Origin of the sequence: Gordonia sp. CPCC 205515, assembly GCF_048537925.1 — a bacterium.
Taxonomy (GTDB): domain Bacteria; phylum Actinomycetota; class Actinomycetes; order Mycobacteriales; family Mycobacteriaceae; genus Gordonia.
This window is the reverse complement of record NZ_JBCLVJ010000011.1, coordinates 284,975-389,230: the sequence shown is the minus strand read 5'-3', so window position 1 is coordinate 389,230 and position 104,256 is coordinate 284,975. Positions and strand designations below refer to the sequence as shown.

Here is a 104,256-nt window from a genome sequence, read left to right as displayed (position 1 = left end):
GGGGGGCGGTGGGTGCATGCACGGCGGGCGCCGTGCGGGCTCCGCAGGGAGCGGTGGGGTGCTCGCTCGGCTGGCGCCTCGCGGGCTCCTCAGGGAGCGGTGGGGCGCTTGCTCGGCTGGCGCCTCGCGGGCTCCTCAGGGAGCGGTGGGGCGCTTGCTCGGCTGGCGCCTCGCGGGCTCCTCAGGGAGCGAGGAGGCTCGGTCCTTTACTGTGCGCGCCGTCTTGTTGAGTACGCTCATGTGACGGATACGTAGAGGAAGGCACCAGGTGCGACCGCAACGCGGGGCTGGCGCGGGAGGAACCGGAGATCACGAGATGTGGTCGCGGGCGCGTCGTCGTTTCTCGGCGCGGGTGTGGGGCATCGAACGGCCGCCGACGCTCAAGGAATGGGCCGGGATCGGTCGCGTGGAACGGACCCGTCTTGCCCGGCGCGCGACTCTGGTCGCCGGCACCGCCATCATCAGCAGCAACCTGCTGGTCGGCGTCGAGACCTTCCTCCTGGTGCAGCTTGCCTACAACGGCGGCCAGATGACCCGCGAGACCACTGTGGGCGCCCCGAACTTTCCGGCCATGGTGACCGCGATCGTGCTCGGTCTGGTGATCAACGTGCTGCTGGCACTGGTGGTGATGAAGCCGCAATTGCGGTGGTTCATCAGCGGGGAACCCGCCGACCACGCCCGCCGCCGCTCGGTGCAGCGCATACCCACGGTGCAGGCGGCGGTCACAGTCAGCGCATGGATGATGGCTGTCGTCGGTTATTGCGTCGTCAGCCTGATCCGTTTCGACGTCTTCACCATCCAGACGGTGCTCGGCGTGGCCGTCGCCTTCGGTATGGCCGCACTGACCATCGGCTGCATGACGTACCTGTTTGCCGAACGTTTCGCGCGACCGCTGTCGATCATTGCGCTGCAAGACAATCCGGCCACGCATGTGATGCACGGCGTCCGGGGCCGGATGCTGGCGGTGTGGGCGGTCAGTTCGACGGTGCCGATGGTGGGTCTGCTGATCCTCAACATCGGACGCTGGTCGGACCTGTTGCCCCCGGTCGCGGGGCCCATCGATTGGGCGACCGTGGTGCTCGCCTTGGTCGGGTTGGCGACCGGTGGACGTGTGATCGCGCTCGTCGGACAGGCCGTCATCGATCCGCTCACCGAACTGCGGCACGCGGTGCAGAAGGTGCAGCGCGGAGACCTCTCGACCCACGTCGACGTGTACGACTCATCGGAACTCGGTGTGCTACAACACGGATTCAACGAGATGGTCGCCGGACTGGACGAACGCGAACGGATGCGTGAACTCTTCGCGCGCCATGTCGGTGACACGGTCGCCGAACTCGCATTGCAGCGCGGTGCGGGCATGCACGGCACCAACGCGGACGTGGGTGTGTTGTTCGTCGACATCATCGGATCGACCTCGATTGCCGCCCAACAAGATCCGGCCGACACCGTGGAACTGCTCAATCGATTCTTCACCGTCGTCGCCGACGTCGTGGACAACCACGGTGGCATCGTCAACAAGTTCGAGGGAGACGCTGCACTGGCCGTCTTCGGGGTCCCCGTCGAACTCAACGATCCGGCCGGCGCATCGCTGGCGGCCGCCCGCGAACTGGCCGCGCGCCTGGAAGAACTCCCCATCCGCTGGGGGATCGGCGTCTCCTACGGCATGGCCTTCGCCGGCAACGTCGGTGCCGAACAGCGCTACGAGTACACGGTCATCGGTGATCCGGTCAACGAATGCGCCCGGCTCTCCGAGATGGCCAAGACCGCCAAGGTCCCGGTCCTCGCGAGCGGCGCCGCCATCCACGAGGCGGAGATGGAGGCCACGCACTGGCAGTCGGTGGGCACCCGCGTCCTGCGCGGACGCAACATCCCAACCGATGTCTACGTTCCGGTCGGTCTTGCGCGCCGCCCCGACGAGGGTTCCATGCTCGGTGGGATCGTCGCCGGGTTCCTCCGCCCCGCACGGGCCGGGATGACCGGGTTGATCAGGTCACCGTCCACCGATGATCGGTAGCGTGGCGGGAACAGACGATGAGCAGGGGGCACGTGATGAGTGATTGGTCGACGGCCGACATTCCGGACCAGTCCGGACGGCGATTCGTGGTGACCGGCGCCAACAGCGGACTCGGCGCCGAAACAGCGAAGGCGCTCGCGGCCAAGGGAGCGCAGGTGGTGCTGGCCTGCCGCAACACCGGCAAGGCCGACGCTGTGGCGACCCAGATCGGGTCGGCGGCCACCGTCGCCGAACTAGACCTCGCCGATCTCGACTCGGTGCGCCGTTTCGCCGACGCCTTCACCGGTGCCGACGTGCTGGTGAACAACGCGGGTGTGATGGCCGTGCCGCTGCGCCGGACCGCCGATGGTTTCGAGATGCAGATCGGCACCAACCACCTCGGTCATTTCGCATTGACCGCGCTCATCCTCGACCGAATCTCCGATCGCGTGGTCACGTTGTCTTCCGGGGTCCATCAGATTGGTCGGATCGACCTTGGCGACCTCAACTGGGAACTTCGGCGCTATCGGCGCTGGCAGGCCTACGGCGACTCCAAGATGGCCGACCTGATGTTCGGCAAGGAGTTGGCGGCGCGGTTGTCGGCAAGCGGATCGTCGACGACGTCGATGATCGCCCATCCCGGATACGCGGCCACCGAATTGCAGGGGCGGTCGGAGAACTTCACCGATACGTTCATGCGGCTCATGAACACACTGCCGGTCGCGCAATCCGCGGCCGCCGGCGCGCTGCCGACCCTGTACGCCGCCACCTCGCCCGACGCCACCAACGGCACGTTCTACGGCCCGACGAAGCTGTTCGGCATGCACGGGGCCCCCGGACGGTCGGGGTACAACAAGCGCGCCGACGACGTCGCGGTTCGCAAAGGACTGTGGGAGTTGTCGGAGAAGCTGACTGGGACCCCATTCGGGATCTAGCTCGCGTTCTTGACCCTTCGTGACGCTCGCTCGTTCCTCGCGGGCTCCTCAGGGGGCGGGGCCAGGGTCGCGTTCGTTCCTCGCGGGCTCCTCAGGGGGCGGGGCCAGGGTCGCGCTCGTTCCTCGCGGGCTCCTCAGGGGGCGGGGCCAGGGTCGCGCTCGTTCCTCGCGGGCTCCTCAGGGGGCGGGGCTAAGGTCGCGCTCGTTCCTCGCGGGCTCCTCAGAAGAAACGATCCCTGAGGTGCGAGGCGCAAGCCGAGCCACGAAGGGCAAGGCCGGTGACCTTTACGCGACGTTGAACTTGATCGCGTTCGAGGCGCCCGAGATGGTGTCGGTGACGGTGATGCCGTAGGCGCCCGGCGTGCGCAGCAGATAGGTGTGCGTCGCGGTGCAATCCTGGGTCTTGAACAGCTGCGCCTTGGCCGGGATCTTGGGGCCGGTGATGCGGATTTCCATCTTGCACTCGTTGCCGTCGATCACCGGTCCGGCGTCGATGGTCGAGTTCCAGCGCACGCCGAGCTGCGAGTTCTTCGGATAGGTGTTGTCGCCGACCGGCTGTGTCTTGGGGGCGTAGACCCATGTGTTGATGGACTTCACACCGTTGGGTGCGTCGGGGCGGCCGAGCTTGCCGAAATGCTGGGGCTTGTCGCTCGACGACCCCAGCGCCGAACTGCCCGCGTCCAGGAGATTCGAACTGCCCATGTCCGCGCTGCCGGAACTGCCGAACAGGTCGCCCAGCGGATCGGCGGACGCGGGCGCGGCGACAGCGGTGATCGCTGCGGCGCTCAGGAGGACGGCGGCTACGGACGTGCGGTTCATGATTCTCTCTTCGACCCCGGGGCATGTGTTGATAACGATTCGATTAAAGCACGTGGTGGGGCGCCCTTTCGAATCACCAAACGCCGAGCGGGCGGAACTGCACGCTGATCCGCGCACCCACCCCACTCGTCTTCGGCACCGCGTGCTCCCATGTCCGCTGGCAGCTGCCACCCATCACCAGCAGGTCACCCGGGCCGACGACAAAGCGCAGCGACGACCCGCCGCCGCGGGGCCGCAGCAGGAGCGGGCGGGGAGAGCCGAGCGAGAGGATCGCGACCATCGTGTCCTCGGAGTTGCCGCGACCGATCCGGTCGCCGTGCCACGCGACACTGTCGTCGCCGCTCCGATACAGGCACAACCCGGCGGTCGCGAACCCGCCGGGCAACTCGTCGCGATAGTGCGCCGTCAAGGTGTCGCGCGCGGTGACCAGTGTCGGATCGGGAAAATCGTGGGCCTCGTGATAGATCGCGACGAGCCGCGGCACGTCGACGACCCGGTCGTACATCTGCCGTCGTTCGGCCCGCCATGCTGCCGTGTCCCGGAGTCGGTCGAACAGCTGACCCGAGCCCGAGATCCACCCGGGCCGCAGATCCACCCAGGCGCCGTCGGACAGTTCGCGCCGGGTCGTCGACGTCAGCGACCCGATTTCGACGGTCTCCGACTGGTCGAACAGTGACGACTGGATGCCCGCGGTCATGCTGCCAGGGTAGCGGACGAATGCGAACACGCGTTCGATGATGCGGAAAACCGTGCAGGTTCACGAGATGTCCGTCACGTCCACCTGCAACTTTGTTGCGAACTGTGAAACATTTCGGTATCCAATAACAAGTGGTAGTAACTAACATTTCGACTGGAAGGTAGAGCGCGATGGCGTCATTTCTGTATCGGGTCGGAAGGTTCTCCTTCCGGCACAAGTGGTGGGTGATCGCCGTCTGGTTGATCGCCGCGCTCACCGTCGGTGGGTTGGTCGGGGCGCTGAGCCCCAAGTTCGCGAAGGACTTCAGCCTTCCCGGCACGGATTCCGGCACGGCCACCGAGCAGGTCCAGGAGTACTTCCCGGACGTCATGAAGCAGCAGGAAAGCGCGTCCACAAGCGTGCTGGTGGCAGCCGACGACGGACTTGCCGCCCACTCGTCGCAGATTGACGCACTGGTCACCGACCTGCAGAAACTGCCCGAACTGACCGACGCGAAGACCGTCGCCAATCCACTGGCGGTTGCGCAGGCGCAGCCCGCGATGTCGGCGACGGTGATCGGCGACGACGGCAAGGTTGGACTCATCCAAGTCCAGCAGAACACCAATCTCGCGGACTTGACGGTCGAGCAGAAAGATCAGTTGAAGGACATTCTGGCCGAGCATCGTGGCGGCGGGCTGCAGGTCGAGGCCACCGGTTCGCTGATGCAGGTCATGGAAGCCGGAGGCAAGTCCGAGCTGATCGGCTTCGCGGTGGCGTTCGTGGTGATGATTGTCGCCTTCGGCGCGCTCGTCGCAGCGTTCATTCCGCTCGTCACCGGCATCGTCGGCGTGCTGCTCACGATCATGTTGCTGACCTTGTCGGCCAAGTTCATCGACATCAACGAGACCGCCACCGCCATTGTGACCATGCTCGGCATCGCGGTCTCGATCGACTACGCGCTGTTCATCGTGTCCCGCTACCGCACCGAACGACGCCGCGGTGGTGATGCCGCCGATGCGGCCGGGCGCGCGGTGGGTACAGCCGGGTCCGCGGTGGTGTTCGCCGGCCTGACCGTCATCATTGCGGTGGTCGCACTGATGGTCATCGGCATCCCGCTGATCGCCCAGATGGGTATGGGCGCCGGTGTCGCGGTCGCGATTGCTGTGCTCGCCGCTCTGACGCTGATCCCCGCCCTGCTCGGCGCGGTGGGGCGTTTCGCCTTCACCCCGCGCATCCCGTGGATCAAGCACGCCGAGGAATCCGACACGGTCGACCCGCTTGGTGTGAAGTTCGGCCGGACTGTCGTCAAACGTCCGCTGCTATTCATCGTCGGCGGTTTGCTGGTGCTGGTGCTGGCGGCGATCCCGGTGTCGAAGCTCGAACTGGGTATGTCGATGACCAGCGACGACGAGGCGCCTGCCCAGTCGCTGCTGCAGCGTGGCTTCGGCGAGGGCATCAACGGTCCGCTGCTCGTGGTGCTGCACACCGACAACGGTGACGTCACCGCGGCTGCCGACAAGGCCGTCGCCCACATCAAGACGCTCGACGACGTGGCCAACGCCAACACCCTGACCTGGATCGGCAACGGCCAAGGGCAGCAGCCGAACTCCGGCGCCGACACCGCACTTATCTCGGTCACTCCGACGAGCTCGCCGTCGTCGGCGGAGACCCACGACCTGATGGAGGAGATCCGCGACTACACCCCGGCCGCGCAGCAGGCCGGTGCCGAACTGCACGTCGGCGGGCAGACGGCAATCATGTCCGACCTGTCGGCCAAGCTCGACAAGGCGCTGATCCCGTACCTCGTGGTCGTCGTCGGCCTCGCGTTCCTCATCATGATGGCGGTGTTCCGGTCGATCTGGGTGCCGCTGCTCGGCACCATGGGGTTCATCTTCTCGGTCCTCGCCACCTTCGGCATGACCGTGCTGATTTTCCAGGAGGGCGCGTTCGGGCTGATCGACAACACCCAGCCGATCCTGTCGTTCCTGCCGATCTTCCTGATTGGTGTCGTGTTCGGTCTCGCGATGGACTATCAGGTGTTCCTGGTGACTCGAATGCGGGAGGAGTACATCCACGGCATGTCGGCCAAGGACGCGATCATCGCCGGCTACCGGCACGGCGCACGCGTAGTGACCTCCGCCGCGATCATCATGATCAGCGTATTCGCCGCGTTCATGCTCTCTCCTGACACGACTTCCAAGATGCTCGGCTTCGCACTCGCCATCGCGGTCTTCTTCGACGCCTTCATCATTCGCATGATGGTCGTGCCGGCGATCATCGCTATGCTCGGAGATCGTGCCTGGGGTCTGCCGAAGTGGTTGGATCGCCTTGTGCCGAACTTTGACATCGAGGGTACCGCGGTCCGTGACCGGGGACTGACGTCGCCGGACTCGGGCGGTGAGACCCGAGAACAGGTGAGTGCGAACTAAGTAAGGAAGGCAGAGCGCCATGGCACCTCCGAAGACGGCCCCCGACACCGGTCCGATGAATCGAATCGGGTTGCGGGAGCGGAACAAGATTCGCACCCGCGCCGCGATCCGGGATGCTGCCATGGCGCTCTTTGCGCAACACGGTTACGCACAGACCACCGTCGAGCAGATCGCGGCGTCGGCCGAGGTCTCGCACACCACGTTCTTCCGCTACTTCACGTCGAAGGAACAGGTCGTTCTCGACGACGGACTCGAGGAAGCACGGCAGTCGCTGCTCGAGGGGATTCCGCCGGGCATGGGGCACTTTGATCTGGTGCGTCACCTCGTCACCGGTATGCACGGCCTGTTCATTGACGACCCGTGGGCAAGTAATCCCGAACGATTGCGGCTGCTGCTGGATGAACCCGCGTTGCGCTTGGCGAATCAAGTGGAGGCGGATGCCTCGATCTTCGACACCAACGAATTCGTCTCCGACTATCTCGGCAAGTCGCCCGACGACCAGCGGTTGCGGGTCTTCATGGCGGCGGTCGGCGGCGTGATGTTTCGCGCGGTCGAAGCCGTCGAGGTCGACAACCCCAGCGCTCTCCTCGACACCCTGCTCGAGGCCATCGACCTGCTCGAGCAGGGTTTGCCCCTCTGACTCGTCGACGGCGCCCGTTCAGACGTTGACAGCGCCCGCAATCTCATTGACAGTGCCCACCCGGGGCGCTGTCGACGAGAGCGCGGGCGCCGTCGACGAAATTCTGGGCGCTGTCGACGAGTCGGTCAGTAGTCGTAGAAACCTTTGCCGGTCTTCTTGCCGAGGTAGCCGGCCTCGACCATGCGCTGCAGCAGCGGTGGCGGCGCGAGGTGCGGCTCGCGGAACTCCTGGTAGAGCGACTCGGCGACGTCGAGGACGATGTCGAGGCCGACGGTGTCGGACAGGGTCAGCGGTCCCATCGGATGCGCGCAGCCGTTGATCATGCCGGCGTCGATGTCTTCCTTGGTGGCGTAGCCGCTCTCGTACATGCGGATGGCGCTGACCAGGTACGGGATCAGCAGCGCATTGACGATGAATCCGCCGCGGTCGCCGGCGGCAATCGTCTTCTTGCCCAGGTGGTCCCGGGCGTAGGTGGTGACCTTGTCGATCGCCTCGGGGGAGCTCGCGAGGCTCGCGATGATCTCGACGAGTGGCATCACCGGTACCGGGTTGAAGAAGTGCACACCGACGACACGGGACGGGTCGGCGACGTTCTTGGCGATGCGGATGATCGGGATCGACGACGTGTTCGTCGCGAGGATGGCGTCCTTGAGCGTGACCCGGTCGAGTTCCTCGAAGAACTGCACCTTGAGCGACTCGATCTCCGGCAGCGCCTCGATGACCAGTGCACGATCGTGGAAGTCGTCGATCGACGTGGTGGTGCGGACCTTGTCGATCGCGTTCTTGGCCTCTTCGTCGGTGATCTTGCCGCGATCGGCCCCCCGCCGCAGTGACTTCTCGATCCGGGCGCGGGCGGCGTCGGCCGCGGACTGGTCGCGTTCGAGGATCAGGACGTCGTCGCCGGCTCGCGCGGCCACCTCGGCGATACCGGCACCCATGGTGCCACCGCCGACCACTCCCAGAAGTGTCATTGCAGGTCATCTCCCATGTCGTGCCAATTCGATGCACCCAACCTATCGGGCACCGTCTGCCACTGCTCGCGCAACCCCGAGCGCACACTTTGACTCTGAGTGTTGAGTCATTTGACTGATTGAGGTTTGATGGTGACCGGGGTCTCGGGAGGGCCCCGATGGGTCGGGGTTCACACAAGGGGGAGATATGGCTGATTTCGGTCGACGTTCATTTCTGACCGGCGCCACCGCGGCAGGTGTCGCCGCGGTGGCCGCATCGCAGTTGGGGAGCGCGCACGCTGCGCCGGCCAAGCGCATTCGAGTGACCAGGGAGGACCATCGAGTGGTCGTCGTCGGGTCGGGTTTCGGTGGCGGTGTGGCCGCGCTGCGACTGGCGCAGGCCGGGGTGCCGGTGACGTTGCTCGAGCGTGGTCGACGATGGGCCACCGGTCCCAACTCCGAGACATTCCCGCACGCAATGGCGCCGGACAAGCGGGTCCTGTGGTACCGGTCGAGTCCGCAATTATTCGGTCGTCCTGCGGCTTTCGACCCCTACGTCGGTTTGTTTGAAGCCGTCAGCGGGGAGAACATGACCGCGATGTGCGCGGCCGGTCTCGGCGGTGGCTCCCTGGTCTACCAGGGAATGTCGTTGCAGCCCACCGAAGAGGTGTTCAACTCACATCTGCCCGAAAAGCTCGACTGGGGCCTGATGAACCGGGTGCACTATCCGCGCGTCACCCGCATGCTCGGATTGCGGACCGCGCCGGACGCGCTCGTCCGCAGCCCCAATTACCTTGCGGCGCGGACATTCGCGCGCAACGCGCGAGCGGCCGGACGACCGGTGTCGAAGATTCCGATGCCGATCGACTGGAACTACGCGCTCGCCGAACTCCGCGGCGCAATGAAACCGTCCTATACCAACGGCGACTGCGCCATCGGCGTCAACAACGGCGGCAAGCACTCCGTCGACGTCACCTACATCGCGCAGGCCGAACGCACCGGCCGCGTCGATGTGCGCACCCACCACCAGGTCACCGACGTGGAGCGCGGCCGCGACGGCCGCTGGATCGTGCACACCGAACGGATCGACGACACCGGTCGCGTGCTGGAACACAAACTGCTGCACACCAAGACGCTCATCATGGCGGCCGGCAGCATCAACACCACCAAAGTGCTGGTGCGTTCGGTTGCGCGTGGACTGCTGCGCGACATGCCCGACGGCCTGGGCCGCGGGTGGGGCACCAACGCCGATCGGATCTACGTGTGGACCAACCCGTCGCAGGGTTTCGGCGCGATCCAGGGCGGCCCGGTCATCTACGGCAGCCTCAACTGGTCGAATCCGGCATTGGCGCACACCGTCATCCAGGCGTCCATCCCGTCGCTGTCCATCGACCCGCACAGCACCATGATGGTCGGCTACGGCGTCAGCGACTCCCGCGGTCACTTCGCCTACGACGCCACCCTCGGCGACGCAAAACTGTTCTGGCCCAAGGACGGTGACGCACGCATCCAGAACCGCGGCATCGGGCCGACCGCGCGGGCGATCGCCGGCCGCGACGGCGTCCTCTCCGACACCAACGCACTCCTGAACTCCACCTGGCACGGACTCGGCGGTGCATGCATGGGCACCGTCTGTGACCTCGACGGCCGGGTGCACGATCAGCGTGGCCTGTACGTGCTCGACGGCGCGCTGATCCCCGGTAACACCGCGGCGTGCAACCCGTCGATGACCATTGCCGCCGTTGCCGAACGCGCACTTGACAATATCGTCGCGCGGGACGTCGGTACGGTTATTTAGCGCGCAACGCCGGCATCACCTCTCGGGTGAACAACTCGACACTGCTGCGGTCGTGGGCGATGTCGGGAAAGTAGAAGATCCCGTACGACATCCCGGCATCCGCCAGTGCGCTCAGGTTGTCGACGACCTGCGCAGGAGTGCCGACAGCCGGCATGCCGCGGAAGGCGCCCATGGTGGCTTTCGCGGCGGCCGGGTCGACGAAGGAGGCGAGCCGCTCCTCGAGGGCGACGAGTTGTCGCTCGACCTCGGCGTCGGATTCGCCGAGGATCACGTTGTAGTTGGCCGACCGCACGATGGCGTCATAGTCGCGGCCGAGGTCGGTGCAATGCTGTTGCAGCACCGACGATTTGTGCGCAAATCCGTCGGGGGTGCCGTCGAAGTTGGTGTAGTCGGCGTACTGCGCGGCGATCCGCAGGGTCTTCTTCTCGCCACCACCGGCGATCCACAACGGAATGCGGCCGGCGGTCGGTTGCGGCGCGCAGATGGCGTCGTCGACCTGATAGTGCTTGCCGTCGAAGGTGGCCCGCCCGGTCTCCCAGGCCTGCTTCATGATCTGCACACCTTCGTCGAGGCGCGCCAGACGCACACCGGCCGACGGGAATCCGTAGCCGTAGGCGCGCCACTCGTGTTCGTACCAGCCGCCGCCGATGCCCATCTGCACGCGTCCGCCGGAGATCAGGTCGGCGGTCGCGGCGACCTTTGCGAGGTACATCGGGTTGCGGTAGCTCATCGCGGTGCACATCTGGCCGATGTCGACGCGGGAGGTGGTCGCGGCGAACGCCGACACCAGCGACCAGGCCTCATGGGTGGCCTCGTCGGTGGGCGCCGGCACCGTGTGGAAATGGTCGTAGACCCAAATGGAGTCCCAGCCGGTGTCCTCGGCGGTGGCCGCGAGCGACGACATCACCGACCACTGCTCGGCCGGCGGGATGCCGGTCAGATCGAGACGCCAACCTTGGGGGATGAACATTCCGAATCGCATGCGTCAACGCTACGTGACGGCACGCCAGTAAAGTGGGGTTCGGGTCGGCCGACTGGGGTGCCGGCATGAAGTGAGGATGACGGCGAGCATGGTCATGGTCCGCAAGGAGCAGGTCGAGATCACCAAGCTGCGCATCCTGAGCACCGCCGAACGGCTCTACGCCGAGCGCGGGGTATTGGCGGTTTCCAACCGGCAGATCAGTGAAGCGGCAGGTCAAGGCAATAATTTCGCGGTGGGATACCACTTCGGTGGGCGGCCCGAACTGGTCCGCGCGATCCTCGACCGTCACGACCTGGGGCTTGATCCGATCCGCGAACGGATGCTCGCCGAGATCGCCCCCGATGCTGAACTCCGCGACTGGATCGGCATCTTGGTCTACCCGCAGACCGAGTACTACGCCTCGATGGAGGCGCCCACCCACTTCGGACGCTTCTGCGCGCAGATCGTCACCGACCCCGTCCTCTGCAACGTGCTGTACGAGGCCGCGGCCGGCGCCGAATCGCTGATGCGCGTCCTCACCGGGATGTACGCGGCCCTGCCCGACCTGCCCGACAGCGTCCGGGCCGCACGAGATGTCATGACCCGCAGCATCATCGTGCACAGTATCGCCGACTTCGAGAACACCCGCGCGACTCAGGACGAGGACGAGGACCTACCGTCCTGGCACGAGCTGGGTGTCGACCTCGTCGACGCGCTGGTCGGCTTGTGGACCGCTCCGGTAACCCGCTCGTAGAACTCCTACAACCGTCGAAGGCGTTGCGCGGCTTCAGCAATCACGTCATCACGTTTGGCGAAAGCGAACCGCAGCATGTGCCGCCACGGTTCCCGATCATCGACGAACGCGCTCACCGGAACCGCGGCGACCCCGATCCGCTCGGGCAACATCCGACATAGCTTCTCACCGTCGTCATAGCCGAGGGGTCGCGGATCGGCACACACGAAATACGTTGCCTCACTCCGGTGCACGCCGAATCCGGCATCGGCGAGTGCGGCCGAGAGCAGATCCCGCTTGGCCTGCAGCGCCGCCGACGACTCACGGACCCAGGCCATCTCGGTGTTGAGGGCATGCGCGACCGCAGGCTGGAACGGCCCGGACCCGACGTAGGACATGAACTGCTTGGCCGCGCGGGCCGCCGCGACCAGTTCCGGTGGTCCGCTGATCCACCCGACCTTCCACCCGGTGCAGTTGAACGTCTTGGCCGCGCTCGAGATCCGCAGTGTGCGGTCGCGCATGCCGGGGTAGGTGGCCAGCGGTCGGTGCTTGCGGCCGTCGAACAGCAGGTGCTCGTAGACCTCGTCGGTGACCGCCACGACGTCGTACTCGATGCAGAGTCGGGCGATCTCTGCGAGGTCGTCGTCGGAGAGCACGGTGCCGGTCGGATTGTGCGGTGTGTTCACCAGGATCACCGACGTCGACGGCCCGAACGCGGCGGCCATTGTGGTGCGATCGAGACGGAATCCGTCGTCGTCGGGGATGAGTGGGACGGTGCGTCGGACGCCGCCGGCCATCGCGACCGTGGCGGCATAGGAGTCGTAGTACGGCTCGACCATGATCACCTCGCGGCCGGGTTCGACGAGTCCGACGATCGCGCCGGCGATCGCTTCGGTGGCGCCGACGGTGATCAGGATTTCGGTGTCGGGGTCGTAGTCCAGGCCGTAGTGGTCCTGCTGGTGGCGGGCGACGGCCGCACGTAGTTCGGGGATGCCCAGGCCGGGCGGGTACTGATTGTGGCCGTGGGCGATCGCCTCCTGCGCGGCGGTCAGCATCGAGGCCGGACCGTCGGTGTCCGGGAAGCCCTGTCCGAGGTTGACCGCGTCGTGGGTCACGGCCAGCGCCGACATCTCGGCGAAGATGGTGGTGCCAAACGGTTGCAGACGGGACACGGTGTGCATACCTCCAGGCTGACACATCACGCGAGCGTCGTCGGTATGCGGCGTACCATCAGCCACCATGACGACGCCACCGGGTCCGCCCCCGCCCGACGCGCCACACCCGGGCCCACCGGAGGGTTGGCAGCCCAGCGTTCCGCCGTATCCGGGGCAGCAGGGCCAGCCGTTTCCGCCGCCCGAACAGCCGTATCCGGGGCAACCCGGCCCGGGACAACCCGGCCCGGGACAACCCAATGACGGGCAACCGCCGTATGCGGGGCCGGCATACGGGGGACAACCGCCCTATCCGGGCGGGCAGCAGTCCTATCCGGGAGCACAGCAGCCGTATCCAGGCGCGCAACAGCCCTATCCGGGGGCGCAGCAGTATCCCGGCCAGTACGGGCAGTATCCGATGGGTAGCTATCCGCCTCCGCCGCGCAAGAAGAGCCTCCTGTGGCTCTGGATCACGCTCGGTGTCGTTGCGGTGGTGGGGATCGCGTTCATCGGGCTGGTCGCCTTCGGGGTGTTTGCGACGCGAGATGTGGTGACCGACAACGACGACGTCGCGGTCGGGGAGTGCGTCCACGTCACCGGCACCGGCAGCAGCGGACTGACCGCGACCAAGACCGACTGCTCCTCGGAGGAGTTCACGTTTTACGTCGCGTCGAAGATCGGTAACGGCGCAGGCTGCCCGTCGGATGACTACTCCCAGTTGACCTGGAGCGAGAACGGTCAAGCCGGCCGGGAGCAGCTGTGCCTGGTGCCGAACCTGGTGACCGACAAGTGTTATCAGATCCCCGGCGGCGGCACCGCCCACTTCGAGGACTTCAAGGTCGTGGACTGCGCGTCGACCGGTGCCGCCGGCACCCAGGTGGTGCGGGTCGTCACCCGCACCGACGGGCAACCGTCGTGCGTCGCCGGGCAATACCAGGCCTTCTTCGAGTTACCGCGACCGATCGGTTACTGCTTCGTCGACAGCGGTGCGGCGTAGACGAATAACTGCCCGGTCGGGGGTCAGCCCGCGGACTCCTCGCCGATCGCCGGACCGAGCAGGTCGTCGGCGTCGGTGATCCGGTACGCGTAACCCTGTTCGGCGAGGAACCGCTGACGGTGTGCGGCGTAGTCGGCGTCGAGGGTGTCGCGGGACACGACCGAATAGAAATGTGCCTGTCCACCATCACGTTTCGGCCGTAGCAGGCGGCCGAGGCGCTGGGCCTCCTCCTGGCGCGAGCCGAACGTGCCCGACACCTGCACCGCCACCGACGCCTCGGGCAGGTCGATGGAGAAGTTGGCCACCTTCGACACCACCAACGTCTGGATCTCACCGGACCGGAAGCGGTCGAACAGTGCCTCGCGCTCCTTGTTCTTGGTCGCGCCCTGGATGACCGGTGCGTCGAGTTCGCGCCCGAGTTCCTCGAGCTGGTCGATGTAGGCGCCGATGACCAGCGTCGGAGAATCCTTGTGCCGCGCCAAGATCGACTTCACGACGTTGACCTTGGTGTGCGCGGTCGAGCACAGTTTGTACTTCTCTTCGGCCTCGGCGACCGCATACTGCAGGCGCTCCTCGTCGGTGAGGGTCACGCGCACCTCGATGCACTCGGCTGGTGCGATCCAGCCCTGCGCCTCGATGTCCTTCCACGGTGCGTCATAGCGTTTCGGCCCGATCAGGCTGAACACGTCGCCCTCGCGGCCGTCCTCGCGGACCAGGGTCGCAGTGAGGCCGAGTCGTCGCCGTGACTGCAGGTCGGCGGTCATCCGGAACACCGGCGCGGGCAACAGGTGGACCTCGTCGTAAATGATCAGGCCCCAGTCCCGGGAGTCGAACAGGTCGAGATTCTTGTACTCGCCCTTCGACTTTCGGGTCATCACCTGATACGTCGCGATGGTGACGGGACGAATCTCCTTGCGCTCGCCCGAATACTCGCCGATCTCCTCCTCGGTCAACGAGGTGCGCGCGATCAGCTCACGCTTCCACTGCCGACCCGCAACGGTGTTGGTGACCAGGATCAGAGTTGTGGCGCGTGCCTTGGCCATCGCCGCGGCGCCGACCATCGTCTTGCCCGCCCCGCACGGCAGGACCACGACTCCTGAGCCGCCCGCCCAGAACGAGTCCGCGGCGAACTGCTGGTAGTCCCGCAGGTGCCAGTCGCCCTGATCGAGGTCGATCGGATGCGCCTCGCCGTCGACGTAGCCGGCCAGATCCTCGGCCGGCCAGCCGACCTTCAGCAGGATCTGCTTGAGGTGGCCGCGCTCGGACGGATGCACGACGACGGTGTCGTCGTCGAGCCGCGCACCCAGCATCGGCGCGACCTTCTTGTTGCGCATGATCTCCTCGAGCACCGCCCGATCGAGGCTGACCAGCGTCAGGCCGTGCGCCGGATGCTTGACGAGTTGCAGCCGCCCGAACCGGCCCATGGTGTCGACGATGTCCATGAGCAGCGGCTGCGGCACCGCGTAGCGCGAGTAGGTGACCAGCGCATCGACCACCTGCTCGGCATCGTGGCCGGCCGCGCGCGCGTTCCACAGGGCCAGCGGCGTCACCCGGTAGGTGTGCACGTGCTCCGGGGCGCGTTCGAGCTCGGCGAACGGGGCGATCGCCGCGCGCGCCGCCGCGGAGTCGGGGTGGTCGACCTCAAGCAGCAGCGTCTTGTCGGATTGCACGATCAGGGGTCCATCAGTCACCCGATCCATTGTCCAGATCCGCGCAACCCGCGTCGAACGCGGACCCAGGGCCGGGCGATCGGCTATTGGTTTCGTCCTCATGCGCCACGGCGTAGAATATCTGGAGCGTAGACCTCCGGATAGTTTCCGGTGCCCGCAGGGGCATCGGCTCGTCCCGAGTGCGCCTGACCCTATACCTCGACGCAAGTGAGTCGCCGATGTCTGCACCCATGTCGTCCCAGCCGGGGTCAGGGCTCGCCGAGCCGGATCCACGGCGCTGGCGTGCCTTGATTTTCATCTGCCTGGCGCAGTTGATGGTGGTGCTCGACGGCACCGTCGTGCAGATCGCATTGCCCGATGCCAAAGTCGACCTCGGCATCAGCGATGCCAATCAGCAATGGGTCATCACCGCCTACGCGCTGGCCTTCGGTGGACTGCTGCTCCTGGGCGGTCGCATCGCCGACATGTGGGGCCGTCGTCGAGCGCTGATGATCGGTCTCGTCGGTTTCGCGCTGGCCTCGGCACTGGGTGGCGCGGCGGTCAATCAGGGCATGCTCTTCGGTGCCCGGGCGCTGCAGGGCGCCTTTGGAGCCCTGCTGGCGCCGGCCGCGTTGTCGCTGCTGACGGTGATGTTCACCCTGCCCAAGGAACGTGCCCGCGCCTTCGGCATATTCGGTGCCATCGCCGGCGGCGGCGCTGCGATCGGTCTGCTGCTCGGTGGTCTGCTCACCCAGGTCCTTGATTGGCGCTGGACCATGTACATCAACGTGTTCATCGCGGCCATCGCGTTGTTCGGCGCGATCGTCGAGATCAAGGAACCGCCGCGCGCCGCGGATCATGTTCCAGGACTCGACATCCTCGGCGTCATCCTCGGCGGCGGCGGGCTCGCGCTGGTGGTGTACGGATTCAGTCGTGCGGCCGAGGAGGGATGGGGTGACACAGGCACCGTCATCTGTCTGATCGCCGCGGTCGTCCTGCTGGTGGCCTTCGTCCTCTGGCAGGCGCGGTGCAAGAACCCGTTGCTGCCGTTGCGGGTGGTCGCCGACAGGGCACGTGGCGGCGCCTACCTCAGCGTCGGTCTGTCCACGATCGCGATGTTCGGTTCATTCCTGTTCCTCACCCTCTACCTGCAGGTCGTTCACCACTACTCGCCGCTGAGCGCCGGGGTGGCCTTTCTGCCGATGGTCGGCGGCATGCTCGTCGGCTCAACGCAGATCGCGGCTCGACTGATCACCCGGGTACCCCCGCGTTTCCTCATCGTGCCCGGCGCGCTGCTCGCGGCCTGCGGGATGCTGCTGCTCAGCCAGATCTCGGCGGAGTCGACGCGGTATTGGAGCGTGGTGTTCCCGGCGCTGTTGCTGCTCGGTTCCGGCATGGGCACGGTGTTCATGACGACGATCAATCTCGCGACCTACGGTGTGGAACCCCGTGACGCCGGGGTCGCGTCGGCGATGGTCAACACCTCCCAGCAGGTCGGCGGCGCGGTCGGCACGGCACTGCTGAACACCATCGCCGCCACCGCGACCGCGTCCTACATCTCCGACCACATGTCGTCGGCCCACGGACCCGGAGCCGCGATGGAGGTGCAGGCGTCGGCGCTCGTCCACGGGCAGAGCACCGGGTTCTTTGTCGCCGCCGCGATCCTGGCCGGCGTGGCGGTGGTGGCAGGCGTGCTCATCAACGTACAACGACCGATCGGCGCCGCGCACGACACGGACATGGCCGCAACACCTTCCTAGGGTGTCGGGCGGCGATCAGTTCTCCAACAGTTCGACGCTGGTGATGCGGTGCAGTGAAAACCGTTCCTCTTCCTGGGTTCCCGTGTCGACGGCGACGAGTTGGCCGGCGCCGAGGGCGGTCGGCGTGACGAGGTGGCGGGTGGCCGAGCCGTGGGCGTCGACGTAGTCGACACGAAGGCGTCGCTTGGCGCGCAACGCCAACTGGATGAGTGCGGTGGCCGATTCGCCGCTTCCGGACGCGCGGACCGGAACCGCAGCGGGGCCGGCGGATCGGGCGCCGTCGGCACGGTCGGACGACCGCATGCGGGCGATCACCATGCGTAGTTGGTCGGGGGACGGAACAGGCCTGCGCGGCTGCGCATGTCTCCGCTGCCGGGCCACGCTCACCCGACTGCCGCGCTCCCGCAGATCGACGAGCGAGCCCGACGAATCCTCCCCGGCGGGAGCGAATCCGGCGGAACGCAACCGATCGATGACGTCGCGCACATCGGCGGGGGAGACCGCGACCGTTGGTGCCAGCGCCCGCAGGGCGAGCGGTTCGGCTGCCTCGCTGCGCAATACGGCCGCCAGCGTCGTCGGGTCCTCGCAGCGGATGAACGCCGACGCGACGCCCACGCGTAGTTGTCCGTGCTTGCGGGCGACGTCCTCGATCAGGTACGTCAACGATTGCGGCACCGGTGTCCGCGAGTGCGTGGTGAACATCGCGATCAACTCGCTACTGCCGCGCCCGGCGTCGAGGGCGCGTCGCACGCTGTTCTCGGAGACGCGATAGACCGAAGCGGCGCCGCCGGATTCGAGGTCGGCCACCAGCTCGACCTGCTCGGCGAGTTCGGCGGTCATCGGCCCGGGAACGGTCAGGGTCAGATCGGCCTGCGCGAGGAAATGGTCGACGGGCTCGGGAAGTGCGGCGCGCATCGCGTCGAGGAGCACCGCTTCGGCGTCGTCGCCGATCAGTGAGGTGCGCCCGACGCTGGTCACCGCGCCGTGTGCGACGAGGCCGAGTTCCCGTGCTTCCCTGAGTGTTTCGTCGATGATGCGAAGGGTGTAGCGGCGGATCTGTCGCGGCTGTCGCCAGTGCAGGGCGGTGGCCAACGCGATGTCGGTGACCGGCACGGCGGGTTTGCCGTCCTCCAGCGTCGCCAGGATCGCGCGTCGCTGGACCGGGGCGTAGGCGTCGTGCAGGTCGCCGGACAGTGCGGCGAAGGCATTGCCGTCGCGGTCGGGTTCACCGACCTGCCAGGGCCGTCGCGGCATCTCCAGCCACGCCTCGAGCAGCACCAACCACTGCCGTTCTGGCGTTTGATGCAGCCAGGAATCGGCGGCCGGGGTCGGCGCGAAGGCGAGTTCACCGGTGTCGTCCGGGGGTGGCGGTTCCGGGAATCCGGCGTCGATCAGTCGCGTGTAGCCGAGCAATTCGACGATGAACGCCATGCGCTGTTGGGTCAGGCCGGTGACCTTGGCCAGGCGCCGCAACTCCCGTACACCGAGGGCGCCCGACCGCAACACGGCCGCCGGCGTCGCCCCGAGCGAGCGCAGCAGCGACGTGGTGTGACGGATCAATTCCAGCGCCTCACCGCCGGCGGCCGCCTCGACCGCCGCAGCGGAGAAGCGGGGTTTGGTGTCGGCGTCGTGCAGTGCCGGTGGGTGCAGATCGTCGGTCCGCAACGGGGGTTCGCCACGCAGCAGTTGCCCGATCATCGGGGGCAACTCGACGGTTTGCTCGTCGACCCGGGCCAGCAACCCGGCCGCGACGAGTCGTGGCACCGGTTTCGTCGGATCGGCATCGGACGCGGCGTCGCGGCTGCGGCCGAGCGACGGGCCCCGGGACAGCGTCTCGACCAGTCCGCGTTCCTGCTCGTCGAGTGCCTCGAGTCGCGTCTGCAGATCCTCGGTGGTCACCGCGCCCAGCGGTCCGGTCAGATGATGGGCCCGCCACGGCAGCGCGGCCGGGGCGTGTGCCCCGGTGAGCAGCGCCTTGTCGGAACCCCACAGCAGGGCACGGCGGCGCAGCAGATCGACGCGCGCGCGGATATCGGGCTTCGACGCACGACCGGCCAACGCCTTCTGGATCGCGGTGAGCGCGACGGGTGCGGGCACCGGACCGGTGGTGTCGGTGCCGGCGTCGACGACCGTCTCCAACACGGCAACGCTCAGCAGGTCGAGGTCCTCGCCGGCGAGAGCCGACGACGCCGATGACAACGCCCGCGACGCGAGCACCTTGGTGCCGGCCGGTGGTGGCGAGGCCAGATCGGGGCGCGCGACGAGCAGATCGGTGAGTTCGTCGTCGGTGCGCGACGCCAGGTCATCGGCCAGGCTGCCGTCCTGGGAATCCGAACTCATTCGGCCGATTCTACTGAGCGGCCGCGTTGCGGCTGTTTCACGGGGACGCCGATAGGGCCGCATGGCACAATATGCCCGTGGCTGAGAAGAACGTTGCTAAGAAGAAGCAGTACGTCGACAATGGCTGGCCGAAGGACGGCGACGGCGACAGCGCCCATGCCGTGTCGGAGTTCGCTGCTGGTCTGTCCGGGGCGCTGTCCCCGTTCGGTGACGTCGAGTTCCCGTTGCCCCTCGATGAGGTGCCTTTCGTCCAGTCGAAGACCGTCGTCAACCGCTGACCTGGAGTGTCTGCCAACGACGCCGATCCCGCTGGACTGAGTCACATCGATTCGTCCGGTGCGGCTCGGATGGTCGACGTCGGCGGCAAGGCGAGCACGCAGCGCCGAGCCGTCGCCGGCGGCACCTTCCGCACGACATCCGAGGTCATCGGTCTGCTCAGCGAGGGAGCGCTTCCCAAGGGGGATGTGCTCGCGACCGCCCGTATCGCCGGGATCATGGCCGCCAAACGCACCGACGACCTGATCCCGCTGTGCCATCAGCTCGCGCTGTCGTCGGTGGAGGTCGACTACGCGATCGGCGATGCGTCCATCGAGGTCACCGCGACGGTCGCCACCAGCGGGCAGACCGGCGTCGAGATGGAAGCGCTCACCGCGGTCGCGGTGACCGGGCTGACGCTGCACGACATGGTCAAGGCCGTCGACCGCCGGGCATCGATGACCGACATCCGGCTGCTGTCCAAGACCGGCGGCAAATCCGGTCCGTGGCATCGGGACTGAGCGACACCGTGACCGAACAGCGCGCCCGCGTCGCCCGCATCGTCATCGCCTCCACCCGTGCGAGCCGCGGCGAGTATCCCGACCGGGCCGGCCCGCTGATCAGCGACTGGCTCACCGAGCGCGGCTACGTCGTCGACGAACTCATCGTCGTCTCCGACGGCCCACCGGTCGGCGCGGCGATCCGCGCCGGCATCTACGCCGAGGCCGACCTCGTCATCACCAGCGGCGGCACCGGGCTCACGCCCACCGACCGCACCCCGGAACAAACCCGTCCCCTCCTCGACGTCGAGATCCCCGGACTCGCCGACGCGATCCGCGCCGCCGGACTGCCCGCGGTGCCGACCGCCATCCTCTCCCGCGGCCTCGCCGGCGTCGCCGACGGCACGCTCGTGGTGAATCTGCCCGGCTCCACCGGTGGTGTGCGCGACGGACTCGGCGTCCTCGACGGCGTACTCGAGCATGCCCTCGATCAGATCCGCGGCGGTGACCACTGATGCCCGATACCGGTCCCGCCCGCGTCGTGCGTGCCGACCTGTCGGAGCACCCGATCCGACTCGACGACCATGAGAAGGCGGTCAGCGACGCCGCGGGCGGTACTGCAGGCGCGGTGGTCGGATTTGTCGGGGCCGTGCGCAATCATGATCACGGACACGACGTCACCCGGCTGGTCTACTCGTCGCACCCGAGCGCGCCGGCAGTGCTGGCCGACGTGGTGGGGGAGATCGCCGCGCAGGCGACCGGAGTGCGGGCGGTTGCGGTATCCCATCGCGTGGGAGACCTGACGGTCGGCGATGCCGCCTTCGTCGTCGCTGTGGCCGCCGATCACCGCCGCGCGGCCTTCGAGACGTGCGCGCTGCTCGTCGACGAGGTCAAGGCGCGGATACCGGTCTGGAAGCACCAGGTGTTCGCCGACGGCACCGACGAGTGGGTCGGATCGGCCTGAAGTCAGACCCGCCGGCGTAGGGCATATCAGTAGGGTCATCTCCATGAACCCGGTGCCCGACGACGACGCGGACCGGAACGAGACGAGTACCGAACGTCTCGACCGGAATTGGGCGAGCCTGCTGCAAGAGCTGCGTGTCGTGCAGACCGGGGTGCAGATCCTGACCGGCTTGATGTTGACGATCCCGTTCCAACAGCGGTTCACCGAGCTGTCCACTGCGCAGCAGGATCTCTACCTGGTGAGTCTGGTGTTCGCGGTGCTGGCGGTGGTCACGCTGATCTCGCCGGTGGCCTTGCATCGACTGCTGTTTCGACGGCACGCGGTCGCCGAACTCGTCGACCGGTCACACTGGCTGACCCTGATCGGGCTGGTGTGCCTGGGCCTGGCGATGACCGGGGTGCTGGTGCTGATCTTCGACGTCGTGGCCGGGACCGGCGCGGCGGTGGCGGCCGGGATCGTCGCGCTCATCGTCTTCGCGATCATGTGGATCATCCTGCCGCTGCGGGAGCGGCAGAAGAGTGGAAAAGGGCCCCGCACGGAGTGATCATCGTGCGGGGCCCTTCGTTCAGAGGGTTGCTCAGTTCGGCAGCAGGTGCTTGTTCTGGTTGAACAGCTTGATCTGATCCGGGCTGAGCTGAACGCCGCTCTTGTTGACCGACTCCCAGAGCTGCTTGACCTCGGGGCTGATCGTGCCCTTCTTCTGGGCGTTCGACACCGCGGCGTCGAGCTGCTTGGTCACGTCCTTGGTGGTCGCGGCGTCGCCGGACTTCTCCAGCTTCGGCAGCTGCGGCACCTGCAGCAGGTTCTTCGGGGCCTCGGCCGGCGCGGTGCGCTGGGTTGCACCCGACAGTCCGGTGCCGCACACCGGCCAGGCGCCCTTGCCCTGGCTGCCCAGCACGCGCTCGGCGACGACGATCTGCTGCTCACGGGTGGCCTGGTTGGCGCTCGGAGCGAACTCGGTGCCGCCGTGTCCGGCCCAGGTGCTCGGGCTGAACTGCAGGCCACCCTGGTAACCGTTACCGGTGTTGATGGCCCAGTTGCCACCCGACTCGCACTGGGCGACCTGGTTCCACTCGGAGTCGGTGGCGGCGTTGGCCGAACCGGTACCGATGAGGGCCGCTCCGCCGCCGAGGACGGCGCCGGTCAGTGCGACCTTGGCGAAGGTCTTGGTGGTCGAGGTGGTCGACGGTTTGCGATGGCGTCCGGACATGAGTGGTGTTTCCTCTCTCCACGCGCCTACGAAGTCAGCTGTCGGGTTCGGGCGAGAGGTTGCCCGGTCTCGGCGCGACGTGTGCCGCGGTCGAGACTTGACCCCAAGGACGCCGGGTAGGCGTCCGAACTCTCCACAGGGAGAGGTGGGTCCCCCGTCCTCGCTCCTAGAAGTTCTTCTCTGGTCGTGCACATCGGCGGAGCGAGGCTCGGCGCGGCCGACATGACGGTGTCTGTCTGTTATGTGGTCGTGACCACCAATGGCGGTCGTCCTAGACAGTACGACGTTCAGCAGTGCGAACGATAGTTGTTCGCACAACGAGTTTCGCGCTCAGATCGGGACTTTCGACCCACTTGTGACGTCCTGCCTGCTCACGCGGCGATAGTCGACTTGTGGCCGTCCTGTTATTCATTCGTTATGTGAGGAACGTCACATCGTCATTGTGGCCTCAGCCACCTGCGAATGGGGGGAGTACGTCGAGGGTGTCGCAGTCGCCGAGCACCACGGTCCGGTCGCAGAGGGCGACAGCGTCGCGCAAGTACGAACAGCGGTCCAGCACCCGAGCCAGCTCGGGGTTGCCGGCGGCGAGCATGCTCTCGAGGTCGGCGAGCGAGGCGTCCGGACCGATCTCGATCGTCGTCGATTCGGTGCCGGCCGCCGCGCGCGCAGCGGCGAAGTAGCGCACGGTCAGTTGCATCGGCCGGGTCACCCGCCGATGGCCGACATCGGCCGCGTCGGCTGATGGAAATTCGGTCCGTTGACGCCGTGGCCAGGCTCCTTCATCCATGCGTTGGTGCGCCAGAGGTCGACGATCGCGGCGTCGAGGCTGCGCTCTGGGAGGTCGCTGCGCAGCAGGGTCCGCAGATCGGTCTCCGACTGCGCGAACAAGCAGTTGCGCAGGGCGCCGTCGGCGGTCAGCCGGGCGCGGTCGCAGTCGCCGCAGAACGGTCGGGTGACCGACGCGATCACGCCGACGCGTGCCGGGCGGTCCGGGCTTCCGTGACCGTCGACAAGCCAGGTGGCGGCGGGCGCGCTGCCCCGCGGCCGCGGATCGGGCAGCAGCGTGAACTCGGTGCGCAGCACGGCGAGGATCTCGTCGGCCGTGACCATCGCCTCCCGGTTCCAGCGGTGGTCGGCGTCGAGCGGCATCTGCTCGATCACCCGCAGTTCGTAACCGTGCTCGAGGCAGAAGCGCAGCAGGTCGGGCAGGCGGGGGAGGTCGTCGCGCGCAGGGAGGACTGCGTTGACCTTGATCCTCGACAGCCCGGCGCGGCGGGCGGCGGCGAGTCCGGCGATGACGTCGTCGAGCCGGTCGCGGCGGGTGATCTCGGCGAACCTCGCCGGGTTGACGGTGTCGAGGGAGACGTTGATGCGGTCGAGTCCGGCCGCGACGAGACCGTCGATCCGGCGGGTCAATCCCAGGCCGTTGGTGGTCATCGCGATCTCGGGCCTGCTCGGCAGGGCGGCCACAGCAGCGATGAGCTCCTCGAGGTCCCGACGCAGCAGCGGCTCACCCCCGGTGAATCGGATGGTCTCGACGCCGAGTTCGTCGACGGCGACTCGCAGGACGCGGACCAACTCGGCGGTGGTCAGTGCCTGCTCGGTCGGCAGCCAGTCGAGTCCCTCTTCCGGCATGCAGTAGGTGCAGCGCAGGTTGCAGCGGTCGGTCACCGAGACCCGCAGATCGCGCACGACACGGCCGAACCGGTCGACCAACGGGCCGCTGCGCGGCGTATCGATCGGCACCGCGCCGATGGCCGGCGGGGTGGTGGGCAGACCGAGTGAGACGAGGGTCATGGCATCGCCCTGCGCGCTTCCAGTGAACGAAAAGTGCTGGCGTGGAAAACAAGTGGTTCGACGCCGGGATCGCAGCGCAGTGCTTCGATGCGCAGCAGGACCAGGGTGTGGTCGCCGGCCGGGATCTCTTTGTAGAGCGAGCACGACAGATTGGCCGCCGCAGCCGGGATGAACAGCGCGCCGTCGTCGGTGGCGAACGGGGTGATCCCGACGAACCGGTCCTCGCTGGGGCCGGCGAGCTGGCGGCAGAGGTCGGATTGGTCGTGGGCGAACACGCTCAGCCCGATGGCCGCCGCCCCGCGCAGCCGCGGCCAGGTGGTGGACGTGTTCTGCACACAGACCGAGACGAGCGGCGGATCGAGGGAGACGGTGGTGAACGCGCTGGCCGCCATGCCGACCGACTCCAGGACGCCGTCGGGGTGCGGAATGCGGCAGCAGACCGCGACGACACCGGACGGGAAGCAGCTGTAGGCCCGCTTCAGGGCCGACTCGTCGGCTGCCGGGGACAGCAACGTTGGGGTCTCCGAATTGACGCTCACCGTGTCCGCCGTCCCGAGCGCAGAGCGAACACCACGCCGAGCGCGAAACCCAGGGGAGCGCACATGGTCAGTAGGTAGACGAACGTCGGCGCGGTACCACCGTCGGTGACCAACGGGGTCACGAACAGCGCCACGATCGCGGCCACGCCGATCAGGAACACGACCACCGCCACCTGCAGCAGGTACGACGACTGTCTCTTCATGCTCTCCACGGTAGAACACGACACCGTCAAAGGTGGTCGGCCTCACGCACTACCCGAGCGTGAGGTAATCCACGTGACCGCGAGATCCGGCGTTGGCTAGACTGTGCACACAGGCGCCTTTTGCTCTGAGGTCTGTTTTTGGAGCGAGGCGCTTTTGTCATGAACATCCGAGTTACAGGTGAAGGTGAGCACAGTGCCAACCGGCAAGGTGAAGTGGTACGACGCGGAAAAAGGCTTTGGATTCCTCGCGCAGGACAGCGGTGAGGACGTCTACGTCCGTTCCTCCGCCCTGCCCGAAGGGACGGCGGCCCTCAAACCGGGGCAGCGCGTCGAGTTCGGCATGGCCGCCGGTCGTCGTGGACCGCAGGCGCTGAGCGTCACCGTGCTCGACCCCGCGCCCAGCGTGGTGAAGAACGTCCGTGAGACCGCACGCAAGGAAGCCTTGGCCAAGCGGCACTCGCCCGACGAGCTGCACGGCATGGTCGCCGACCTGATCACCCTGCTCGAGGGCAAAGTGCAGCCCGACCTGCGCAAGGGCCGGTACCCGGACCGCAAGACCGCGGCACGCATCGCCGAGGTCGTGCGCGCGGTCGCCCGCGAACTCGAGAGCTGACCCGACTCAGTCGGTCGTGCGCACCGTGAAGCCCTCGGGTGTGGTGTTCACCGACAGGATGCCGCGGGCCACGTAATCGTCGCCTTCGGTGACCGCGGACAGTGGCTGCACCTCGACATTGATCAGGACCCGATCCGGCGTCGACCGCAGCACCTGCGTGTAGGTGCTGTCGCTGCGCTGCGCGATGCCCTCGGGTTCGGGGTTGATGATCTTCCCGTTGCGGTCGGCATACATCAGGTACAGCACCCACGGGCTCTCGGCGATCTCCTGCGACACCGACATCAACGCCGATTCACCCGCGGGGATCGGCTCGTGCGGCGACGGCCGCAGTTCGGCGCCCGGCGGGTCGCATTCGCGGACCAGCACATCGCACCACTTGGCGGGTTCGACGCGGACGAGATCGTCGCCGATCGCCAGCTGGAGGTAGCCCTCGTCGTCGTGGCCATCCCCCGACCAGGTGTCCTTGGTCAGCACCGCCACCGTCGCCCCGACGACGACCACGAACGCCACCACGATCGCGGCGATGATCGCGAGGGTCTTCTTTTCTCCACTGTTCAGGTGCACGGTGTCCAGTCACTCCGGAATCTATTGCTGGTCGGTTCGGGGGTTGTTCATCTTGCGGGTGGCGTCGTCGCCGGGATTGCGGGTACCGCCGTGGCCCGTCGCCCGTCCCGCCGCGGCGAACGGGACCGTAGGCGCGGCGTAGTCGGGGCGACGACCACCGAGTCCCGGGATCAACGACGACCCGCGCGTGGTCAGCACGGTCTGCAGGAGGCCGATGGCCAGCAGCACCGACACGACGGTGAAGCCGACCCACAAGGTCGGCGGCAGCAGCACCCCCAGCGTCGCGCCGGACACCCAGCCGAGCTGCAGCATCGTCTCCGAGCGGCCGAACGCCGACGCGCGGGACTCGTCGGGTAGGTCGTCCTGGATCGACGAGTCGAGGCACACCTTGCCGATCGCGCTGGTGCCCGAGGCGACGAGCGCGGCGATGGTCGCCGCCACGATGTTGCCGAAGATGGCCGTGAGCACCGCGACCACGAAGCAGGCGCCGGTGCACCACACGACGATGGCGGGCGGATTCTTCAGTTCCAGGCGGGTGCCCAGGCCATTGCCGATCATGTTGCCGATGCCGGCAGCGGCACCGACCGCGCCCAGCAGCACGAGCTGTGTCCAGTCCGAGTGCACGTCCTGCTGGGCCTTGGCGTAGAAGGCGATGTAGAGGGTGAGGAAGCCGGTCAGGATGCGGATCGTCGAGTTGCCCCAGAGGCCGGCCACGACCTTGCGACCCAGCGGCTGACGCATCTTCGCGGCGAGCGCGTTGGCGGTCTCGCGGGCCTTGGCGCGGCCCCGCATCGCGGTCTTCTCATGCTCGGGTCGGGGCGTGGACGGCTCACCGTGGTAGCTCATGGTCGTCGGGATTTCGCCCTCGGTCACCTCGACCCACGACGGAATCCGCATGCACAACCACGCGCCCACTGCGGCGATCACCGCGAGCCAGGCCATCGCGCCGGGAATGTGGAACGGCAACACCTTGGCCAGCATCAATTCGAAGAAGGCGGCCAGCGCGCCGCCGATGATGGTGCCGCCGATCAGCCCGAAGGTGGTCAACCGCGAATTGACCCGCGGCAGATCGATACTCGGTGGCACCACCCGCGGGGTCACCGCCGACTTGAGCACCCCGAACGATTTCGACAACACCAGCAGGCCCAGCGCACACGGATAGAGCACCCACGGGTCGTACTGCAGTTGCTGCGTGGCGTCGTTCCACGAACAGTTCGCCATGATCAGCAGCGCGAGTACGGTCCGCAGACCGAACGTCGCGGCCATCGCGACCCGACGACCGTGTTGAAGCCGGTCGAGCAGCGGGCCGATCAGCGGCGCGATCAGCGCGAACGGGGCGATGGTCAGTGCGAGGTACAGGCCGACGTTGGTCTTCGACTCACCGGTCGCGGCTGCGAAGAACAGCGTGTTGGCCAGCGCCACCGCCATCGCCGCGTCGACTGCGAAGTTGGCGATCACCGGCAGTGTCAGGGCGGTCAGACCCGACTGGTCGGCGCCGTCGGCGGTGGCCGCCTGATGGATTTTCCCGATGCCGCGGCCGGTCAGCTCCCGACTCCGGAGGGCCGCGACCCGCATGACCGTCAGCTTCTTCGGCATCCGCCGTGCACCCTGGGGAGCGGTCGTCTCCTCGGTGGGCATCGCCCGGGTGCTGCCGAAGCGGTCGGTGTCGGCGTGCGGATCGGCGGTGTCGTCGAGCGGCGGCAGGTGCGGGTTGTGGGTCGGCGGCGGTAGGTAGGCCTCCTCGCCCGGCCCCCGACCAGTCGAGCCGCCGGCGGGACGACGTGCGCGACGGTCGTCGGCGGGATAGTTCGCGGCTCCCGGATGCTGGCGCGGGCTGCGCCGATCGTCGTCGACACCGGTCGGCTCCTGGCCAGGGAAGCGGGGACTGGGTCGGTTCACGCCCCCAATTGTTCCTCATCGCACCGACAGCGCGCCCATACGGCGACCGCGCGGCGCCGATCTCGCTGCGCCGGCGGTAAATAGGCGGGTCCGTGCGTGGTGGCGTACGTCATATTGCACACTGGTTATGTGACTTTTGCCTTCGATGGTGAGCGACTGCTGTCCGCAGTCGAGGTGGCGCGTGCGGCGTTGATCGACGACGGGCAGACGCCGGGTGCGCACCTGGATGCCGTGGTGGAAGGTGACTGGGCCGTCACCCATTACTTCGAGGCCGATCTTGTCGGCTACCGCGGTTGGCAGTGGTGCGTGGTGCTGGCCGGTGCGCCCGGCACCGACGAGGTGACCGTCAGCGAGGTCGTGCTGCTGCCGGGTAAGGACTCTTTGCTGTCGCCGCACTGGGTGCCGTGGGCGCAGCGCGTGGCACCCGGTGATCTGTCGTCTGGGGACGTCCTCGCGTCCGATCCCGACGACCTGCGTCTGGTACCGAATCACATCGACACCGAAGACGAGTTCCGATTCGATTCCGAGGACGAAGACCCCGACGACATCGGGCAGGTCGCCGGCGAACTCGGACTCGGACGGCGACGCCTGCTGAGCCCCGAGGGCCGCGACGAGGCCGCGCAACGCTGGCACGACGGCGACCACGGACCCAACACCGAGATGGCTGCCGCGGCCGCCTATTCCTGCGCCACCTGTGGCTTCTACATCCCGCTGTCCGGTGCGCTGCGCGCCGCGTTCGGCGTCTGCGCCAACGAGTACGCCTCCGACGGCCACGTCGTCGCCGCCGACTTCGGCTGCGGTGCCCATTCGGATGTGGTCGCGCCGACCGGCGAGGGTTCACCCGCCTATGACGCCTACGACGACGGCGCGCTGGAGATCGTCGCCGTGGTCGCGGCGGCCGGGGTCGGCGCAGACGAGTCGTCCTGACCGACGGCATGGTCTCCGGCGCAGACCCATTCGGCCTCGCCGACCTCCGCGCTGCGACGTTGCACGCCTGGCAATCGTCGCCCACCCGGTTCGCCGAAGACCTTGCGGCCGAACAAGATCTGGTTACGGTCGGCTACCGCGATCGGTTGTTCGTGGAACTCGCGGCCAACGCCGCGGACGCGTCCGGGCTCGTCGGATCCCCTGGACGCCTCGGTGTCTGGTCCGACGGCGAGTACCTGCACATCGCCAATACCGGTGCGCCGCTGACCAGCGACGGCGTGCGTTCCCTGCTCGCGCTGCGGGTCTCGGCCAAGGTCGCCGACGACGACCATCCCAGTGTCGGACGGTTCGGTGTCGGATTCACCGCGACCGCCGCGGTCGCCGATCGCATCGAGATGCGATCGGCGAGCGGATCGATCGTGTTCTCATACCGTGAGTCGCTGGGCGCGGCCCGCGACACCGGTGTGGATGTGGCGGCGGGGGAGGTCCCGCTGCTGCGGCTGGCCTGGCCGACGAGTACGCCACCCGCAGCAGGGTACGACACCGAAGTCGTGCTGCAACTCCGTGACGGTGTCGACGCCGACGAGCTGATCGCCACGGCTCGCGCCCAGGCTCCCGCCCTGCTGCTCGAACTGCCCGCACTGGCAGAGATCACCGTGGGGGACAACGTGTTCCGCGCGTCGCGGACCGTCGAGCCGGATCGGCAGCGCATCGTCGTCGAGTCGTCGTCGGGGATTCGGGAATGGGTGGAGGTCGCGCGTGGCGGCACCCGCTGGCTGGTCGAGGTCGGTGCGGGCGGCCCCATCGTCGACGGACCAGACGTGCTGCGGGCTCCCACTCCGACCGACATCGAACTGTCCCTCCCCGCGCGCTGCATCACCGACCTGCCGCTCACGCCGGATCGTCGGCATCTGCATCCGGATGCCGACATCGCCACCGCAGCAACCGGTTACGCAGATCTCGTCAAGGTGCTGGCGTCGTCGGCGCGTCCCGATTTCATACCGCGCCGCGCCGGTGCGGTGGGCCACGACGATGCCGTGCTGATCGACGCGGTCCTTGCCGAACTTCGTGATCGCCCCTGGCTGCCCGCCGTCGAGGGGGACGATCTGATACCCGGTCGGGCGGTCGTATTCGCCGACCTGAGTATCGATCTCGCCGAAGTCCTCGCCCCGGTGATCGGGGACCTCGCCCACCCCGACGTGTCCGAGCGTCGTCAACTCTCCGCGCTGCGGTCGGTCGGCGTCGGGGAGATCGGGCTGGCCGACCTCGCTGCGCGGCTCGTTGGCGTGGAACGCGAACCCGGGTGGTGGGCAACGCTGTACGCGGCACTGTCGCCGTATGTCGGAACATCGACCGACGCCGAGGAACTCGGTGCCGTGCCGATTCCGCGGTCGGATGGCCGGATGAACATCGGTGCGCGCGGACTGTTCGTCGCCGACCACATCCGCACCCCGATCGGCTGGATTCCGACGGTGGACCCCGCTGCTCGCCACCCGCTGCTGGAACGCCTGGGTGCGCAAGCCATCTCGGTCGACGAGGCCCTCGCCGACCCCGCGCTGCGCGAACTGGTCGAGAACTCCGCCGACGACGACGCCGCCGACCTTGCCGACGCGGTGCTCGGTCTGGTGGCCGGCGATCCGGACGCCGGCGTTCCGGAGTGGTTGTCGGGCTTGCTGTTACCCGACGACCACGACGAGTTGCGACCCGCCGATGAACTGCTGTTGCCGGACAGTGCGCTCGCCGAAGTCCTCGTCGACGATGCGCCCTTCGGCACGGTGGCGAGCGAGATTGTCGACCGCTACGGCGCCGACGCCTTGCGCCGGATCGGTGTCGGCTGGAGTTTCCTCGTCGTCCACGACGACCTGCCGGTGGCACCCGACCACGACCTGCCCGATGAAGACGAGTGGTGGGACGGCCTCGATGCCCAGCCGGAAACCCTTGTCGCGGTGCGAGATCTGGACCTCATCGACGAAAGTCGGTGGCCACGGGCGTTGAGCCTGTTGGTCGAGGATGAGACGATCGCCGGGCTGCTCACCGATCGCGACGGCTACACGGCCTGGTGGTTGCGGCACCACGCCACCGTCGCCGGGCACCCACTCGGCTGGTATCGGGCGCCGTCGGACAGCGCCGCGGTGGGGGTTCGTGATCCTCTCGACCACCCGCATGCTGACGAACTCGCGGCCGCACTCGGTGGTGCCTTCGTCGAATCACGGTCCGACGCGGCGACATTGCTGGACCATCTCGGTGACCCGGCCCGCGACGTCGCGCCGGGCGTCGCCGCTGCGGTACACGCCGAGATCGTCGCGGCCTGTCGGCGCGGAGTGTTCGGTGCCGCCGATCTCGATGTGCCGCAACGAGTTCGTACCCTGTCCGGCAAGGCGATCGGTCGCGCCCTGGTCGTGGACCGGCCATGGTTCGCCCAGGTGCTCGATCCAGCGGAATTGGTGCTCGCCGGCCGGCAGGCCGATCCTGCCGACGCCGAACTCCTCGCCGAGATCCTCGATCTGCCGACGATCACCGACGAGATCACCGGCATACCCCGCGACCCCGGCACCGCCGCCGGTTCCGACTCCACCCCCGCTGTCCTCCATGTGCTGCTCACCGGCCAGGACATCCCCGGCGGCGAGATCCGCCTCCACGATGAACTGTGGATCACTCTGCAGCGCAACGACTCCGAGTGGGAAGCGCGGGTGCAGTGGTGGGTGGACGAGTCGGGGATGCTCCATCTGGCCGCGGGTGCTGGTTTCGACGGACGTTCACTCGGCTAGCGCCTCGCTCACTGCTCAACCAGCGTTTGAAGACGTCTGCTTCACCGCTGGGTTGAGCCCTCAACCCGCATCAATCCCCGACATCACAATCGACGCGAGTTGCCGATACGCCTGTGCGTCATCAAGTCCGGTGGTCGCAGCCACCTCCCGCCGCTGGATGCGGCTCATCATCGACGCGGCCAGGTCGGCGGCGAACGCCGCGTCCACATCACGGAACTCGCCGGCGGCGACCCCCGCGGAGATCAGCTCGCGCACCCGACGAGCTGCCGCGGCCGTATTGCGCTCGTACAACTCCCGCGTCGGCTCGAACGCATGGAGGTCGGCCATGAACGCCGACGACGCGGGACCCAGCGCATCACCGACGGTGACCAAGTACGCGATGACCTTCTCCCGCGCGGTCGGCGCCTGAGCCACCGAAGCTTCCACCGTGTCGGTCGCACGACGAAAGAAGTGCGTGACCGTCTTGGTCACGAGTTGCTCCTTGCTCCCGGCCAGCGTGTAGAGCGTCGACTTGGAACACCGCAGACGCGTCGCCAGATCCGCGACACCCAACCCGGCGAACCCCTCGGCCAACACGAGGTCGAGCAGCCGGTCGAAGAGGTCGTCGCGGCGTCGAGTGCCGAAGGCGGTATCCGCAACCATGCTGGACATAGTACTGTGAAGAGGACTTCAGTACTACTTTGATTCCCTCGGAGGTTTCGACATGCCGGTTGATCGTCTTCTACCCAGCGACGAAGCGCACGATCTCATCGCTCTGACCAGGGACTTCGCCGACAAGCGACTCGCGCCCATCGTTGACGAGTACGAGAAGGCGGAAAAGTACCCAGTCGGCCTATTCGCGGAGATGGGCGAGGCTGGTTTGCTCGGCCTGCCGTACCCCGTCGAGTGGGACGGCGGCGGCCAACCCTACGAGGTCTACCTCCAGGTCCTCGAGGAACTCGGCGCCCGATGGGCGTCGGTGGCCGTCGCGGTCAGCGTGCACGGCCTGGCCTGCCATCCGCTGTTCACCTTCGGCACCGACGAACAGAAGCAGCAGTGGTTGCCGGATCTGCTCAACGGCCGACTCGTCGGCGCCTACAGCCTCTCCGAACCGCAAGCCGGCTCCGACGCGGCGGCACTGATCTGCAAGGCCGCGGCCACCGACGGCGGCTACACCGTCAACGGTGCCAAGGCGTGGATCACCCACGGCGGCATCGCCGATGTCTACAACCTCTTCGCCCGCACCGGCGACGGCTCCAAGGGCATCAGTTGCTTCCTCGTTCCCCGCGACACCGACGGCCTCACCTTCGGCAAACCCGAGGAGAAGATGGGACTGCATGCGGTGCCCACCACCTCGGCCACTTACGACGACGCGTTCGTCGACGAGAACCGGCGACTCGGTGCCGAAGGTGACGGCCTGACCATCGCGTTCTCCGCCCTCGACTCCGGGCGCCTCGGCATCGCCGCCGTCGCCACCGGCCTCGCGCAGGCCGCACTCGACGCCGCCGTCGACTACGCACAGGAACGAACCACGTTCGGCCGCAAGATCATCGACCACCAGGGCTTGAGTTTCCTGCTCGCCGACATGGCCGCCGCCGTCGACTCCGCCCGTGCCACCTACCTCGACGCCGCGCGCCGCCGCGACGCCGGTCGCCCGTACTCGCGGGCCGCGGCCACGGCGAAACTGGTGGCGACCGACGCCGCGATGAAGGTCACCACTGACGCTGTGCAGGTGCTCGGCGGCTACGGTTACACCCGCGACTTCCGCGTCGAACGTTATATGCGCGAAGCCAAGATCACCCAGATCTTCGAGGGCACCAACCAGATTCAGCGTCTGGTGATCGGCCGGGCGCTGGCCTCTCGATGACCTACACGGCGGCGTCGGGGTCGTAAGCGAACGCCCGGCCTTCGCCGCGCCGGAACGACCACGATCCGAGTCGTGCGATGAACCACATCGCACCCGGGATGCGGGGGCCGAGATCCCGGCGTGCGTCGTCGTCGAGTGCCTTGACCGCCCACGGCGCGACCGTCAACAGATCCCGCAACCGGCTGTCCTCACCGAACTTCTTCTCCAAGTCCGCCCAGTCCTGCGGCGATAGGTACTTCTGTACCAGCGCGATCGCATCGTTCTCCTCGTGAGCCAGATGGGTCGCAAGATGATCGAAGGTGCGGGATACGATGTCCGACAGCGCATCCCGTGACTTATCGTCGCCGCCGGCGGCCATCGCGGCGAGTCCCTCATCGCAGGCCGTGAGCAGCGGATCGATCTCGCCGTGCTCGGACTCCATGGCGTCGAGAACCTCGCGCTCGGCGCCGGTACACCGGGACTCCAGCAGAGGCCAGAGCCACGCGTCCTCGCCGGTGTGATGATGGTGCAAGGTTTCTCGGAACAGCGACCACCGGCTCTGCAGGGCGCGCCAGGTGGCGCGGTCGGCGACCGGGGTGCGCGGAACGCTGCGGGCGAACTGCGCCAGATCCCGACGGAACGCATGGTGCATCACGTACATCATGAACGGGTCGACCGGGCCCTCAGGGGCGGCGGCCTGGCCGGGCAGACGGAGCTGGGTCGGGTGGACGGGGGAGGTGAGCTGGGTGGTCATGTCGGGTTCCTCGTCGGGTGGATGGACTGTCGGGAACCAGCGTGGATCGCGGCGCTTGTGGTCCGCTTGGAACTCGCTTGTGTGGCTGCTCAGACCTCGAGCCGCGACCGCTCGTAGGTCTCGACCAGTCGCCCGTCGTTCAGCACGATCCCGGTGAACCCGCTGGTCGGCGCAGTGAAGTGGTAGAACCGCAGCACGGTGCCGTCCGGGTCGGGGATGTCCAGACGCGCACCCTCCGGACCCTCGACGATCGGACCGTGGGCGACGCCGAGGCGGTCGCACCGCTGCGTCAGCAGGTCGAGCGCGGCTCGAGAACGGGGCGTGAATGCGACGACGTCGAACCCGGTCAGGTCCGGATGGTTCGCGCAATGGTCGCGGCAGCGCAGCGCGACGTTGAACCGCGCGTCACGGTCGATGAGGCCGGCGCCGCGCACCTCGCCCTCCTCGACGAACTCGGTCCAGAACCGGAGGTCGAGAACGTCGCGGTACCAGGCCACGCTGCGTGCCAGGTCGGTCACCGGAAGTTTCACCTGCGCGATGCCGATGATCAGAGATGTGGGAGTGGTTGTTTGCGTCATGGTGGTGACGGTAGGCGTCGGCGGGCGCACAATGAATGCGTGAACGTCCGGGATCTGTGCGCGTTCATCCGGAATGGCCGACGATGGATGCCTTGACCACCGTCGTCGGTGAATTGCGGTTCGACACAGTCGGTTACCGCCGCCTCGAATGTGCGGCGGGGACCGACCTCGACTTCTCCCAGGATGGTCTTCGAGGCGTGCACGCGGTGCTCGACGGCCGGTGCGTCCTCCGAACGGCCGACGGAACAAGCCCGTTGTCCGAGGGCGACGTCGTCGTGCTGCCGCGCGGCGATCCGCACGCACTCCACATGCCGGTGGCGTGCACGATTCTGTGTGGCGCCTTCCTGGTCGGCGAGAGCGAGCACCCGGTCCTGGCCGCCCTGCCACACGTCGTCACAGTGTCCCGCTCGGAGTCGCCGGGCGTCGGAGCCGTCGTCGACGCCCTCGTCGCCGAGGCCGGGGAGTCGGCCGCCGGCGGCCCGGTGGTGCAGGCACGGCTCTCGGATGCCCTTGTGGTGCAAGCGCTTCGCCACTACGCAACAACATCGGAGGCGACCGGCTGGCTGGCGGCGCTGCGGGATCCGGCTATCGCACGGGTACTGCTCGCGGTACACGATGCCCCCGGCCGCCCCTGGGATGTGGCGACGCTGGCTGCCACGGCGGGATTGTCGCGGACGGTGTTCTGTGCGAGATTCGTTGCGTTGCTGCAACAACCGCCGATGCGGTATGTCACCGCCATTCGGGTCCAACGCGCCCGCACCCTGCTGCGCGACGAGAACCTCACCGTTGCGGCTGTGGCCTCCCGGCTCGGCTACGGTTCCGAATCCGCCTTTGCCGCAGCGTTCAAACGTGAGACCGGGGTGAGTCCGGGAAGCCTCCGCACCGATCGCGCCGAGGTGCCGGCCGCCACAGCGACGACCGGCACCTCGGCGACCGGGTGATCAGACCGGCACTCCCGCCGGAGTCTGCTCGTCATCCGGATCGGCTGTGCGCGGCGCGATCTCCGCCGAATCGCTTGCCGCACCCTCGATCCCGACATGGGGGAGCAGTCGGTCGAGCCAGGTGGGCAGCCACCAGTTGTATCGGCCGAGCAGCGTCATGGTGGCCGGCACCAACACCATTCGAACCAGCGTGGCGTCGAGCAGCACCGCGACCGCCATCCCCAGGCCCAGGGTCTTCATGATGACGTCGGTTTCCGACGCGAAGCTGAGGAACACCGCGACCATGATCGCTGCCGCCGTGGTGATCACCCGCCCGGTCTTGGCCAGTCCGCTGATCACGCTCGCCCGCGCATCACCGGTGGCCAGCCAGTCCTCCCGAATCCGCGAGAGCAGGAACACCTCGTAGTCCATCGACAACCCGAACAGGATCGCGAAGATCAGGATCGGCACCCAACTCGACACGGCCGCAGGATGATCCACGCCCAGCAACGAGAGTCCCCAACCCCACTGGAACACCGCGGTGATCACTCCGTAGGCGGCGGCCACCGACAGCAGGTTCATGAACGCCGCCTTGATGGGCACCACGACCGATCGGAACAGCACCGTCAGCAGCACCACCGATGCGGCGACGACGAAGCCGACCACCAACCACAGTCGACGCTCCAGCATTTGTGCGATGTCGTTGTAGTACGCGGTTTCTCCGGTCAGGATCGCCCCGGCGGGCAACCGATCGCGCACCGCGTCGAGGATCTCCGCGGTATCGGCAGAGGCCGGATCGACGCCGATGGTGATCGGCGCGATTCCGAGTGCGCGGTCCGGTGATTCGGTGATCGGTGCCACCGACGTGACACCCGGTACCCGGGCGATCGTGGTCAACGCATCGGCCAACGCGGCCTGATCCACGGACTCGGCGGGCGCCACGACGACCACCTCGGCGTTGATGCCGGGACCGTACTCGGCGGCCAGCACGTCGTGGGCGCGGCGGGTGGTCAACTCGGTGGATTGTGCACCCGAATCCGACGTCCAGGTCCGCATCGACACGGCCGGTGCGGCCAGCGCCAGCATGACGATCAGGCCCAGCACCACCGCCGCCACCGGATGTGCGCCCACCCGAGCGGCCCACCGAGCGGTCCGCGGTGGACGCGAGGCAGGCTCTACGACAACGGCTTTCCGAACCTTACGCGGGATGATGCGCTGCCCGGCCATCCGGCAGGCCGCCGGCACCAGCACCAACGTCGCCGCCAGCATCGCGACCACCGCGATCGCCGTCGCGAAACCGAAGGAGGAGTAGGTGGGCAGACCCGCCAGCCGCAGACCCATCAGCGACACCAGTACCGTCGTCGCCGCGAAGACCGCCGACCGTCCCGCGGTGGCCACCGATCGGGCGGCGGCCTCAACGGGGTCGTGTCCGTCGCGCAGGAAATCGACGTGCCGGCTGACCACCAGCAGCGCGTAGTCGATGCCGACGCCGAGGCCGACCATGCTGGCCACCATCGGTGCGGTGGGGCTGACCTTCATCACCGCGGCCAGCAGGGTGACCCCGGCCGACGCGGCGACCAACCCGGCGATCGCGGTGACCACCGGCAGGCCTGCGGCGAGCACGGACCCGAACGCGACCACCATGATCAGCAGCGCCAGGGTGATGCCGATGATCTCGGCGTGCCCCTTGATCGGGGCGGCCGCGGTCTCCGGCACCGACCCGTTCATTTCCACCTGCAGCCCGGCGGCACGCGCAGGCGCGACCGCGTCATTCAACGGGGTGGCGTCGCCCATGATGTCGCGGTCGGTGACCGGAACGTCGTAGCCGACGGTGAGCACCGCGGTGTCGTGGTCGCTGCTGAACTGGGGAGGACTGACCGTCACGACGTGGTCGAGGCCGGCGAGCCGGGTGTGGAGTTCATCGAGTTGTCCGGTCGGGATCGTGCCGTCGTCGGAATGGACGACGACCCGCGCGAACGCGTTTCCGGCGCCCGGTACGTGCTCGCGCAGCAGGTCGATGCCGACCTGCGACGGTGTGTTGGTGACGTCCCAGTTCTCCTGGGTCTGGCCGCCGACGGCCGACGACACGGCCAGCAGGATGCCGAGTCCGACGAAGAACGCGGCGATGGCGCGTTTGGGATGCGCGGCGCAGGCGCGGCCCATCCGGTAGAGGACGGTGGGATGCATGGGTTTGCCTTTCGGTGGATGCGGTGATGTCCCCGTTAGGGTGGGCGCCATGACTTGCGGAACGCTTGGGTGTCACTTGAGTGCGTTCGATCGCGCCGTCACCGATCGCGTGGTCGCGGGCCGGACCGAGCTGGGCGAGACCATCGCCCACGCCATCACCGTCACCGGCAATACCGTGGTCCTCACCGTCGCGGTCGTCGCGGTGACGGTGTTCCTTCTCGTGCGCCGCGCCTACCCGGAGGCCGTACTCGTGAGCGTCGGCTCGCTGCTCGGCCTGTTCCTGATGGTCGGGCTGAAGAACATCTTCGGCCGGTCCCGCCCGCCGGTGCACGACCGGCTCATCGACATCGACACCTACTCGTTCCCGTCGGGGCACGCGATGATGAGCATGATCGTGTTCGGCCTTTTCGCGGTGGCGGCGTACCGGCTCAGCAACTGGGTGCGGGGACACCCGTGGGTGCTCGCGATCGCGCCGCTGTGGTCGATCGCCATCGGCTGCACCCGCGTCTACCTCGGCGTGCACTGGACCACCGACGTGCTGGCCGGCTGGATCGTCGGCGCGCTGTGGGTCGCCGTCTGCGCGGCGGTACTCGCGCGAGTCGCACCGCTGAGTAAGCCCTCTTCGCTGGTCGAGTGAGTGAGGAGCTTGCGACGAACGCATCGAGGCCACTCGCTTTTCCGCTGGTCGAGTGAGTGAGGAGCTTGCGACGAACGCATCGAGGCCACTCAGCACAATCAGGAAACTCACGTGTGCAGATCGTCCGAGAGACTACGTTCGAGGACATGGATTTCTCTGCGTCTCCCCGGTCGGCCGAGCTGACCGACCGCGTCCGCACCTTCATGGCCGACGAGATCACGCCCATCGAACCCGAGGTACACCGCGACATCGTGCGTCGCCGTGAGGCAGGGGAGGACCGCTGGACACCGCCCCCGCAACTCGCCGAGCTCAAGGCCAAGGCGCGGGCGGCCGGCTTGTGGAACCTCTTCCTACCCAAGGAGCATGCCGGTCGCTACGCCACCGACTTCGGTACCGACGGCGGTGAGGGACTGAGCAATCTCGACTACGCGCCGATCGCCGAGGCCATGGGATCGTCGATGCTCGCGCCGATCGTGTTCAACTGCAACGCCCCCGACACCGGCAACATGGAGGTGTTGCTGCGCTACGGCGACGACGCCCAACGCGCGCAATGGCTCGAACCGTTGCTGCGCGGTGAGATCCGCAGCGCCTTCTGTATGACCGAACCCGACGTCGCGTCGTCGGACGCCACCAACATGGCCGCCACCGCGATCCTCGACGGCGACGACGTGATCATCAACGGCACCAAGTGGTTCTCCACCGGCGTCGGCAACCCGGACTGCAAGATCCTGGTCTTCATGGGTGTTACCGACCCCACCGCCGATCGCCACGCCCGGCACACCATGGTCCTCGTGCCGATCGACACCCCCGGCGTCACCGTCGACCGGATGCTCACCACCATGGGCTACTACGACGAACCGCTCGGGCACGGCGAGGTGTCCTTCGACGACGTGCGGGTCCCCGCGTCCAACATCCTGCTCGGACCGGGGCGTGCGTTCGAGATCGCGCAGGGACGCCTCGGCCCCGGCCGGGTCCACCACTGCATGCGGGCGATCGGACTGGCCGAGCGGGTGCTCGAACTCGCGGTGCGACGATCGTTGGAGCGCACCGCCTTCGGCAAGCCGCTGGCCAAACTCGGCGGCAACAGCGAACGGATCGCCGACGCCCGCATCGCCATCAACCGCTCCCGGCTGCTGGTGCTGCACGCCGCGTGGCTGCTGGATCAAGGGCTCTCGCCCGAGGCGGTGTCGGCGGTCAGCGAGATCAAGGTCGAGGTGCCCAACATGGCCCTCGACGTCATCGACATGGCGATCCAATTGCACGGCGGCGCCGGGCTCACCGACGACTTCCCACTCGCATCGGCGTGGGTGGGCGCGCGGTCGCTGCGGCTTGCGGACGGGCCGGATGAAGTGCACCGCGGGGTGGTTGCGAGGATCGAGTTGGGTAAGTACCGAGAGGGAGGGCGACGATGAGTGGTCAGGTGGCCGGGGCGCAGGATGTGCGCGACGAGGATGCGTTCGATGTGGAGGTCGTCGCCGAGTGGCTGCGCACTCACGCCGACGACTCGACCGGACTGGACGGGGCGCCGGCGGTCAAGCAATTCTCCGGTGGCGCATCGAATCTCACGTTCCTGCTGACCTATCCGACGCGGGAGCTGATCCTGCGGCACGGACCGCGGGGGACCAAGGCCAAGGGCGCCCACGATATGGGACGTGAGTACCGGATTCAGTCGAAACTGGCGTCGGTGCTGCCGTATATCGCGCCGATGGTGGCGTTCTGCGACGACACCTCGGTGCTCGGCGCCGAGTTCTACGCGATGGGCAAGATCGACGGCATCATCGCCGGCGTCGAACTCCCACCCGGTGTCTCGCTACCCCCCGAGCAGGCACGACAACTGTGCCACAACTTCATCGACGTCCTCGTCGAACTCCACTCGGTGGATCCGGAGAAGGCCGGACTTGCCGACCTGGGCAAGGGATTCGGCTACGTCCGGCGGCAGGTCGACGGCTGGTCCGCCCGTTACCGCAACGCCCGCACCGACGACGTCCCCGACTACGAGGCGGCAATGTCGTGGATCGCCGAGAACCAACCCGACGACGTCGCGAACTGCGTGATCCACAACGACTACAAACTCGACAACGTGGTGCTCGCCAACGACGACCCGACCACGGTCATCGGCATCCTCGACTGGGAGATGGCCACCCTCGGCGACCCGCTGATGGATGTCGCCGGGTCGATGGCCTACTGGGTGCAGGCCGACGACGACGAACTCTCGCAGACGATGCGTCGCGTCCCCACCCATCTACCGGGCATGGTCACCCGCGCGGAGTTCGTCGAACGGTACTGCGAGCGTATGGGTTTCGAGATGTCACCGGATCGCTGGCGCTGGTACGAGGCGTTCGGCTACTTCCGTCAGGCCGTCATTGCCCAGCAGATCTACTACCGCTACTACCACGGCCAGACCACCAACGAGGCCTACGCCCGCCTCGGGATGGCGGTGAAGCTGGTGGAGGACAAGCTCAATGCGGTGATCGCCGGCTGAGTGGGGTGCACGGCGCTCGGCTCCTAGGTTCGTCCCCCCGTTGTCCGTTCGTCTGACCCTTGCACGGTACCGACGAACGAACCACGGGGGGAAGAACATTCGACTGGTCTCAGCTTGTAGCTGCTCAACCGGCTGACCGTCGACTGAGCGCCTTCAGGAAAGCCCCGATCTCACGGGCAACCTCGGCCGGTTGATCGAGCATCGACAACACCGCGGCATCGCGGATCTCGGCGTAGCGGGCCTGCGGGATCAGGTCGGAGAGCTGCCGCCCATGCTCGGGTGGCATCACCTTGTTCGTGGGTGACCACAGCACCAGGGCTTCGCCGCCGAACCCGCTGAGCGCCTCGGTATGCCGGATCAGCTCGGCACTGTCGAAGACGGTCGCGGTGTACTTCTCCAGATCTCGTCGCACCCCGGCAGACGTGAGACTCGGCTCGGTCCACCGACGAACGAGATCGTCGGACATGGGCTTGCGAGTCATCCACCCGAACAACAAGGGTGTGCGCCGCAGCCAGCCGACCCGGATCAGCCGGGGCGCGAGTGTGATCCCGCCGGGAAGCTTGGTCGCGAGCGTCGCCATCCGTCCGGGCAATCCCGGCGGGAAGTTCGCGTACGCCTCGCAGGGAAGAATCACCATAGAGCCGACGCGCTCGTCCCGCCCGATCGCGGTGAGGAAAAGGCTTCCGCCCCAGTCGGAATGCACGAGCGTCGCATCGTGCAGATCGAGGGCGTCGAGAAAGTCGGCGAGCAGGTTGACCAGCCCGTTCAGTGACAGGTCGGCGTCCGGCCGCATCGGGATCCGGTGTCCTCCCAAGGGGAGCACTGGGCGGAGGTAACGGAAGCCGTCCGGGAGAAAGGGCATCGTCGTGCTCCACAGTGACTCGTCCATGGAGAGCCCGTGGAGCAGGACCACGGGTCGACCCTCGCCGTCGTCGGCGTATTCGATGGGCCCGGCTGGTAGTTCGACTCGCTTCACGGAACGATCCCCTCGGCTGGAGTAATCTCTCTAGAGAAAACACTCTAGAGCAAATGTCCTAGGATGTGAAGGGTGCAGACCGACCAGCGAATCACTGTGGCGATGGGCGAGCTCCTGCGGCGCCAGGGCTACGCCGCAACCGGGATCAAACAGATCATCGACGCGGCGGGCGTGCCGAATGGATCGCTCTACCACCACTTTCGCGGGGGCAAGGGTGAGATCGCGGCCGCCGCTCTCCGTGACATGGGTGCGGCCTACGCCGAACTGGTCGGCGGACTGCTCGCCACCGGTGACGACCTCCCGTCGGCCATCGAGCAAGCCTTCGATCAGGCGGGCGCCGATATCGAGAGCACCGGTTGGGTCAACATGTGCCCGGTGGGGACCGTCGCCGGGGAGGTGGCCGACATCGAACCCGACCTCCGTGACGTCGTCGCCGAGATCATCCAGGGGTGGATCGACGGCGGGACCGAACTCGTTGCGGCACAGGGATACGACCGCGAGCACGCGCGCAATCTCGTGACCGCCATCGTGGCCGCCCTCGAGGGCGCTTTCGTCATGGCCCGGACGCTGCGCTCGGCAGAGCCGCTGCGCAGCGCCGGTCGCGCCATGTCGTCGTATGCGAAGGTGCTCACGCCTTCTCGGTGAACCCCGCATCGATGGGGAGCTGGACGCCGGTGATGTATCGCGACGAGTCCGACGCGAGGAACAGTACGGCTTCGCTGATGTCCTGCGCCTCAACGAGATCAACCGGCAGTAGGTTGCCGCTGACGTTGTTCGCCATGTCCGGGTTCGCTGCGTACCAGTCCGACAACTGTGGGTTGTCGACCATGTCGGTGCGGACCCCGGTCGGATGGACCGTATTCACTCGGATGTTGTGCGGCGCCAATTCATTGGCGAAGGTCTTCATGAGTCCGACCACGCCGTGCTTGGACGCGGTGTAGTCGGCCATCGAGCGCAGACCCTTGATGCCGGCGGTGGAGCTGGTGAGAATCACCGATCCGCCGGCACCGCGCTCGATCATCGGCGGAACAGCGGCCTTGATCGTGTTGAACACGCCGGTCAGGTTGGTGCCGACGATCTCGGCCCATCGTTCGGCATCGATGTCGAGGCTGCTGATCGGGCCGAAGGAGTAGACACCGGCATTGGCGCAGACGATGTCGATGTGCCCGAACTGCTCGACCGCGTCGTCGGCGAGCACTTTGAGTGCGGCGAAGTCACGGACGTCGCCAACCCGTGCGAGGATCTTGCGGCCGGTGCCCTCGATGAGTCCGACGGTTTCATCGAGATCATCCGGCGTGGACATGGCATAGGGGACGGTGGGGAGCTGGGCGCACAGGTCGATGGCGACGATGTCGGCCCCTGCGCGAGCGAGCGTCAGGGCGTGCTGCCGTCCCTGACCGCGTGCGGCGCCGGTGACGAATGCGACCTTGCCCTCCAGTGGGAGTTCGATGCTCATGGGTGTCCTCTCTGGTCAGTGGGTTGCTGCGACGGCTGGGGCTTCGGCTTCGGCCAGCCAGGGATAGCGGGCGGTGTCGGCGCCGGCATAGTCGGGATCGAGGTAGATGTAGCACCGATGAATCTGGTGGTCACGGATCTCGAAGACGTCGGTCCACCGTCCGGCATGGGTGACACCGGCCCGCCATTCGGTGCCGTCGGCGGTCACACCCGATGTAATACCTTCGACGACGACCATGTCGTCCTCGATGATGAACTTGAGGTACTCGGGGTAGTGGTTGATCGCGACGAACAGTGAGCCGACGTCGCCGAACATCCGGCCGATCTCTTCCTTACCTTGCGCGACACCCCATTTGGGGAAGTAGACGGTGGCGTCGTCGGCGAACAGGCCGAGGACGTCACCGCCGCCGTCGAAGCGTTTGAAGTATTCCAGCGCAACGGATTTGCGTTGTTCACGGGTCATGGTCTGCGTTGAGATGGTCATGATGGTGTCCTTTCGGGTGATGGAAGACGGTCAGGCGGTTGCTGATCGTGCGGGTGTGGTGAGATCGGCGGACTCGGTGTCGTGGGCGGCCTGCGCTGCACGGTAGGCGAAGGCGATGATCGGGCCGAGGGTGGCGCCACCGGCCCAGTAGGCCTGGGCCGACGACGATGCGACACAGTTACCGATGCCGAAGAGTCCGGGGATGGCGGCATCGCTGTCGTCGAGAACCCTTCCCTCCGTGTCGGTTTTGGGTCCGCCCTTGGTGTCCAGGGTGCCGCCGACGAGGAGTGCGGCGTGGTATGGGCCGGTCTCGGACAGTGGCCACATGGTGGGGTTGGTGCGCCCGGGTTCCTCCTTGACGGCACCGTTGAACATCAACTGGACCGGCTTCTCGCCGCGATGGAAGTCGTCGTCGACGCCGGCCTGGGCAAAACCGTTGAACCGCTGGATCGCCGCCTCGAGATTGCTCAGGAAGTCGTCGTCGAGGTCGACGCCGCCGGTGTGTTCCCGATACTGCGCAAGTCGCTCGGCGAGGTTGTCCCGCAACTCTTCCAGAGTCTTGCCGTGGATGACGTGGGAGTCGTCGGTGCCGGGCGGTGGGATGAGGCGGCCGTATTCGGTGTCCGCGCTGTGTTCCTGGCTGCGCTCGTCCCAGATCTGGACCATCACCAGGTTCGGATACTCGGCGCGCTGCGCATCCCACTCGAAGAACCGTTGCGCCAGTTCGTTGTACTGGAGTTTCTCGTTCATCGTTCGGTGACCGTATTTGTTCACGAACAGCGTCGAATCGCCTGCGATGCAGAAGCTTCCGATGAGGGATGCGGGATCGCGGACAGCCTTCTCCAGCGAGAGCGGACACATCCACGCGTAGTTCATGTTGCGGGTCTGCGCTCCGGCGAAAGCGGCGATCCGCACGAAGTCGCCTTCGTTGGTGGTCGCAGCACATCCCGGGAACAACGGTACCGACAGAAAATTGCGGCGCAGTTCGGCGTCGTGCGTGAATCCGCCGGTCGCGAAGATCACGGCCTTGCGTGCCAGGATCGTCACCGTCTCGCCGTCGGCGGTGGTTGCCTGTACGCCGACCACCCGACCCTCACTGATGATGCTGCGCTGCACCCGATGCCCGAGTCGGATGTCGACCCCGTCGCGCAGCGCGGCGGCGGTCATGCTCTCGATGCTGCGCAGACCACCGTCGGCCATGGTCTCCTTGGCGTCGGCGTGGATGAGCACCCGCCCCTGCGGTGTCTTGTCCTCCTCGATGTCGGACCAATAGTCGTAGGCGTCGGGGACGTGCCGGTACGGGAGGGCGCCCTTGTCGGCGAGCAATTCAGCTGCCGGCGAGGCGCTCTCGTAGATCGCGCGGTAGGCGGCGTACTCGTTGGGCGGAACTCCGAGGGTGGGGCTCGACGGATCGTAGAGTGTGGGACGGGAGAGACGAGCGACGAAGCGCAGGTAGTCCTCTTCGCGGTCCTCGATGCCGGCCTCGCGGAGCGGCCGGTTATTGGGCACCCAGTACCAAAACGCGGCCTTGCGTGCGGTGCCGCCCAACTGGTCGGCCTTCTCGAGCAGGACGACGTCGTCGCCATGCCAGCGACTGAACAAGGCGGCCGGTAGTCCGCCACCACCGCCTCCGACGACGACGATGTCGGTGACGACATCAGGGGCGGGCGTGGTGGTCACCGGGGACGCGGATTCCCGGCCGGGAACAGGGTTGGTCATCGTGGTCACTTTCCTCGGGTGGTGTCGGACGAGTGCAAAACGGCGGCGAGTGCGTTGCGTAGCGATTCGAGCGGTACCTCGGTGAAATCGGCTGCACGCCAGGCCACATGATGGTCGGGGCGAACCAGTAATGCGCCGTTGGAGCCGATCTCACGCAGGCCGGTCCAGGTGCGGAGTACGTCGTCGTAGCTGCAGCCGACGCCGACGCGGCGGACCGGCAGGTTGATGCCGAACTCGTCGGCGAGCTTTTCGGCGGCGTCCTGCCAGTCCTGTCCATTTTCGCCGACGAGCAGGGTCAGTGCGCCATGCCCGGTGATGTCCATCGTCGACACCTCGTCGGTGCCGTGCTGCAGCCAGGCGTGGGGCAGTCGCGCACCCGGATGGGTGGTGGGGTGGTAGTACAACTCCGGATCGCGTGTGGTCGTCGGATAGTCGGTGCCGTCGTCGACGATCGCCGACGACGAATAGTGTTGTCCCAGTTCCACTCCGTGCGCGTTGAACTGGTAGTTCTGCAGGTCGACGGCGGCGTCGAGTTCCCGGCGACGCTCTTCGCCGCGCGCGGTCGGCGCGAAGATCTCCTCCAGGGTGCGCCAGCCGTCCTCGGAACTCTGGCCGGGCTCGAAACCGAGGGCCTGGGAGACGGGCAACATGTCGCGCACACTCTGCATCGCGCGGTCGACGACCTGCTCGCCCACGGGTTGACGTTCGGCGGTGTAGGTGTCGAGCAATTGCTCACCCGCCCAACCATGTAGCACGAACGACAGCTTCCACGCGAGGTTGAAGGCGTCCTGCACCGAGGTGTTGGTGCCGAGCCCGTTGGCCGGCGGATGTCGATGTGCCGCATCACCGGCCAGGAAGACCCGGCCTTGCTGGAAGGTATCGGCGATGACGTGGTTGATCTGCCACTTGCTGACGGCTTTGATGCGGATGTCGATCGAGTCGTCGCCGATGGTGGTGCGGGCCCGTTCGATCACTGCCTCCTCGGACGTGTCGGGTTCGCCCTCGGCCGGGTCGTACATGCACAGCAGAACCCATTCCGACCACGGCTTCACACAGATCCAGGTGCCGCTGCCGACCCAATAGTCGTTACCCGGCTGCGCCATCCAGTACAGGGTGCCCGGACGGTGCGCGGTGTACTTCGTGAGGTCGGCCTCGAGCCAGATGTTCATCGCCGCACCGAGTCCCATCTCGCCGCGCATCGGAAACTCCAGCTGCTCGGCGACGGTCGATCGGCCGCCGTCGGCCCCGATGAGATACTTTGCGCGAATGCGGTATTCGGTCCCGGTGGTGCGTTCGCGAACCACCGCGTCCACGTGGTCGTCGGTCTGGCTGATCTCCACGGCCTCGGTGTTGAATCGCAACTCGGCGCCGTTCTCGCGGGCCGCCTGCAGCAGGATCGGCTCGAGGACGTGCTGCGGGATGTTGCACATCTCCGTCGGACTCGCGGCGGTGTAGTCGGCGAGCCGGAAAGTGCCGGAACCCCAGGACTTCAGGCGCGCGATCTCGGTGCCGGCGAAGCTGGTGGCCCAGACGTTGTTGCCCATGTACTCGTTGGGCACGGCCGCCGCACGGACCCGGTCTTCGATACCGAGATCGCGGAAGACCTCCATCGATCCCTGGTTGGTGATATGGGCGCGAGGCGAATTGGCGGTACCGGAGTACCGGCTGACCGTGAGGGCGTTGACGCCGTACTTGGCGAGCAATGCGGCTGCGGTGAGACCGGCCGGGCCGGCCCCGATGATCAGGACATCAGTGGTGATCGTTTCCATGACTGATCGACCTCCGTGGGGAAGGATGGTGGGGTGAAAGGGATTTCAGCGTGCGCTGTGCGCACCGGTCATCATCGCGGCGAGATCTTCTGGTGCCAGGAAGCTCGGCGGTGGGGGCGGACCCCAGCTGAACAGGCCGCGAGCACCTTCGAGGTCCTCCGGGGTCCACAGTTCGTCCTCGGGGATGCAGTCCATGTCCGCGTAGTACTCGGAGAAGTTGCCGGCCGGATCCTTCAAGTACCAGAAGAAGTTCGAGCCGGCGTGATGACGGCCCAGGCCCCAGACGTGGCGTTCGGGGTTACCCTCCAACATGGCGTGCGCGCCGCGTCCGACGTCGTCGATGTCGTCGACCTGCCACGACGTGTGGTGGAGGTAGTTGACGGGGGACTGCAGCACCAGGATGTTGTGATGATCCGACGAGCACCGCAGGAATGAGCCGTGTCCCTTGATGTGGTCGCTGACCTTGAAACCCAGGCCGTCGACAAAGAATCGGCGGGTCACCTCGTAGTCGGTCGAGCCGATCACGGCGTGACCGAGCTTGCGGGGCTTGATCGGATAGTCGCGCAGGACTCCCGGCGCGCGCCCGACGCGGTCGATCCGTCCCGGACCGTTGTACGGCGTGGGTTCGAGCCGGTCCTGCACAATTCGTGGCAGCACCTTCACCGTGGCGCGGATACCGGCCACCGGTTCTTCGGCGACGACAGAATCGCCCTCGCGTCGAGACAGAAATCCCTTGGACCGCAACTCGTGGTCGACTCGTTCGATGTCGTCGAGGTCGTCGGCGCCGACCACGAGCTCCATGAGCCGGCGGGTGGGTGCGGCGACGATCCGCAGTTGGTCCCCGCCGTCGCGGGTGGAAAGCCAACCGTCGTCGCCGGCGGTCAAGCCGAATTCGGCGTAGTAGTCGCGGGTTTCGTCGACGTTGGGTACGCCGATGGTGACCGAAGCCAGTCGATGTAACGACATGCGATCACCCGTTCTGCGTCTCGGCGGCGACGAACCGCTGCTCGATGGTGCCGATCCCGGAGATCCGGGAGGTGAGGACGTCACCATCGGTGAGGAACCGTTGCGGGGTGCGGCCCAGCCCGACTCCGGATGGGGTACCGGTGAAGATCACGTCGCCGGGGAGCAGCGGAGTGATCGAGGACAGGTACGAAACCAGTTGCGGAACTGAGAAGATCATCTCCGAGGTGCGTCCCTTCTGGACTTGTTCACCGTTGATGGAGCAGCCGAGCTCGACGTCGTCACGGTCGGCGAGCTCATCAGGGGTGACCACTACCGGACCCATCGGGGAGAACTTCGGATAGGACTTGCCCAAGCTGAATTGCGGTGGCGTGGCATTGAACTGAGTGGCGCGCTCGGAGATGTCCTGTCCGACGGTGAGTCCCGCGACGTAGTTCCAGCCCTCGGCTTCCGGCACGTTGTGCGCATGACGTCCGATCACCGCGACCAGCTCGACCTCCCAGTCGACCTTCGGACCGGGCAGTTCGACGGTTTCGACGGGGCCGGCCAGGGAAGTGCGGTACTTGGTGAAGACCGGCGGGAGATCGGGAACCTCGTACTTGGATTCGGCGGCATGCTCGGCGTAGTTGAGGCCGATCGCGAACACCTGGCGTGGCTCGGGAATCGGGTTCCCCAACGCGGCCGCATCGATCGCGTTCCCGTCGGCCGGGGTGACCGACGCTGCCCACTCGGCGAACGCCTCCCAGTTGTCATAGATCGACGTCGGGTCCGGTCCGAAGCGTCCGTCGCTGGCCGTGGCGACGTCGACGCCACGATCGAGCGCCTCGTCGACCAGGAGGGTCCGGTTCTTGATGACTGCCAATCGCATTGCTTGCTCCTTCGTGGTGAACGTGATGCCGGTCACGTGCTCTGCTTCATGTTTACGCCGACACATTCGTCAAAGCAATAGATTTTCGAAAATAATTCCCATCCGCGTAAATTGGGTTGAATGTGCGCTAGGGTGCACTCATGAAGGTCGGCGAACGTAAGCGCACCCGCAGCGACTCCGTCTACGAGTGGCTCCGTGCGGGAATCCTCAGCGGCAAGTTCCTGCCCGGTACCCGGCTGAAGTTCTCCGAACTCGCTGCCGAATGCGATGCGAGCATGAGCGTGATCCGCGAGTCACTGACCAGATTGGCGGCCGAAGGTCTGGTGACCACGGAACCGAATGTCGGGTTCACGGTCACCGACATCTCGACCGATCGGTTGCTGGAACTGACCGATGCGCGTCTCGAGTTGGAAGGTCTCGTCTTCGCACGAGCGATCCGCGACGGCGATCTGGCCTGGGAGTCGCATGTGGTGGCCGCCCATCACCGGATGGAGGGCACGCCATTCCTCACCGACTCGGTACCCGTGCGCATCACCGAGGGGTGGGCGGAGGCGCACGCCGATTTCCACCGCGCGCTGCTGGAAGGCTGTGCCAATCGGCGGCTCTTCCACATGGCCAACGGCCTGCGCGACGAGGCCGAACTCTACCGTCGGTGGTCGCAGCAGTTGGGCGGGGAGAAGGACCGCGACCTCGCCGCCGAACACCGACGGATCATGGAACTCGCGTTGGCCCGCGATGCGGACGGCGCCGTCGAGGCGTTGCGGGACCACATCGCGCACACCACCCGGTTGCTCGTCGAGGTGGGGGAAGCGATTCATGCCGAGGACACCGTCGAATGAGCAGGCTCCTGCAAGTTGTGATGGACGACGGCGAGTATGCCGAGATCGAGGCGCTCGCCCAGCGTCAGGGCAAGACCGTGTCCGAATGGGTGCGTGCAGCAGCACTGTGTGATTCGCGGTCACAGCAGCCCCGGCAATCGCAGGCACGCAAGTTGGCGGCCCTCCGCAATGCGCTCACGTACGAGTTTCCCACCGGCGACATTGAGGAGCTTCTTGGCGAGGAGGGTGGAAGTAGGGCGGCAATGGATACGCCGACGGAGTCCGTCAGATCCGCGCCAGATACTCCTCCACCTTGTCCCCAACCACCAACGCCGACAACGTGAATCGCAGCTGCGCAGCGATGTAGGACTCCAGCGCGTACTCGGGTGCGAAATGCCAGTGCTTGAGCGCCCACCCGTGCGCCAACATCATCAGGTCGAACACGACGAGGTCGACGTCGACGTCGTTGAGCAGCCCGGCGGCGATACCGGCGCGGATGGCGTCGGCCATCGGCGCGGAGGTCTCCACTTCGAGTTCCTTGATGCGTTCGCGGCCCTCGGCGTCCAGGGTGCGGCTCTCTCGGTAGGTCAGCACCACGGCGTCGCGGTTCTCGTCGACGATGGTGGTGTACTGCCGGAAGCCGGCGATCAGCTGCATGACGGGGTCGTCGCCGGCCAGGTCCATCGCGGGCTGCAGCTGATCGCGGAAGGTCTCCAGGATGTCGACGATGGCGGCGAGCAGGATGTCCTCTTTGCTGCCGAAATATTTGTAGAACAGGCCGACGCTGACCTGGGCCTCGTCGGCCAGCGCCTGCATTGACATCGAATGAAAACCGGTGCGGCCCATCACCGCGACGGCTGCGTCGAGGAGCTGGCGCCGACGCGACGACGCGCGGACCGCGCGTACGGCCGCCTGGACGTCATCGGATGTCGTGCTCATGGCCCCAATCCTCTCAGATGCCCAGATCCTTGGCGATGATCGTCTTCATGATCTCGGTGGTGCCGCCGTAGATGGTCTGGATGCGGGCGTCGACGAATGCCTGCGACACCGGGTATTCCCGCATGTACCCGTAGCCGCCGTGCAGCTGCAGGCACCGGTTGGCGGTGCTGAACTGCAGTTCGGTGGCCCACCACTTGAGCTTCGCCGCACGGGCCGGGGTCAGCTTGCCCTCGACATGGTCGGCGATGCAGTCGTCGAGGAAGGCGCGGGCGATGTCGAGTTCGGTGGCCAGCTCGGCGAGCACGAACTGCGTGTTCTGAAACGACGAGATCGGCGACCCGAAGGCAGTGCGCTCCTTCACATACTCCAGCGTGCGGGCGAACGTGCCCTCCGCCGCGGCGACCGCACCGATCGCCAGCGACAGCCGCTCCTGCGGCAAGTTGTGCACCAGTTGGTAGAAACCCTGCCCCTCCTCGCCGAGCCGGTTCGCGACGGGCACCCGCATGTCGGTGAAGGAGAGTTCGCTGGTGTCCTGGGCGTGCAGGCCGATCTTGTCGAGGTTGCGGCCGCGTTCGAAGCCGGGGGTGTCGGCCTCGACGACGAGCAGCGTCAGTCCTTTGTGCTTGTCGGAGCTGGTGCGGGTGGCGACGACGAACAGATTGCCGTTGCGGCCGTTGGAGATAAAGGTCTTGGACCCGTTGACCACGTAGTGGTCGCCGTCGAGCACCGCAGAGGTACGGATGCCGGTGAGGTCGCTGCCGGTGCCCGGTTCGGTCATCGCGATGCCGAGCACCGTCTCACCCGCCACCACACCCGGCAACCACCGCGCCTTCTGTTCCTCGTTGGTCATCTCGACGAGGTAGGGCAGCACCACGTCGTTCTGCAGTGAGAACGCGATGGCCTCCGCGGCCGCACCGGTTTTCGCGGTCTCTTCGATGACGATGGCGTTGTACCGGAAGTCGTCGACGCCGGGCCCGTCGTAGGCCTCGGGCACCGGGAACCCCAGCAGCCCGTTCTTGCCGGCCTCGGTGAACAAGCTGCGATCCCACAGTCCGGCCTGCTCCCAGTTCTCGTGCTGCGGCGTGATCTGCTCGGCGACGAACTTGGCGACGGTCTCACGGAAGTGCTTGTGTTCGATGTCGTGCGTGAGGGAGGTCATGATTCTCCTTTGTTGAGTCGGGGTTTGCTTTCGCTGATCGAGCGCGTCTGCCCGCTGATCGAGTAGCCCGGAGCGGCGATGTTCCCTCCGCTGGTCGAGTAGCCTCCGAGCCGCTAGGCGAGGCGGCGTATCGAGACCAGTCCCGCAGCGAACGAACGGTCAGCGGAACGCACTCTCACCCGTAAACGCTTGGCCCAAAACAAGTTGATGCATCTCCGGCGTGCCTTCATAGGTGAGCACCGATTCCAGGTTGACCATGTGCCGGATCACCGGGAACTCCAGCGAGATTCCGTTGCCGCCCAGAATGGTTCGGGCGGTGCGGCAGATCTCGATCGCTTCGCGGGTGTTGTTGAGCTTGCCGAAGCTGACCTGATCCGGGCGCAGACCGACGGAGTCCTTCAGCCGGCCGAGGTGCTGGGCGAGCAGCGTGCCCTTGTTGAGTTCGACGGCCATGTCGGCGAGTTTGGCCTGGGTGAGCTGGAATCCGGCGAGCGGCTTGCCGAACTGGTTGCGCTGCATCGAGTATTGCCGCGCGGCCTCCCACGCGGAGCGGGCCGCACCCATGGCGCCCCAGAGGATGCCGTAGCGTGCCTCCGACAGGCTCGACAGCGGTGCCTTGATGCCGGTGCCCTTGGTGAGGTCGTCGGTGCCGGGCATCAGGGCGTCGGCGGGTAGTCGCACACCCTCGAGGACGATCTCGCCGGTCGTCGAGGCGCGCAGCGACAGTTTGTGTTTGATCTCCGGGGTGGACACGCCGGGGGTGTCGGTGGGGACGATGAACCCGCGGACGCCGGTGTTGCCGTCGTCGAGTTCGGTCTTGGCCCACACGACGGCGACATCGGAGATGGGGGAGTTGGTGATCCACATCTTGCGGCCGTCCAGGATGTAGTCCGAACCATCCTTGCGGGCACGGGTCTTCATCGATGCAGGGTCACTGCCGGCGTCGGGTTCGGTGAGGCCGAAGCAGCCGATCGTGGTGCCCTCGGCCATCGACGGGAGCCACTGCTGCTTCTGCTCCTCGGAACCGTTGTTGTAGATGGAGTACATCGCCAGCGAACCTTGCACCGACACCATCGACCGGATCCCGGAGTCGCTGGCCTCCAACTCCAGGCACGCCAGGCCGTAGTGCACGGAACTCGATCCGCCGCAGCCGTACCCCTCGAGGTGCATGCCGAGGACACCGAGGTCGCCGAACTGTTTCATCAGGTCGCGGGCGATCGGGATGCCGCCCTGCTCGAACCATTCGCCGATATTGGGGGTGACGTGCTCATCGAGGAACCCGCGGACCGAATCCCGTACGGCAAGTTCGTCGTCGGAGTAGCCGAGATCGAGGTTGAGCGGGTCGAGTGCGGAGAACTTGGGGGCAGAGCTGCTGGCAGACATCGGGATTCCTAGCTGGAAGTGGTGGTGGTCTCGGGAGCGTTGAACTGACCGGCGGCCACCTCGACGGCGGCGATTTCGGTTGCCTTGTAGTGCAACTTCTTTCCGGTCGCCGACACCGGAAGCGAGTCGACGACACGGTAGGCGCGGGGACGTTTGAACTGCGACAACATCGGATGATTGCGACAGTACTCGTCGAGTTGCTCCGCGGTCAGCGACGCGCCCTCGGCCGCAACGACATAGGCGACCACCCGTTGTCCCCACCGCTCGTCGGGCACTCCGACGACCAGCGAGTCGGCGACGTCGGGATGCCCGTTGAGGGCTTCCTCGACCTGCACCGGGTGGACGTTCTCGCCGCCGGAGATCAGCATGTCGTCCTTGCGGCCGACGATGGTGACGAACTCCTGGGCGTCCCAGGTGGCCAGATCGCCGATGTGCAACCAGGAGCCGTTGTACTTCGCCTTCTCCTGCTGCGGCGAATCATAATAGGCGGCAGCACACTTGGGGGAGCGGATGATCACCTCACCGACCTCGGAGCCGTCGCGGGCGACCGTTTCGTCGGCGCTGGCGAGGTGGCCGTCGTCGTGCACCTTGACCACGCGGACGTCGTCGTCGATGCAGGCGCGGCCGGCGGTGCCGGCCCGGTCGGGCAGATCGGTGGGGCGCAGGAAGGTGTTCCAGAAGCCCTCGGTGCTGCCGTAACCGTTGAAGATCCGCGGGGTGAGCACCTCCTGGTAGCGCAGTGCCGCTTCGCGTTCCAGCGGCGCGCCCATCGTCACGATGCCCTTGAGGCTGGACAGATCTCGCGGCTTGGCCTGCTGGGCGGTGGCCAGCATCGCCAGGTTGGTCGGCGCCCCGATCAGGAACGTCAGCCGGTAGCGCTCTACATAGTCCAGGGTCAGTTCTGGGTCGAAAGTGCGCATCGGCACCAGTGATGATCCGAGGTAGAACGTCGGATTCGGTCCGGCACAATACAATCCGCCGCGATGGAACCACGGGGTCATATTCAGCGCCCGGTCCTCCGGGGACAGTGGGAAGTGCATGATGACGTCGTGCGCGGAGAAGATCTCGATCGCACTGTTCATCGGCACCGCCTTCGGCATCCCGGTGGTACCCGAGGTGTAGAGGCGTGTGGTCTCGTCGAACACCCCGCGGGTGGCGACCGACGGATTCGGCTCGGTAGCAGCCAGTTCCGCGAAGCGCAGGGATTTCGGAGCGTCGATCAGGTCGCCGTCGCCGACACCGATCAGCACCTCGGGGGTGTGGTCGGCGATCTCGATGGCCTGGCGGACCATGTCGGCGAGTTCGGTCTCGTAGACGTAGATCTTGGGTCGACTGACGTCGAGGATCACCGCGGTCTCGCCGGCCGCGAGCCGGAAGTTGACCGGCGAACCGACAGCACTCGCGGCCTGGGCCGCCAGGTAGAGCTGCGCGAACTCGGGTCCATTGAGCAGCTGGTAGGCGACGACGTCACCGTCTGCGACACCCAACCCGACCAGGCCGGTGGCGACCCGGTCGACCGCGTCACCGAGCTGCGCATAGGTCCATTCGGTGTCGGAGACGGGATCGATCATCGCGACCTGCTCGGCGTAACGATGCACGTTACGCCGAAAACCGTTGAGGTAGGTGAACTCGTTCTCGAAGAACTGGCGGTACTGGTGGGCGTCGTAGACGTAGGTCATGGCATTCTCACCCGGCCATCGTGAGGCCACCGCTGACGCTGATCACCTGGCCGGTGATGAACGACGCTGCGGGCGAAGCGAAGAACACGACAGGTGCGGCGACCTCGTCCGGGCGGGCCAGGCGACGGAACGGGATAGCCTTGGTCAGAGCAGCTTTCAGCTTCTCGTCTTGTGCCTGGAAGAGCGGGGTGTCGGTGGGTCCGGGGCACACCGCGTTGACGGTGATCTGGTAACGCGCCATCTCCCGAGCCAGCGACTTCGACAGCGCGATCACGCCGCCCTTGGCGCCGGCGTAGATGCTCTCACCGGAGCTGCCGACGCGACCGGCGTCGGAGGCGAGGTTGACGATGCGGCCACCGGCCCAGTCGTCGCCCTTGGACGCCTCGACCATGCCGGGCAGGAACGCACTGCAGATGTGTACCGGTCCAAGGTAATTGATCGCCACCACCTTCTCGGCGAATTCGGTTGTCGCGTTGAGGAACTGGTCGGTGCGATCCCAGCCCGCGGCGTTGACGACGATGTTGGGTACGCCCACCTCGGCGTTGACCGCTTCGCGCAGAGCGTCGACGGTTGCGCGGTCGGCGACATCCACGCTCATCGGCACGATGTTGGAGTTCTCCTCGGCGGTCTGCTTGGCCGCGTCGAGGTTGAGGTCGGCGGCGATGACCGTGGTGCCTTCGGCGGCGAACGCGAGGGCGATGGCCTTGCCGATGCCCGATCCGGCACCTGTGACGACGGCGATGTTCTTGCTGCTCATGGTGTTTGGTGTCCTAATCGTCGTGGGGTTGGGAGATGGGCTCAGGCGCCGACGTACTTGTTGAAGTCGGGCATCCGCTTCTCGGCGAACGCCTGTGCGCCCTCGAGGCCCTCGGGGGAGTGCGTGAACAGGTCCAGCGAACTCATCGCGAGTGCCGACAGACCGGCCTGGTGATCGGTGTCGGCGTTGAAGCTCTGCTTGAGGAAGCGGATGGCGGTCGGCGACTTCTCGGCGATCTCGGCGGCAACCTTCTTCGCCTCGTCGAGCAGGTCGGCGGCAGGGACGACCCAGTTGACCAGGCCCCAGCGCTCGGCGGTCTCGGCGTCGTACTGGCGGCACAGGTACCAGATCTCGCGGGCGCGCTTCTCGCCGACGACGCGGGCGAGGAAGGCGGAGCCGAAGCCGGCGTCGTAGGACCCGACCTTGGGGCCGGACTGCCCGAAGCGGGCGGTGTCGGCGGCGATGGTGAGGTCGCACAGGACGTGCAGCACGTGGCCGCCGCCGATGGCCAGGCCGTTGACCGCCGCGATGACCGGCTTGGGGATGTCGCGGATGGTCTTGTGTAGGTTCCCGATCTCGAACATGCCGCTCTCCGACGGCCCGTAGTCACCGGTCTCGGCGCGCTGCTTGACGTCGCCGCCGGTGCAGAACGCCTTCTCGCCGGCGCCGGTCAGGATGACGGCCTGCACGTTCTTGTCGGCCCACGCGCGCCGGAACGCGTTGATCATCTCTTCGACGGTCTTGGCGCGAAAAGCGTTGTAGCGCTGCGGGCGATTCATGGTGATGATCGCGGTCGGGCCCTCGACGGTGTACTCGATGTCCTCGTAGTTCATCTGCTTCTCGACTCCTCGCTCGGTGATGATGTGGCGGTCGTGGGTGACCATATCTTCATGGTGAATGAATGTACATTCAATGTCGAGCGCGTGTCAAGGGTCACAGGAAAAGTGGTGGTGGTGGTGGTTGTTGTTGTTGTTGTGGTTCTTCTGCGCGTGCGTGCCGAGCAGCATCACCGGTCGGTCGAGGCAGGGGCACTCGAGATTCTCGTCGAAGCCCTTGGGCGGGAGCCGGTTACACTCGTCGACTTGCTGTGCACCAGTGAGGGTGCCGACATCGAGTTCGAGCCCGATGGACTCGGTCTGACCGTCCGAGCTCCTGACTTGTGAAGCACGTGTTGGACACCAACCATGGGCGTCCGCGTTGCGAGCCCGGGGACACAACCCGTCGGTGGAGGCCTGCACGGCGTCGGTGGCGGTGGCCGACGAGTTCGTGAAGGCCGTGACCAATGCGGAGATCCAGCGAGGTGTGGTCGTCAGGGAGCGATCCGATCCAACCATCCAACTCTCCGACGGGAGTATCAAAATTCAGCGGATCAATGGTGGCGCCATTGGAAGGATCTAGCTTAGGCCTGCCGCCTCATACCGCTTGCAGTGATGCAACAACCAATGTCTGACAAAGGTAGTACGCTTGTCGCCATGCGGATGATCACCAAGCGTGAGCTCAACCAGCAGACCGCAACGGTGCTCGATCAGGTCACCGACGCCGACGATGTGGTGGTGACCGAGCGGGGTAAGCCACGCTGGCGGGTCAGCGCGGTCCGAGACGGCGAGACGGCGCTCGAGCGACTCGAACGAGACGGGCAGTACACCCCGCCGTCTGCCGATCCTGCTCCCTGGCCCGATCGTCCAGGTGGACCCACCTATACCGACGCAGAGGTCGACGCGCTGCTCGATGAGATGGCCGGGGATCACTGAACCGTGGCCGATTCCGTGGTTTACCTCGACTCGTCGGTGGCGCTGCGCACAGTGCTGGATGTGCCCGATCGTCAGCGTCTGCAAGCGTGGATGCAGTCGCCGGGAACGACCTTCGTCTCGTCGAGGCTCTTGCGTACCGAGGTGATCCGGGTCCTGCGGCGCGACAGCCGGTCTCCGTCGGATGCAGCGCCGCTGCTCGACCGTGTCGGCTTGATTGAGCTGAACCGGGTAACCCATGGTGTCGCCGAGTCGATCGAGCGACACGTCAAAACTCTCGATGCTCTGCACCTGGCCACGGCATTGCTCATCGGAGAGCCGGTGACGGTGGCCACGCTCGATTCGAGGATGAAGGACGTCGCCGAGCACCTGGGCCTGCATGTCACTGATCCCGTGGAAATGCGCCGGTAGCATCGCACGCGGTGAGGCGTTGAACTGGTGGTCAATTCGGCGTGGGGGATGCCCTGGAATCGCCGGTTTGTCTGTCTGCCAATCGAAGTCGGACCTCGCACGTTCCGGTGGGCGGGAATGAGACCCGTGCGAACGCCGATAATTCCTGGTGTGAGCAATTCGTGGACGGATATGTCCAGCCAGTCGGGCGCCTGACTCCTATGCCGCACCCACGGTTGACCGTAGCGTTTTCCGCGACTGGCGACTTCGTGAGGGGTATCAAACATGCAGCAACCGACAACGCAACAGGCGCTGGGCGACGTCGTGATCGCAGATTTCGCGCGCGTGCTCGCCGGCCCCTACGCGACGATGTTGTTGGCGGACTTCGGTGCAGATGTCGTCAAGGTCGAGCGTGCCGGGTGCCGGAGACGACACCCGGCACTGGGGTCCGCCGTGGTCGGTGGACGGGGCCACCTATTTGAGTCGGTGAATCGCAACAAGCGTTCTGTCGCTTGGGATCTGCGGGACCCTCACCACCTCGAGCAGGCACGCGAACTGGTCGCCCGCGCCGATATCGTCACCGAGAACTTTCTCCCGGGGGCCATGTCACGGCTCGGCCTCGGCTACGAGGATGTTCGACAACTCAATCCCGACGTCATCTATTGTTCGGTTACCGGATTCGGTGGCGGCAGCACGTTGCCTGGCTACGACATGGTCATTCAGGCCGCTGACTGCTCGGAGTGGCCCAAGGGGTTGCGGAGGCGTGTGGCGCCGCCGCAGATCAACTCCCTGCGGGCTTCGGATGGTGGAACGGATCTATGACCTGGACGCCAGCGGCGGCGAATGGTTCGACATCCCTTGTGGCGACGCCAAATCCGTGCACGAGGGCGATTGCGGCGATGAATCCGTCAGCCATACCGATGGACTCGCCCCGTCGGCGAGCGGCGGCGGCCAGTCGCGCGTAACTGGCACTTGCCTGATCGTCGAAAACCAGTACTCTGCCAACAAATTGGGGCAGTAATCGAGTCTCGAAGAGATCTGCTAACCGGTCACGGCGCTTGCCTCGCGGCAGTGCCGCGATGCCGTACCGTACTTCCGCCAGAGTGATAGCAGTCAGGTACAGGGTCTGCGTCGACTGTTCGTCCAGCCAAGCCGCCGCCTCGGGGTGCGGTTGCGGGCGCATGACTTCGGAAATCACATTGGAGTCCAGAACGATCATGAGAAACTGATTGGCTCGTCAGGTTTGCGACTGCGTTCGATCTCGATGCCGATTCCCGCCTCCTTGCCTATCTCGGCCAGTAGCGTCCCCAGCTTCACGCGTTCGGCCGGTGAGACGGCCTCATCGAGAATGGCGCGCACTTCTGCCTCGGTGCTCCGATTATGTAGTTCGGCGCGGGCTTTCAATGCCCGATGAGTCTCGTCCGAGAGACCCCGCACGGTGATCGCGGCCATGTCACCGCCTCCTTGCTATCAGTTTACAGAAATGATAGCAGTTGGTCTGCTCTGCTCCGCAGGACAACTCGAAGGTGCTCTTTGGCGGTGGCAGCGGGGATGTGTGTATTGCGGGACTCGAAGTCGGACTGGATGCGATCAGCTGAGCGGGATGTCCCCGCCCCCGTGCCGGGTCCACGGTCGTCGGCGAGAAGTCTGACCTCCGTGGGGGTGGCCTGAAACCATTGCCGTGTCTTGCGATTCATCACTGACTGCTAGGAGTAGCCCGGGGGTGGGAAGCTCTATGCCGCACGGCTGCTGCCAACACGCTGGTCGCATATGAGGAACTCCGCGCCCGTCCCGAGCGGCCTGCCCCGACGCCGCTGCATCATCAACTCAAGGGCGACTTGGCGACGGGGCTACACCGCGGTGTGATGATGGATCAATGGCAGTACGAAGTCACCAGCGCTGGACGGATCTGGTACCTCGTTGACGACGATCTGCATACGTTGTGGCTGAAGTACGCCAGCACGTCGCACCCCACACTGACCGACCGTTGACGGTTTTGGGCGCGTCCCCACGAGCCATCGACGCGGCGGTCACCGAGCGGGGCAAGCAACGCTGGCGGATCAGCGCGGCCAGGGGTGGCGAGACGGAGCTCACGCGACTGGACCTCGACGAGCAGACAGACGGATCACGTCCCTGCGGTCAGAGAGCGTGCGCGGCCTTCAGTCCGTCGAGGACCGCCTCTTCGACGGTGCGCGGTGCCAGGCAGTCGCCGACGGCGGTGAATGGAATGCCCAGTGCCTCGATCTCGTCGAGGAGGGCGTCGTTCGGCGTATGTCCGAGTGCGAGAACCAATCCGGCAACCCCGTCCAGAATGATCGGCTCACCGGTGATGGTGTCGACGAGATAGACGGTGTCGTCATCGGCGCCGTACAGACGAGCGGTGGGAACTACTTTCACCTTTGCCTCTGCGGCGGCGCGCAACATGGAGATGCGGGTGAACCGTTGAAGATTCTCGCCGGCCGCGAACCCGTTGACGCACAACGTGACACGACGCCCTTCACGAGCAAGCATCTCCGCGACACCCAATCCGGTCCAGTCGCCGCGCCAGTCGGCGACAACGATCTCACCCTTGGGCATGGTGGAGCCCCCCGAGCTGATGACGTCCCAGGCATCGAGCACAGTCATGTCGCCGTCGAGTTCCAATTGCGGACGGTACGGCCGTGCCCCGGTCGCCACGATGACGTGATCGGGGCGGTGCTCGGCGACGAGTTGCGCGTCGACCTCGACGTGGGTCTTTACCAGCACCCCGTAGCGATCGAGTTCGGACTGTAGGTTGGTTGCCGCACCCCCGAATTCGGATCGTCCGGGGAGGAGTTCGGCCAGCCGTACCTGACCGCCGATGCGTCCGGCGGCTTCGAGAAGGGTGACCCGGTGGCCGCGCTGGGCCGCGATAGACGCGGCCTTCATACCTGCGGGTCCACCGCCGACGACCATGATGTCCTTGGGCTTCGGAGTGATTGTCAGCGTCCCGAACTCGCGTTCGCGGCCGGTTTCGGGTCGTTGAATACAGGAAATCGGGTATCCCGATTGGAAATGGCCGATACACGCCTGGTTGCATCCGATACACGCCCGGATGTCGTCGGGTCGCTCTGCCTGCGCCTTGGCCGGCATATCCGGGTCGCAGATGAGCGCTCGGGTCATGGCGCAGGCATCGGCCTGGCCCCGCGCGATGACGACCTCCGCCTCTTGCGGCTGGTTGATCCGGCCTGCGACGAGAACCGGGATCGACACGGCGGCTTTGACATCGGCGGCGTTTCGCGCGGTGTATGCAGCGGTCTCACTCATCGGCGGGACGATGTGCAACGACCCCCCGATGCTCGCTGAAGTGCCTTCGGTGATCCCGATGTAGTCAAGGCCGCCGTCGGCGTCGAGTCGGCGGCAGATCTCGACGACGTCGGCGCACTCGTCCTCGGCGAAGTTGTGCTCGTCACTGGAAAGTCGCACGCCGACCGCGAAGTCCGAGGTGACCGCGGCGCGCACCGCAGCGATCACCTCGCGCAGGAAACGCATCCGTCCTTCGAGGTCTCCGCCGTACCCATCGGTGCGCAGATTCGCTGTGGGACTGAGGAATTGCGCGGGAAGGTAGCCGTGGCTGGCCACGATCTCAACGCCATCGAGCCCGGCTTGCTGTAGCCGCCGCGCGCCCGCCGCGTACCCCGCCACCACCTCGGCGATCATCGTCTCCGACATCGGGCGAGGCATCACACGGAACCGCTCGTTGGGCACCGCGGAGGGGGCGTAGGCGACGGGCAGCGCGCCGTCGGTGGATTCCATGATCTCTCGTCCGGGGTGGAATACCTGACCGAACAGGGCACACCCGTGAGGGTGTACCGCGTCGACGACTCGCCGATAGCCATCGATGCAACTGTCATCGGTGGCCATCAACGAGTGCGATGTGTAGTGCGCGGTCTCGTGGATTCCGGCTACCTGCATGATGATCAGACCCGCTCCACCGATCGCTCGCGCCCGGTGATACTCGACGAGCTGATCGGTGACTGCGCCGTCGTGCACCATGACCGTGTCATGGCCCGAGGAGAAGATGCGGTTGCGGAGAGTGACTGCGCCAATATGTAATGGCGACAGCAGGTTCGGAAAGAGAGTGCTGGACATGGAGATCCTGATCGTGACGAAGTGAGTGGGAGCGGGTCAGGTCATCCGACGGCGACGCGCCGACCGCCGACGGTGGCAATCGCGTCCATCTCGACCAGCATGCCGTCGACCAAGAACGAGTTCTGCACCGCGGTTACTGCCGGCCAGGGGCTGGAGAAGAACTCGCCGCGGACCTTCTTGAACGCGTCAAAGTCGTTGCGGTCACCGAGGTATGCGGTCAGCTTGACGACGGAATCGAGGGACGCACCGTGCTGTTCCAGGACGGCCTTGATATTGGTGAGCACCTGACGGGCCTGCGCTTCGAAGCCGCCCTCGACCAGGTTTCCGCTGTCGTCATACCCGGCCTGGCCGGAGGTGAAAACGAGGTCGCCGGAGCGGGTGCCCTGGCTGTATTGCGCGGTCTGTGCCCAGGTGAACGGCGCGGGACGGGTTTCGATGGCGTTCTCGACGGTGGTCATAGGTGGGTCCTTTCGTGGGTGAGTTACTACTTGCTCGGGTTCAGCCGAGACATTTGAGACTGTGGCCCAGGCGATCTCGCTTGGCCACCAGATAGGGGCGGTTGTGCTGAGTCGGTATCGATTCGTGCGCAACCTGCTCGATGACCGTGATGCCGCTTTCGGTGAGAGCGGCGATCTTGTCCGGGTTGTTGGTCAGCAGGCGAAGTGAACGAACGCCGAGATCATCGAGGATCGCGCAGGCGTCGTCGTAGTTGCGGGAGTCGATCGGCAGGCCGAGTCGCAGGTTCGCGTCGATGGTGTCGAGGCCCTCGTACTGCTGGAGTTCGTAGGCGCGCAGTTTGTGGCCGAGACCGATGCCCCGACCTTCATGACCGCGCAGGTAGATCAGCACCCCGGTGCCGGACTCACTGATGGCGTGCAACGCATTTCGGAACTGTTCGCCACAGTCGCAGCGGAGGGACCCGGCAAGATCGCCGGTGATGCACTCGCTGTGAATCCGGACCAGCGGGGCGTTCTCGGCCGCCGGATCGCCCATCACGAGCGCCATGTGCTCGACATTGTTCGACGCGCGGTAGGCGACGGCGGCGAATGTGCCCACGTCGGTGGGTAGCGTGCTGGACCCGGTACGGGTCACCGTCGGGGGCGAGATGACCAGGCGGGGGCGCAGTTCCGTGACGGCACCGCTCTCGATCCGGGTGCGGTAGGCCCGCAACTCGGCGATGGAGATCATCGGGATGCCGTGGGTGGCGGCGAACTCCCGGAGGTCGTTGCCGCGCATCATATCCCGGCGATCCGGGGTGACGACCTCGCACAACAGTGCCGCACCGGAGAGGCCGGCGAGGCGGCACAGGTCGACGCCGGCTTCGGTGTGGCCGGGACGCTCGAGAACACCACCCGGCTTGGCCAGCAGCGGCATGACATGACCGGGACGGGACAGGTCGTCGGGCGCGATGCGAGGGTCGGCCAGGGCACGGACCGTGGCGGCCCGGTCGCCGGCACCGATGCCGGTGGTGGTGCCGTGTCGGTAGTCGACGCTGATCAGGTAGGCGGTGCGATGTCGATCGGTGTTGTCGGCGACCATGAGGTCGAGATCGAGTCGTTTTGCCCGATCCTCGTCGATCGACACGCACAAGAATCCGGAGGTGTGTTCGAGGAAGAAGGCGACCGAGTCCACCGTGGCGTGCTCGGCTGCCATGATCAGGTCGCCCTCGTTCTCCCGGTCCGCGTCGTCGACGACCAGAACCATCTTTCGCTCGGCCAACGCCGTGATCGCCGCTCGAATCGTCGACATCGCAGTACTCCTTTGGACTGGCTTGGTGTGATCACTAGATGAATGAAGTGTTCAAAGTGTGACACCGCTCGCAGGGTTCGTCAAGAGTGACCTCGATATCCCTCAGCCCTTGACAGAGTGCGATCCGCCACTCACGATGTAACCATCTAACGAACATATGATTCATCTAGTGATCATGACGACGGGCGAGGTATGGCGCAACAGATGGAAAGCAGCTCCATCGATGTCGCGATCATCGGTGGCGGCATCGCCGGACTGATCGCGAGCCGCGAGCTGTCCCGCGCGGGTCTGCGGGTTGTTGTGCTCGAGGCCCGACCGCGACTCGGCGGCCGCGTCTGGACGGACCACCGGCTCGGTCACAACCTGGAGATCGGCGGTACCTGGCTGCACTGGGTCCAGCCGCACGTGTGGGCCGAGGTCACTCGCTACGGCTTGCCGATCACCCGCGGACCACGCGCCCGTGACGCCTATTGGCTTGCGGGGGAGGAGATCCGGACCGGCACGCTCGACGACTACCTCTCGCTCATCGACGACGGCATGCGACGGTTCAACGACGATGCGATGCAGTGGCTGCCGCGTCCGGCGAGCGACCCGCTGACAACGGACGGACTGTCCGAGCCCGACAGTTGGTCGGTCGCCGAGCGTCTCGACAAACTCGGCCTCGGCGTCGAGGAGTACAACGCCAACGCCGCCGCCTGGATCGGCCACCTCAACGCACCGCTGCACGACACAGGATTCCTCAGTGCGCTGCGCTGGACGGCCGCCACCGCCGGATCGTGGGAACTGATGCACGAGGCCACCGCAATCTTCCGACTGGAGGACGGTACCGCCGCCCTGGTCGCCGCGCTGGCTGCCGATACCGACGCCGAGATCCGCACCGACGTCGAGGTCACCGCCATCACCCACGATGCCGACAGCGCCCGGCTGACCCTGAATGACGGCGACGACGTCGTCGCCCGGCGGGTCATCGTCACCCTGCCGCAGAACATCCTCGGCAACCTCCCGGTGACCCCGGAGCTCAACGCGGGCAAACGCGCTGCCGGGGCGGAGAAGACCGCATCGCGTGGGGTGAAGGCGTGGCTGAAGGTGCGCGGCCCCATCGAACCCTTCGTCGCGTATTCGTCAGCGGATCATCCACTTTCGGTGCTGCGGACCGAGTATCTTGCCGACGATCACGCCGTGCTGGTCGGCTTCGGCGCCGACATCGACCGCCTCGATCCCAACAACCTCGACGCCGTGCGTGCGGCGGTCGCCGTGTGGCGGCCCGACCTCGAGGTCCTCGACGCCACCGGACACGACTGGATGGCCGACCCGTACGCGGGGGAGACCTGGCACATCGCCCGTCCGGATCAGATGACCCGCTACCTCGAGGACCAGCGTGCCGCCGAAGGCGTACTGCACTTCGCGAGCGCCGACACCGCCAACCTGTGGCCCGGCTTCATCGACGGGGCGATCGAAAGTGCGCTGCGCACGTCGGCCGCTGTCGCCGCCAGTCTTCCCACATCCAACTGAATAGACCTGTTGCACAAAGTTTTTACCCGTACAACCAAACCCTGCTGGATTGCCGATCCCTGGCGTCCGACCACAAACGGAGAACTCTCATGGCCGACACCCCCTTCCTGCCCGACACCACCGACGCCGACCTCGAGGCCACGCTCGCGGCGGCTGCGTCAGCGGCACCCGACTGGGCCGATCGTGCGCCCGGCGATCGGGCGGCGATCCTCTGTGCAGTGGCCGACGCGCTCGAGGCGGCGACCGATGAGCTCGTGGCCATTGCGGAACGGGAGAGCGGGCTGCCGAACGCCCGCCTGACCGGCGAGGTCAAGCGCACCAGCGTGCAACTGCGGATGTTCGCCCAGGAACTCCTCGACGGCGGCTTCCTCGACGTCGTGATCGACCCGGCCGACCCGGACTTCGCGCTCGGCCCGCGCCCGGACCTGCGCCGCTTCCAGATCCCCCTGGGCCCGGTAGTGGTGTTCGCCGCCAGCAACTTTCCCTTCGCCTTCTCTGTCGCGGGCAACGACACCGCCTCGGCGTTGGCCGCAGGTTGCCCTGTCATCGTCAAAGCGCATCCCGGGCACCTCGAGACCTCGGCGCGTACCGCCGCCATCGTGAACCGGGCGCTGCGCGAATCCGGAGCGCCCGCAGGAACCTTTGCATTGATCAGCGGTCAGGACGCCGGCGTCAGCGCACTCGGCGACGAGCGGATCGCGGCGGCCGGGTTCACCGGATCGGTCGTCGGGGGACGAGTGCTCTTCGACGTTGCGGCGAGCCGCCGCATCCCGATCCCGTTCTTCGGCGAACTCGGCTCGGTCAACCCCGCCATTGTCACCACCGGTGCCCTCGAGGAGCGTGCCGAGCAGATCGCGACCGGATTCGTCGGATCGTTCACGCTGGGTGCGGGACAGTTCTGCACCAAGCCGGGGATCTTGCTCGTCCCCGAGGACGCCACTTTCATTGACTCGATTGTGGAACAGACACAACAGGTTCCGGCCGCCCGCATGCTCACCGCACGCATCGTCGACGGGTATCTCGACCGGGTCGCGGCGGCCTCGGCGGCACCGAAGGTCGATGTCCTGGTCAAAGGTGAGGCCATGCCGCATCCGAGTGGTGTCGCGGAAGTTAGCCCGACGCTGCTGCAGACGACCGCGGAGAATCTGGTCGGCGACGCCGAAGTATTGCTCGAGGAGACCTTCGGGCCCACCGCGGTCATCGCCACCTACCGCGACACCACCGACGTGCGGCGGGTGCTCGAGAGCATCGACGGCTCCCTCACCGTCACCCTGCACACCCGGACCGAGCCCACCGGCGCCGAACGCGCCGAACTGCAGCAGTTGGTGCGGGTCGCGGCCACCCGTGCCGGACGTCTGGTCTTCAATGGCTGGCCCACGGGCGTCGCCGTCACCCCCGCCCAGCATCACGGTGGTCCCTACCCGGCGACCACCGCGATCGCCCACACCTCCGTCGGTGCAACCGCGATCCGCCGCTTCCTGCGGCCCGTCGCGTTCCAGGATGCGCCTGCGGGACTGCTTCCAGAAGCCATCCGCGACGACAACCCACTTGACGCACCGCAGCGGATCAGCCCCGCCGGACAGTCCGGTCAGTGGGGAGTCAACGTTCGCGGCTGAGTTCTGCTGAATCTGCTGAATCCGCACCGAGCCGATGATCGGCTCGGTGCGGAGCCATGTCCGAAGGAGTCCTTCGCTATGAATGCTGCGTTCGATGGCACGAGTACCGCTGCGCAACAACCACAGTCAATCGGTGACTTCGTGTCCCGTATTCGTCGCAGAGAGCCGATGGTGGGGTACTGGCTCCTGGGCGATTCCGCGGTGATGGCCGAACGGCTCGCCCGCGTCGGATACGACTACCTGTGCCTGGATCAACAGCACGGCCTGATGGGCTACCGCGAGATCCGGGACGGGCTGATCGCGATAGACGCGGGTGCCGGTCTCGGTCCCACACCCACGATCGGACTTGTCCGCACCAGCGCCAACGATCTCACCTGCATCGGCCAGGCCCTCGATGCCGGCGCCGCCGGAGTCATCATCCCGATGATCGACGATGCGGACGCGGCGCGCGAAGCCGTCCGCAACGCGAAGTACCCGCCGATGGGACGACGGTCCTTCGGCCCGATGCGCGGCGAGTTGCGCCGCGGATCCGATCTCGCTGTCGTCAACGACGAGACCCTGGTCGCGGTCATGATAGAAACAGCCGCCGGCCTCGAGAACGTCGAAGAGATCGCGGCAGTCGACGGCCTCGATGCACTCTATGTAGGCCCCTACGATCTGACCTTGGCTGTGGGTGGTGCGCACCCATCCGATCCGGCGTCGGTGGCGGCGCGAGATGCCGCACTCGAACGAATCCTGCGTGCCGGCCACACTGCCGGCAAAGCAGTGGGCATCCACGCGGACGACGGCCCGATGGCCGCACACCGGCTGGCCCTCGGATTCGACTTCGTCAGCATCGAAGGCGATCTGGTCCACCTCGAGCAGATCGCGCGTGCGCATCTCGAACAGGCAGTGGAGTGCCGAACACGCCGTCGGTGATGATTGCGCAACGGCCGGCAAGGGCGCACCCTCCCCGTCTTCACGATCGGAGTGCCTCGAACAGCTGGTCCGTCAACTCTGCACAAACCACGATCCCCGCAACTCCCTGAAGTCCAGGGTGTTGCGGGGATCGCCAGAACCTGAAGTTGCCGGTGAGGGCCGCTCTCGTCCTGCTTTACGAAGTCAGTTCCTTCGCGTCGATCGCCTGCATCCGGCCGGTGTCGCTGAGTGCGCGCCCGGTCATCTCCGGTGCGAGCTTCTGTGACACCACGGCACCGGCGACGCAGAACAACGATGCGATGATCATGGTCGTGGTTCCGCCGAGGTTCGTCATCGCCCAGGGCAGGAGGAAGGTGCCCATTGCGGCGCCGACGCGGCTGACAGCGCATGCGAATCCGGTTCCCAGTCCACGGATTTCGGTTGGCAGGATCTCCCCGGGGTAGACGCCGGTGAGCGCGGTGTACATGGCGTTGAAGAAGGCGAAGACGAAGAAGAGAATCAGGATGACGATCGTCGGTGCGGACACCCACGTGCCGATGATCACCAGTGCGATTGCGCAGATCCACTGTGGTCCGATGGTCAGGCGTCGCCGACCAACGCGCTCGATGGCGATCACGGAGATCATGACACCGAACATCGCCGCTGCGTTGACGATGATTCCGCCGGCCAGACCGTCGCTGAGTCCGTACTTCTCCAAGACGCTCGCCGCGAAGGTCGCGATCGCGAAGTACGGTGTCACTGCACAGAACCAGAAGACCGAGATGAAGATGACGTTGCGTCGATTGTGGTCATTGAACAGACTGCGGAAGGAGCCCTTGGCCGCGGTCTCGTTGCTGATGTCCGCCACGTCGTCGGGATCTTCGAGATAGCGCTCGGCGATGCGCATCGCGTCGGCCTCACGTTTCTGTTGCATCAGCCAGCGCGGCGATTCGGGCATGCCGATACGGGCGATCAGCAGAGCGACGGCGGGAAAAGTGCTGGTGCCCAGGATGAATCGCCAGTCGAGGTGCCATACGTTGACCATGACATAGCCGATGAGGAATGCGGTCACGAAACCGACGTACCAGAGCACCTCCTGCAGTGCGAGAAGCCGTCCGCGTAGTCGCCGAGGGCTGAACTCGGCCTGGAGTGGCCATCCGATCGAGTAGTCCGCACCGATTGCGATGCCCATCAGCAACCGGATGATGAACAGTTCGGTGGGCGAGTCGACGAAGAACTGAACGAATGAGGCGGCCGCGAACAGGATCAGGTCGAGCGAGAACAACAGCTTTCGTCCGAGTTTGTCGGTGAGCCATCCGCCGAGCGGTCCGCCGATGAAGATGCCGATCAGTGCGGCCGAGGCGACGGCGCCCTCGGCGAAGACCGACATCGACAGATCGGTTTGAATCGCGCCGATCACGGTCCCGATGATGCCGAGGATGTAGCCGTCGAGAAACATCCCGCCCGATACCACCCCCGTCAGCCGGATGAGGAACCGACGTTTCTGCGCCGGGCTGCTGTGAACTTCCACGAATTGAGTCCTGTCTATCACTGGGTGTACTCCTTGGGCGACGTGCAGAAATCGCATCCCTGCCCGCCAGGTCGCGTGGACGTGTAAGTAGCGCGAAGGCTCGTAAGGGCCACGGGGCGATGGTGCGGATACGCCGGTTGACCCACCCGCCGACGTTCACTTGATGAACGAAGTGATCAAATTGTGGCACCAGTCTCATTCGGTGTCAATAGTTTGGCGAGACACTGGCGACAGTCGCTGGCTCTGCGGAAATAAGGCACACTGCCACCTCTTGACACTGTGCCTCGGGTCACTCTATCTTGAGCAGTATCCAACAGATGGTTTATCTATCCATCTAGTGAACACATCAGGAGAGTGTCCATGAAGCACATGAAATTGCTCGCGTTCGACTTCAACGGACCGGCGCACCTGTCCGCCGGCCTCTGGCGACACGAGCGTGATCGCGGAGCCGACTACACCGATATCCGTACGTGGATCGAGTACGCCAAGAAGCTCGAGGCCGCGTGCTTCGACGGAATGTTCTTCGCCGACAACGATGGCTACCACGAGAAGTACAACGGCAGTGTCGCCGACGCCCTGCGCGACGCGGCCCAGATCCCCACCAATGACCCGTCCTATCTCGTGCCGGCCATGGCCGCGGCCACTCGACATCTCGGGTTCGGTGTGACGACTTCGACCGCCTACACCCCGCCCTACACCGTGGCCCGGAAGTTCACCACGCTGGACCATGTCACCGACGGCCGCATCGGCTGGAATGTCGTTACGTCGTACTCGGATTCGGCTGCGCGTAACCTCGGGAACGGCACGCAACTCGCCCACGATGAACGCTACGAACGCGCCGAAGAGTTCATCGACGTCGCGCTCAAGCTGTGGGAAGGGTCCTGGGACGACGACGCGGTCGTGCGTGACAAGGAGACCGGTACGTATGTCGATCCGGAGCGAGTGCACGAAATCGCGCACGAGGGAAAACATTTCACCGTACCCGGCATTTTTGCGTGCGAGCCCTCCACGCAGCGGACGCCGGTGATCTTCCAGGCCGGCGGGTCGCCGGCCGGAGTCGCGCTCGCCGCCAAGACCGCAGAGGCCGTCTTCATGAACTCGATGTCGAAGCCCGGTCTCAAGAAGCAGGTCGATGCGCTGCGGGCGAAAGCCCTGGAGTTCGGGCGCAACCCCGACCACATCGCCGTGCTGCAGATGATCACGGTCATTTCGGCGCCGACCGATGAGGAGGCCCAACGCAAGTACGAGCAGTACCGCGAACTGGTGTCCTACGACGGCGCCATGGCCCGCTACAGCGGATGGACCGGACTGGACATGGCGCAGTTCGATCCCGATCAGCCCTTTGAGGACGTCCAGACCAATGCCGCCCAGACCATGGTCGACGTCTACACGAAGCTCGACTCGGGCAAGAAGTGGACTCCCCGCGACATCGCTCTGGAGAACGGCATCGGTGGTACCTCGCCGGTCATCGTCGGCGGACCGGAGACGGTTGCCGCCGAACTGATCTCCTGGATGGAGGAGACCGGTGTCGATGGATTCAACGTCGCTCACGCGATCAAGTTCGCCGACGTCGAAGACTTCATCACCTATGTGGTTCCGGAGTTGCAACGGCGTGGTGCCATGCGGACCTCCTATGAAGGAAATACTCTGCGGGAGAACCTCTTCGGCGAGGGGAATACGCAGTTGTTCGTAGACCACCCGGGTGCGGCACACCACCGTGCGGCCACCACCGGTTCCCCTGAGGCGGTGCCGGCATGACCGTCATCGTCACCACCGAGCCGGAACCGATCGACGCGGGACAGTTCCGCGAGGCCTTCGGCACGCTCCCCACCGGAGTCACGGCAATCACCGGTCTCACCGCAGACGGGACCCCACGTGGTCTCATCGTCGGCACCTTTCAGTCGCTGTCGCTGGACCCGCCGTTGGCAACCTTCTGCGTCGACAAGAGTTCGAGCACTTGGCCCACCCTGCGATCCCTGGGTCGTTTCACCGCCAATATCCTCTCCACCGAACAGCTTTCGGTGTGCCGGGCACTCTCACGAAAGGGCGACGACAAGTTCCGCGACGTCGATTTCGCGGAGTCCGTCATCGGCACCCCCCGCATCGCCGGGTCGGCCGCATGGGTGCACTGTGAGGTCCTCTCCGAGGTCGTGGCCGGTGATCATTTCGTCATCGTCGGTGCGATTCATGCACTCGAGATCGGTGCCGGCGACGCACTGTTGTTCCGCGGCGGCAAGTTCGGCGATTTCAACCTCTGGCCGACACCCTCATCATCGGAAAGGAAGGTCAGCGCATGACCGGCATTCTCGACCAGGTCACCACCGCCTGGGCAAAGGCGTGGGGGCAAGGTGACACCACAGCGTTCGAGTCCATCACCGCCCCCGACTACCACCGCCAGTCCAAGACCGGGCCAGAGACTCTGACCGACGTCCTGCACCAGATCGAGGAGCAGCACGCGGCATTCAGCGACTTCACCGTCCGCCTTCGCACCGCCGTCGAAGACCACGGCATCATCGCCATCCACTGGGAGAGTTGCGGCACACACTCCGGCGAGTTCATGGGCGTCCCGCCCACCGGACGCACCGTCACGGTGTCCGGCGCGTCGTTCATCAACCACCGCGACGGTCTCATCACTTCCGAGGAAGTCGTCTGGGATCCCCGCGAATTGCTCTCAGCCCTTGGTATTTGGCACCTGACCACCCCACAGCGATCCGGAGTCTGAGCGGATGCCCATCAACATCATCGACACCGCCGAGCGGATCATCGCCGCCCACGAATCCCGCACTCCCGTCGACACCCTCATCGATAGCACCTGTGGACCAACCAAGGCCGACGCATTCCGAGTCCAGCAAGAAGTCATTCGGCGCCGTGTCGCCGCGGGTGACGCGGTGGCCGGGTTCAAACTCGGCAACATCGCCAAAGCGATGCAGAGCAAGTTCGGCGTCGACGAACCCGACTACGGCTACCTGTTGGCCGGCCAGTTTCGTCCGGAGAACCTGGCGATCAGCGCGGATGAGTTCATCGAGCCCTTTATCGAACTCGAACCGGCATTCGTACTGAAGAAGTCCGTGGGCGGCCCACATGTGACCGCCGTCGACATCATCGCAGCCACCGACTACGTCGTCCCCGCTCTAGAGATCATCGACTCCCGAGTCCGCGACTGGAACATCGACATCCACGACACACTCGCCGACTGCGGCTCGAGCGCCGCCGTCATCATCGGGAGCACCCCGCGCAAGCTGTCCGAGGTGAATCTCGCCGACACCCCTGGAGAGATCCGTTTCGGCGGCGAGGTCAAGGCCAAAGGCAACACCTCGGCCGTCTACGGAAGCCCGATCAGCGCACTTGCGTGGCTCTGCCGACGGATCTCGGAGTACGGAATCGGCCTGGAAGCAGGTCAGCTCGTCCTGCCCGGCAGCATCCTCGCCGCGGAAAAAATGATTCCGGGACAGCAGATCACCGGTCACTTCGACGGGTGGGGAGAGGTGAGCTTCGACTACGCGATCACCTAATGAGGCGACACGTTCTATAGAGTGGACGAAACATCCACAGACAGGACACACATGTCGTCGCCGCAGAAACAGCGAGACTCTGCCAGTTCCATGGCGTCAAACCGCTCGGTCATCCGGGCGGTTCACGTCTTACGAACCCTGGGCGCGAGCTCTCGACCCATGACCGCCACTGAGGTGGCCCAAACGATGGGGCTGCCCCGCGCGACGACCTTCCGTCTCCTCCTCACCTTGGAAGAAGAAGGCTTTGTCGAGCGTGAAGATACCCGGTACTCACTGGGTTGGGACCTCGCACGACTTGCCGGGGGTATCGACCCCGCAACCCGCTTGGCACCCCGAGTCGACGGAGTAATCGGCGATCTCGCCGAAGAACTCGGCGAGACCGTCACCCTCTCACTACGACGGGGCCGATTCGACCTCGACCTCGTTGTGCAGGCCAACCCGCGGCGGGTGGGGATGTCGGTCACCGACCTACCGGGTCAGCGGTGGCCACTGCACGCATCGGCCACCGGCAAGCTGCTTCTCTCCGAGCTCGCCGACGACGAACTCATCGACGCCACCTCCGGTCGCCTCGAGGCGTTGACCGAACGCACAATCACCAACTACGTCGACCTGCGCAACGAACTGCAAACGACCCGGGAACGCGGGTGGGCCATCACCGATGAAGAACTGGAAGAGGGCATCTTCTCGGTCGCAGTGCCCATCCGGGACAGCAGCGGAGGTCTGCTCGCGGCTTTGAGCTACGTGGCACCGGTGCACCGCATCGACGACGAGAAGCAAGCGGAGTTGACCCGTCGTTTGATCGATGGCGCGGAGCGAGTCCGAAGCCATCTGAACACTGCCGGCGCGCTATCGGATTGATCGGCATGAACGCGATCCAACCCTTCGCGATCGATGTTCCCGATTCGGTGCTCGACGACCTGCGACGTCGGCTACGCGAGACTCGCTGGCCCGAGGCGGAAACCGTCGACGACTGGACCCAGGGCATGCCGTTGGCCTACACCCGGCAGTTGGCGGAGTATTGGGCGGCGGGGTACGACTGGCGGGTTCGCGAGGCGGCGCTGAATGGTTTCGACCAGTTTGTCACCGAGATCGATGGATTGCCAATCCATTTCATCCATCAGCGGTCTCCTCATCCGGATGCGTTTCCGTTGCTGCTCACGCATGGGTGGCCGGGGTCGATCATCGAGTTCGGCAAGGTCATCGGTCCGCTCACCGACCCGGTTGCCTACGGTGGTCGCGCCGAGGACGCCTTTCATGTGGTGTGCCCGTCGCTGCCCGGCTACGGCTTCTCCGGCAAACCGGCGGTGTCGGGGTGGGGAGTCGACCGGATCGCGGCGGCGTGGGAGACGTTGATGACGCGACTGGGATATGACCGCTACGGCGCGCAGGGCGGCGACTGGGGGGCGGCGGTCACCACGCAGATCGGGCGCAACGTCGGGCACTGCGTGGGCATCCACCTCAACATGCCGATCGGCATACCACCGAAAGAGGTTCGGGAGAACCCGAATCCGGCCGAGCGTGAAGCGCTGGCGGCGGGCGCGCAGTATCAGCGGTGGGATTCGGGCTATATGAAGCAGCAGGGCACCCGCCCACAGACGGTAGGGTACGGGCTGGTCGACTCGCCCGTGGCGCTGTTGGCCTGGATCGTCGAGAAGTTCTGGTCCTGGACTGATTGTGACGGACATCCCGAGAACGCGCTGACCCGTGATGAGATGCTCGACAACGTGACCCTCTATTGGGTCACCGCGACCGGTGCGTCGTCGGCGCGTCTGTATTGGGAAAGCAAGCGTGCCTTCACCAATGGCGACCGGGTCGAGCTGCCGACCGGGGTGGCCGCGTTCCCGAAGGAGATCGTCCGGCCCTTGCGTTCCTGGTGCGAGCCCAACTACAACATCACGCACTGGACGGCGATGCCCCGGGGTGGCCATTTCGCGGCGTTCGAGCAGCCGGAGTTGTTCACCGACGATGTGCGCGAGTTTTTCGCGACCATGCGATGACGTGAGCCCATACGGCGGGTGGCGTCGGGGTCATCCCGTGCTGGCTTCCTCCGCGGGGTTTTGATTCCTCCGGCGCTAATTGTTAAGGGAAGAAGGAAAACCCAGCGGATGAACTCGGTGATGCGGTGGTGGAGCGTGGTCAGGCGATGCCCTGCGCGCTCCAACCGCCGTCAATCGGGACGACGACGCCGGTGATGTACGAGGCGAGCGGTGTACCCAGGAAGAACGCCAACTCCGCGATCTCGGCGGGTTCGCCGAAACGGTTCATCGGAATTCGGTTGAGGAACTCCTGCTCATTGATCACGCCGCGTCGCAGGAAGTCCCTGGACAGTTCGGTGATGACCGACCCCGGGGCAATCGCATTGACTCGGATCCCCTGTGGCGCCCACTCGGTCGCCAGTCCCCGAACCAGTCCGGCGACACCGGCTTTTGCGGCACCGTAGGCGGTGCGACCGGGAAAACCGAAGAGTCCGTTGAGCGAGGACATCATGACCAGGGCGCCGCCGTCGGGCATACGCGACGCTGCCTGCTGGGCACCGACCATCGCTCCGGTGAGGTGAACCCGCAGCATCGCGTCCCAGTCCTCGAGCGGATAGTCCGTGGACGATCCGGCCTTGGCGAACCCTGCGTTCGCGACGAAGGTGGTGAGCCGGCCATCGGCGAGGTCGCACGCGCGCCCGACGTCGTCGGGGGAGGCGGCGTCGCCGCGGACGGCGTGATGGCCTGAGCCCTCCCAGGTCGCCGCGGTCTTCTCCACACGATCGAGGTCCAGATCGAGGCCGATGACGGAGAACCCGTCCCGGGCGAAGCGGGCGGCGATCGCCGCGCCGATGCCCTGTCCGGCTCCGGTCACGACGGCAGCAGGACGATCAGCCATTGGTCACCGCCAGCGGAAAGGTTTGTTGCACATCGATATTCTTGATCGCGATCCGGTACGTGCCGTCGGAGTCGCGGACCACCAGATCGTGGTACTCGCCGAGGATCATGATTCCGGTGTCGGCGGTACGGGAGATTGCCTGGAAGTAGGCGTCCACGTGGTAGCCGTCGGTCGACGCCGAACACGTGACGTTGCTTACCAGGTGTTTGCTCCAGACCGTCGGTCCGTCGAACACCTGTCGATAGAACGCGAGTACGGCGGCGATGCCTTCGCGCGGCCCGTCGACGCGATGCAGCGCGACGTCGGAGGTCAGGGCGGTGGCGAGCATGTCCTCGTCGGATGTGTCGACGGCCAGGGCGTAGCGGTACAGTGCGGCCCGGACCCCTTCCATCACGTCCGGGGTGACGGCAAGCTGTTGCTTCTCAATGATTTTCGACAACGGAATCTCCTGTCAGACGGTCACTGGTTCGGGTGTGGACTCCTGGCGCAGCGAACCGATCGGACGGCCGTCGAGCTGTCTGCGGGGCAGGAGGAAGACCAGCCCGATGCCGACGATCGCCGGAATGACAAACACGTAGAAGCTCCAACTGACCGACAGGTTCGCTGCCATGATGTAGCCGCCGAGGATCGGGCCGGTGATGCCGCCAAGACGGGCGACGGTCATGATCGTGCCGAGCGCCGTGGCGCGATTGGCCGCCGGGAACCAGGTGGCGATGAAGCCGTTGAGGATGACGGCAGTGCCGTTGGCGCCGACGCCGGCGAGAGCCACCGCGACATACAGGATGGCCGTGGGCGGTCCCATGCTCATGGTGAGCAGTGCGACGACGCCGATACTGAAGCCGCACAAAGCAACCGGCCGCGGACCGATGCGATCGGCAAACCACGACATGGCCGCCGCGCCGATGATCGCGCCGACGCTCATGGTCGCGAGAAAGCTCAGCGCCGAGCCCAACGGGTATCCGGCAGAACGCATGATCTGCGGCAGCCAGGTGGCCAGGCCATAGATGAACAGCTGGCCGATGAAGGTCGCTCCGGCGAAGATAATTGCGACGCCGATCAACGGCTTGTGGAACAAGTCACGCAGGCGGGAGTGGAGTTCGGGGGAGGCGGACTGCAGTGCGGGATCGGGCAGGCCGTAGCGCTGTGCGATCACCGTGGCCTCATCCACACGCCCCTTGGAAGTGAGGAACTGCGGCGACTCGGGTAGCACGAAGTAGCAGAGGGGAACCAGCACCAGCAGCGGAAGTACACCGACCGCGTACATGGGCCGGAAGCCGAAGGGCTCCAAGATCACCAGGCCCAGCAGCGCCGCGATGATGGTGCCAACCGAGAACCCCGAGCTCACGAGGGCGTTGACCAGGTTTCGGCGGGTGCGCGGCGCGAACTCGACAGACAGCGCCAACGCGGTGGGCAGTAGACCCCCGAGGCCGATGCCGGACAGGAACCGAAACAGGCCGAATAGCTCTGCGGTGGGAGCGACGGTGCACGCCCCCATGAAGATCGAGAACCAGCTCATGCTGGCCATCAGCATCTTCCGCCGGCCGATGAGGTCGGTGGCGAACCCGCAGATCAGGGTGCCGACCAGCATGCCCATGAACGCGTAGCTGGCGATCAGACCGGTTTCAGCGGCATCGAGGTCCCAGGGCTCGTAGTCCAGCAGCGAGGGAATCGTGGTTGCGAAGACTGACAAGTCGTAGCCGTCGAAGATGACGGCTATACAGCAGATGACGGGCACGATGATCCCGTTGCGTTGCCGGATGTTGTTGTTGATCAACAGATTCTCCTCGATAGACCGAGCGGGGGAGATCGCTCGGAGCAAGTGTGATCTAGAGCAAACATTATCATAGATATGACCTGTGTCCCAGACTCTGTTGTCTGCGTCAGAACGACTCGACGGGAGCGGGATTGAAACCCGGCATGATCGTATGGCCGGCGTCGACGACGATGTTCTGACCGGTGACCGCATACGAACCATCGGAAGCGAGCCAGGCCGCGGCGTTGGCGATGGTCTCCGGCGGGAGCGCGCCCTGAGCCCGCAGGATGCCGAAATGTAGTGCTGCGCGGTCATAGTCGGACCGGTCAGCGCCCGGGTGTCCGGCCATCTGGTCGTACATGCCCTGGAAGTTCGTCATCGGGGTGTCGATCAGGCCGGGCGCGACCGAGTTCACCCGAACACCCAGGGGGCCGAGTGATTGTGCGGCACTACGCATCAGGCCGAGGACGCCATGCTTGGAGGCGGCGTAGTGAGCCGCATTCGGGTTGCCGATCACACCATTGACCGACGAGGTCAGGACTATGGACCCGCGCTTGCGGTCGATCATGTGCGGGACAACGGCTTTCATGGTGCGCCAGACGCCCTTCAGGTTGACGTCCTGTACGTCGTCCCACATCTGCTCGTCCATCTCCCAGAATGGTGCTTGGGTGTAGATGCCCGCATTTGCCACGACGACGTCGATCTTCCCGAACGTGTCGAGGCCTTGGGCCACCACGGCATCCAGCTGATCGCTGGACCGGACATCGGCGGTGGTGGCGAGGATTCTCCGGTCCAGTTTCTCGACGAGGTCGGCGGTTTCCTGGAGGTCCGCTGCGGTGGCGTGGTCGTAGGCGACGTTGGCGATCGGTTTGTCGATGTCGACGGCAATGATCTCGGCACCTTCGGCGGCGAGCGTCAAAGCGTGTGCCCGACCTTGGCCGCGTGCGGCTCCGGTCACGAAAGCGACCTTGCCTTCCAATATGCCCATGTTCGGCTCCTTCTCGGTTGTTCTGCTGTGTGACGACCCTCACGTCTAATCTATGGTAAACATGATTACCAAAATGTGGAACCGCCAGTGAGGACGTGGATGTCGAGGCGGAGTTCACCGTGGGAAGGACCATCATGAAGGCCTGGCGGGTGCAGGAGCTCGGAGAGCCACGGGACGTCCTCGTCCTCGACGACGTGCCGGTCCCAGAACCGGGACCGGGTCAGATCCTGGTCAAGGTGCGTGCCGCGCCGGCCAACTTCCCTGATGTGTTGATGTGTCGTGGCATCTACCAGGTGAAGCCGGACTTGCCCTTCACGCCGGGTGTCGAATTGTGCGGCGATGTCGTTGACGTCGGTAGCGACGTCACCACACATTCGGTCGGCGACCGTGTGGTCGGTAACTCAGTGCCACCGCACGGCGGATTCGCGGAGTACGCGGTGATGGATGCGTTTGCCGCCTACCCTGCGCCGGCCTCGCTCGACGACGCGGAGGCGTCGTCGTTGACCATCGGCTATCAGACGAGTTGGTTTGCGCTGCATCGTCGTACGCATGTACAGCCGGGCGACGTGGTGCTCGTGCATGCGGCGACCGGCGGAGTCGGCAGCACCGCGGTGGAACTGGCCAAGGCGGCCGGCGCCACGGTCATCGGTGTGGTGGGTGGCCCGCAGAAGGCCGAATACTGTCGGCGGCTGGGTGCCGATGTCGTCGTGGACCGCCACACCGAGGATTTCGTCGAGGTCGTCAAGGCGGTGACCGACGGTCGCGGCGCCGACATCATCTACGACCCGGTCGGTGGCGACACGTTCGACCGATCGACCAAATGCGTGGCCTTCGAGGGTGTCATCCTGGTGATCGGCTTCGCCGGCGGACGGATATCCGAGACGAAGCTGAATCATGCACTGCTGAAGAACTATTCGATAGTGGGCGTGCACTGGGGTCTGTACAAGCATAAAAACTTACCGGCCGTACAGGACTGCCATCGGACGCTGACTCGACTCGCCGATGATGGCTCGATCAAGCCCCTGATCGGCGAGCGTCTGGCATTCACCGATGTGGCCGACGGTGTGGCGCGCCTCGGCGAGGGCACCACGATCGGGCGCGTGGTCTTCGAGGCGCAGTAAGGCCCGGCTACAGGTCGCGATCCCAGCGGACCACGGACCCGATGATGTCGGGGAACTTCTTCTCCGCGTACTTCAGGTAGTCATCGATGTGCTCGCTCATCGCCGCCATGGATTTCGCGGCATCGCGCTCGCTCATGGCGGCGAAGATCGACTCGTGAGCAGTCAGCGTCGCCTTCCGGCGCACCTGCGGAAAGTCCATTCCAACGATCGTGCTGTTGGTGACCTCGAGGAGCGAATCGGCGAGGTAACCGAGCAACGGGTTGTCCGTCGACCAGGCAATGATGTCGTGAAACTCCTTGTTGGCCTCCAGGAATGCACGACGGTCGCTCTTGAGTGCCACCGCCATCTGCTCCACCGTGGCACCGACTTCGGCCAACCGTTCGTCGGAGATGTTCGCGGCGGCGAGTTGGGTGATGACCGGTTCGATGCTGAGTCGGGCCTCGAAGATCGATCGCAGGGGCGCATTGCGCAGCTGCATCAGCAACACGAACGCGCCGGACAGGAATGAGCCGGTGGGTTCCTGGAGTACCGGCCCGCCGCGCGGACCGGGTTTCATGACGACGACGCCCTGGAACTCGAGGAGGCGAAGTGCTTCGCGGAGGGTGCCGCGGCCGATCTGGTACTTGTCGACCATCAGCTTCTCGGACGGCAGCAGATCCCCGGGCCCCAGACCCGCGTCGAGCGCTTCTTGCACGATTCGTTGGCTCACGACCAGCGCAGCCTTCGGTGATCGTGCCGGGCCTGTCACCGGCGAGCTCCTGCCGGTGAACCGTCGAATCTGGTAGTGCGCACTCGATCTGCCCCCTCTGTTGGCAGCTCGCGCCGGCTCGACCTGCGGGAGCGTGACCTAAATCATGACAAACATCACGATACTTACGGGGCAAGCGTACTCGATCTTGCGGCTTCTACAACGCACCGACCGACCGCGGGTCGGGGCACCCGGCGGTCGGTCGGTGCAGGAAGCGGAGAAATCGGTCAGGCGACGGTGACCTCGTGCATGTCGATCGTGGCGCCAGCACCCGCGAAATTGGCCATGTCGGCGCTACCCGCCTGGCCCTCCGGTGAGCTCAGTCCGGCGATCGCGTCGTCCTTGGTCGGAAACGTCAGAACGCCGACGACGAAGTGCTCAGGATCCGAGCCGTCGAGCGTCTCGCAGACGCCCCACTCGAACGACGTCATGCCCGGCATCGTCGCGGTCAGGGGAGCGTGGACGGACCGGTAGTGCTCGAGGAACTGTTCGGGGTTCTCGGGATGGTTGTAGTTCACGGTGATGCGGAACATGGGATGTCCTTTCGACAGAGCCGTTTACAGGGAATCGAGGTGGGCGGTGACCGCGGTGCAGACGTACTCGATGCCGTCGGCCGATCCGGGCAGAATGTTCACGAACTGGAAGAAGCCGTGCATCTGGCCGTCGAACACCCGGGTCTGGACCGGCACGCCCGCCGCCTCGAGCTTGGCGGCGTAGGCCTCGCCCTCGCCGCGCAGGACATCGTGCTCGGCGATGAGTACTACCGCGGGCGCAGTGCCGGAGACATCGCCCTGCAGCGGAGACACATTCGGATTCGCGCGGGTGCTCGCATCCGGCGTGTAGAGCTCCCAGAACCAGTCCATCGACTTCTTGTCGAGCATGAGCTGGTTCGCCGGGTCGAGGTAGGTTGCGTTCTCGGTGTCGCTGTCGGTGACCGGGTAGACCAGCGCCTGGAACGAGATCGTCGGCGCGCCTTCCCGAGCGGCCTGCTGCGCGACGACCGCGGCGAGGTTGCCGCCCGAACTGTCGCCGCCGACCAGTAGCGGCAGATCCCCGAAGCGCTTCGCGGTCCAGATGGCAACATCCCACGCATCATTCGCGGCTGCCGGATACACGTTCTCCGGTGCAAGCCGGTAGTCGGGCAGGACCACCGTGCAGCCGGTGCCTGCGGCCAGTTGTCGCGCGAGGGTGTCGAACTGGTCGGGATTGCCGACCACCCATCCGCCGCCGTGGTAGTAGATCAGCACGCCGCGCGGGTCCTCCGACGGTGTGAGAACACGGACCGGGATCTCGTACCCGTCGGCGGCCTCGACGGTCAGATTCTCCACCGACGCCATGTCGGGGCCGGGGCCGTAGAGCTCGATGAAGCTGTCGTTCATGGACCGGACCTCGTCCGGCGTCATCTCGTACAACGGTTTGCCACCGTCCTCGGCCGCCTGGGCCAGGAATGCCGTCGTCGCTTCGTCCAAACTCATCTGAGCCGCCTTCACGTGGGTCAATTTTGGGGTAATCATGCACATCATATGAATGGAATATTGCTGTGTCAACGATCACACAGACGTTTGCGAGTGGCTGAAACTATGTGCATGATTATGACCGACGGGCCGCGTGCGGTCGATGAAACCGAAGTGAGGAGAGAACCGATGGCGAGCAAGTCTGCAGTCGCAGTTACGACGGTGGTGGACGGGCGTGCGTTCCTGGAGTGCCCCCGCTGGCGTGCCGGTCGACTCTGGGTGTCTGACCTGTACACGCGTGAGGTGCTCTCCATCGGCGAGAGCGACGACGTGCGCGTCGAGGTGACGATGGACGATCAACCGTCGGGGCTCGGATGGCTGCCGGACGGCCGCCTCCTGATCGTGTCGATGGTCGACGGACGCATCCTCGTCCGCGACGACGCGAACGATCCGACCTCGGTGTCGGTGCACGCCGACGTCTCCGCGCTCGCGACCGGGAAACTCAATGACATGACCGTTGACGAGAACGGGCATGCGTTCATCTCGACGTTCGGTTTCGAGTTCCGGTCCCGCTCGTATGTGGAGTCCGCGGTGCTGATTCACGTTGCGCCGGACGGTTCGTCGCGCGTGGCGGCCGACGACCTCCTGTTCCCGAACGGCTCGGTGATCATCGGATCGCCCGACGACGACGTTCGGACATTCGTGGTCGCCGAGAGCATGGGCAACCGACTGACCGCGTTCGATCTCGACCGGGAGGGGACGTTGAGCCGGCGGCGGGTCTGGGCGGCATTCGGCCCGGAGGTCCCGCGCACGTCTGTGCGTGACGCGATGGCGGCCTCGCAGGTTGCGCCGGACGGCATCTGCCTCGGCGAGGCCGGCACGATCTGGGTCGCCGACGCGCTCAACCAGCGGGTGATCCGGGTGGCCGAGGGCGGCGAGATCCTCGACGAGAAGCACTTCGACACCGGGGTGTTCGCGTGCGCGGTCGGCGGCGCGAACGGCGATGTCCTGTACGGATGTGCCGCACCGTCGTCGTCGGAACATCAGCGTCGGGACACGCGGGACGCGAGCCTGCTGGCCACCGCGATCTGACTCGCGACGGTCAGATTCGGGCCGGCCAACGTCGGTAGCCGAGCCCGATCGTGACCCCGCACAGCACGACGAAGACCGCAGCCGCGAATCCCAGTCCCACGGTCATTCCGGCTGCGGTCGCGATCGATCCGATCGCCACGGACAGGATGCTGGTGAATCCGTACGCGATCGACGCGTACTGGGAGGCGATGCGGCCCTGGTCCACCGGGCGCAGGCCGGCGGTCACGATCTTCAACCCGTTGCCGTAGGCGAAGCCCTGCCCGGCGCCCCAGGCCACGCAGCACACCAGGATGACCGGAAGGCTGCTCGTCCACACGCCGACGAAGCACAGCACGGCTCCGACCCCGATGGCCACCGCGCTCACCGGCGAGGGCACCGACGCGACGATGCGCGGTGCCGCGCAAGCGACTCCGATGAGCACGATCGGGGCGAGCGAGGTCACGATGATCGATCCGGATCCCGTCATGTCGGTGACGACGGTCGGGAGCAGGCCGACGACAACACCGCCGATCGCCCACCCCGCGGTACCGAGGGCGAAGCCGGCCAGTCGTACTCGGCGCGGATATCGCTGGACATCCGCCTGCGCCGGGAGGTCGGTCGGGATCGCGGACTCGTGCTCGGGACCACGGATGAGGTGCGCGACGGTGGTCCGTGACCGGTGGTGGGTCCAGGCCAAGGCGACGGCCGCGGCCACCAGCAGGGCCATGTGGATGCAGTAGATCGTCGTCGTCGGGCCGGGTAGCAGGTCGGCGACGACGGCCGAGGCCAGCAGGCCGAGAAATGAACCGAGGAGCGTGCCGGTGGCGGCGATGGCGCGGCCGCGTTCGCCCCGAGTGGCGAGGACGATGGTGGCCGCGGCTCCGGTGCCCAGGCCCACCGCGATGCCCACCAGGACGCGACCCACGAACAGCCATGCGACCGAATGGTTTCCGGCGAGCAGTGCGACGTCGCCGGCGAAGACCAGTGCCACGGCGATCGGCAGGACGCGCGTCGAGTGTCGTGGCAGGCGACTGTGGGCGACGACGGTGAACGTCGCGACGAGACCGACGAGGTACACGGCGAACAGGGCGGTCACCGTGAAGGTGCTCAGATCCAATCGATCGCGATAGACCGGCAACAGTGGCCCCGGGATGTTCGACCCGACCACGAGGAGGCAGAAAGCGACCGTCGCGGCGATGCCGTATGCGGCCACCGCACGTCCACCGGTTGTCGAGGTGGGTGCCGACGGCGTGACCTGCGCCGAATCGGTTCTCTCCGTCACTCTTTCGTGGTCTCTACTCGAAGCACCCTTTACTTCTACCATGATAATGGTTAGCGTGATTAGCGTCACGAGATGCCGATCACGTGATGCCGACCAAGCGGCATACACCTCGCCGACGCCTGTGGCGAGCGACTCTGAGGAGAACACTATGAAGACGATGGGTGCGCTGATCTGGGAGCCCGGAACCCGGTCGGGCTGGAGCGTCGAAGAGATCGAGATCGATCCGCCGAAGAGTCGCGAAGTGAAGATCAAACTGGCCGCGTCGGGCATTTGTCACAGTGACGACCACGTCGACACCGGCGACATTCCGCTGGACTGGGCACCGATCATCGGTGGGCACGAAGGCGCAGGCATCATCGAGGAGGTCGGCCCGCACGTCACCGATTTCGAGGTCGGTGACCACGTCGTCCTGTCGTTCATGCCCGCGTGCGGCCACTGCGCGAAGTGCAATGTCGGACTCACCAATCTGTGCGAGATGGGTGCGGGTGTGCTCGGCGGCTTCGCGCCGGACGGCACCCACCGCATCCACGCGCGAGGTCAGGGCGTCGGACCGTTCTCCTACCTGGGCACCTTCTCGCCGTACGTGGTCGTCAACATCGACTCGTGCGTGAAGATCGGCAAGGACATCCCGCTGGACAAGGCGGCCCTGATCGGATGCGGTGTGCCGACCGGATGGGGATCGTCGGTGTACGCCGCCGACGTCCAACTCGGTGAGACGGTCGTCGTGATCGGCACCGGCGGTGTCGGTATGAACGCGGTCCAGGGCGCCTTGCACAAGGGTGCGAAGAACGTGATCGCAGTGGACCCCGTCGAGTTCAAGCGCGACAAGGCAAAGGAATTCGGTGCCACCCACACCGCGACCGACCTGGAGCAGGCAGCGAGCCTGGTGTCCGAGCTGACCGGCGGTCAGGGTGCCGACAAGGTGCTCCTCACCGTCGACATCATGCGTGGTGAACTGCTCAATCCGGCGCAGGAGATGGTCTGCCGCGGCGGCACCCTGGTCGTCACCTCTGCGGCACCGGTCACTCAGCGCGACGTGCCCTTCGATCTGTTCACCTTCGCGATGAGCGGCAAGCGCCTGCAGGGCACCCTGTACGGCTCGACCAACGCACGCCGCGATATCCCGATGATCGCCGACATGTACCGGCGCGGGCAGTTCAAGCTCGACGAACTCGTCACCAAGACCTACGAACTCGAGCAGATCAACGAAGCGGTGGCCGACATGCGTGAAGGCAAGAACATCCGCGGCGTCATCTCCTACGACCTCTGATCCGATGACCATCGCCAACGCCTCAAGGAACACCATGCGCGCAGACGACATCAATGACATCGTGCGGGCCACCAACCTGTACGCCCGCGGACTCGATCTCGCCGATCCGGACGAGGCCGCATCGGCCTTCGCCCGGGACGGAGTATGGGACGCGACGGCCGTCGGTCTCGAGCGTTACGAGGGTTACGACGCCATCCACGCGTTCTTCGTCGCCGACGCGGCGGCGGTCGCGCGGGGCGCCCACATCCTGACCAATCACCTCGTCGACTTCGACGACGACGACCACGCGCACGGAACGAATTACGTGTACGCCGAGGCCGAGATGAACAACGGCGCGCAGATCAAGGCGATCGCGCTCAACCGGGACAAGTACGTCCGGACCGCCGATGGCTGGAAGATCTCCGAACGGATCATCACGCCGATGACGACACCGCAGATGGACGGTTTCGAAGTCTGATAGCCAGGAGCAACACTGTGCATGAGCAAGAACCGATAGTCGTGGTCGGCGGAGGTCTCTCCGGCCTCGCCACCGCGCTCGCGTGCGCGTCGCAAGGGCGCCCCGCGGTGGTCCTGGAAGCGGCCGATCTCGTCGGGGGCGCGGCCGCGTACTCGGGCGGGCAGGTGTGGTGCGGTGCCAATCACGTCGCCGAACGGGAAGGTATCGAGGACTCCCTTGATCTGACGGAGACCTACATCCGTGATGTTGCAAAGCATCTCGCCCCCGAGGTGCTCGACGAGGCCGCCCTGATGCGGTGGCTGACGACGTCACCGGCCGCAATGAAATTCTGGGAGGACCTCGACGCCATCCAGTGGACGGTGATCCCCGGACTCGCCGACTATCACAACGAAGCGGACGGGGCACTGCCACAAGGGCGGTACCTCACCAACGAGGTGATCGACGGTTCCGCGCTCGGGCAGTGGCGGGAAAAGCTACGGTACAGCCCGTATTTCCCGGTCGGCACCACTTATCGGGAGCTGCTCGAGAAGGGTCGTCGCGCAACGTATGTGGACGACGACGGTCACGAAGCCGAGGCGGGCAAGCATGCGCACGCCGGGCTGCCGGCGTTCGGTCTCGCCGACGACAACGGATTCGACGGGCCGGCCCACGGCGACCCCCTCACCTACGGCACCGGCGTCGTCGCGTCCTTCCTTCGTCGGGTCCTCAAGGAAGCGTCGATCGACATTCGGCTCGAGCATCGCGTCACCGAACTGCTGCAGGATGCGAGTGGCGCCGTCGTCGGGGTTCGCGCGCAGACGCCCGACGGTGAGGTGGACGTGCGCGGTCCCGTGGTGCTCGCAACCAGTACCTACGACTGGGACCCCGAATTGGTCTCGGACATCCTTGGTCTCACTCCGGAGGACTGGGGTTCGGTTGCGCCGGAATCGATTCGGGGCGACGGACTGCGGTTGGCGCGGTCGGTCGGCGGCCAGCTGGCGCGCATCCCCGCCAATGCCACCCCGATCCTGCCGGGCTGGCGGTCGCAGGTGGGTACCGGGTTCGGTTACGGCCCCGAGTACGCGATGCCGCACTCGATGATCGTCGACCGGACGGGACGTCGGTACTGCAACGATTCGTACTGGGTCGACATCTGCCGCAAGACCCTGGACCCCGACAACCGGCATCTGCCGTTCTTCCTGATCTGGGACGATCAGCATCGCCGCAAGTACGGGCTGGCCGCGACACCGCCCGGCGGCGAGTATCCCGAGGGTTGGGTGTGCCACGGCGCCTCCCTTGCCGAACTCGGTGAGAAGCTCGGCATCGACGGTGCCGAGCTGGAGGCGACGGCGCAGCGGTTCAGCGGGTTCGCCCGTGATGGTGTGGACCCGGAATTCGGCCGCGGCAGTGTTGATTACGTCAATCGGTTCGCCGGCGACCCCGACCACACCCCCGTCGCCGGTGCTCGGTCCGATTGAGCAGGCGCCGTTCTTCGGGATCCGCCTGCGATTTGTCGGCACGGGAATCGGGACGAGCGGTGTGCACATCGACGGCGACGGACGGGTGCTCGATGGTTCCGGCCGCCCGATCGCCGGTCTGTACGCCGCGGGGTCGGTCGCCGCATTGACGACCACCGGCACCGCGTACAACTCCGGGATCGCGCTCGGTCGCGGACTCACCCTGGCCTACCTCATCGGCCACGAGCTGGCGGGTGCGCCGATCGCCTGACCGGTCCGGTTTCGCACAGGAGGGCGTCGACATCCATCGGGTGTCGACGCCCTCCTGGCTACCGACATCCTCATTATTGATGATTATGAATCGCCTGAAAGCGTTGACAGTGTGGCGACAACCATATTTACTATTATCAGGAACTGTGTCTTATCGGCGGTGATTGCCACCTCCCATCCGCAGGCTCATCCCCAGCCGGTTCTTCCGCCGGCGACATGAAAAGGACTCTCACACATGAAGATCAAATCGACGAAGACGGCGCTGGTCGCGATGGCCGCGGCCGCCGTGCTCACGGTGGCCGCGTGCGGAAGCAGCGGTGGCGGCGCGCAGCAGACCGGCCAGGGGATCGCCCCCGACATCACCGTCGAGGCGGTCAACGACCAGACCGGTCCGGTGGCCTACGCGGGCGTCGGAGCGAGCAAGGGGGCCCAGCTCGCGATCGAACAGATCAACGAGCAGGACTATCTCGGCAACGGTGCGAAAATCTCCCTGGAGCAGGTCGACACCGCAGGCGAGATCGACCGCGCGGTGAGTGAGATGACCAAGGCGATGGCCAACCAGAAGGTCTCCGCCATCCTCGGGCCGACGATGGCGCAGCAGGCTGCGGCTGTGGCGCCTATCGTCGGGCAGAGCAAGGTGCCGACGGTGTTCACCCAGTCGGGCGCCAACGGCGTCGTGATCAACGACTACACGTTCCGTGCGACCGCGCCGATGGAGAGCTACTACAACATCGCCGCGAAGTGGCTCGCCAACAACAACCTCAAAGCCGCGTCGGTGATCTACAACGCGACGTATCCGACCTTCGCAAACCTCGGTAAGACGGTGTTCCCGAAGGAGGCCGCGGCCAACGGAATCAAGATCGATCAGTCGATCGAGGTTCAGTCGACAACCCAGGACTTCACCGGCCAGGCGCAGCAGATCGCGCAGGCGAATCCGCCGGCCGTCGTCATGATGCTGATTGCGTCGCAGGCGGTGACATTCATGAAGCAACTGCGTCAGGCGGGCTACACCGGACAGATCGTCGGCACGTCGGTGCAAGGATCGGGCAATGCCGCCCCGGCAGGCGCGGCCGCCAACGGTCTCGTGTACCCCGTCGACTTCTCGGTGGCGATGACCGGCGACACCTCGACAGCGTTCACCAAGGCCTTCACCGAGAAGTACGGCGCAGCGCCGGACGCCTACGCCGCCGAAGGTTACGACGCACTCTGGTGGATCGCCCGCGGCATCAAGGCATCGGGTGACTCGTCGCGCGAGGGCATCCAGAAGGGACTCACGCAGGTCGCGGGCGAAGGCTTCACCGGTGCCATGGGCCCGTTGACCTTCGACGGCAACGACATGCGCGTGACCGGCGCAATGGTGAAGTGGGACAACGGAAAAGAGTCGCTAGTCGACTCGCCGGCCTGACACCCCACCGCAGTCGTCGAGACAGAGGAAACCCGACATGCAGGAAGTTCTGAATGCAGCGACGCTGGGTTCGGTGTATCTGTTGTTCGCGCTGGGTATGGCGCTGGCGTGGGGCACCATCGGAATCCTGAACTTCGCGCACGGTGCGACGTTCGTGTTCTCCGTGTTCGTCGCCTACCTGGTCACCAAGGAGGCGGCCCTCCCACTGCCGGTGATTCTGCTCATTGCGATCAGCGTCGGCGCGGTGCTGTCTCTGTTGACCCAGCTCCTCGTCTTCCAGCAGATTGTGCGCGCGGGCGCCGACCACCGCACGACCGAACTGCGGATCATCATTGCGGGCATCGGCGTGTCGGCCATCCCGATCGCCATCGTCCAGCGCGTCACCGGGGCCAGCCCGTTCGGATTCACGACGAACTACGAGGCGTCGGTCTTCGAGGTCGCTGGTCTTCGGCTGACCACGACGACCATCATCATCCTGGTCGCCGCGATCGGCATCGGCGTGGGTCTCACGGTGTGGCTCAAGAAGTCTCGGCAGGGGCTGGCCCTACGGGCCATCGGTGTCGACCAGGAGACCAGCGAGGGCATGGGCGTCAATCGCAGCGCGTTGGCGTTGGGCACAATGGCCGTCGCCGGTGGGCTGGCCGGTCTGGCCGGTGCCCTGCTGACCCTGCAACTCGGCGCGATCGCTCCCGAATCGGGTGATCCGCTGCTGATCAAGGCATTCGCGATCATCGTGCTCGGCGGTCTCGGATCGATGGGCGGCGCGGTTCTCGGTGCGTACATCCTGGCGGCCGCAGAAACGCTGATGATCCATCTCGACCTCGGAACCTGGGTCGACGCAGTGTCATTCGGCCTGATCTTCCTGGTCCTCCTCTTCCGCCCGCAAGGAATCTTCGGAACCAAGGAAGTGAGACGCACATGAGCGACTGGTACTACGCCAACACCGTTCTGCTGCAGCAGACGCTGACCACATTGTTGATGGCGTTGAGCATCCAGATCCCCATGCGGATGGGAGTGTTCTCGTTCGCCGGCATCGGGGCCTTCGGCATCGGCGGCTACACGGCCGCCGCCGCGATGATTCACCTCGGTTGGTCGACCTTCCCGTCGATCGTGCTCGGCATGCTCATCCCGGGCGTCGTGGTGTACCTGCTCGGCCTGATCATCCACAAGCTGAACGGCCTGTACCTCGGTATGGCGACGATCGCGTTCACGCTGATCGTGGCGGTCGTCGCGGTGAACGGCGGTGCACTCACCGGCGGCGCCGCCGGTCTGTTCGGTGCTCTCGGCGACCTGACCTTCGAGTCGGTCCTGGTCGTCACGATCATCGTCGTCGCCGTCACGCAGCTCACCGAGTCGCGGGGACTCGGTCGCCGGATCGACGCGGTCCGGGAGGATCCCGAACTGGCCAACGCGATGGGCATCAATGTCGCGCGGTACCGCAAGCTCAGTTTTCTCGCCTCCGGGCTGGTCGGCGGACTGGCCGGTGCCATCACCACACTGCTGCGCAGCACCATCACCCCGGCAGAGGTCAACTTCCACCTCGTGGTGCTCGCACTGACCGTCATCGTCGTCGGTGGGACGCGCTCCTGGGTGGGCGTCCTCATCGGGTCGATCGTGTTCGTGTGGCTGCCGACCGTCGTCGCCTTCGTCGGCGAATGGGAGGAGTTCATCTACGGCGTCATCGTGGTGCTCGCCGCACTGTTCTTGCCCAACGGCATCCTCGGTGTGATCCGTGACCTGTGGCACCGGGTCCGAACGCGGGACGTTCGCGACGTCGGCGACGAACCCGTCCACCCCGACCTCGCAAAGGTGGAGTCATGACCAGCACCGACAGCGGCGTGCCGCTCCTCGAACTGACCGACATCGCAGTGCATTTCGGTGGCGTCAAAGCCGTCGACGGCGTATCGATCAGGCTCGACGAGGGCCGCATCTACGGCATCATGGGCGCGAACGGATCGGGCAAGTCGACGCTGCTGGGCGCCGTCACCCGGCTCAACCCGCTCACGCGTGGGCAGATGATGTTCGACGGTGTGGAGTTCACCCGGTTGCGACCGCACCGCGTGGCGCACCTGGGTGTCGCGCGTACCTTCCAGACCGTGCGTCTGATCGACGACCGAACGGTTCGCGACAACGTGCAACTGGGCGTCGACACCGTCACCCGAGCGCATCGACATGAGCTCACGACATCGGTTGACGAGGTCATGGAGCGGGTCGGCATCACTGCGGTCCAACGCATGCGGCCGAGTGAACTCTCCTACGGCATGCAGCGCCGGGTCGAGATCGCCCGGGCGATCGTCGGGCAGCCGCGCCTGCTGCTGCTCGACGAGCCGACCGCGGGGATGAACACCGCCGAACGCGACGAGGTCAGCGACCTCATGCGGGCCCTGCAGAGCGAGGGGCTCACTCAGCTCCTCGTCGAGCACGACGTGCAGATGATGGTCGACGTGTGCGACTACCTGTTCGGCATGAACCAGGGCGAACTGATCGCGCAGGGCGAACCGGAGGCCGTCGTCGCCGACGACGCCGTCCGGGAGTCCTATCTCGGAAAGGCGGCGCACGATGCTTGAGGTCACCGATCTGAACGTCAGCTACGGTGCGGTCAACGCGGTCCAGGGGGTGGCTCTGCGGGCCGACACCGGGAAGGTCACGTTGGTGCTCGGCGCGAACGGCGCAGGCAAGACGACGAGTCTGCGGGCGATCGCCGGCTACCACAAACCGAAGTCGGGGTCCGTGCTCGTCGACGGGGTCGATCTGGCCGGCCGCCGGGCCCACACGATGGTGCGCAACAAGCTCGTGCTGGTTCCCGAAGGGCGGCGGGTCTTTTCGACGCTCACCGTCGAAGAGAACCTGCGGATCGGGGGCTACCGGGCATCGCGCGGCGCGGCCGATGCGACGATCGCCGAAGTGTACGAGCAGTTCCCGATCCTGGCCGACCGTAAGGACAGTCAGGCCGGGCTGCTCAGTGGCGGCGAACAGCAGATGCTCGCCTTCGGACGCGCGCTGATGTCCCAGCCGAAGGTCATCCTGATGGACGAGCCGTCCATGGGGTTGGCGCCGACGATGGTCGACTCGGTGATGACCAAGGTCCGTGAGATCGCCGACGGCGGCATCGCGGTGCTCATCGTCGAGCAGAACGCCGATGCCGGAATCCGGATCGCCGACGACGTCGCGGTGATCACGCGCGGCAAGACCGTCTGGAATGGCGCTGCTGCGGACGCGGACAAGGCCGCCGTCCACGCGGTCCTCGGCGAGTCGGCATTCGACGAAAACGCCTGAAGGGATGCCCATGGACAAGCCGGGAACCACGGATATCGAGACGTTGTCGGGTGCACGGTTGACCGCGGATACGACGGCCGCGCTGCTCGCCGAACAGACCGAGTGCACGTTCTGCTTCCTCGACGAGGACGGCGCACCGGCCGCGGTGGTGGTGAGCTTCGCCGTCGACGACGGACACTTCTGGATCACCAGCGTCGCCGGCCGGGTCCAGGTCCGCGGTGTGCAAGCCGACCCGCGAGTCTCGATCGTCGTTTCGGGGACCGGGACCACAACTCCCGGACGGCAGATGTTGGCGGTCAAGGGCACGGCGACGGTGCACCGCGATGTCTCCGGACTCGACGACAAGTTCGACCTGCTTGCCGCGCGACTCGCGCCCGACCATCCGGCCAAGTTCCGTGCGCTGCTGTCGAGTCCGGGGCGCCTGCTCATCGAGGTGATCCCGACCGCGACGATCGCCAGCCACGATTCGCGTCGACTCGCGGGCGACGGACGCGGCGGCCCGGCGATGCGGTCGGCCGATCAGAACGGCGAGCAGCGATGACGCCGACCAGTGGGCCGGTACCGAGCATCGGCGACTGGTTGGCGCAGTGTGCCGACCGGCCGTCGCGACTCGACGTGAACGGCACTGCGACAACCGTCGCCGCACTCGATGCGGCGGCGTCGCGCGGGGCTGCCGGACTCAGGTCGCTGGGTCTGGACACCGGCGACCGCGTCGGCGTCGTGATGAAGGCGTCGGTCGCCGCCCTCCACGCGTGGTTCTCCATCGCCCGGGCGGGCCTCGTCGAGGTGCCGCTCAACCCAGCCACCGGACCGGACCTCCTCGAGTACTGCCTGGAACATGCCGCGGTCCGCGTGGTGATCTGCGACGCCGAGTTCGCCGGCCTGATCGGTGACATCGCCGGACGCATCGACTCGATCGAGAAGGTCATCGTCGCCGGCGAGGCCGACGGCGACCCCGACGAGTTCGGCGACCTCATGCGGACGCACCTTGTCGACCTGCCGGCGGTGGATCCGCGATCGACCGCGGTGATCCTTTACACCTCGGGCACCACCGGGCCGCCCAAGGGCGTGCTGCTGAGCCACCGCGCCAACGTCAACCTGGCCCGCCACACCGTCGATCTCATGGCCTACACCAGCACCGACCGTCTCTATAGCGTGTTCCCGCTCTACCACTCCAACGCCCGCTACTGTTCGGTGATGGCGGCGATCGACGCCGGCGCCGACGTGGTGATGCACCGTACGTTCTCGGCGACCCGCTTCTGGGACATCTGTCGCGCCGAGAAGATCACCGCGTTCAACTACCAGGGCGCGATGATGAGCATCCTGTTCAAACAGGAACCGCGCGACGACGATCGGGACCATGCGGTGCGGGCGGCATTCGGTGCCCCGTGCCCGCGCGAGATCTTCGCCGACGTCGAGGCCCGGTTCGGCATCGAACTCACCGAGATCTACGGGAGCACCGAGACGTCCATCGTCTGCGATATGCCGCCGTCCCGACGACGTATCGGGTCTGCGGGCACCGAATCGGTGAACTATCACGTGCGGGTCGTGGACGAGGACGACGAGCCCGTCGGCCCGGGCACGGTCGGCGAGATCGTCGTGCGGCCGAAGAAGCCCGGCATGATGTTCGACGGATATGACGCCCGTCCCGAAGCGTCCGTCGAGGCGTGGCAGAACCTGTGGTTCCACACCGGTGATCGTGGCGTCTTCGACGACGACGGTTTCCTCACCTTCGTCGACCGCGTGAAGGACACGATCCGTCGGCGCGGGGAGAACGTCTCGTCCTGGGAGATCGAGCGGGTGGTCGCCGACGACGCGGACGTCGTGCAGGTGGCCGCCTACGGGGTGCCGTCCGAGCTGTCCGAGGAGGAAGTGGCCATCGCCGTGGTCGCGGTGCCCGGCGTCCGGCTCGACCCGGCCGCCCTCGTCGATCGCATCGACGGACGACTGACGTCGTTCGCGCGCCCGCGCTACATCCGGGTGATGGACCGGCTGCCCCTGACCCACAGCCAACGTGTCGAGAAATATCGACTCCGCGCCGACGGCATCACGGCCGACACCTGGGATCGGCAGGGCGCCGGCGCATGACCCGAAAGAGCATGAGTTACGAACGGTTCCGGATCGACGACGTCGGCGACGGCGTCCGACTCGTCACGATGTGCCGACCGGCGAAGCTCAACGCGATGGACCAGCAGTGGTTCGCCGAACTTACTTCTCTCACAGCCGAATTCAGCGACTCACCGGAGGTGCGGGCCGTCGTGCTGACCGGTGCGGGTCGCGCCTTCTCGGCCGGCGGCGACATCGACATGTTCGCCGAACTCGACGGCGATGTCGCGCGCGTGCGGCCGCATCTGCGCCGGGTCTACGAGGCGTTCCACAGCGTCGAAAAGTGTGCGGTGCCGGTGATCGCAGCGGTCAACGGCATCGCGTTCGGCGGCGGCACCGAGTTGGCCTTGGCGTGCGACATCGTGGTGGCGGGTGTCTCGGCTGCGTTCTCGTTCAAGGAAGTCACCGTCGGACTGACGCCGGGGTACGGGGTCATCCGGGCGCCGGACGTGCTGGGCCGGCACTGGACGCGGTACCTGGCGTTGACCGGCCGCACGGTGGGGCCGGAGGTGATGCAGCGAGCCGGCCTCGTCATCGAGACCTTCGCCGACGACGACCTCGTCGACGAGGCACTGGCGATAGCCCGCGAGATCGCGGCCCACTCACCGCTCGGTGTACGTGTCGGAAAGGCATTCATCAACCGGGACACCGAATCCGGCTATGCGGAGTCGGTCGAGGCGACGGCACTGCTGTTCGGCACGGACGCCCATCGCGAGGCGGTTGCGGCGTTCCGGGCACGCCGATGAGCGGGCCGTCGGAAGGAGACCACACGTGAGCATGCACCGAGGCGGATCTCGGCCCGAGAAGGCGGCGCTGATCGTCGCGCGTGGCATCGTGGCGGACATCGATCGTCGTGGCCTGGTGGCCGGCGATCGGTTGCCTGCCGAACGGGCGATGCTCGAGACCTACAGCGTCGGCCGCGGCACGCTCCGCGAAGCACTCCGGTTCCTGGAACTGCAGAACGTGCTGTCGCTGAAACCGGGTCCGGGCGGCGGGCCGACCATCGAGAAGCCCGACTCGTCGGCTCTCGCGAACGCGATGCTGCTGCTCCTGCAGTTCGAGAACGCGCCATTCGCCACCGTCGCCGAGACCCGTGGCGGGATTGAGCCGCTGCTCGCGCGGCTGGCCGCGACCCGTATGTCCGACGAGGCGTTGGGCGAGTTGGCGGGCTCCGTGGAGCGGATGGCGATGCACCTGGGCGATCTGGAGGTATTTCTGGACACCAACAAGGAGTTTCACAAGTCGGTGGCCTGGGCGACGGAGAACTCGCTGTTCGGGTTCCTCGTCGACGCGATGCTCGACATCTTCGACGGCACCGTCGTGGGCGTCGACTACAACGAGCGCCGCCGGCACGCGGTGCTCAAAGCGCACCGGCGGATTCTCGATGCGCTGGCGCTGCGCGACGCGGACGCGTCGGAGGCGGCGATGGTCGACCACATCGACGAGTACTCCAAGTACATGTCGCGTAAGTTCCCCGAAGCACTGGCGCGTCCGATCACCTGGGACATCGGGTGGCGTAACGGTCAACTGTTGGCCTGACCCCGGGAGTTGCCGGTTCGCCGGAACCGACGAAGGGGGCCCGGGAAAACCGGGCCCCCTTCGTCAGTTCGTGGTCACACCCGGGTGAAGCCGCGGTAGTCGTCCTCGGCGACCTCATCGCAGATCTGCCGGTACACGTTCAGTCCGCCGACGTAAGACATGATGACCCTGGGCTTTCCGGGCACATTGACTCCCGTGTACCAGGAATCACCCTCCGGGTAGAGGGTGTCGTCGGCGATGGCGACCGCCTCCTCGGTCCACTTGCGGGATTCGGCCGGAGCCGCTTCGACTCGTGTGGTGCCGCGCTCTTCGAGGTGAGCGATGAAGTCGCTGGTCCATTCGACATGTTGCTCGATCGCGCAGACCACGTTCGTCAGCACGTTCGGGCTGCCCGGACCGGTCAGCATGAACATGTTGGGGAAGTCGTCGACGGCGATGCCGAGGTAGGTCACCGGTCCGTCGGCCCATTTGTCCGCGAGCGTGCGGCCGCCGATGCCCCGGATGTCCATCTTGAGCAGGGGGCCGGTAATCGCGTCGAATCCGGTTGCCAGGACGACGGCGTCCAACTCATGGTCGACACCGCCGGTCCGGATGCCGGTCGCGGTGAACGTCTCCAGCGGTTGTGTGCGGAGGTTGACGAGACTGACGTTGCTGCGGTTGTAGGTCTCGTAGTAGTTGGTATCCAAGGTGATTCGCTTCGCGCCGAGCGGATAGGTGCGAGGGGTGAGTTCCTCCGCGAGTTCGGGATCGCTCACTGCGGCGCGGATCTTTCCGCGGAAGAACTCGGCGATCGTCTCGTTCGCGTCGCGACTGGAGAACAGGTCCGGGTAGCAGGCGATCAGATCGATCGCGCGGTGCCGGTTCCATCGATCCTCGTAGATGGCGTGGCGCTGTTCGTGCGTGTGATCAAGGGCGCTCTCCTCGAAGGTGTCCGTGTACTGGCCGGTGCCGCTGGCCCTCGACATCTCCTTGTGCGCGTCGATGTTCTCCTTGAACTCACGCATCTCCGCTGCCGTGAGTGGCCGGTTTCCGCAGGCGAGGCTGAACGCGGGCGTCCGCTGGAACACGGTCAGATGGGCGGCCTGCTCGGCGACGAGGGGGATCACCTGGACCCCGGACGACCCGGTACCGATCACGCCGACACGTTTGCCGGAGAAGTCGACGCCACCCGCCGGCCAGTCGGCGGTGTGGTAGACCTCGCCCTGGTAGTCGTCGAGTCCGGGGAAGTCGGGCGTCATCGAGGTCGACAGGCATCCGACGGCGGTGATGAGGTACTTCGACCGCGCCACGGTACCCGTGTCCGTGGTCGTGATCCACTGGTCGGCAGCCTCGTCGAACGTCGCGGAGACCACCCGGGTATTGAACGCGAAGTACGGTTTGACGCCGAGGCGGTCGGCGGCGAAGTTCAGGTACCGCAGGATCTCCGGCTGCGATGGGTAGCGCTCGGTCCAGTCCCACTCGTCGATCAACTCGGGCGAGAAGGTGTACGCGTACTCCATGCTGATGACGTCGCAGCGGGCACCCGGATACCGATTCCAGAACCACGTTCCGCCCACCCCGTCGCCTGCCTCATATCCCTGCACGGTCAGTCCGAGGGAGCGCAGCTGGTGAATCATGTAGATGCCCGAGAATCCCGCGCCGATCACGACGGCGTCCACGGTCGCGATTGCGGCCTGGGGTTCGTCGCTCTGAATTACGTTGCTGGTCATCGGTAAAGGTCCTTTCGAAGGGCATCGACGCGTCGCGACCCGAGGGGAGTAGGCGGGGTCATAGACGACACATAATAGTGACGTGATCCACAATAACGATTATCATGATTGTCGGAGATCTGTCCAGGGTCGGACGGACTCGCAAAAGTTGATATTCATGATCATGGTCGACTATCGTGGCATGAGACGACGGTCACAGTGGCCGTGTCTGCGGCGATGGGTCTCAGCACGGTTCTGATCATTCGACGGCGCGGCGAAAGGGAACGACGTGGATTTCGGCATTCTGATGGGAGACCAGCCGGTCTCGACCCCTCCGGCGGAGCATTTGGATCTGATGCTCCGCAAGGTGGACGCCGCGCAGCGGGCGGGCTTCAAATATCTGACGATCGGGCAGCACTTCCTGTATCAGGACTTCCGCTGGCTGCAGCCGATTCCGCTGCTCGCACGACTGGCCGCGGAGTTGGACGACGACGTGCGGATCGGCACCACCGTCCTCATCGGGCCGCTGCATCATCCGGTGCAGCTCGCCGAGGATCTGGCGACCCTCGACATCATCACCCGGGGCAAACTCGTCGTCGGCATCGGCACGGGTTACCTGGAACACGAGTACGAGGTCTTCGATCGCCCGTACAAGAAGCGCTACAGCCTCCTCGAAGAACAGATCGAACTGATGACGCAGCTGTGGACGCAGGACCGCGTCACGTTCCACGGCAAGTTCTGGCAGGTCGAGGACCGTCCCACGCATATCCACCCGATTCAGCAGCCGCGTCCGCCGATCTGGCTCGGCGCGATGAAGGAACAGGGGGTGCGCCGCGCCGCGCGCCACGGCGACGTCTGGACGATCACGCCGCAGCAGACCATCGAGCAGGTCGAGGGCCTCATCGACCTCTACGTGGATGAGCGTCGGGCGTTGGGCCTGCCGTTGACGAAGTTCCCGCTGCGACGGGAGCTACAGGTCGCCGACAGTTTCGACGACGCACTGAGCGACTTCGCGAATGTCGCGCGGGGCAAGTATGTCTCGTACGCGGGCCAGGGGATGGGGTTGCTCGACAAGGAGCGGGTCGAGCGTGAGTTCCTGGAGAACGTGAAGGACCATGTCCTTCTCGGCTCCGGCGAACAGGTCCGCGCGCAGATCACCGAGATCGCGGGTCGCCTGCCGATCGGTCCGTTGCTCATCCGTCCGCATTGGCCGGGCATGGATGCCGCGCAGACCGAGGCATACCTGCAGCGCGTGGGCCGCGAGGTCGTCGAACCGCTCGCCGACCTGGAGAGTGTCGATTTCGCCGCGGCGACCGTCTGACGGCGAGTCCGAGCCAAAGCAAGGGGGCGCCCGCCCCGAATGGGGTCGGACGCTCTTTGCCATGTGGAGGGTGCCCGCGTCAGGCGGACGCGTCGATGTCCTTGGGGCGCTTGAGCATCAGGCCCGCGCGATGCGCGATGTGCACGACCTCGTCGCGCTGATTGATGCCGCGGTGCTCGAAGTAGACGATGCCCGAATCGGTCCGGCTCTTGGACTCACGCTTGTCGAGGATGGTGCTCTCGGCGCGGATCGTGTCGCCGTGGAAGACGGGCTTGGGGAAGTCGAACTTGGTGTAGCCGAGGTTGCCGAGGGTGGTGCCCATGGTGAGGTCATACACGATCATTCCGCCGACGAGCCCGGCGGTGTAGAGGCTGTTCATCAGTCGCTGGCCGTGCGGCTGCGTCGCCATGTACTCCGCGTCCAGATGAATGGGCGCGGGATTCATGGTGATCGACGTGAACAGGACGTTGTCGTACTCGGTGACGGTCCGCGACCAGGCGTGGCGGTACTCCTTGCCGATCTCGAACTCTTCGTACCAGAGGCCGGGCATGGGTTCTCCTTAGGGTGGTTGGGCTCGGTTCAGGGTTGTCCGCCGTCGACGGTGAGCATCGACCCGGTGGTGTAGGAGGATGCGTCACTCGCGAGATAGAGTGCGGCGCCGGTGATCTCGGCGGGATCGCCGCCGCGGCCGAGCGCGAAGGTCTGTGCGCGTTCGGCGAATGCGTCGGCATCCCAGGACTTGCTGACATCGGTGAGGAAGGTGCCCGCGATGATTGCGTTGACCCGCACTGCGGGACCGAGTGCGTGTGCCAATGCGATCGTCATCGCGTTCAGACCGGCCTTGGCGGCGGCGTACGGAAGGGTATGCGGCCGTGGACGTTCCGATGCGCGACTGCTGATGCTGACGATGGATCCGCCGCCCTGCTCGGACATCTGTTGTCCGGCCGCGACCGACAGCCGGAACGGTCCTTTCAAGTTGACGTCGAAGACCTTGTCCCAGAGCGCTTCGGTGATCGAGTCGATCCCGTCGTACAGCGGGGACATGCCCGCGTTGTTGATCAGGATGTCGAGACGACCGAACTCCGCGACGATCGCGTCGACGGTCGGTTGCGCGTCGTCCCAGTTGCCGACGTGATACGCGAGGGGGAGTGCGCGGCGACCGGTCGACTCGCGGATCTCCTGCGCCGCAACCTCGCACGCGTCGAGCTTGCGGCTGGCGATGACGACGTCGGCGCCGGCCTCGGCGAGGGCTTGGACCATCGCGCGGCCCAGGCCGCGGCTGCCGCCGGTGACCAGGGCGACCTTGCCGGTCAGGTTGTGGCTGGTTGCGGACATGTTCGTGTCACTCTCCGGATAGTCGATCGAGGTGGGTCGCTACTGTGCCGCGGTGCGCGGGCGCGGTGGCGGTGGGAACTCGGGTGTGCGGCCCGCGAGGAAGGCGCCGGAACCCTCCACCATGTCGGGGCTGCCGATGGCCTGCAGCAGCATGCCGAGGCCGTTGCGCATCGAATCCTGCGCGTTGTTCCAGTACAGGTTGCTGCTCAACTTGGTGATCTCGAGATACCGAGGACTCAGTGCCTTGATCTCGTCGATCCACTCACCGACGCGCGTCATCAGTTGATCGCCCGGCACGACCTCGTTGATCAGACCGAGGTCGAGAGCCTGCTGCGCGCTGTAGCGACGGCACAGCATGGCCATCTCCTTCGCGCGTTTCTCGCCGATCTGGATCGGCAGCACGTTCGTCGCACCGAGCACGGGCGACGAGCCGACCCGCGGCCCGGTCTGGCCGAAACTCGCCTTCTCGGCGGCGATCGCAAAATCGCAGGCGATGACCAATTCATTGCCACCGCCGGCCGCCGGGCCGTTCACCGCGGCGATCACCGGGCGTGGACAGCTCCGAATCGCGTCACACACCTGCAGCGACGCCGTGAACAGCTCGCGCAACAGCGCCGGATCCGGGTCGTCGAGCTGGTTGAGCGCACCGCCGGCGCAGAAGCCGCGACCGGCCCCCGTCAGCACGACGGCATACGCGTCCGAGGCGGACTTGAATGCGTCGATCATCGCGCGTGCCATGTCGATGTCATAAGCGTTGAGACGTTCTGGTCGATCGAGCTCGACCCAGACGACGTCGTCGGTGCGGGTCACGTTCACGCCGCTCATCGGCGTGCCTCCTTCGGGTAGGGGTCAGAGTGAGGTGCGGTCGTACACCTAGACGTTGGCGGCGGCGAACTCGGCGGCCGAGGTTCCCACGGCCATCCGCGCCGAGACCAGCGTCCGCGGCCGGTCCACGCCCAGCCAAGCCGACAGCGTGCCGTCGGGTGCCGTCCACACGACGGTGTCGAGATCGCCGGCCTCCGACGTGGTGATGGTCGCGGTGTCATCGGGACCGTGCGACCCGACGTATTGGACCTTGTGACCGAACTGGTCGGACCAGAAGTACGGGACCGGGTCGTAGGCGGGGGCATCGCCGAGCAGAGCGAGGGCCGCGGTCGTCGCGGCGCCACCGGCGTCGTCCCAATGCTCGACCGCGACATGACGATTCGTGCGCGGTGACCACCGCTGCGCGACGTCACCGAGGGCGACGACGCCCGGCGCGTCGGTCCGGCAGAACTCGTCGGTGAGCAGACCGCGGTCGGTGGGCAGGCCGGCTCCGTCGAGCCAGCCGATCGATGGGCGAACACCGATCCCGGTGACGACGACGTCGGCGGGCAGGACGGTGCCGTCGGCGAGGACCACGCCCGCCTCGGTCACCTCCCGCACCGACGTCGTGCACCGGAGATCGATGCCCGACCACCACGGCAGGAGACGGCCTGCCACGTCGGGACCGAGAGCGTTCGCCAGCGGGGCCTCGGCGTATTCGACACACGTGACCGCGCACCCTCGGGCCTTGGCCGCGGTCGCAACCTCAGCGCCGATCCAGCTGGCGCCGATGATCACCACCCGGGCGTCGGGGACGAGGCGACTGCGCAGCGCGAGTGCGTCGTCGATCGTGCGGAGGGTGAGCTGCTCGCCGTCGCCGGTCAGCCGGATCGGATCCGCGCCGGTCGCGATGACCAGACCGTCGTAGGGCAGGTCGCCGTGGTCCGTGCGCAGCACGTGCGCTCGCGTGTCCACCCCCGTCGCGGTGCGCCCGGTGTGGACGGTGACGTCGAGTTTGACCGGGTCGAACGGCAACGCGGTGCTGTCCTTGGCTCCGGTGAGGACGTCCTTGGACAGCGGCGGCCGGTCGTAGGGCAGATGCGCTTCGGCGGTGACGACGTCGATCGGGCCGGTCACCTTCTTGCGGCGCAACGTCGAGACGACGCGCGCGCTCGCGAGACCGCCACCGACCACCACCACGCGCCCGTCGAGCGGCATCGGCGCGAAGTCCTTGCTCCCTGGATTGCTGGTCACGCGCTCGTCAGACTTTCGTGTAGTGCTCGGCGAACAGCGGGGTATCGCCCAGCCGACGCTCACCCGGCGTGAACGTCACCGGGATCGAATGGAAACCCGCGTTGGTGCCCTGGTCCGGGTACGTCACGACGTTCTCCATGTCGACGACGTAGTCGCCCATGCGGTCGAAGACCTGCGTGAAGATCTCACGGGCAAGGCCCTTCGCGATGTACAGGCCGGCGCAGCGATGCACCCCGACGCCGAAAGCGATGTGTCGGTTCGGCCAGCGCGTGATGTCGACCTCGTCGGGATCGGTGAACTGTTCGGGGTCGCGGTTGGCCGACGCCCAGGACAGAAGTGCCCGGTCGCCCTTGCGGACGGGGCAGCCGTGGAACTCGGCGTCGGCCATGATCGTGCGGCCCAACGCCTGGGTCGGCGAGAACACGCGGAGGAACTCTTCCATCGCGACATCGATCATCGACGGGTTCTCGATGAGCTGCGTGCGTTCCTCGGGGTTCTGGTACAGCCAGACCAGCGACTGCGTCACCAGCGACGCGGTGGTGCCGACCCCGCCGGAGATGACGAGTTCGAGGATCGAGTAGATCTCGTCGTCGGTCATCTTCTCGCCGTTGACCTCTGCCTCGACGAAGTACGTCGTGATGTCGTCGCCGGGATGTTCGCGGCGGTGGCGGATGTGCTCGCGCACAGTCTTTTCGACCCAGGGGACCGAGACCTCGGCGGCGTGCCGGTACTCGTCCGACTCCGGCGCCGCGGACACCAGCGTGTGCATCGCGTCGACGTAGATCTGGTACTCGGACGGGTCGAGTCCCAGCCAGTCGATGACGACCATCGCCGGGACGCCCGCGACGATCGCCAGATCGGCCTCGCCGGTTTCGATCACCGAGTCGATGATGCCGGTGACGTAGTGCCTGATGAGGGGTTCGAGCTTCTCCGCGGCTTTCGGCGCGGTGATCTTGTTGATCAGCTTTCGGTACGGCGCGGAATTCGGTGGATCGATCTCGATCGGAATATGGAACTCGGTCGGCGCCTTCGGGATGGTGACCGAGAGTCCGGGGCCGCCGTACTCGTCGTGGCGGGCCGAGGAGAACATGTCGTCGTCGCGCGATGCCTCGTACACCGACGCGTAGTCCGACAACACCCAGAAGCCGCCATAGGACTCGGTCCACGCCACCGGAGACTCCTCGCGTAGCTGTCGGTAGACGCCCACATGGTCCTTGGTGTGCTCGTTGGAATGGTGATCGAAATGGGTAACCGGGCAGCGGGGCTTGTCCGTCACTTTTCTCTCCTTGGTGTGTGCCGTCTCACTCGTTATTATGA

General features: G+C 66.1%; 103 protein-coding genes and 1 riboswitch. Of the genes, 52 read left to right on the top strand and 51 right to left on the bottom strand.

The genetic code is table 11. The annotated features are described in order from the left end of the window. Positions 1–316: 316 nt before the first annotated feature. A complete protein-coding gene (locus tag AAFP30_RS19355; RefSeq protein WP_419231609.1) occupies positions 317–2,014 on the top strand; it encodes an adenylate/guanylate cyclase domain-containing protein in 1,698 nt (565 codons plus the stop codon). A gap of 35 nt (positions 2,015–2,049) precedes the next feature. Then, entirely contained in the window at positions 2,050–2,928 is an 879-nt protein-coding gene (locus tag AAFP30_RS19350) for an oxidoreductase (RefSeq protein WP_419231628.1), read from the top strand. Between the two features lie 285 nt (positions 2,929–3,213). On the opposite strand, the gene AAFP30_RS19345 is transcribed toward AAFP30_RS19350, so the two are convergent. Together AAFP30_RS19345 and AAFP30_RS19340 are read right to left on the bottom strand one after the other, a co-directional pair. Continuing rightward, positions 3,214–3,747 carry a hypothetical protein gene (locus AAFP30_RS19345; protein ID WP_419231608.1) on the bottom strand — a complete coding sequence of 178 codons (534 nt, stop codon included), beginning with the start codon at positions 3,745–3,747 and terminating at the stop codon, positions 3,214–3,216. A 73-nt stretch (positions 3,748–3,820) separates the two neighbouring features. Continuing rightward, on the bottom strand, positions 3,821–4,444 hold the full coding sequence (locus AAFP30_RS19340) for an alpha-ketoglutarate-dependent dioxygenase AlkB (RefSeq protein ID WP_419231607.1): 624 nt from the start codon (positions 4,442–4,444) through the stop codon (positions 3,821–3,823). Positions 4,445–4,614: 170 nt separating this feature from the next. On the opposite strand from AAFP30_RS19340, the gene AAFP30_RS19335 reads away from it, so the two are divergent. After that, positions 4,615–6,852 (top strand): MMPL family transporter, encoded by a 2,238-nt coding sequence (locus AAFP30_RS19335; protein ID WP_419231606.1) that lies wholly within the window; start codon positions 4,615–4,617, stop codon positions 6,850–6,852. Between the two features lie 19 nt (positions 6,853–6,871). Beyond that, positions 6,872–7,492, top strand: coding sequence for a TetR family transcriptional regulator (locus tag AAFP30_RS19330; RefSeq protein ID WP_419231605.1), 621 nt, complete (start codon positions 6,872–6,874; stop codon positions 7,490–7,492). Positions 7,493–7,617: 125 nt separating this feature from the next. Here the strand turns inward: AAFP30_RS19330 and AAFP30_RS19325 are convergent, their stop codons facing one another. Beyond that, positions 7,618–8,463: a 3-hydroxybutyryl-CoA dehydrogenase gene (locus AAFP30_RS19325; RefSeq protein WP_419231604.1), complete on the bottom strand. Its 846-nt coding sequence runs from the start codon at positions 8,461–8,463 to the stop codon at positions 7,618–7,620. Positions 8,464–8,650: 187 nt separating this feature from the next. Here AAFP30_RS19325 and AAFP30_RS19320 point away from each other — a divergent pair, with 187 nt between their 5' ends. Beyond that, positions 8,651–10,240: a GMC oxidoreductase gene (locus AAFP30_RS19320; protein ID WP_419231603.1), complete on the top strand. Its 1,590-nt coding sequence runs from the start codon at positions 8,651–8,653 to the stop codon at positions 10,238–10,240. Here the strand turns inward: AAFP30_RS19320 and AAFP30_RS19315 are convergent. Next, on the bottom strand, positions 10,233–11,222 hold the full coding sequence (locus AAFP30_RS19315) for an LLM class F420-dependent oxidoreductase (protein ID WP_419231602.1): 990 nt from the start codon (positions 11,220–11,222) through the stop codon (positions 10,233–10,235). The two genes, AAFP30_RS19320 and AAFP30_RS19315, sit on opposite strands and share 8 nt — an antisense overlap. Before the next feature lie 76 nt (positions 11,223–11,298). Here AAFP30_RS19315 and AAFP30_RS19310 point away from each other — a divergent pair, with 76 nt between their 5' ends. Beyond that, positions 11,299–11,955, top strand: coding sequence for a TetR/AcrR family transcriptional regulator (locus AAFP30_RS19310; protein ID WP_419231601.1), 657 nt, complete (start codon positions 11,299–11,301; stop codon positions 11,953–11,955). A 5-nt stretch (positions 11,956–11,960) separates the two neighbouring features. On the opposite strand, the gene AAFP30_RS19305 is transcribed toward AAFP30_RS19310, so the two are convergent. Next, positions 11,961–13,115: a pyridoxal phosphate-dependent aminotransferase gene (locus tag AAFP30_RS19305; protein WP_419231600.1), complete on the bottom strand. Its 1,155-nt coding sequence runs from the start codon at positions 13,113–13,115 to the stop codon at positions 11,961–11,963. A 58-nt stretch (positions 13,116–13,173) separates the two neighbouring features. Between AAFP30_RS19305 and AAFP30_RS19300 the strand changes: the two genes are divergently transcribed. Further along, a complete protein-coding gene (locus AAFP30_RS19300) occupies positions 13,174–14,082 on the top strand; it encodes an LppU/SCO3897 family protein (RefSeq protein WP_419231599.1) in 909 nt (302 codons plus the stop codon). A gap of 23 nt (positions 14,083–14,105) precedes the next feature. Here the strand turns inward: AAFP30_RS19300 and AAFP30_RS19295 are convergent, their stop codons facing one another. Next, the gene (locus AAFP30_RS19295; RefSeq protein WP_419231598.1) at positions 14,106–15,773 is read right to left on the bottom strand and encodes a DNA repair helicase XPB; all 1,668 of its coding nucleotides are present in this window, start codon (positions 15,771–15,773) and stop codon (positions 14,106–14,108) included. Between the two features lie 197 nt (positions 15,774–15,970). On the opposite strand from AAFP30_RS19295, the gene AAFP30_RS19290 reads away from it, so the two are divergent. Further along, a complete protein-coding gene (locus AAFP30_RS19290; protein WP_419231597.1) occupies positions 15,971–17,491 on the top strand; it encodes an MFS transporter in 1,521 nt (506 codons plus the stop codon). Positions 17,492–17,506: 15 nt separating this feature from the next. Here the strand turns inward: AAFP30_RS19290 and AAFP30_RS19285 are convergent, their stop codons facing one another. Beyond that, on the bottom strand, positions 17,507–19,831 hold the full coding sequence (locus tag AAFP30_RS19285; protein ID WP_419231595.1) for a helicase-associated domain-containing protein: 2,325 nt from the start codon (positions 19,829–19,831) through the stop codon (positions 17,507–17,509). Between the two features lie 71 nt (positions 19,832–19,902). Between AAFP30_RS19285 and AAFP30_RS19280 the strand changes: the two genes are divergently transcribed. Genes AAFP30_RS19280 through AAFP30_RS19260 form a run of 5 tightly spaced genes read left to right on the top strand, consistent with a single transcriptional unit; the run spans position 19,903 to position 22,094 of the window. Then, positions 19,903–20,109 (top strand): hypothetical protein, encoded by a 207-nt coding sequence (locus tag AAFP30_RS19280; protein ID WP_419231594.1) that lies wholly within the window; start codon positions 19,903–19,905, stop codon positions 20,107–20,109. A 6-nt stretch (positions 20,110–20,115) separates the two neighbouring features. Continuing rightward, complete coding sequence (moaC, locus tag AAFP30_RS19275) at positions 20,116–20,607, top strand: cyclic pyranopterin monophosphate synthase MoaC (protein WP_419231593.1); 492 nt, start codon at positions 20,116–20,118, stop codon at positions 20,605–20,607. Between the two features lie 8 nt (positions 20,608–20,615). Beyond that, a complete protein-coding gene (locus AAFP30_RS19270; RefSeq protein ID WP_419231592.1) occupies positions 20,616–21,101 on the top strand; it encodes a MogA/MoaB family molybdenum cofactor biosynthesis protein in 486 nt (161 codons plus the stop codon). Then, positions 21,101–21,550, top strand: coding sequence for a molybdenum cofactor biosynthesis protein MoaE (locus AAFP30_RS19265; RefSeq protein WP_419231591.1), 450 nt, complete (start codon positions 21,101–21,103; stop codon positions 21,548–21,550). The genes AAFP30_RS19270 and AAFP30_RS19265 overlap by 1 nt, the downstream gene beginning before the upstream one ends. Positions 21,551–21,593: 43 nt before the next feature. After that, a complete protein-coding gene (locus AAFP30_RS19260; protein ID WP_419231590.1) occupies positions 21,594–22,094 on the top strand; it encodes a DUF6328 family protein in 501 nt (166 codons plus the stop codon). A 33-nt stretch (positions 22,095–22,127) separates the two neighbouring features. Here AAFP30_RS19260 and AAFP30_RS19255 read toward each other — a convergent pair whose 3' ends face one another. From AAFP30_RS19255 to AAFP30_RS19235, 5 genes are all read right to left on the bottom strand, one after another. Further along, on the bottom strand, positions 22,128–22,760 hold the full coding sequence (locus AAFP30_RS19255) for a transglycosylase family protein (RefSeq protein WP_419231589.1): 633 nt from the start codon (positions 22,758–22,760) through the stop codon (positions 22,128–22,130). A 7-nt stretch (positions 22,761–22,767) separates the two neighbouring features. Then, a riboswitch (cyclic di-AMP (ydaO/yuaA leader) is annotated at positions 22,768–22,969 on the bottom strand. 239 nt (positions 22,970–23,208) lie between these two features. Then, on the bottom strand, positions 23,209–23,457 hold the full coding sequence (locus AAFP30_RS19250) for a MoaD/ThiS family protein (protein WP_419231588.1): 249 nt from the start codon (positions 23,455–23,457) through the stop codon (positions 23,209–23,211). 8 nt (positions 23,458–23,465) lie between these two features. Beyond that, complete coding sequence (gene moaA / locus AAFP30_RS19245; RefSeq protein WP_419231587.1) at positions 23,466–24,557, bottom strand: GTP 3',8-cyclase MoaA; 1,092 nt, start codon at positions 24,555–24,557, stop codon at positions 23,466–23,468. After that, on the bottom strand, positions 24,554–25,096 hold the full coding sequence (locus tag AAFP30_RS19240; protein ID WP_419231586.1) for a flavin reductase family protein: 543 nt from the start codon (positions 25,094–25,096) through the stop codon (positions 24,554–24,556). Before AAFP30_RS19240 ends, moaA begins: the two co-directional genes overlap by 4 nt. Continuing rightward, positions 25,093–25,299 (bottom strand): hypothetical protein, encoded by a 207-nt coding sequence (locus tag AAFP30_RS19235; protein ID WP_419231585.1) that lies wholly within the window; start codon positions 25,297–25,299, stop codon positions 25,093–25,095. The genes AAFP30_RS19240 and AAFP30_RS19235 overlap by 4 nt, the downstream gene beginning before the upstream one ends. 193 nt (positions 25,300–25,492) lie before the next feature. Between AAFP30_RS19235 and AAFP30_RS19230 the strand changes: the two genes are divergently transcribed. Then, positions 25,493–25,912, top strand: coding sequence for a cold-shock protein (locus tag AAFP30_RS19230; RefSeq protein ID WP_419231627.1), 420 nt, complete (start codon positions 25,493–25,495; stop codon positions 25,910–25,912). A 6-nt stretch (positions 25,913–25,918) separates the two neighbouring features. Here the strand turns inward: AAFP30_RS19230 and AAFP30_RS19225 are convergent, their stop codons facing one another. Together AAFP30_RS19225 and AAFP30_RS19220 are read right to left on the bottom strand one after the other, a co-directional pair. Further along, the gene (locus AAFP30_RS19225; protein WP_419231584.1) at positions 25,919–26,476 is read right to left on the bottom strand and encodes a DUF2771 family protein; all 558 of its coding nucleotides are present in this window, start codon (positions 26,474–26,476) and stop codon (positions 25,919–25,921) included. Between the two features lie 21 nt (positions 26,477–26,497). Next, positions 26,498–28,375: an MFS transporter gene (locus tag AAFP30_RS19220; protein ID WP_419231583.1), complete on the bottom strand. Its 1,878-nt coding sequence runs from the start codon at positions 28,373–28,375 to the stop codon at positions 26,498–26,500. Positions 28,376–28,504: 129 nt separating this feature from the next. Between AAFP30_RS19220 and AAFP30_RS19215 the strand changes: the two genes are divergently transcribed. Further along, complete coding sequence (locus AAFP30_RS19215) at positions 28,505–29,302, top strand: DUF3027 domain-containing protein (RefSeq protein WP_419231582.1); 798 nt, start codon at positions 28,505–28,507, stop codon at positions 29,300–29,302. Between the two features lie 8 nt (positions 29,303–29,310). After that, a complete protein-coding gene (locus AAFP30_RS19210) occupies positions 29,311–32,070 on the top strand; it encodes a sacsin N-terminal ATP-binding-like domain-containing protein (RefSeq protein ID WP_419231581.1) in 2,760 nt (919 codons plus the stop codon). Between the two features lie 60 nt (positions 32,071–32,130). Here the strand turns inward: AAFP30_RS19210 and AAFP30_RS19205 are convergent, their stop codons facing one another. Continuing rightward, positions 32,131–32,712, bottom strand: coding sequence for a TetR/AcrR family transcriptional regulator (locus AAFP30_RS19205; protein ID WP_419231580.1), 582 nt, complete (start codon positions 32,710–32,712; stop codon positions 32,131–32,133). A gap of 61 nt (positions 32,713–32,773) precedes the next feature. Here AAFP30_RS19205 and AAFP30_RS19200 point away from each other — a divergent pair, with 61 nt between their 5' ends. Then, entirely contained in the window at positions 32,774–33,916 is a 1,143-nt protein-coding gene (locus AAFP30_RS19200; RefSeq protein ID WP_419231579.1) for an acyl-CoA dehydrogenase family protein, read from the top strand. A 1-nt stretch (position 33,917) separates the two neighbouring features. Here the strand turns inward: AAFP30_RS19200 and AAFP30_RS19195 are convergent, their stop codons facing one another. Further along, entirely contained in the window at positions 33,918–34,649 is a 732-nt protein-coding gene (locus AAFP30_RS19195; RefSeq protein WP_419231578.1) for a hemerythrin domain-containing protein, read from the bottom strand. A gap of 89 nt (positions 34,650–34,738) precedes the next feature. Continuing rightward, positions 34,739–35,227 (bottom strand): VOC family protein, encoded by a 489-nt coding sequence (locus AAFP30_RS19190; RefSeq protein ID WP_419231577.1) that lies wholly within the window; start codon positions 35,225–35,227, stop codon positions 34,739–34,741. A gap of 83 nt (positions 35,228–35,310) precedes the next feature. On the opposite strand from AAFP30_RS19190, the gene AAFP30_RS19185 reads away from it, so the two are divergent. Next, entirely contained in the window at positions 35,311–36,168 is an 858-nt protein-coding gene (locus tag AAFP30_RS19185) for an AraC family transcriptional regulator (protein WP_419231576.1), read from the top strand. Here the strand turns inward: AAFP30_RS19185 and AAFP30_RS19180 are convergent, their stop codons facing one another. Further along, on the bottom strand, positions 36,169–38,334 hold the full coding sequence (locus AAFP30_RS19180; protein WP_419231575.1) for an MMPL family transporter: 2,166 nt from the start codon (positions 38,332–38,334) through the stop codon (positions 36,169–36,171). It lies immediately after the preceding gene. 76 nt (positions 38,335–38,410) lie between these two features. On the opposite strand from AAFP30_RS19180, the gene AAFP30_RS19175 reads away from it, so the two are divergent. The 3 genes from AAFP30_RS19175 to AAFP30_RS19165 all read left to right on the top strand — a co-directional run bounded on the left by AAFP30_RS19175 (position 38,411) and on the right by AAFP30_RS19165 (position 41,453). Next, positions 38,411–38,971, top strand: coding sequence for a phosphatase PAP2 family protein (locus AAFP30_RS19175; RefSeq protein WP_419231574.1), 561 nt, complete (start codon positions 38,411–38,413; stop codon positions 38,969–38,971). A gap of 146 nt (positions 38,972–39,117) precedes the next feature. Then, entirely contained in the window at positions 39,118–40,383 is a 1,266-nt protein-coding gene (locus tag AAFP30_RS19170; protein ID WP_419231573.1) for an acyl-CoA dehydrogenase family protein, read from the top strand. Then, entirely contained in the window at positions 40,380–41,453 is a 1,074-nt protein-coding gene (locus AAFP30_RS19165) for a phosphotransferase family protein (RefSeq protein ID WP_419231572.1), read from the top strand. Before AAFP30_RS19170 ends, AAFP30_RS19165 begins: the two co-directional genes overlap by 4 nt. Before the next feature lie 124 nt (positions 41,454–41,577). Here AAFP30_RS19165 and AAFP30_RS19160 read toward each other — a convergent pair whose 3' ends face one another. Continuing rightward, positions 41,578–42,429 carry an alpha/beta fold hydrolase gene (locus AAFP30_RS19160; protein WP_419231571.1) on the bottom strand — a complete coding sequence of 284 codons (852 nt, stop codon included), beginning with the start codon at positions 42,427–42,429 and terminating at the stop codon, positions 41,578–41,580. Between the two features lie 72 nt (positions 42,430–42,501). Between AAFP30_RS19160 and AAFP30_RS19155 the strand changes: the two genes are divergently transcribed. Further along, entirely contained in the window at positions 42,502–43,074 is a 573-nt protein-coding gene (locus AAFP30_RS19155; RefSeq protein ID WP_419231570.1) for a TetR/AcrR family transcriptional regulator, read from the top strand. Here the strand turns inward: AAFP30_RS19155 and AAFP30_RS19150 are convergent. Genes AAFP30_RS19150 through AAFP30_RS19125 form a run of 6 tightly spaced genes read right to left on the bottom strand, consistent with a single transcriptional unit; the run spans position 43,058 to position 49,687 of the window. Continuing rightward, positions 43,058–43,885, bottom strand: a complete 828-nt coding sequence (locus tag AAFP30_RS19150; protein ID WP_419231569.1) for a mycofactocin-coupled SDR family oxidoreductase — start codon at positions 43,883–43,885, stop codon at positions 43,058–43,060. The two genes, AAFP30_RS19155 and AAFP30_RS19150, sit on opposite strands and share 17 nt — an antisense overlap. A gap of 15 nt (positions 43,886–43,900) precedes the next feature. Beyond that, on the bottom strand, positions 43,901–44,368 hold the full coding sequence (locus tag AAFP30_RS19145; protein ID WP_419231568.1) for a nuclear transport factor 2 family protein: 468 nt from the start codon (positions 44,366–44,368) through the stop codon (positions 43,901–43,903). 30 nt (positions 44,369–44,398) lie between these two features. Continuing rightward, positions 44,399–46,087 (bottom strand): FAD-dependent oxidoreductase, encoded by a 1,689-nt coding sequence (locus tag AAFP30_RS19140; protein ID WP_419231567.1) that lies wholly within the window; start codon positions 46,085–46,087, stop codon positions 44,399–44,401. 5 nt (positions 46,088–46,092) lie between these two features. Then, on the bottom strand, positions 46,093–47,856 hold the full coding sequence (locus tag AAFP30_RS19135) for an FAD-dependent monooxygenase (protein ID WP_419231566.1): 1,764 nt from the start codon (positions 47,854–47,856) through the stop codon (positions 46,093–46,095). Positions 47,857–47,901: 45 nt separating this feature from the next. Then, on the bottom strand, positions 47,902–48,822 hold the full coding sequence (locus AAFP30_RS19130; RefSeq protein WP_419231565.1) for a VOC family protein: 921 nt from the start codon (positions 48,820–48,822) through the stop codon (positions 47,902–47,904). A 4-nt stretch (positions 48,823–48,826) separates the two neighbouring features. Then, positions 48,827–49,687 carry a fumarylacetoacetate hydrolase family protein gene (locus tag AAFP30_RS19125; protein ID WP_419231564.1) on the bottom strand — a complete coding sequence of 287 codons (861 nt, stop codon included), beginning with the start codon at positions 49,685–49,687 and terminating at the stop codon, positions 48,827–48,829. Positions 49,688–49,827: 140 nt separating this feature from the next. Here AAFP30_RS19125 and AAFP30_RS19120 point away from each other — a divergent pair, with 140 nt between their 5' ends. Next, complete coding sequence (locus AAFP30_RS19120; RefSeq protein WP_419231563.1) at positions 49,828–50,526, top strand: GntR family transcriptional regulator; 699 nt, start codon at positions 49,828–49,830, stop codon at positions 50,524–50,526. 264 nt (positions 50,527–50,790) lie between these two features. Here the strand turns inward: AAFP30_RS19120 and AAFP30_RS19115 are convergent, their stop codons facing one another. From AAFP30_RS19115 to AAFP30_RS19090, 6 genes are all read right to left on the bottom strand, one after another. After that, on the bottom strand, positions 50,791–51,444 hold the full coding sequence (locus tag AAFP30_RS19115) for a TetR/AcrR family transcriptional regulator (protein ID WP_419231562.1): 654 nt from the start codon (positions 51,442–51,444) through the stop codon (positions 50,791–50,793). 13 nt (positions 51,445–51,457) lie between these two features. Beyond that, the gene (locus AAFP30_RS19110; RefSeq protein WP_419231561.1) at positions 51,458–52,603 is read right to left on the bottom strand and encodes an acyl-CoA dehydrogenase family protein; all 1,146 of its coding nucleotides are present in this window, start codon (positions 52,601–52,603) and stop codon (positions 51,458–51,460) included. 159 nt (positions 52,604–52,762) lie between these two features. Beyond that, entirely contained in the window at positions 52,763–53,986 is a 1,224-nt protein-coding gene (locus AAFP30_RS19105; protein WP_419231560.1) for an acyl-CoA dehydrogenase family protein, read from the bottom strand. Positions 53,987–53,994: 8 nt separating this feature from the next. After that, on the bottom strand, positions 53,995–55,665 hold the full coding sequence (locus AAFP30_RS19100; protein WP_419231559.1) for a class I adenylate-forming enzyme family protein: 1,671 nt from the start codon (positions 55,663–55,665) through the stop codon (positions 53,995–53,997). A 7-nt stretch (positions 55,666–55,672) separates the two neighbouring features. Continuing rightward, the gene (locus AAFP30_RS19095; RefSeq protein ID WP_419231558.1) at positions 55,673–56,422 is read right to left on the bottom strand and encodes an SDR family NAD(P)-dependent oxidoreductase; all 750 of its coding nucleotides are present in this window, start codon (positions 56,420–56,422) and stop codon (positions 55,673–55,675) included. Between the two features lie 41 nt (positions 56,423–56,463). Beyond that, complete coding sequence (locus AAFP30_RS19090) at positions 56,464–57,255, bottom strand: enoyl-CoA hydratase-related protein (protein WP_419231626.1); 792 nt, start codon at positions 57,253–57,255, stop codon at positions 56,464–56,466. A 39-nt stretch (positions 57,256–57,294) separates the two neighbouring features. Here AAFP30_RS19090 and AAFP30_RS19085 point away from each other — a divergent pair, with 39 nt between their 5' ends. The 4 genes from AAFP30_RS19085 (at position 57,295) to AAFP30_RS19070 (ending at position 59,382) form a co-directional block, all read left to right on the top strand. After that, entirely contained in the window at positions 57,295–57,585 is a 291-nt protein-coding gene (locus AAFP30_RS19085) for a hypothetical protein (RefSeq protein ID WP_419231557.1), read from the top strand. Positions 57,586–57,894: 309 nt separating this feature from the next. Further along, positions 57,895–58,173 carry a type II toxin-antitoxin system Phd/YefM family antitoxin gene (locus AAFP30_RS19080; RefSeq protein WP_419231556.1) on the top strand — a complete coding sequence of 93 codons (279 nt, stop codon included), beginning with the start codon at positions 57,895–57,897 and terminating at the stop codon, positions 58,171–58,173. A gap of 3 nt (positions 58,174–58,176) precedes the next feature. Beyond that, on the top strand, positions 58,177–58,581 hold the full coding sequence (locus AAFP30_RS19075) for a type II toxin-antitoxin system VapC family toxin (protein ID WP_419231555.1): 405 nt from the start codon (positions 58,177–58,179) through the stop codon (positions 58,579–58,581). Between the two features lie 264 nt (positions 58,582–58,845). Then, a complete protein-coding gene (locus AAFP30_RS19070; protein WP_419231554.1) occupies positions 58,846–59,382 on the top strand; it encodes a CoA transferase in 537 nt (178 codons plus the stop codon). On the opposite strand, the gene AAFP30_RS19065 is transcribed toward AAFP30_RS19070, so the two are convergent. The 5 genes from AAFP30_RS19065 to ribA all read right to left on the bottom strand — a co-directional run bounded on the left by AAFP30_RS19065 (position 59,342) and on the right by ribA (position 64,419). After that, the gene (locus tag AAFP30_RS19065; RefSeq protein WP_419231553.1) at positions 59,342–59,779 is read right to left on the bottom strand and encodes a type II toxin-antitoxin system VapC family toxin; all 438 of its coding nucleotides are present in this window, start codon (positions 59,777–59,779) and stop codon (positions 59,342–59,344) included. The two genes, AAFP30_RS19070 and AAFP30_RS19065, sit on opposite strands and share 41 nt — an antisense overlap. Next, positions 59,776–60,012: a FitA-like ribbon-helix-helix domain-containing protein gene (locus AAFP30_RS19060; protein ID WP_419231552.1), complete on the bottom strand. Its 237-nt coding sequence runs from the start codon at positions 60,010–60,012 to the stop codon at positions 59,776–59,778. The genes AAFP30_RS19065 and AAFP30_RS19060 overlap by 4 nt, the downstream gene beginning before the upstream one ends. A gap of 687 nt (positions 60,013–60,699) precedes the next feature. Next, the gene (locus tag AAFP30_RS19055; protein ID WP_419231551.1) at positions 60,700–62,670 is read right to left on the bottom strand and encodes an FAD-dependent oxidoreductase; all 1,971 of its coding nucleotides are present in this window, start codon (positions 62,668–62,670) and stop codon (positions 60,700–60,702) included. Positions 62,671–62,711: 41 nt separating this feature from the next. Then, positions 62,712–63,128 (bottom strand): RidA family protein, encoded by a 417-nt coding sequence (locus tag AAFP30_RS19050; protein ID WP_419231550.1) that lies wholly within the window; start codon positions 63,126–63,128, stop codon positions 62,712–62,714. Between the two features lie 40 nt (positions 63,129–63,168). Continuing rightward, positions 63,169–64,419, bottom strand: a complete 1,251-nt coding sequence (gene ribA / locus AAFP30_RS19045; protein WP_419231549.1) for a GTP cyclohydrolase II — start codon at positions 64,417–64,419, stop codon at positions 63,169–63,171. A gap of 204 nt (positions 64,420–64,623) precedes the next feature. Here ribA and AAFP30_RS19040 point away from each other — a divergent pair, with 204 nt between their 5' ends. The 3 genes from AAFP30_RS19040 to AAFP30_RS19030 all read left to right on the top strand — a co-directional run bounded on the left by AAFP30_RS19040 (position 64,624) and on the right by AAFP30_RS19030 (position 68,465). After that, positions 64,624–65,931, top strand: coding sequence for a flavin monoamine oxidase family protein (locus AAFP30_RS19040; RefSeq protein WP_419231548.1), 1,308 nt, complete (start codon positions 64,624–64,626; stop codon positions 65,929–65,931). Between the two features lie 89 nt (positions 65,932–66,020). Next, positions 66,021–67,547: an aldehyde dehydrogenase (NADP(+)) gene (locus tag AAFP30_RS19035; protein ID WP_419231547.1), complete on the top strand. Its 1,527-nt coding sequence runs from the start codon at positions 66,021–66,023 to the stop codon at positions 67,545–67,547. Positions 67,548–67,625: 78 nt separating this feature from the next. Beyond that, complete coding sequence (locus AAFP30_RS19030) at positions 67,626–68,465, top strand: HpcH/HpaI aldolase family protein (protein ID WP_419231546.1); 840 nt, start codon at positions 67,626–67,628, stop codon at positions 68,463–68,465. Between the two features lie 175 nt (positions 68,466–68,640). Here the strand turns inward: AAFP30_RS19030 and AAFP30_RS19025 are convergent, their stop codons facing one another. Continuing rightward, entirely contained in the window at positions 68,641–69,975 is a 1,335-nt protein-coding gene (locus AAFP30_RS19025; protein ID WP_419231545.1) for an MFS transporter, read from the bottom strand. A 369-nt stretch (positions 69,976–70,344) separates the two neighbouring features. Here AAFP30_RS19025 and AAFP30_RS19020 point away from each other — a divergent pair, with 369 nt between their 5' ends. Genes AAFP30_RS19020 through AAFP30_RS18995 form a run of 6 tightly spaced genes read left to right on the top strand, consistent with a single transcriptional unit; the run spans position 70,345 to position 75,484 of the window. Next, positions 70,345–71,733, top strand: coding sequence for an LLM class flavin-dependent oxidoreductase (locus AAFP30_RS19020; protein ID WP_419231625.1), 1,389 nt, complete (start codon positions 70,345–70,347; stop codon positions 71,731–71,733). Continuing rightward, entirely contained in the window at positions 71,730–72,272 is a 543-nt protein-coding gene (locus AAFP30_RS19015; RefSeq protein ID WP_419231544.1) for a flavin reductase family protein, read from the top strand. The genes AAFP30_RS19020 and AAFP30_RS19015 overlap by 4 nt, the downstream gene beginning before the upstream one ends. Then, positions 72,269–72,697, top strand: a complete 429-nt coding sequence (locus tag AAFP30_RS19010) for an ester cyclase (RefSeq protein ID WP_419231543.1) — start codon at positions 72,269–72,271, stop codon at positions 72,695–72,697. The genes AAFP30_RS19015 and AAFP30_RS19010 overlap by 4 nt, the downstream gene beginning before the upstream one ends. A 4-nt stretch (positions 72,698–72,701) precedes the next feature. Then, on the top strand, positions 72,702–73,487 hold the full coding sequence (locus AAFP30_RS19005; RefSeq protein ID WP_419231542.1) for a 2-keto-4-pentenoate hydratase: 786 nt from the start codon (positions 72,702–72,704) through the stop codon (positions 73,485–73,487). Positions 73,488–73,538: 51 nt separating this feature from the next. Further along, positions 73,539–74,345, top strand: coding sequence for an IclR family transcriptional regulator (locus tag AAFP30_RS19000; RefSeq protein ID WP_419231541.1), 807 nt, complete (start codon positions 73,539–73,541; stop codon positions 74,343–74,345). Positions 74,346–74,359: 14 nt separating this feature from the next. Next, entirely contained in the window at positions 74,360–75,484 is a 1,125-nt protein-coding gene (locus AAFP30_RS18995; protein ID WP_419231624.1) for an epoxide hydrolase family protein, read from the top strand. Between the two features lie 139 nt (positions 75,485–75,623). On the opposite strand, the gene AAFP30_RS18990 is transcribed toward AAFP30_RS18995, so the two are convergent. The 4 genes from AAFP30_RS18990 to AAFP30_RS18975 all read right to left on the bottom strand — a co-directional run bounded on the left by AAFP30_RS18990 (position 75,624) and on the right by AAFP30_RS18975 (position 79,102). After that, positions 75,624–76,361 carry an SDR family NAD(P)-dependent oxidoreductase gene (locus tag AAFP30_RS18990; RefSeq protein WP_419231540.1) on the bottom strand — a complete coding sequence of 246 codons (738 nt, stop codon included), beginning with the start codon at positions 76,359–76,361 and terminating at the stop codon, positions 75,624–75,626. Continuing rightward, on the bottom strand, positions 76,354–76,800 hold the full coding sequence (locus tag AAFP30_RS18985; protein ID WP_419231539.1) for a nuclear transport factor 2 family protein: 447 nt from the start codon (positions 76,798–76,800) through the stop codon (positions 76,354–76,356). The genes AAFP30_RS18990 and AAFP30_RS18985 overlap by 8 nt, the downstream gene beginning before the upstream one ends. Before the next feature lie 12 nt (positions 76,801–76,812). Next, entirely contained in the window at positions 76,813–78,135 is a 1,323-nt protein-coding gene (locus AAFP30_RS18980) for an MFS transporter (protein ID WP_419231538.1), read from the bottom strand. A gap of 106 nt (positions 78,136–78,241) precedes the next feature. After that, positions 78,242–79,102, bottom strand: coding sequence for a mycofactocin-coupled SDR family oxidoreductase (locus AAFP30_RS18975; protein ID WP_419231537.1), 861 nt, complete (start codon positions 79,100–79,102; stop codon positions 78,242–78,244). Between the two features lie 134 nt (positions 79,103–79,236). Here AAFP30_RS18975 and AAFP30_RS18970 point away from each other — a divergent pair, with 134 nt between their 5' ends. After that, entirely contained in the window at positions 79,237–80,223 is a 987-nt protein-coding gene (locus tag AAFP30_RS18970; protein WP_419231623.1) for an NADPH:quinone oxidoreductase family protein, read from the top strand. Between the two features lie 7 nt (positions 80,224–80,230). On the opposite strand, the gene AAFP30_RS18965 is transcribed toward AAFP30_RS18970, so the two are convergent. The 3 genes from AAFP30_RS18965 to AAFP30_RS18955 form a co-directional block, all read right to left on the bottom strand. After that, positions 80,231–80,971, bottom strand: coding sequence for a FadR/GntR family transcriptional regulator (locus AAFP30_RS18965; RefSeq protein ID WP_419231536.1), 741 nt, complete (start codon positions 80,969–80,971; stop codon positions 80,231–80,233). Between the two features lie 227 nt (positions 80,972–81,198). Continuing rightward, entirely contained in the window at positions 81,199–81,504 is a 306-nt protein-coding gene (locus AAFP30_RS18960) for an EthD family reductase (RefSeq protein WP_419231535.1), read from the bottom strand. 24 nt (positions 81,505–81,528) lie between these two features. Then, the gene (locus AAFP30_RS18955) at positions 81,529–82,446 is read right to left on the bottom strand and encodes an alpha/beta hydrolase (protein WP_419231534.1); all 918 of its coding nucleotides are present in this window, start codon (positions 82,444–82,446) and stop codon (positions 81,529–81,531) included. Between the two features lie 168 nt (positions 82,447–82,614). On the opposite strand from AAFP30_RS18955, the gene AAFP30_RS18950 reads away from it, so the two are divergent. Continuing rightward, positions 82,615–83,517 carry an SMP-30/gluconolactonase/LRE family protein gene (locus tag AAFP30_RS18950; RefSeq protein ID WP_419231533.1) on the top strand — a complete coding sequence of 301 codons (903 nt, stop codon included), beginning with the start codon at positions 82,615–82,617 and terminating at the stop codon, positions 83,515–83,517. Between the two features lie 10 nt (positions 83,518–83,527). Here AAFP30_RS18950 and AAFP30_RS18945 read toward each other — a convergent pair whose 3' ends face one another. Then, entirely contained in the window at positions 83,528–84,778 is a 1,251-nt protein-coding gene (locus AAFP30_RS18945) for an MFS transporter (RefSeq protein ID WP_419231532.1), read from the bottom strand. A gap of 148 nt (positions 84,779–84,926) precedes the next feature. Between AAFP30_RS18945 and AAFP30_RS18940 the strand changes: the two genes are divergently transcribed. The 13 genes from AAFP30_RS18940 to AAFP30_RS18880 all read left to right on the top strand — a co-directional run bounded on the left by AAFP30_RS18940 (position 84,927) and on the right by AAFP30_RS18880 (position 96,537). Further along, positions 84,927–86,048 (top strand): NDMA-dependent alcohol dehydrogenase, encoded by a 1,122-nt coding sequence (locus AAFP30_RS18940; protein WP_419231531.1) that lies wholly within the window; start codon positions 84,927–84,929, stop codon positions 86,046–86,048. A 34-nt stretch (positions 86,049–86,082) separates the two neighbouring features. Further along, positions 86,083–86,505, top strand: a complete 423-nt coding sequence (locus AAFP30_RS18935; RefSeq protein WP_419231530.1) for a nuclear transport factor 2 family protein — start codon at positions 86,083–86,085, stop codon at positions 86,503–86,505. Positions 86,506–86,522: 17 nt separating this feature from the next. Further along, a complete protein-coding gene (locus tag AAFP30_RS18930) occupies positions 86,523–87,962 on the top strand; it encodes an FAD-dependent oxidoreductase (RefSeq protein ID WP_419231529.1) in 1,440 nt (479 codons plus the stop codon). After that, entirely contained in the window at positions 87,946–88,212 is a 267-nt protein-coding gene (locus tag AAFP30_RS18925) for an FAD-binding protein (RefSeq protein ID WP_419231528.1), read from the top strand. Before AAFP30_RS18930 ends, AAFP30_RS18925 begins: the two co-directional genes overlap by 17 nt. A gap of 234 nt (positions 88,213–88,446) precedes the next feature. Further along, positions 88,447–89,616, top strand: coding sequence for an ABC transporter substrate-binding protein (locus AAFP30_RS18920; protein WP_419231527.1), 1,170 nt, complete (start codon positions 88,447–88,449; stop codon positions 89,614–89,616). Positions 89,617–89,653: 37 nt separating this feature from the next. Continuing rightward, the gene (locus AAFP30_RS18915) at positions 89,654–90,538 is read left to right on the top strand and encodes a branched-chain amino acid ABC transporter permease (RefSeq protein ID WP_419231526.1); all 885 of its coding nucleotides are present in this window, start codon (positions 89,654–89,656) and stop codon (positions 90,536–90,538) included. Beyond that, the gene (locus AAFP30_RS18910; protein ID WP_419231525.1) at positions 90,535–91,437 is read left to right on the top strand and encodes a branched-chain amino acid ABC transporter permease; all 903 of its coding nucleotides are present in this window, start codon (positions 90,535–90,537) and stop codon (positions 91,435–91,437) included. Before AAFP30_RS18915 ends, AAFP30_RS18910 begins: the two co-directional genes overlap by 4 nt. Further along, positions 91,434–92,183: an ABC transporter ATP-binding protein gene (locus tag AAFP30_RS18905; protein ID WP_419231524.1), complete on the top strand. Its 750-nt coding sequence runs from the start codon at positions 91,434–91,436 to the stop codon at positions 92,181–92,183. Before AAFP30_RS18910 ends, AAFP30_RS18905 begins: the two co-directional genes overlap by 4 nt. Next, positions 92,176–92,892, top strand: a complete 717-nt coding sequence (locus AAFP30_RS18900; RefSeq protein ID WP_419231523.1) for an ABC transporter ATP-binding protein — start codon at positions 92,176–92,178, stop codon at positions 92,890–92,892. Before AAFP30_RS18905 ends, AAFP30_RS18900 begins: the two co-directional genes overlap by 8 nt. A gap of 10 nt (positions 92,893–92,902) precedes the next feature. Next, entirely contained in the window at positions 92,903–93,433 is a 531-nt protein-coding gene (locus AAFP30_RS18895; RefSeq protein WP_419231522.1) for a pyridoxamine 5'-phosphate oxidase family protein, read from the top strand. Beyond that, positions 93,430–94,980: an AMP-binding protein gene (locus tag AAFP30_RS18890; RefSeq protein WP_419231521.1), complete on the top strand. Its 1,551-nt coding sequence runs from the start codon at positions 93,430–93,432 to the stop codon at positions 94,978–94,980. The genes AAFP30_RS18895 and AAFP30_RS18890 overlap by 4 nt, the downstream gene beginning before the upstream one ends. Beyond that, positions 94,977–95,744, top strand: coding sequence for an enoyl-CoA hydratase/isomerase family protein (locus AAFP30_RS18885; protein ID WP_419231520.1), 768 nt, complete (start codon positions 94,977–94,979; stop codon positions 95,742–95,744). The genes AAFP30_RS18890 and AAFP30_RS18885 overlap by 4 nt, the downstream gene beginning before the upstream one ends. 31 nt (positions 95,745–95,775) lie before the next feature. Further along, positions 95,776–96,537, top strand: coding sequence for a FadR/GntR family transcriptional regulator (locus tag AAFP30_RS18880; protein ID WP_419231622.1), 762 nt, complete (start codon positions 95,776–95,778; stop codon positions 96,535–96,537). Between the two features lie 74 nt (positions 96,538–96,611). Here AAFP30_RS18880 and AAFP30_RS18875 read toward each other — a convergent pair whose 3' ends face one another. Then, positions 96,612–98,246 carry a flavin-containing monooxygenase gene (locus AAFP30_RS18875; protein WP_419231519.1) on the bottom strand — a complete coding sequence of 545 codons (1,635 nt, stop codon included), beginning with the start codon at positions 98,244–98,246 and terminating at the stop codon, positions 96,612–96,614. A 286-nt stretch (positions 98,247–98,532) separates the two neighbouring features. On the opposite strand from AAFP30_RS18875, the gene AAFP30_RS18870 reads away from it, so the two are divergent. Beyond that, complete coding sequence (locus tag AAFP30_RS18870) at positions 98,533–99,546, top strand: LLM class flavin-dependent oxidoreductase (RefSeq protein ID WP_419231621.1); 1,014 nt, start codon at positions 98,533–98,535, stop codon at positions 99,544–99,546. A 79-nt stretch (positions 99,547–99,625) separates the two neighbouring features. Here the strand turns inward: AAFP30_RS18870 and AAFP30_RS18865 are convergent, their stop codons facing one another. The 5 genes from AAFP30_RS18865 to AAFP30_RS18845 are packed head-to-tail and all read right to left on the bottom strand — an operon-like array spanning position 99,626 to position 104,215. Beyond that, a complete protein-coding gene (locus AAFP30_RS18865) occupies positions 99,626–100,096 on the bottom strand; it encodes a MaoC family dehydratase (protein ID WP_419231518.1) in 471 nt (156 codons plus the stop codon). Between the two features lie 29 nt (positions 100,097–100,125). Beyond that, on the bottom strand, positions 100,126–100,881 hold the full coding sequence (locus AAFP30_RS18860) for an SDR family NAD(P)-dependent oxidoreductase (protein ID WP_419231517.1): 756 nt from the start codon (positions 100,879–100,881) through the stop codon (positions 100,126–100,128). A 39-nt stretch (positions 100,882–100,920) separates the two neighbouring features. Next, positions 100,921–101,706, bottom strand: coding sequence for an enoyl-CoA hydratase/isomerase family protein (locus AAFP30_RS18855; protein WP_419231516.1), 786 nt, complete (start codon positions 101,704–101,706; stop codon positions 100,921–100,923). A 48-nt stretch (positions 101,707–101,754) separates the two neighbouring features. Next, positions 101,755–102,939 carry an FAD-dependent oxidoreductase gene (locus AAFP30_RS18850; RefSeq protein WP_419231515.1) on the bottom strand — a complete coding sequence of 395 codons (1,185 nt, stop codon included), beginning with the start codon at positions 102,937–102,939 and terminating at the stop codon, positions 101,755–101,757. Between the two features lie 7 nt (positions 102,940–102,946). After that, the gene (locus AAFP30_RS18845) at positions 102,947–104,215 is read right to left on the bottom strand and encodes a cytochrome P450 (protein ID WP_419231514.1); all 1,269 of its coding nucleotides are present in this window, start codon (positions 104,213–104,215) and stop codon (positions 102,947–102,949) included. Positions 104,216–104,256 lie beyond the last annotated feature (41 nt).

Excerpts from the sequence above, each read along its gene's own strand:
- AAFP30_RS19355 (WP_419231609.1), top strand. The coding sequence starts at position 317 with ATGTGGTCGCGGGCGCGTCGTCGTTTCTCGGCGCGGGTGTGGGGCATC.
- AAFP30_RS19350 (WP_419231628.1), top strand. The coding sequence starts at position 2,050 with ATGAGTGATTGGTCGACGGCCGACATTCCGGACCAGTCCGGACGGCGA.
- AAFP30_RS19345 (WP_419231608.1), bottom strand. The coding sequence starts at position 3,747 with ATGAACCGCACGTCCGTAGCCGCCGTCCTCCTGAGCGCCGCAGCGATC.
- AAFP30_RS19340 (WP_419231607.1), bottom strand. The coding sequence starts at position 4,444 with ATGACCGCGGGCATCCAGTCGTCACTGTTCGACCAGTCGGAGACCGTC.
- AAFP30_RS19335 (WP_419231606.1), top strand. The coding sequence starts at position 4,615 with ATGGCGTCATTTCTGTATCGGGTCGGAAGGTTCTCCTTCCGGCACAAG.
- AAFP30_RS19330 (WP_419231605.1), top strand. The coding sequence starts at position 6,872 with ATGGCACCTCCGAAGACGGCCCCCGACACCGGTCCGATGAATCGAATC.
- AAFP30_RS19325 (WP_419231604.1), bottom strand. The coding sequence starts at position 8,463 with ATGACACTTCTGGGAGTGGTCGGCGGTGGCACCATGGGTGCCGGTATC.
- AAFP30_RS19320 (WP_419231603.1), top strand. The coding sequence starts at position 8,651 with ATGGCTGATTTCGGTCGACGTTCATTTCTGACCGGCGCCACCGCGGCA.
- AAFP30_RS19315 (WP_419231602.1), bottom strand. The coding sequence starts at position 11,222 with ATGCGATTCGGAATGTTCATCCCCCAAGGTTGGCGTCTCGATCTGACC.
- AAFP30_RS19310 (WP_419231601.1), top strand. The coding sequence starts at position 11,299 with ATGACGGCGAGCATGGTCATGGTCCGCAAGGAGCAGGTCGAGATCACC.
- AAFP30_RS19305 (WP_419231600.1), bottom strand. The coding sequence starts at position 13,115 with ATGCACACCGTGTCCCGTCTGCAACCGTTTGGCACCACCATCTTCGCC.
- AAFP30_RS19300 (WP_419231599.1), top strand. The coding sequence starts at position 13,174 with ATGACGACGCCACCGGGTCCGCCCCCGCCCGACGCGCCACACCCGGGC.
- AAFP30_RS19290 (WP_419231597.1), top strand. The coding sequence starts at position 15,971 with ATGTCTGCACCCATGTCGTCCCAGCCGGGGTCAGGGCTCGCCGAGCCG.
- AAFP30_RS19285 (WP_419231595.1), bottom strand. The coding sequence starts at position 19,831 with ATGAGTTCGGATTCCCAGGACGGCAGCCTGGCCGATGACCTGGCGTCG.
- AAFP30_RS19280 (WP_419231594.1), top strand. The coding sequence starts at position 19,903 with ATGCCCGTGGCTGAGAAGAACGTTGCTAAGAAGAAGCAGTACGTCGAC.
- AAFP30_RS19265 (WP_419231591.1), top strand. The coding sequence starts at position 21,101 with ATGCCCGATACCGGTCCCGCCCGCGTCGTGCGTGCCGACCTGTCGGAG.
- AAFP30_RS19260 (WP_419231590.1), top strand. The coding sequence starts at position 21,594 with ATGAACCCGGTGCCCGACGACGACGCGGACCGGAACGAGACGAGTACC.
- AAFP30_RS19255 (WP_419231589.1), bottom strand. The coding sequence starts at position 22,760 with ATGTCCGGACGCCATCGCAAACCGTCGACCACCTCGACCACCAAGACC.
- AAFP30_RS19250 (WP_419231588.1), bottom strand. The coding sequence starts at position 23,457 with ATGCAACTGACCGTGCGCTACTTCGCCGCTGCGCGCGCGGCGGCCGGC.
- moaA (WP_419231587.1), bottom strand. The coding sequence starts at position 24,557 with ATGACCCTCGTCTCACTCGGTCTGCCCACCACCCCGCCGGCCATCGGC.
- AAFP30_RS19235 (WP_419231585.1), bottom strand. The coding sequence starts at position 25,299 with ATGAAGAGACAGTCGTCGTACCTGCTGCAGGTGGCGGTGGTCGTGTTC.
- AAFP30_RS19210 (WP_419231581.1), top strand. The coding sequence starts at position 29,311 with ATGGTCTCCGGCGCAGACCCATTCGGCCTCGCCGACCTCCGCGCTGCG.
- AAFP30_RS19205 (WP_419231580.1), bottom strand. The coding sequence starts at position 32,712 with ATGGTTGCGGATACCGCCTTCGGCACTCGACGCCGCGACGACCTCTTC.
- AAFP30_RS19200 (WP_419231579.1), top strand. The coding sequence starts at position 32,774 with ATGCCGGTTGATCGTCTTCTACCCAGCGACGAAGCGCACGATCTCATC.
- AAFP30_RS19195 (WP_419231578.1), bottom strand. The coding sequence starts at position 34,649 with ATGACCACCCAGCTCACCTCCCCCGTCCACCCGACCCAGCTCCGTCTG.
- AAFP30_RS19190 (WP_419231577.1), bottom strand. The coding sequence starts at position 35,227 with ATGACGCAAACAACCACTCCCACATCTCTGATCATCGGCATCGCGCAG.
- AAFP30_RS19185 (WP_419231576.1), top strand. The coding sequence starts at position 35,311 with ATGGATGCCTTGACCACCGTCGTCGGTGAATTGCGGTTCGACACAGTC.
- AAFP30_RS19180 (WP_419231575.1), bottom strand. The coding sequence starts at position 38,334 with ATGCATCCCACCGTCCTCTACCGGATGGGCCGCGCCTGCGCCGCGCAT.
- AAFP30_RS19170 (WP_419231573.1), top strand. The coding sequence starts at position 39,118 with ATGGATTTCTCTGCGTCTCCCCGGTCGGCCGAGCTGACCGACCGCGTC.
- AAFP30_RS19165 (WP_419231572.1), top strand. The coding sequence starts at position 40,380 with ATGAGTGGTCAGGTGGCCGGGGCGCAGGATGTGCGCGACGAGGATGCG.
- AAFP30_RS19150 (WP_419231569.1), bottom strand. The coding sequence starts at position 43,885 with ATGAGCATCGAACTCCCACTGGAGGGCAAGGTCGCATTCGTCACCGGC.
- AAFP30_RS19145 (WP_419231568.1), bottom strand. The coding sequence starts at position 44,368 with ATGACCATCTCAACGCAGACCATGACCCGTGAACAACGCAAATCCGTT.
- AAFP30_RS19140 (WP_419231567.1), bottom strand. The coding sequence starts at position 46,087 with ATGACCAACCCTGTTCCCGGCCGGGAATCCGCGTCCCCGGTGACCACC.
- AAFP30_RS19135 (WP_419231566.1), bottom strand. The coding sequence starts at position 47,856 with ATGGAAACGATCACCACTGATGTCCTGATCATCGGGGCCGGCCCGGCC.
- AAFP30_RS19130 (WP_419231565.1), bottom strand. The coding sequence starts at position 48,822 with ATGTCGTTACATCGACTGGCTTCGGTCACCATCGGCGTACCCAACGTC.
- AAFP30_RS19125 (WP_419231564.1), bottom strand. The coding sequence starts at position 49,687 with ATGCGATTGGCAGTCATCAAGAACCGGACCCTCCTGGTCGACGAGGCG.
- AAFP30_RS19120 (WP_419231563.1), top strand. The coding sequence starts at position 49,828 with ATGAAGGTCGGCGAACGTAAGCGCACCCGCAGCGACTCCGTCTACGAG.
- AAFP30_RS19115 (WP_419231562.1), bottom strand. The coding sequence starts at position 51,444 with ATGAGCACGACATCCGATGACGTCCAGGCGGCCGTACGCGCGGTCCGC.
- AAFP30_RS19110 (WP_419231561.1), bottom strand. The coding sequence starts at position 52,603 with ATGACCTCCCTCACGCACGACATCGAACACAAGCACTTCCGTGAGACC.
- AAFP30_RS19105 (WP_419231560.1), bottom strand. The coding sequence starts at position 53,986 with ATGTCTGCCAGCAGCTCTGCCCCCAAGTTCTCCGCACTCGACCCGCTC.
- AAFP30_RS19100 (WP_419231559.1), bottom strand. The coding sequence starts at position 55,665 with ATGACCTACGTCTACGACGCCCACCAGTACCGCCAGTTCTTCGAGAAC.
- AAFP30_RS19095 (WP_419231558.1), bottom strand. The coding sequence starts at position 56,422 with ATGAGCAGCAAGAACATCGCCGTCGTCACAGGTGCCGGATCGGGCATC.
- AAFP30_RS19090 (WP_419231626.1), bottom strand. The coding sequence starts at position 57,255 with ATGAACTACGAGGACATCGAGTACACCGTCGAGGGCCCGACCGCGATC.
- AAFP30_RS19080 (WP_419231556.1), top strand. The coding sequence starts at position 57,895 with ATGCGGATGATCACCAAGCGTGAGCTCAACCAGCAGACCGCAACGGTG.
- AAFP30_RS19070 (WP_419231554.1), top strand. The coding sequence starts at position 58,846 with ATGCAGCAACCGACAACGCAACAGGCGCTGGGCGACGTCGTGATCGCA.
- AAFP30_RS19065 (WP_419231553.1), bottom strand. The coding sequence starts at position 59,779 with ATGATCGTTCTGGACTCCAATGTGATTTCCGAAGTCATGCGCCCGCAA.
- AAFP30_RS19060 (WP_419231552.1), bottom strand. The coding sequence starts at position 60,012 with ATGGCCGCGATCACCGTGCGGGGTCTCTCGGACGAGACTCATCGGGCA.
- AAFP30_RS19055 (WP_419231551.1), bottom strand. The coding sequence starts at position 62,670 with ATGTCCAGCACTCTCTTTCCGAACCTGCTGTCGCCATTACATATTGGC.
- AAFP30_RS19050 (WP_419231550.1), bottom strand. The coding sequence starts at position 63,128 with ATGACCACCGTCGAGAACGCCATCGAAACCCGTCCCGCGCCGTTCACC.
- ribA (WP_419231549.1), bottom strand. The coding sequence starts at position 64,419 with ATGTCGACGATTCGAGCGGCGATCACGGCGTTGGCCGAGCGAAAGATG.
- AAFP30_RS19040 (WP_419231548.1), top strand. The coding sequence starts at position 64,624 with ATGGAAAGCAGCTCCATCGATGTCGCGATCATCGGTGGCGGCATCGCC.
- AAFP30_RS19035 (WP_419231547.1), top strand. The coding sequence starts at position 66,021 with ATGGCCGACACCCCCTTCCTGCCCGACACCACCGACGCCGACCTCGAG.
- AAFP30_RS19030 (WP_419231546.1), top strand. The coding sequence starts at position 67,626 with ATGAATGCTGCGTTCGATGGCACGAGTACCGCTGCGCAACAACCACAG.
- AAFP30_RS19020 (WP_419231625.1), top strand. The coding sequence starts at position 70,345 with ATGAAATTGCTCGCGTTCGACTTCAACGGACCGGCGCACCTGTCCGCC.
- AAFP30_RS19015 (WP_419231544.1), top strand. The coding sequence starts at position 71,730 with ATGACCGTCATCGTCACCACCGAGCCGGAACCGATCGACGCGGGACAG.
- AAFP30_RS19010 (WP_419231543.1), top strand. The coding sequence starts at position 72,269 with ATGACCGGCATTCTCGACCAGGTCACCACCGCCTGGGCAAAGGCGTGG.
- AAFP30_RS19005 (WP_419231542.1), top strand. The coding sequence starts at position 72,702 with ATGCCCATCAACATCATCGACACCGCCGAGCGGATCATCGCCGCCCAC.
- AAFP30_RS19000 (WP_419231541.1), top strand. The coding sequence starts at position 73,539 with ATGTCGTCGCCGCAGAAACAGCGAGACTCTGCCAGTTCCATGGCGTCA.
- AAFP30_RS18990 (WP_419231540.1), bottom strand. The coding sequence starts at position 76,361 with ATGGCTGATCGTCCTGCTGCCGTCGTGACCGGAGCCGGACAGGGCATC.
- AAFP30_RS18975 (WP_419231537.1), bottom strand. The coding sequence starts at position 79,102 with ATGGGCATATTGGAAGGCAAGGTCGCTTTCGTGACCGGAGCCGCACGC.
- AAFP30_RS18970 (WP_419231623.1), top strand. The coding sequence starts at position 79,237 with ATGAAGGCCTGGCGGGTGCAGGAGCTCGGAGAGCCACGGGACGTCCTC.
- AAFP30_RS18960 (WP_419231535.1), bottom strand. The coding sequence starts at position 81,504 with ATGTTCCGCATCACCGTGAACTACAACCATCCCGAGAACCCCGAACAG.
- AAFP30_RS18955 (WP_419231534.1), bottom strand. The coding sequence starts at position 82,446 with ATGAGTTTGGACGAAGCGACGACGGCATTCCTGGCCCAGGCGGCCGAG.
- AAFP30_RS18950 (WP_419231533.1), top strand. The coding sequence starts at position 82,615 with ATGGCGAGCAAGTCTGCAGTCGCAGTTACGACGGTGGTGGACGGGCGT.
- AAFP30_RS18940 (WP_419231531.1), top strand. The coding sequence starts at position 84,927 with ATGAAGACGATGGGTGCGCTGATCTGGGAGCCCGGAACCCGGTCGGGC.
- AAFP30_RS18935 (WP_419231530.1), top strand. The coding sequence starts at position 86,083 with ATGCGCGCAGACGACATCAATGACATCGTGCGGGCCACCAACCTGTAC.
- AAFP30_RS18920 (WP_419231527.1), top strand. The coding sequence starts at position 88,447 with ATGAAGATCAAATCGACGAAGACGGCGCTGGTCGCGATGGCCGCGGCC.
- AAFP30_RS18915 (WP_419231526.1), top strand. The coding sequence starts at position 89,654 with ATGCAGGAAGTTCTGAATGCAGCGACGCTGGGTTCGGTGTATCTGTTG.
- AAFP30_RS18910 (WP_419231525.1), top strand. The coding sequence starts at position 90,535 with ATGAGCGACTGGTACTACGCCAACACCGTTCTGCTGCAGCAGACGCTG.
- AAFP30_RS18905 (WP_419231524.1), top strand. The coding sequence starts at position 91,434 with ATGACCAGCACCGACAGCGGCGTGCCGCTCCTCGAACTGACCGACATC.
- AAFP30_RS18900 (WP_419231523.1), top strand. The coding sequence starts at position 92,176 with ATGCTTGAGGTCACCGATCTGAACGTCAGCTACGGTGCGGTCAACGCG.
- AAFP30_RS18895 (WP_419231522.1), top strand. The coding sequence starts at position 92,903 with ATGGACAAGCCGGGAACCACGGATATCGAGACGTTGTCGGGTGCACGG.
- AAFP30_RS18890 (WP_419231521.1), top strand. The coding sequence starts at position 93,430 with ATGACGCCGACCAGTGGGCCGGTACCGAGCATCGGCGACTGGTTGGCG.
- AAFP30_RS18885 (WP_419231520.1), top strand. The coding sequence starts at position 94,977 with ATGACCCGAAAGAGCATGAGTTACGAACGGTTCCGGATCGACGACGTC.
- AAFP30_RS18880 (WP_419231622.1), top strand. The coding sequence starts at position 95,776 with ATGCACCGAGGCGGATCTCGGCCCGAGAAGGCGGCGCTGATCGTCGCG.
- AAFP30_RS18875 (WP_419231519.1), bottom strand. The coding sequence starts at position 98,246 with ATGACCAGCAACGTAATTCAGAGCGACGAACCCCAGGCCGCAATCGCG.
- AAFP30_RS18870 (WP_419231621.1), top strand. The coding sequence starts at position 98,533 with ATGGGAGACCAGCCGGTCTCGACCCCTCCGGCGGAGCATTTGGATCTG.
- AAFP30_RS18865 (WP_419231518.1), bottom strand. The coding sequence starts at position 100,096 with ATGCCCGGCCTCTGGTACGAAGAGTTCGAGATCGGCAAGGAGTACCGC.
- AAFP30_RS18860 (WP_419231517.1), bottom strand. The coding sequence starts at position 100,881 with ATGTCCGCAACCAGCCACAACCTGACCGGCAAGGTCGCCCTGGTCACC.
- AAFP30_RS18855 (WP_419231516.1), bottom strand. The coding sequence starts at position 101,706 with ATGAGCGGCGTGAACGTGACCCGCACCGACGACGTCGTCTGGGTCGAG.